Annotated in this window: 111 protein-coding genes, 1 tRNA gene and 1 pseudogene (2 of these 113 cut by a window edge); 42 read left to right on the top strand and 71 right to left on the bottom strand. The window is 64.6% G+C overall.

All coding sequences use genetic code 11. The annotated features are described in order from the left end of the window. From rnc to rpoZ, 6 genes are all read right to left on the bottom strand, one after another. Nucleotides 1–464: the 5' portion of a ribonuclease III gene (gene rnc / locus ACNJX8_RS19235; RefSeq protein ID WP_128933342.1), read on the bottom strand. 358 nt of this gene lie to the left of the window's left edge; 464 of the gene's 822 nt are visible here — the first part of the coding sequence; the start codon lies at nt 462–464; its stop codon lies beyond the left edge, outside the window. After that, complete coding sequence (lepB, locus tag ACNJX8_RS19230; RefSeq protein ID WP_091893218.1) at nt 461–1,225, bottom strand: signal peptidase I; 765 nt, start codon at nt 1,223–1,225, stop codon at nt 461–463. The genes rnc and lepB overlap by 4 nt, the downstream gene beginning before the upstream one ends. Nucleotides 1,226–1,475: 250 nt before the next feature. Continuing rightward, a complete protein-coding gene (gene acpS, locus ACNJX8_RS19225) occupies nt 1,476–1,895 on the bottom strand; it encodes a holo-ACP synthase (RefSeq protein ID WP_128933341.1) in 420 nt (139 codons plus the stop codon). Continuing rightward, nucleotides 1,892–2,644 (bottom strand): pyridoxine 5'-phosphate synthase, encoded by a 753-nt coding sequence (locus ACNJX8_RS19220; protein WP_128933340.1) that lies wholly within the window; start codon nt 2,642–2,644, stop codon nt 1,892–1,894. The genes acpS and ACNJX8_RS19220 overlap by 4 nt, the downstream gene beginning before the upstream one ends. A gap of 46 nt (nt 2,645–2,690) precedes the next feature. After that, on the bottom strand, nt 2,691–4,976 hold the full coding sequence (locus tag ACNJX8_RS19215; protein WP_128933339.1) for a RelA/SpoT family protein: 2,286 nt from the start codon (nt 4,974–4,976) through the stop codon (nt 2,691–2,693). A gap of 207 nt (nt 4,977–5,183) precedes the next feature. After that, nucleotides 5,184–5,576, bottom strand: coding sequence for a DNA-directed RNA polymerase subunit omega (rpoZ, locus tag ACNJX8_RS19210; RefSeq protein ID WP_007603391.1), 393 nt, complete (start codon nt 5,574–5,576; stop codon nt 5,184–5,186). A gap of 327 nt (nt 5,577–5,903) precedes the next feature. Between rpoZ and ACNJX8_RS19205 the strand changes: the two genes are divergently transcribed. Continuing rightward, a complete protein-coding gene (locus ACNJX8_RS19205; RefSeq protein WP_128933338.1) occupies nt 5,904–6,548 on the top strand; it encodes a LabA-like NYN domain-containing protein in 645 nt (214 codons plus the stop codon). Continuing rightward, nucleotides 6,529–7,203, top strand: coding sequence for a uracil-DNA glycosylase (locus ACNJX8_RS19200; RefSeq protein ID WP_439361687.1), 675 nt, complete (start codon nt 6,529–6,531; stop codon nt 7,201–7,203). The genes ACNJX8_RS19205 and ACNJX8_RS19200 overlap by 20 nt, the downstream gene beginning before the upstream one ends. 114 nt (nt 7,204–7,317) lie before the next feature. Here the strand turns inward: ACNJX8_RS19200 and ACNJX8_RS19195 are convergent, their stop codons facing one another. Genes ACNJX8_RS19195 through dapA form a run of 4 tightly spaced genes read right to left on the bottom strand, consistent with a single transcriptional unit; the run spans nt 7,318 to nt 9,793 of the window. Continuing rightward, the gene (locus ACNJX8_RS19195; RefSeq protein WP_128933336.1) at nt 7,318–7,899 is read right to left on the bottom strand and encodes a peroxiredoxin; all 582 of its coding nucleotides are present in this window, start codon (nt 7,897–7,899) and stop codon (nt 7,318–7,320) included. Between the two features lie 4 nt (nt 7,900–7,903). After that, nucleotides 7,904–8,377 carry an SsrA-binding protein SmpB gene (gene smpB, locus ACNJX8_RS19190; RefSeq protein WP_024341117.1) on the bottom strand — a complete coding sequence of 158 codons (474 nt, stop codon included), beginning with the start codon at nt 8,375–8,377 and terminating at the stop codon, nt 7,904–7,906. 59 nt (nt 8,378–8,436) lie between these two features. Next, entirely contained in the window at nt 8,437–8,850 is a 414-nt protein-coding gene (gene mscL, locus ACNJX8_RS19185) for a large conductance mechanosensitive channel protein MscL (RefSeq protein ID WP_091899100.1), read from the bottom strand. Between the two features lie 52 nt (nt 8,851–8,902). After that, on the bottom strand, nt 8,903–9,793 hold the full coding sequence (gene dapA / locus ACNJX8_RS19180) for a 4-hydroxy-tetrahydrodipicolinate synthase (protein WP_439361686.1): 891 nt from the start codon (nt 9,791–9,793) through the stop codon (nt 8,903–8,905). Between the two features lie 279 nt (nt 9,794–10,072). Between dapA and ACNJX8_RS19175 the strand changes: the two genes are divergently transcribed. Next, nucleotides 10,073–12,475: a lytic transglycosylase domain-containing protein gene (locus ACNJX8_RS19175; RefSeq protein WP_439361685.1), complete on the top strand. Its 2,403-nt coding sequence runs from the start codon at nt 10,073–10,075 to the stop codon at nt 12,473–12,475. A gap of 472 nt (nt 12,476–12,947) precedes the next feature. Here ACNJX8_RS19175 and ACNJX8_RS19170 read toward each other — a convergent pair whose 3' ends face one another. The 10 genes from ACNJX8_RS19170 to ACNJX8_RS19125 all read right to left on the bottom strand — a co-directional run bounded on the left by ACNJX8_RS19170 (nt 12,948) and on the right by ACNJX8_RS19125 (nt 23,549). Beyond that, nucleotides 12,948–14,486: a porin gene (locus ACNJX8_RS19170; protein ID WP_128933333.1), complete on the bottom strand. Its 1,539-nt coding sequence runs from the start codon at nt 14,484–14,486 to the stop codon at nt 12,948–12,950. Nucleotides 14,487–15,058: 572 nt separating this feature from the next. After that, nucleotides 15,059–15,152 (bottom strand) — tRNA-Ser (locus tag ACNJX8_RS19165). Nucleotides 15,153–15,634: 482 nt separating this feature from the next. Then, nucleotides 15,635–15,901: a hypothetical protein gene (locus ACNJX8_RS19160; RefSeq protein WP_439361684.1), complete on the bottom strand. Its 267-nt coding sequence runs from the start codon at nt 15,899–15,901 to the stop codon at nt 15,635–15,637. A gap of 1,563 nt (nt 15,902–17,464) precedes the next feature. After that, nucleotides 17,465–18,943: an Asp-tRNA(Asn)/Glu-tRNA(Gln) amidotransferase subunit GatB gene (gene gatB, locus ACNJX8_RS19155; protein WP_439410349.1), complete on the bottom strand. Its 1,479-nt coding sequence runs from the start codon at nt 18,941–18,943 to the stop codon at nt 17,465–17,467. Further along, entirely contained in the window at nt 18,940–19,242 is a 303-nt protein-coding gene (locus ACNJX8_RS19150; RefSeq protein WP_091896038.1) for a hypothetical protein, read from the bottom strand. Before ACNJX8_RS19150 ends, gatB begins: the two co-directional genes overlap by 4 nt. Further along, nucleotides 19,233–20,708 carry an Asp-tRNA(Asn)/Glu-tRNA(Gln) amidotransferase subunit GatA gene (gene gatA, locus ACNJX8_RS19145; RefSeq protein WP_091896034.1) on the bottom strand — a complete coding sequence of 492 codons (1,476 nt, stop codon included), beginning with the start codon at nt 20,706–20,708 and terminating at the stop codon, nt 19,233–19,235. Before gatA ends, ACNJX8_RS19150 begins: the two co-directional genes overlap by 10 nt. Then, nucleotides 20,705–20,917 (bottom strand): hypothetical protein, encoded by a 213-nt coding sequence (locus ACNJX8_RS19140; RefSeq protein ID WP_439361683.1) that lies wholly within the window; start codon nt 20,915–20,917, stop codon nt 20,705–20,707. The genes gatA and ACNJX8_RS19140 overlap by 4 nt, the downstream gene beginning before the upstream one ends. 21 nt (nt 20,918–20,938) lie before the next feature. Then, nucleotides 20,939–21,226, bottom strand: coding sequence for an Asp-tRNA(Asn)/Glu-tRNA(Gln) amidotransferase subunit GatC (gene gatC, locus ACNJX8_RS19135; RefSeq protein WP_007611211.1), 288 nt, complete (start codon nt 21,224–21,226; stop codon nt 20,939–20,941). A gap of 76 nt (nt 21,227–21,302) precedes the next feature. Continuing rightward, entirely contained in the window at nt 21,303–22,379 is a 1,077-nt protein-coding gene (locus ACNJX8_RS19130) for an NAD(P)H-dependent flavin oxidoreductase (RefSeq protein WP_439361682.1), read from the bottom strand. Nucleotides 22,380–22,529: 150 nt separating this feature from the next. Further along, nucleotides 22,530–23,549, bottom strand: a complete 1,020-nt coding sequence (locus tag ACNJX8_RS19125) for an NAD(P)H-dependent flavin oxidoreductase (protein ID WP_439361681.1) — start codon at nt 23,547–23,549, stop codon at nt 22,530–22,532. 96 nt (nt 23,550–23,645) lie between these two features. Between ACNJX8_RS19125 and ACNJX8_RS19120 the strand changes: the two genes are divergently transcribed. Next, a complete protein-coding gene (locus ACNJX8_RS19120) occupies nt 23,646–24,536 on the top strand; it encodes a LysR family transcriptional regulator (protein WP_128947113.1) in 891 nt (296 codons plus the stop codon). Between the two features lie 42 nt (nt 24,537–24,578). On the opposite strand, the gene ACNJX8_RS19115 is transcribed toward ACNJX8_RS19120, so the two are convergent. Next, complete coding sequence (locus ACNJX8_RS19115) at nt 24,579–26,786, bottom strand: DNA/RNA non-specific endonuclease (protein WP_439361680.1); 2,208 nt, start codon at nt 26,784–26,786, stop codon at nt 24,579–24,581. A gap of 312 nt (nt 26,787–27,098) precedes the next feature. Further along, nucleotides 27,099–27,312 (bottom strand): annotated as a pseudogene (locus ACNJX8_RS19110) (hypothetical protein). Between the two features lie 46 nt (nt 27,313–27,358). On the opposite strand from ACNJX8_RS19110, the gene ruvX reads away from it, so the two are divergent. Continuing rightward, nucleotides 27,359–27,850: a Holliday junction resolvase RuvX gene (ruvX, locus tag ACNJX8_RS19105; RefSeq protein WP_439361679.1), complete on the top strand. Its 492-nt coding sequence runs from the start codon at nt 27,359–27,361 to the stop codon at nt 27,848–27,850. Nucleotides 27,851–27,853: 3 nt separating this feature from the next. Then, nucleotides 27,854–28,777, top strand: coding sequence for an AEC family transporter (locus ACNJX8_RS19100; protein ID WP_128941336.1), 924 nt, complete (start codon nt 27,854–27,856; stop codon nt 28,775–28,777). Nucleotides 28,778–28,910: 133 nt separating this feature from the next. Here the strand turns inward: ACNJX8_RS19100 and ACNJX8_RS19095 are convergent, their stop codons facing one another. The 3 genes from ACNJX8_RS19095 to ACNJX8_RS19085 are packed head-to-tail and all read right to left on the bottom strand — an operon-like array spanning nt 28,911 to nt 32,084. Further along, nucleotides 28,911–29,675 (bottom strand): lysostaphin resistance A-like protein, encoded by a 765-nt coding sequence (locus ACNJX8_RS19095; protein ID WP_439361678.1) that lies wholly within the window; start codon nt 29,673–29,675, stop codon nt 28,911–28,913. 23 nt (nt 29,676–29,698) lie between these two features. Then, nucleotides 29,699–31,342 carry an acyl-CoA dehydrogenase family protein gene (locus ACNJX8_RS19090; protein ID WP_128947109.1) on the bottom strand — a complete coding sequence of 548 codons (1,644 nt, stop codon included), beginning with the start codon at nt 31,340–31,342 and terminating at the stop codon, nt 29,699–29,701. A gap of 22 nt (nt 31,343–31,364) precedes the next feature. After that, on the bottom strand, nt 31,365–32,084 hold the full coding sequence (locus ACNJX8_RS19085) for a M15 family metallopeptidase (RefSeq protein WP_439361940.1): 720 nt from the start codon (nt 32,082–32,084) through the stop codon (nt 31,365–31,367). 279 nt (nt 32,085–32,363) lie between these two features. Between ACNJX8_RS19085 and ACNJX8_RS19080 the strand changes: the two genes are divergently transcribed. The 4 genes from ACNJX8_RS19080 (at nt 32,364) to ACNJX8_RS19065 (ending at nt 36,668) form a co-directional block, all read left to right on the top strand. After that, the gene (locus ACNJX8_RS19080; RefSeq protein ID WP_091895998.1) at nt 32,364–33,311 is read left to right on the top strand and encodes an aspartate carbamoyltransferase catalytic subunit; all 948 of its coding nucleotides are present in this window, start codon (nt 32,364–32,366) and stop codon (nt 33,309–33,311) included. A 5-nt stretch (nt 33,312–33,316) separates the two neighbouring features. Next, on the top strand, nt 33,317–34,618 hold the full coding sequence (locus ACNJX8_RS19075; RefSeq protein ID WP_439361939.1) for a dihydroorotase: 1,302 nt from the start codon (nt 33,317–33,319) through the stop codon (nt 34,616–34,618). Between the two features lie 32 nt (nt 34,619–34,650). Then, a complete protein-coding gene (plsY, locus tag ACNJX8_RS19070) occupies nt 34,651–35,247 on the top strand; it encodes a glycerol-3-phosphate 1-O-acyltransferase PlsY (protein WP_128933319.1) in 597 nt (198 codons plus the stop codon). Between the two features lie 212 nt (nt 35,248–35,459). Continuing rightward, entirely contained in the window at nt 35,460–36,668 is a 1,209-nt protein-coding gene (locus ACNJX8_RS19065) for a patatin-like phospholipase family protein (protein WP_439361677.1), read from the top strand. Here ACNJX8_RS19065 and ACNJX8_RS19060 read toward each other — a convergent pair. Continuing rightward, nucleotides 36,660–37,904: an amidase gene (locus ACNJX8_RS19060; protein ID WP_439361676.1), complete on the bottom strand. Its 1,245-nt coding sequence runs from the start codon at nt 37,902–37,904 to the stop codon at nt 36,660–36,662. The genes ACNJX8_RS19065 and ACNJX8_RS19060 overlap by 9 nt on opposite strands. A gap of 91 nt (nt 37,905–37,995) precedes the next feature. Here ACNJX8_RS19060 and dprA point away from each other — a divergent pair, with 91 nt between their 5' ends. Continuing rightward, nucleotides 37,996–39,138, top strand: a complete 1,143-nt coding sequence (gene dprA / locus ACNJX8_RS19055; protein ID WP_439361675.1) for a DNA-processing protein DprA — start codon at nt 37,996–37,998, stop codon at nt 39,136–39,138. Between the two features lie 168 nt (nt 39,139–39,306). On the opposite strand, the gene ACNJX8_RS19050 is transcribed toward dprA, so the two are convergent. After that, nucleotides 39,307–39,753, bottom strand: coding sequence for a winged helix-turn-helix transcriptional regulator (locus ACNJX8_RS19050; protein WP_128933315.1), 447 nt, complete (start codon nt 39,751–39,753; stop codon nt 39,307–39,309). Between the two features lie 83 nt (nt 39,754–39,836). On the opposite strand from ACNJX8_RS19050, the gene ACNJX8_RS19045 reads away from it, so the two are divergent. After that, entirely contained in the window at nt 39,837–40,445 is a 609-nt protein-coding gene (locus ACNJX8_RS19045; protein WP_439361674.1) for an FMN-dependent NADH-azoreductase, read from the top strand. Nucleotides 40,446–40,511: 66 nt separating this feature from the next. Here ACNJX8_RS19045 and ACNJX8_RS19040 read toward each other — a convergent pair whose 3' ends face one another. Further along, nucleotides 40,512–40,682 (bottom strand): hypothetical protein, encoded by a 171-nt coding sequence (locus tag ACNJX8_RS19040; RefSeq protein ID WP_439361673.1) that lies wholly within the window; start codon nt 40,680–40,682, stop codon nt 40,512–40,514. A 167-nt stretch (nt 40,683–40,849) separates the two neighbouring features. Then, the gene (locus ACNJX8_RS19035) at nt 40,850–41,623 is read right to left on the bottom strand and encodes an SDR family oxidoreductase (protein WP_439361672.1); all 774 of its coding nucleotides are present in this window, start codon (nt 41,621–41,623) and stop codon (nt 40,850–40,852) included. Between the two features lie 123 nt (nt 41,624–41,746). Here ACNJX8_RS19035 and ACNJX8_RS19030 point away from each other — a divergent pair, with 123 nt between their 5' ends. Next, nucleotides 41,747–42,217, top strand: a complete 471-nt coding sequence (locus tag ACNJX8_RS19030; protein WP_128955686.1) for a winged helix-turn-helix transcriptional regulator — start codon at nt 41,747–41,749, stop codon at nt 42,215–42,217. Nucleotides 42,218–42,496: 279 nt separating this feature from the next. Here the strand turns inward: ACNJX8_RS19030 and ACNJX8_RS19025 are convergent, their stop codons facing one another. Continuing rightward, a complete protein-coding gene (locus ACNJX8_RS19025; protein WP_128941324.1) occupies nt 42,497–42,736 on the bottom strand; it encodes a hypothetical protein in 240 nt (79 codons plus the stop codon). Between the two features lie 226 nt (nt 42,737–42,962). Here ACNJX8_RS19025 and topA point away from each other — a divergent pair, with 226 nt between their 5' ends. From topA to mdoH, 8 genes are all read left to right on the top strand, one after another. Beyond that, nucleotides 42,963–45,716, top strand: coding sequence for a type I DNA topoisomerase (gene topA, locus ACNJX8_RS19020; RefSeq protein WP_439361671.1), 2,754 nt, complete (start codon nt 42,963–42,965; stop codon nt 45,714–45,716). Nucleotides 45,717–45,723: 7 nt separating this feature from the next. Beyond that, nucleotides 45,724–48,072 (top strand): ribonuclease R, encoded by a 2,349-nt coding sequence (gene rnr / locus ACNJX8_RS19015; protein ID WP_439361670.1) that lies wholly within the window; start codon nt 45,724–45,726, stop codon nt 48,070–48,072. Continuing rightward, entirely contained in the window at nt 48,066–48,506 is a 441-nt protein-coding gene (locus ACNJX8_RS19010) for a DUF983 domain-containing protein (protein WP_439361669.1), read from the top strand. Before rnr ends, ACNJX8_RS19010 begins: the two co-directional genes overlap by 7 nt. Nucleotides 48,507–48,537: 31 nt before the next feature. Further along, on the top strand, nt 48,538–49,284 hold the full coding sequence (locus ACNJX8_RS19005) for an NUDIX hydrolase (RefSeq protein WP_439361668.1): 747 nt from the start codon (nt 48,538–48,540) through the stop codon (nt 49,282–49,284). A gap of 281 nt (nt 49,285–49,565) precedes the next feature. Continuing rightward, a complete protein-coding gene (locus tag ACNJX8_RS19000) occupies nt 49,566–50,891 on the top strand; it encodes an LLM class flavin-dependent oxidoreductase (RefSeq protein ID WP_249756420.1) in 1,326 nt (441 codons plus the stop codon). 124 nt (nt 50,892–51,015) lie between these two features. After that, nucleotides 51,016–51,183 carry a 50S ribosomal protein L33 gene (gene rpmG / locus ACNJX8_RS18995; protein WP_007603295.1) on the top strand — a complete coding sequence of 56 codons (168 nt, stop codon included), beginning with the start codon at nt 51,016–51,018 and terminating at the stop codon, nt 51,181–51,183. Nucleotides 51,184–51,707: 524 nt separating this feature from the next. Next, nucleotides 51,708–53,168, top strand: a complete 1,461-nt coding sequence (locus ACNJX8_RS18990) for a glucan biosynthesis protein G (protein WP_439361938.1) — start codon at nt 51,708–51,710, stop codon at nt 53,166–53,168. After that, nucleotides 53,156–55,309 (top strand): glucans biosynthesis glucosyltransferase MdoH, encoded by a 2,154-nt coding sequence (mdoH, locus tag ACNJX8_RS18985; RefSeq protein ID WP_439361667.1) that lies wholly within the window; start codon nt 53,156–53,158, stop codon nt 55,307–55,309. The genes ACNJX8_RS18990 and mdoH overlap by 13 nt, the downstream gene beginning before the upstream one ends. Before the next feature lie 200 nt (nt 55,310–55,509). Here the strand turns inward: mdoH and ACNJX8_RS18980 are convergent, their stop codons facing one another. The 4 genes from ACNJX8_RS18980 to ACNJX8_RS18965 form a co-directional block, all read right to left on the bottom strand. After that, complete coding sequence (locus ACNJX8_RS18980; RefSeq protein ID WP_276339337.1) at nt 55,510–55,632, bottom strand: hypothetical protein; 123 nt, start codon at nt 55,630–55,632, stop codon at nt 55,510–55,512. Nucleotides 55,633–55,753: 121 nt separating this feature from the next. Continuing rightward, nucleotides 55,754–56,587: a tetratricopeptide repeat protein gene (locus ACNJX8_RS18975; RefSeq protein WP_439361666.1), complete on the bottom strand. Its 834-nt coding sequence runs from the start codon at nt 56,585–56,587 to the stop codon at nt 55,754–55,756. After that, nucleotides 56,538–57,458: an adenylate/guanylate cyclase domain-containing protein gene (locus tag ACNJX8_RS18970; protein ID WP_439361665.1), complete on the bottom strand. Its 921-nt coding sequence runs from the start codon at nt 57,456–57,458 to the stop codon at nt 56,538–56,540. Before ACNJX8_RS18970 ends, ACNJX8_RS18975 begins: the two co-directional genes overlap by 50 nt. Before the next feature lie 216 nt (nt 57,459–57,674). Beyond that, the gene (locus ACNJX8_RS18965; RefSeq protein ID WP_439361664.1) at nt 57,675–58,907 is read right to left on the bottom strand and encodes an MFS transporter; all 1,233 of its coding nucleotides are present in this window, start codon (nt 58,905–58,907) and stop codon (nt 57,675–57,677) included. A 132-nt stretch (nt 58,908–59,039) separates the two neighbouring features. On the opposite strand from ACNJX8_RS18965, the gene ACNJX8_RS18960 reads away from it, so the two are divergent. Continuing rightward, nucleotides 59,040–59,642, top strand: a complete 603-nt coding sequence (locus ACNJX8_RS18960; protein WP_439361663.1) for a TetR/AcrR family transcriptional regulator — start codon at nt 59,040–59,042, stop codon at nt 59,640–59,642. A gap of 295 nt (nt 59,643–59,937) precedes the next feature. On the opposite strand, the gene ACNJX8_RS18955 is transcribed toward ACNJX8_RS18960, so the two are convergent. Both ACNJX8_RS18955 and ACNJX8_RS18950 read right to left on the bottom strand, forming a co-directional pair. Then, on the bottom strand, nt 59,938–61,311 hold the full coding sequence (locus tag ACNJX8_RS18955) for a PleD family two-component system response regulator (RefSeq protein WP_439361662.1): 1,374 nt from the start codon (nt 61,309–61,311) through the stop codon (nt 59,938–59,940). Nucleotides 61,312–61,325: 14 nt separating this feature from the next. Beyond that, entirely contained in the window at nt 61,326–61,691 is a 366-nt protein-coding gene (locus tag ACNJX8_RS18950; protein ID WP_008566616.1) for a response regulator, read from the bottom strand. 240 nt (nt 61,692–61,931) lie between these two features. Here ACNJX8_RS18950 and ACNJX8_RS18945 point away from each other — a divergent pair, with 240 nt between their 5' ends. Together ACNJX8_RS18945 and ACNJX8_RS18940 are read left to right on the top strand one after the other, a co-directional pair. Beyond that, a complete protein-coding gene (locus ACNJX8_RS18945) occupies nt 61,932–62,243 on the top strand; it encodes a DUF3572 domain-containing protein (RefSeq protein WP_091895933.1) in 312 nt (103 codons plus the stop codon). Then, a complete protein-coding gene (locus tag ACNJX8_RS18940; protein ID WP_439361661.1) occupies nt 62,240–63,529 on the top strand; it encodes a DNA polymerase IV in 1,290 nt (429 codons plus the stop codon). The genes ACNJX8_RS18945 and ACNJX8_RS18940 overlap by 4 nt, the downstream gene beginning before the upstream one ends. 16 nt (nt 63,530–63,545) lie before the next feature. On the opposite strand, the gene ACNJX8_RS18935 is transcribed toward ACNJX8_RS18940, so the two are convergent. Continuing rightward, nucleotides 63,546–63,701: a hypothetical protein gene (locus ACNJX8_RS18935; RefSeq protein WP_008548553.1), complete on the bottom strand. Its 156-nt coding sequence runs from the start codon at nt 63,699–63,701 to the stop codon at nt 63,546–63,548. A gap of 199 nt (nt 63,702–63,900) precedes the next feature. Between ACNJX8_RS18935 and ACNJX8_RS18930 the strand changes: the two genes are divergently transcribed. Continuing rightward, complete coding sequence (locus tag ACNJX8_RS18930; RefSeq protein ID WP_439361660.1) at nt 63,901–64,308, top strand: ACT domain-containing protein; 408 nt, start codon at nt 63,901–63,903, stop codon at nt 64,306–64,308. 90 nt (nt 64,309–64,398) lie between these two features. On the opposite strand, the gene ACNJX8_RS18925 is transcribed toward ACNJX8_RS18930, so the two are convergent. Then, nucleotides 64,399–64,800 (bottom strand): RidA family protein, encoded by a 402-nt coding sequence (locus ACNJX8_RS18925; protein WP_439361659.1) that lies wholly within the window; start codon nt 64,798–64,800, stop codon nt 64,399–64,401. Between the two features lie 169 nt (nt 64,801–64,969). Beyond that, on the bottom strand, nt 64,970–65,815 hold the full coding sequence (locus ACNJX8_RS18920) for a cell envelope integrity EipB family protein (protein WP_128933297.1): 846 nt from the start codon (nt 65,813–65,815) through the stop codon (nt 64,970–64,972). Between the two features lie 228 nt (nt 65,816–66,043). Between ACNJX8_RS18920 and ACNJX8_RS18915 the strand changes: the two genes are divergently transcribed. The 4 genes from ACNJX8_RS18915 to ACNJX8_RS18900 all read left to right on the top strand — a co-directional run bounded on the left by ACNJX8_RS18915 (nt 66,044) and on the right by ACNJX8_RS18900 (nt 69,205). Further along, on the top strand, nt 66,044–66,511 hold the full coding sequence (locus ACNJX8_RS18915) for a RidA family protein (RefSeq protein ID WP_018321130.1): 468 nt from the start codon (nt 66,044–66,046) through the stop codon (nt 66,509–66,511). A 5-nt stretch (nt 66,512–66,516) separates the two neighbouring features. Continuing rightward, the gene (locus ACNJX8_RS18910) at nt 66,517–67,263 is read left to right on the top strand and encodes a glycerophosphodiester phosphodiesterase (protein WP_128947088.1); all 747 of its coding nucleotides are present in this window, start codon (nt 66,517–66,519) and stop codon (nt 67,261–67,263) included. Nucleotides 67,264–67,474: 211 nt separating this feature from the next. Beyond that, nucleotides 67,475–68,716, top strand: coding sequence for a GNAT family N-acetyltransferase (locus ACNJX8_RS18905; RefSeq protein ID WP_439361658.1), 1,242 nt, complete (start codon nt 67,475–67,477; stop codon nt 68,714–68,716). A gap of 60 nt (nt 68,717–68,776) precedes the next feature. Then, entirely contained in the window at nt 68,777–69,205 is a 429-nt protein-coding gene (locus ACNJX8_RS18900) for an HIT family protein (RefSeq protein WP_439410348.1), read from the top strand. Between the two features lie 211 nt (nt 69,206–69,416). On the opposite strand, the gene tsaA is transcribed toward ACNJX8_RS18900, so the two are convergent. The 4 genes from tsaA to ACNJX8_RS18880 form a co-directional block, all read right to left on the bottom strand. Beyond that, entirely contained in the window at nt 69,417–69,908 is a 492-nt protein-coding gene (gene tsaA / locus ACNJX8_RS18895) for a tRNA (N6-threonylcarbamoyladenosine(37)-N6)-methyltransferase TrmO (RefSeq protein ID WP_091889533.1), read from the bottom strand. Between the two features lie 31 nt (nt 69,909–69,939). Continuing rightward, a complete protein-coding gene (locus ACNJX8_RS18890) occupies nt 69,940–70,290 on the bottom strand; it encodes an AzlD domain-containing protein (protein WP_439361657.1) in 351 nt (116 codons plus the stop codon). Next, a complete protein-coding gene (locus ACNJX8_RS18885; protein WP_439361937.1) occupies nt 70,287–71,027 on the bottom strand; it encodes an AzlC family ABC transporter permease in 741 nt (246 codons plus the stop codon). Before ACNJX8_RS18885 ends, ACNJX8_RS18890 begins: the two co-directional genes overlap by 4 nt. Nucleotides 71,028–71,252: 225 nt before the next feature. Continuing rightward, nucleotides 71,253–72,206: a transglycosylase SLT domain-containing protein gene (locus tag ACNJX8_RS18880; protein WP_439361936.1), complete on the bottom strand. Its 954-nt coding sequence runs from the start codon at nt 72,204–72,206 to the stop codon at nt 71,253–71,255. Between the two features lie 89 nt (nt 72,207–72,295). Here ACNJX8_RS18880 and ACNJX8_RS18875 point away from each other — a divergent pair, with 89 nt between their 5' ends. Next, complete coding sequence (locus tag ACNJX8_RS18875; protein ID WP_439361656.1) at nt 72,296–72,934, top strand: HAD family hydrolase; 639 nt, start codon at nt 72,296–72,298, stop codon at nt 72,932–72,934. A gap of 4 nt (nt 72,935–72,938) precedes the next feature. On the opposite strand, the gene ACNJX8_RS18870 is transcribed toward ACNJX8_RS18875, so the two are convergent. Both ACNJX8_RS18870 and ACNJX8_RS18865 read right to left on the bottom strand, forming a co-directional pair. Further along, on the bottom strand, nt 72,939–73,976 hold the full coding sequence (locus ACNJX8_RS18870) for a phenylacetaldoxime dehydratase family protein (RefSeq protein WP_439361655.1): 1,038 nt from the start codon (nt 73,974–73,976) through the stop codon (nt 72,939–72,941). 28 nt (nt 73,977–74,004) lie between these two features. Further along, complete coding sequence (locus tag ACNJX8_RS18865) at nt 74,005–75,021, bottom strand: carbon-nitrogen hydrolase family protein (protein WP_439361654.1); 1,017 nt, start codon at nt 75,019–75,021, stop codon at nt 74,005–74,007. Nucleotides 75,022–75,216: 195 nt separating this feature from the next. Here ACNJX8_RS18865 and ACNJX8_RS18860 point away from each other — a divergent pair, with 195 nt between their 5' ends. The 4 genes from ACNJX8_RS18860 (at nt 75,217) to ACNJX8_RS18845 (ending at nt 79,260) form a co-directional block, all read left to right on the top strand. After that, entirely contained in the window at nt 75,217–76,173 is a 957-nt protein-coding gene (locus ACNJX8_RS18860; RefSeq protein ID WP_439361653.1) for a helix-turn-helix domain-containing protein, read from the top strand. A 50-nt stretch (nt 76,174–76,223) separates the two neighbouring features. Further along, complete coding sequence (locus tag ACNJX8_RS18855) at nt 76,224–76,388, top strand: hypothetical protein (RefSeq protein ID WP_439361652.1); 165 nt, start codon at nt 76,224–76,226, stop codon at nt 76,386–76,388. Between the two features lie 240 nt (nt 76,389–76,628). Next, on the top strand, nt 76,629–77,654 hold the full coding sequence (locus ACNJX8_RS18850) for an aldo/keto reductase (RefSeq protein ID WP_439361651.1): 1,026 nt from the start codon (nt 76,629–76,631) through the stop codon (nt 77,652–77,654). A gap of 184 nt (nt 77,655–77,838) precedes the next feature. Next, the gene (locus ACNJX8_RS18845; protein WP_439361650.1) at nt 77,839–79,260 is read left to right on the top strand and encodes an MFS transporter; all 1,422 of its coding nucleotides are present in this window, start codon (nt 77,839–77,841) and stop codon (nt 79,258–79,260) included. A gap of 72 nt (nt 79,261–79,332) precedes the next feature. On the opposite strand, the gene clpA is transcribed toward ACNJX8_RS18845, so the two are convergent. The 3 genes from clpA to ACNJX8_RS18830 all read right to left on the bottom strand — a co-directional run bounded on the left by clpA (nt 79,333) and on the right by ACNJX8_RS18830 (nt 83,322). After that, nucleotides 79,333–81,741 carry an ATP-dependent Clp protease ATP-binding subunit ClpA gene (gene clpA / locus ACNJX8_RS18840; RefSeq protein WP_128933285.1) on the bottom strand — a complete coding sequence of 803 codons (2,409 nt, stop codon included), beginning with the start codon at nt 81,739–81,741 and terminating at the stop codon, nt 79,333–79,335. 301 nt (nt 81,742–82,042) lie between these two features. Continuing rightward, nucleotides 82,043–82,375, bottom strand: coding sequence for an ATP-dependent Clp protease adapter ClpS (gene clpS / locus ACNJX8_RS18835; RefSeq protein WP_164934959.1), 333 nt, complete (start codon nt 82,373–82,375; stop codon nt 82,043–82,045). Nucleotides 82,376–82,983: 608 nt separating this feature from the next. Beyond that, a complete protein-coding gene (locus tag ACNJX8_RS18830; protein ID WP_024341049.1) occupies nt 82,984–83,322 on the bottom strand; it encodes a phasin family protein in 339 nt (112 codons plus the stop codon). 389 nt (nt 83,323–83,711) lie between these two features. Between ACNJX8_RS18830 and ACNJX8_RS18825 the strand changes: the two genes are divergently transcribed. Continuing rightward, nucleotides 83,712–85,547 (top strand): serine hydrolase, encoded by a 1,836-nt coding sequence (locus ACNJX8_RS18825; protein ID WP_439361649.1) that lies wholly within the window; start codon nt 83,712–83,714, stop codon nt 85,545–85,547. Between the two features lie 224 nt (nt 85,548–85,771). On the opposite strand, the gene ACNJX8_RS18820 is transcribed toward ACNJX8_RS18825, so the two are convergent. The 4 genes from ACNJX8_RS18820 to ACNJX8_RS18805 form a co-directional block, all read right to left on the bottom strand. After that, nucleotides 85,772–86,497 (bottom strand): DnaJ domain-containing protein, encoded by a 726-nt coding sequence (locus ACNJX8_RS18820; RefSeq protein ID WP_128941299.1) that lies wholly within the window; start codon nt 86,495–86,497, stop codon nt 85,772–85,774. Between the two features lie 78 nt (nt 86,498–86,575). Then, nucleotides 86,576–87,322, bottom strand: a complete 747-nt coding sequence (locus ACNJX8_RS18815) for a VWA domain-containing protein (RefSeq protein WP_128947078.1) — start codon at nt 87,320–87,322, stop codon at nt 86,576–86,578. 122 nt (nt 87,323–87,444) lie between these two features. Further along, nucleotides 87,445–88,305 (bottom strand): alpha/beta fold hydrolase, encoded by an 861-nt coding sequence (locus ACNJX8_RS18810; protein ID WP_128941297.1) that lies wholly within the window; start codon nt 88,303–88,305, stop codon nt 87,445–87,447. 341 nt (nt 88,306–88,646) lie between these two features. Beyond that, complete coding sequence (locus ACNJX8_RS18805; protein ID WP_439361648.1) at nt 88,647–89,570, bottom strand: division plane positioning ATPase MipZ; 924 nt, start codon at nt 89,568–89,570, stop codon at nt 88,647–88,649. A gap of 280 nt (nt 89,571–89,850) precedes the next feature. Here ACNJX8_RS18805 and panC point away from each other — a divergent pair, with 280 nt between their 5' ends. Then, nucleotides 89,851–90,702 (top strand): pantoate--beta-alanine ligase, encoded by an 852-nt coding sequence (gene panC, locus ACNJX8_RS18800; RefSeq protein ID WP_439361647.1) that lies wholly within the window; start codon nt 89,851–89,853, stop codon nt 90,700–90,702. Here the strand turns inward: panC and ACNJX8_RS18795 are convergent. From ACNJX8_RS18795 to ACNJX8_RS18780, 4 genes are all read right to left on the bottom strand, one after another. Then, a complete protein-coding gene (locus ACNJX8_RS18795; RefSeq protein ID WP_439361646.1) occupies nt 90,699–91,139 on the bottom strand; it encodes a DUF1489 family protein in 441 nt (146 codons plus the stop codon). The genes panC and ACNJX8_RS18795 overlap by 4 nt on opposite strands. Nucleotides 91,140–91,181: 42 nt before the next feature. Beyond that, on the bottom strand, nt 91,182–92,168 hold the full coding sequence (locus tag ACNJX8_RS18790; protein WP_439361645.1) for a hypothetical protein: 987 nt from the start codon (nt 92,166–92,168) through the stop codon (nt 91,182–91,184). Between the two features lie 158 nt (nt 92,169–92,326). Beyond that, complete coding sequence (locus ACNJX8_RS18785; protein WP_128926196.1) at nt 92,327–92,530, bottom strand: hypothetical protein; 204 nt, start codon at nt 92,528–92,530, stop codon at nt 92,327–92,329. A gap of 294 nt (nt 92,531–92,824) precedes the next feature. After that, nucleotides 92,825–93,487 carry a glutathione S-transferase family protein gene (locus ACNJX8_RS18780; RefSeq protein ID WP_439361644.1) on the bottom strand — a complete coding sequence of 221 codons (663 nt, stop codon included), beginning with the start codon at nt 93,485–93,487 and terminating at the stop codon, nt 92,825–92,827. Nucleotides 93,488–93,609: 122 nt separating this feature from the next. On the opposite strand from ACNJX8_RS18780, the gene ACNJX8_RS18775 reads away from it, so the two are divergent. After that, nucleotides 93,610–94,326: a DUF599 domain-containing protein gene (locus tag ACNJX8_RS18775; RefSeq protein WP_128933275.1), complete on the top strand. Its 717-nt coding sequence runs from the start codon at nt 93,610–93,612 to the stop codon at nt 94,324–94,326. Nucleotides 94,327–95,574: 1,248 nt separating this feature from the next. On the opposite strand, the gene ACNJX8_RS18770 is transcribed toward ACNJX8_RS18775, so the two are convergent. The 4 genes from ACNJX8_RS18770 to mgtE form a co-directional block, all read right to left on the bottom strand. Next, nucleotides 95,575–96,513: a hypothetical protein gene (locus ACNJX8_RS18770; RefSeq protein ID WP_439361643.1), complete on the bottom strand. Its 939-nt coding sequence runs from the start codon at nt 96,511–96,513 to the stop codon at nt 95,575–95,577. A gap of 49 nt (nt 96,514–96,562) precedes the next feature. Next, nucleotides 96,563–97,381 carry an aldo/keto reductase gene (locus tag ACNJX8_RS18765; RefSeq protein WP_128941291.1) on the bottom strand — a complete coding sequence of 273 codons (819 nt, stop codon included), beginning with the start codon at nt 97,379–97,381 and terminating at the stop codon, nt 96,563–96,565. A 158-nt stretch (nt 97,382–97,539) separates the two neighbouring features. Beyond that, on the bottom strand, nt 97,540–97,842 hold the full coding sequence (locus ACNJX8_RS18760) for a helix-turn-helix domain-containing protein (RefSeq protein ID WP_091889582.1): 303 nt from the start codon (nt 97,840–97,842) through the stop codon (nt 97,540–97,542). Nucleotides 97,843–98,062: 220 nt separating this feature from the next. Then, nucleotides 98,063–99,484, bottom strand: coding sequence for a magnesium transporter (mgtE, locus tag ACNJX8_RS18755; RefSeq protein ID WP_439361642.1), 1,422 nt, complete (start codon nt 99,482–99,484; stop codon nt 98,063–98,065). A 116-nt stretch (nt 99,485–99,600) separates the two neighbouring features. Here mgtE and ACNJX8_RS18750 point away from each other — a divergent pair, with 116 nt between their 5' ends. Next, nucleotides 99,601–100,374 (top strand): polysaccharide deacetylase family protein, encoded by a 774-nt coding sequence (locus ACNJX8_RS18750; RefSeq protein ID WP_249761818.1) that lies wholly within the window; start codon nt 99,601–99,603, stop codon nt 100,372–100,374. Between the two features lie 182 nt (nt 100,375–100,556). Then, entirely contained in the window at nt 100,557–101,828 is a 1,272-nt protein-coding gene (locus ACNJX8_RS18745) for a polysaccharide deacetylase family protein (RefSeq protein WP_128955654.1), read from the top strand. Between the two features lie 4 nt (nt 101,829–101,832). On the opposite strand, the gene ACNJX8_RS18740 is transcribed toward ACNJX8_RS18745, so the two are convergent. Next, the gene (locus ACNJX8_RS18740; RefSeq protein ID WP_091889588.1) at nt 101,833–102,207 is read right to left on the bottom strand and encodes a hypothetical protein; all 375 of its coding nucleotides are present in this window, start codon (nt 102,205–102,207) and stop codon (nt 101,833–101,835) included. Nucleotides 102,208–102,494: 287 nt separating this feature from the next. Here ACNJX8_RS18740 and ACNJX8_RS18735 point away from each other — a divergent pair, with 287 nt between their 5' ends. Continuing rightward, nucleotides 102,495–102,752 (top strand): hypothetical protein, encoded by a 258-nt coding sequence (locus ACNJX8_RS18735; protein WP_164940018.1) that lies wholly within the window; start codon nt 102,495–102,497, stop codon nt 102,750–102,752. 21 nt (nt 102,753–102,773) lie between these two features. On the opposite strand, the gene ACNJX8_RS18730 is transcribed toward ACNJX8_RS18735, so the two are convergent. The 6 genes from ACNJX8_RS18730 to ACNJX8_RS18705 form a co-directional block, all read right to left on the bottom strand. Then, entirely contained in the window at nt 102,774–102,962 is a 189-nt protein-coding gene (locus ACNJX8_RS18730) for a hypothetical protein (protein WP_091889590.1), read from the bottom strand. 13 nt (nt 102,963–102,975) lie between these two features. Next, a complete protein-coding gene (locus tag ACNJX8_RS18725) occupies nt 102,976–103,305 on the bottom strand; it encodes a four-helix bundle copper-binding protein (protein ID WP_439361641.1) in 330 nt (109 codons plus the stop codon). 83 nt (nt 103,306–103,388) lie between these two features. Next, on the bottom strand, nt 103,389–104,465 hold the full coding sequence (locus ACNJX8_RS18720) for a flavodoxin family protein (RefSeq protein WP_439361640.1): 1,077 nt from the start codon (nt 104,463–104,465) through the stop codon (nt 103,389–103,391). Between the two features lie 65 nt (nt 104,466–104,530). Then, a complete protein-coding gene (locus ACNJX8_RS18715; protein WP_370985803.1) occupies nt 104,531–104,722 on the bottom strand; it encodes a hypothetical protein in 192 nt (63 codons plus the stop codon). An 11-nt stretch (nt 104,723–104,733) separates the two neighbouring features. Beyond that, a complete protein-coding gene (locus ACNJX8_RS18710) occupies nt 104,734–104,940 on the bottom strand; it encodes a hypothetical protein (protein ID WP_439361639.1) in 207 nt (68 codons plus the stop codon). A gap of 247 nt (nt 104,941–105,187) precedes the next feature. Then, nucleotides 105,188–105,388, bottom strand: a complete 201-nt coding sequence (locus ACNJX8_RS18705; protein ID WP_128933267.1) for a hypothetical protein — start codon at nt 105,386–105,388, stop codon at nt 105,188–105,190. A 236-nt stretch (nt 105,389–105,624) separates the two neighbouring features. Here ACNJX8_RS18705 and ACNJX8_RS18700 point away from each other — a divergent pair, with 236 nt between their 5' ends. Beyond that, a complete protein-coding gene (locus ACNJX8_RS18700) occupies nt 105,625–105,909 on the top strand; it encodes a hypothetical protein (RefSeq protein ID WP_439361638.1) in 285 nt (94 codons plus the stop codon). 73 nt (nt 105,910–105,982) lie between these two features. Here ACNJX8_RS18700 and ACNJX8_RS18695 read toward each other — a convergent pair whose 3' ends face one another. Together ACNJX8_RS18695 and ACNJX8_RS18690 are read right to left on the bottom strand one after the other, a co-directional pair. Beyond that, a complete protein-coding gene (locus ACNJX8_RS18695; RefSeq protein ID WP_439361637.1) occupies nt 105,983–106,729 on the bottom strand; it encodes a Crp/Fnr family transcriptional regulator in 747 nt (248 codons plus the stop codon). Then, on the bottom strand, nt 106,729–109,899 hold the full coding sequence (locus ACNJX8_RS18690; protein WP_439361636.1) for a CheR family methyltransferase: 3,171 nt from the start codon (nt 109,897–109,899) through the stop codon (nt 106,729–106,731). The genes ACNJX8_RS18695 and ACNJX8_RS18690 overlap by 1 nt, the downstream gene beginning before the upstream one ends. A gap of 186 nt (nt 109,900–110,085) precedes the next feature. Between ACNJX8_RS18690 and ACNJX8_RS18685 the strand changes: the two genes are divergently transcribed. Further along, complete coding sequence (locus tag ACNJX8_RS18685; RefSeq protein ID WP_128943333.1) at nt 110,086–110,295, top strand: hypothetical protein; 210 nt, start codon at nt 110,086–110,088, stop codon at nt 110,293–110,295. On the opposite strand, the gene ACNJX8_RS18680 is transcribed toward ACNJX8_RS18685, so the two are convergent. Then, nucleotides 110,261–110,527 carry a hypothetical protein gene (locus ACNJX8_RS18680; RefSeq protein WP_128941283.1) on the bottom strand — a complete coding sequence of 89 codons (267 nt, stop codon included), beginning with the start codon at nt 110,525–110,527 and terminating at the stop codon, nt 110,261–110,263. The genes ACNJX8_RS18685 and ACNJX8_RS18680 overlap by 35 nt on opposite strands. Before the next feature lie 10 nt (nt 110,528–110,537). Beyond that, nucleotides 110,538–111,094: the 3' portion of a chemotaxis protein CheB gene (locus tag ACNJX8_RS18675; protein ID WP_128941282.1), read on the bottom strand. 451 nt of this gene lie beyond the right edge of the window; 557 of the gene's 1,008 nt are visible here — the last part of the coding sequence; the start codon falls outside the window, past its right edge; the stop codon is at nt 110,538–110,540.

The raw sequence follows: 111,094 nt of genomic DNA, 5'->3' as shown, positions 1-111,094 counted from the left end.
CTCTTGCGCAGACGGGCGTCGGCGCTGGGGCCGACCGAGCCGAGCTTGATGTCGTCGACGAGGTCGAGCGATTTTGCGACGTCGGCGCAGCTCTCCTTGCGCACGAGCTCGGCAAGCCGCTTCGACAGCTCGCCTTCGTCGGCGTTCGGGAAGGCGTGGTAGAGCATGTCGGAGACGACCAGCCCGAGCACGTGGTCGCCGAGGAATTCCAGTCGCTGATAGCTGTCGCCGCGCTTGCGCCCGGACTTCAGCGCCGAGACATGCGTGATCGCCTGCATCAGGAGGTTCGGATCAGTGAAGCTGTGGCCGATGCGCGCCTCGAGCGCCGCGTTCGCATCAGTGCCTTTGGCCTTGCTGCTTCGCGTCCGCTTCTTCTTCGCCGGCGTTTTGGTCGCAGCTTCGCCATCAGGGGCGCCTTGCGCCTCCGTCGGTGGGGTCGCGATGTCCTTGGCTTCGTCTTTCATCGAACGATTTTGAAGAAACGATTCCAGCGCACCGCCCACGGCCAGCGCCAGAACATCCAGGCATGCTCGCCTTCGGCGATGGAGAAGAAGATCATCTGGGCGCGGCCGATCAAATTCTCCTGCGGCACATAACCGACTTGGCCGAGGAAGCGGCTGTCGGTCGAGTTGTCGCGGTTGTCGCCCATCATGAAGAAGTGGCCCTGCGGCACCGTGTAGACGTTGGTGTTGTCCATGTAGCCGTTGTCGGCGCAGTCCAGCGTCTCGTAGGACACGCCGTTCGGCAGCGTCTCCTTCCAGCGCTTCACCCGGGAGATGCCGCCGCCTTCGGAGCCGCACGGATCCTCCCCAACAAACTCGCTCATGCGCTGCCGCTCGACCGGGGTGTCGTTGATGTAGAGCAGACCGTCCCGCATCTGGATGCGGTCGCCGGGAAGACCGATCACGCGCTTGATGTAGTCGGTGGAATCGTCCTTGGGCAGGCGAAACACGACGATGTCGCCGCGGTTCGGGTCCGAGCTCCAGATCCGCCCGGAGAACAGCGGCGGGGAGAACGGGATCGAATAGTGGCTATAGCCGTAGGAATATTTCGAGACGAACAGATAGTCGCCGACCAGCAGCGTCGCCTTCATCGAGCCAGACGGGATGTTGAACGGCTGGAACAGGAACGTGCGGATCACCAGCGCGATCAGCAGAGCGTGAATCACGACCCGGATCGTTTCGCCGACGCCGCTCTCAGTTTTCGTTCCCGAAGTCACGCTCATTGCTCTCTCAATTCCGGCCGGCGGTCACAGAGCGCCCTCCTCCCGCGAACAGCCCATCGGTTCGCGGCCCAAGGAGATTGTCCTGATTCTGATAGTGAGGGCCAATTCCGGCGTAAAGCCGAATTCACCCAGCCTGATTTGCGTCGGCGGACTTTTAGACCGTTGTCGAAGACCACGCAATCAAGGATCGCATCAAAACTGCATAAGACCTTGGTATTTCAAACGAATTATGAGATTTCCTGGATCCCTGTCAGGGCTTGGCCGGCGGAACGGCGGAAATGATGACGAAGGCCTGTGCGAGCGGCCAGTCGTCGGTGATCGACACATCGATCCGCGCCTCGAAACCCTCCGGCGTCAGGGCCTGAAGCCGGGCCAAGGCGCCGCCGGTCAGTTGCATGGTCGGCCGTCCCCCCGGCAGGTTGACCACCCCCATGTCGCGCCACCAGACGCCGCGCCTGATGCCGGTGCCGAGCGCCTTGGAGCAGGCCTCTTTGGCGGCAAAGCGCTTGGCGTAGGTCGCCACCACCATCTTCTCGTTCTTGGCGCGCCGCTCCGCCTTGGCCCGCTCGGCCACGGTGAAGATGCGGTCGAGGAAGCGCTCGCCGTGGCGCTCGATCACCTTGGCGACGCGGGTGATGTCGATCAGGTCCGAACCGATGCCGATGATCATGCCCGGCTCCGGCCCCGGTCCATCGCCGCGCGCATGCTGCGCACGGTCTCGGCCAGACCCACGAACAGCGCCTCTCCGATCATGTAGTAGCCGATATTGAGCTCCATGACCTCCGGCAAGGCCGCGATCGTCTCCGCCGTCGCATAGTCGAGCCCGTGTCCGGCATGGACCTCCAGCCCGGCAGCCTTGGCCAGCTTCGCCCCCGCCACGATCCGCTGCCATTCGGCTTCGGCCTTGTCGGTGTGGCCATCGGCGACGGCGTCGCACCAGGCGCCGGTGTGGATCTCAATGACAGGCGCGCGCAGCTGTGCCGCCATCTCGATCTGCGCGGGGTCGGCGGCGATGAACAGCGACACCCGGATGCCGGCATCGTTGAGCCGCGCGATATAGGGCGCGAGCGCATTGTGCTGGCCGACGACATCTAACCCGCCCTCGGTCGTCACCTCTTGCCGGCGCTCCGGCACGAGGCACACCGCATGCGGCTTGGTGGCGAGCGAGATGCGCATCATGTCGTCGGTCGCCGCCATCTCGAAATTGAGCGGCTTGGAGATCTCGGCCTTCAGCCGCGCCATGTCCTCGTCGCGGATGTGCCGGCGATCCTCGCGCAAATGCGCCGTGATGCCATCGGCGCCGGCCTCGATCGCGAGCAGCGCGGCGCGCACCGGATCGGGATTACGCCCGCCGCGCGCGTTGCGCAGGGTTGCGACATGGTCGACATTGACGCCGAGGCGGAGCGGAAGTGCGGGCATTTGCAGGACTCACGAAATCAGGGCGATAGACGCAGACGCTAAGCGTCTATCCATTAACACGTTCGACGCGGGCGACGACCGCCTTCGCGCGCAACTGGGCGAGGATCGCGCTCAAATGCTTCAGATCGTAGACTTCGAGGTCGATCGTCGTCTCCGTGAAATCAGGTGAGCGGCGCTGCATGCTGATGTTGTCGATATTGCCGTCGTGCTCGGCGATCACCGTCGCGATCTGTGCCAGCGCGCCGGGCTCATTGACGTTCTCGACCTTGATGCGGGCCGGGAAGCGCTGCGGCGCGGAATCCTCGATGTCCCAGCGCACGTCGAGCCAGCGCTCCGGCTCCTCCTCGAAATCCTTCAGGGCCGGCGCCTGGATCGGGTAGATCGTGATGCCCTCGCCCGGCGTGACGATACCGACGATGCGGTCGCCGGGCACGGCGCCGCCATTCGGCGCGAACTTCACCGGCAGGTCGGAATTGATGCCGCGGATCGGGATCGCGACCGGGCTGCGCGGCGACTCCGACGACTTCTCCTTGAGCTTGGCAGCGAGCCCCTTCTTGGCGCCATAGCGCGCGATGCGCTCCTCCTTGTAGTCGGGATACATCGCGCGCGCGACGTGGGAGGCCTTGATCTCGCCGCGGCCGACCGCCGCCATGACGTCCTCGATCGAGGTCCGCGCCAGCCGCGGCAGCGCGCCCTTGAGCTTGTCGTCGGCGTATTCGATCTTGGCCCGCTCGAACAGGCGCTCGACGATGCGCCGGCCGAGGCCGACATATTGATCACGCACGGCGGTGCGCGTGGCGCGGCGGATCGCGGCGCGCGCCTTGCCGGTGACCGCGAGCGTCTCCCAGGCCGATGGCGGCGCCGACTGCGCCTCCGAGGTCAGCACCTCGACCTCGTCGCCGTTCTGGAGCTCCGAAGACAGCGGCGCAAACTTGCCGTTGATCTTGCAGCCGACCGCGCTGTTGCCGACGTCGGTATGCACCGCATAGGCGAAGTCGATCACGTTGGCATGGCGTGGCAGCGCGATCAGCTTGCCCTTCGGGGTGAAGCAGAACACCTGGTCGTGGAACAGCTCGAGCTTGGTGTGCTCGAGGAATTCCTCGGGATTGGCACTCTCCGAGAGGATGCCGATGGTGTGGCGCAGCCAGGCGAACGCGTTGGACTCGCGCTTGAGGAACTCAGTCGGCGAGCCGACGCCTTCCTTGTAGAAGACGTGCGCGGCGATGCCGCGCTCGGCGATCTGGTCCATCGCCTCGGTACGGATCTGGAGCTCGACGCGCTGGTTCCCGGGGCCGATCACGGTGGTGTGGATCGAGCGGTAGTCGTTCTGCTTCGGCGTCGAGATGTAGTCCTTGAAACGCCCCGGCACGACCGGCCAGGTGGTGTGGACGATGCCGAGCGCGCGATAGCAGGCTTCGATGTCACTCACGACGAGGCGAAAGCCGAAGATGTCGGACAATTGCTCGAAGCCGACCGACTTGCGCTCCATCTTGGTCCAGATCGAGAACGGTTTCTTGCGGCGGCCATAGACCCGCGCGCCCAGCCCGCGGTGGCGCAGATTGTTGGAGAGCTGGTCCTCGATCTCGCCGATCAGATTGCGGTTGCGCTCGGCGAGCGCGTCGAGCCGCTGCATCACCACCGAATGGGCCTCAGGATCGAGGGTGCGGAAGGACAAATCCTCCAGTTCTTCGCGCATTTCCTGCATGCCCATGCGGCCGGCCAGCGGCGCATAGATGTCGAGCGTCTCCTCGGCAATGCGCCTGCGCGATTCCGTCGGCACGAAGTCCAGCGTGCGCATGTTGTGCAGACGGTCGGCGAGCTTGACCAGAAGCACACGGACATCGTCGGCAATGGCCAGCAACAATTTGCGCAGGTTCTCGGCCTGCTTGGCCTCCCGCGACACCAGCTCCAGCCGCTTCAGCTTGGTCAGGCCCTCGACCAGCGCGCCGATCTCGGGCCCGAAGATCTGGTCGATCTCGGCCCGCGTCGCTTCGGTGTCCTCGATCGTGTCGTGCAGCAGCGCAGCCACGATGGTGGCGTCGTCGAGCTTGAGATCGGTGAGAATCGCTGCCACTTCGAGTGGGTGCGAGAAATAGGGGTCGCCCGAGGCGCGGGTCTGCGAGCCGTGCGCCTTCATCGCATAGACATAGGCGCGGTTGAGTAGATCTTCGTTGGTGTTGGGGTTGTAGGACCTGACGCGCTCGACGAGGTCATATTGACGCATCATGCGTGCGCGTGGCTTCGCCGGGCGCGGCACCGGCGCAGTCGGGGCCACGGCAACCGATTCGGTTGCGGCCTGCATCTGCATTGGTTTCCAGCGCCGATACACCATGCCGTCCTGCCTTCAAACGGACCCGGAGGCGGCCCGTTGTATACATCTTAACGCTGATCCCGGGCGCGTCCGATCAATTCGGTGACAGGGCGCGGCGCGGACCGACAACGCTATGGTAACCACGAAAACACCAACAAAAGCAAAGGCCCGAACAACGGTTCGGGCCTTGATAAGATCACAAGAGGTCGATGATTGCGACGGGACGATCTACTCGTCCTCCTCCGGCTGCTCCTCGGGCGGCGCGAGGCCTTCGAGGCCCTTCAGGAGCTCCTCTTCGGTCATGCGTTCGACGGCGACCTCAGTATCATCCGCATCGACGCTCGCACCCGCGGAACCGATCAGCGGCACCGTATCGGGCTCGGGCTCGTCGACCTCGACGAACTTCTGGAGCGAGTGCACCAGCTCCTCGCGGAGGTCCTCCGGCGAAATGGTCGTCTCGGCAATTTCGCGCAAAGACACAACGGGGTTCTTGTCGTTATCGCGGTCAACCGTTAGTTGTGAACCGGACGAAATCATGCGGGCACGGTGGGCGGCCAGCAGGACCAGGTCAAAGCGGTTGTCGACCTTGTCGATACAATCTTCTACGGTGACGCGAGCCATGGCCTGTCGCTCCGTTGTGGGTGGGACGAAATATGTGGATGATCGGGGCTAGTTATAGGGAGCGGGCCGATTTCGCAAGGCCAATTTGTGATTTGGCCTCGCCAAACGGCTCTGGTACCCCCACATTGGGGTCGGAATGGGTGATTTGCCGGGCTGCCATCGAAGTTAGCGCCGGGCGTGTGGACCGCCATAACTATACCTTGATTGCCCCGACTTCTCCGGATTTGCGGTTTCGACGGGTTTCGACGGCGCCTTAAGACCTGCGCGGCTCGCTGCCGCCGCGCCAACAATAAACGATCAATCACGAGCACTACGCGAGCAAACTGAATGTCACTTTCTCCTACCAACAAGATCGCGCTCTTCATCGACGGGGCCAATCTCTACGCGACGGCGAAAACTCTGGGCTTCGACATCGATTACAAGCGCCTGCTGAAGGAGTTTCAGAGCCGCGGGACGCTGCTTCGGGCGTTCTACTACACCGCCATCATCGAGGATCAGGAATACTCCTCGATTCGCCCGCTGATCGACTGGCTGGACTACAACGGCTACACCGTCGTCACCAAGGCGACCAAGGAATTCATCGACGCCTCCGGCCGCCGCAAGGTCAAGGGCAACATGGACATCGAGCTTGCCGTCGACGCCATGGAGCTCGCCGAGCATATCGACCAGATGGTGCTGTTCTCGGGTGACGGCGACTTCCGCTCCCTGGTCGAGGCCGTCCAGCGCCGCGGCGTGCGGGTCACCGTGGTCTCCACCATCGCCAGCCAGCCGCCGATGATCGCCGACGAGCTGCGCCGCCAGGCCGACGTCTTCACTGACCTCGTCGAGCTGCAATCCAAGCTCGGCCGCGACCCGTCCGAACGCCCCGCCCCGCGCGACCGCGGCGAGCGCGAGGGACGCCACCACGCTCCGCAATTCCTCCAGCGCGCAACCACGATGGCGCCGAGGGGCGATGACGACTTCGAGGAGTGAGGCGGCCCGGTCAAGCCGCCAGCCTTCCACCGTCGTTCCCGACCGTGACTGCCCGCTCTGTCCGCGCCTGGTCGCCTTTCGCGAGGCCAACCGCGCGCGCGAGCCATCGTGGCACAATGCGCCGGTTGCGCCCTTCGGTGACATCAAGGCGCGCCTCTTGATCGTCGGCCTTGCGCCGGGGATGCAGGGAGCCAACCGCACCGGCCGTCCCTTTACCGGCGACTATGCCGGTGATCTCCTCTACGCGACGCTGGTCGAATATGGATTTGCCAAGGGCACCTATCAGGCGCGCCCCGATGACGGCCTGAAGCTGATCGATTGCCGGATCGCCAACGCAGTGCATTGCCTGCCGCCGCAGAACAAGCCGCTCCCGATCGAGATCACCACCTGCCGCCAATTCCTTGCGGCGAATCTCGCGACCATGCCGAACCTGCGCGTGATCGTCGCGCTCGGGCGGATTGCGCACGACAGCGTGCTCAAGCCGCTGAATCTGAAGGGCTCGCAAGCCCCCTTCGGCCATGGCGTCGTCCACCAGGCCGGCGCGTTCAAGCTCTACGACAGCTACCATTGCTCGCGCTACAACACGAATACCGGCGTGCTGACGCCCGACATGTTCCGGGCCGTGTTCGCGAAGGTGAAGGCCGATCTCGATTAGAGCTTGGTGCAGTTGGGCCGGTCGGTTGTCCGGGTTCACCTCTCCCCGACGGGGAGAGGTGAACCCTCGGCTCGCATCGATTCAACCAAAACTCATCCCACCTTAGCTAGCGATCTAGCCCTTGGCGGGATTGGCCTTCAGCCAGTCGAGCACATCGCCGGCATTCCGGTCGGGCGGAAACACCGGATAGAACACGTGCGTGATCCTGGCGTCGTCGATGATCAGCGCGAGCCGCTTGATCAGCGTCAGGCCTGCCACCTCCATCGTCGGCAAATTCAGGGCGCGCGTCAGCGCCAGCTTCTCGTCCGAGAGCACTGGGAACGGCAGATGTAGCCGCGAGGCCATCTCGATCTGGTAGTCGTTGCTCTGGGTCGAGAGACCGAACACGTGCGAGGCGCCAGCCGCCTTCAAATCGGCAAACAGATCTCGGAACGCGCAAGTCTGTGGGGTGCAGCCGCGCGCGCCCGGGATCATGTCCCAATCGTCGACCAGCGCGATCTTGCCGGGTTCGCCGGTGCGGGGATAGGCAAACACGACGGTACGGCCGCGCAGCGCCGACAGCGTGATTGACCTATCGTCCGTCGCGAGCAGGCCGATCGGCGGCAACGTCATGCCCCTCAGATGGGCGGCGCCACCGTCGTCGGCAGGCGCGGGAATCCGGCTCCAATCGACCTCGAGCAGGTTCCTCTGGGTCATCCTGCTATCCCCTCGCCCGCATCAGGCGGCCCTTCTCGCGGCTCCAGTCGCGCTTCTTCTCGGATTCGCGCTTATCGTGCAGCTTCTTGCCTTTGGCAACCGCCAGCTGCAATTTGGCGCGACCGCGTTCGTTGAAGTAGAGCTTGAGCGGGATCAGCGTCATGCCCTCGCGGTCGACCGCGCCCATCAGCTTGTTGATCTGCCGGCGGTGAAGCAGCAGTTTTCGCGGCCGTTTGGGCTCGTGATTGAAGCGATTGCCCTGGAGATATTCAGGAATGGTGGCGTTGATCAGCCAGATCTCACCGTTCTTCGAGTCGGCGTAGGATTCCGCGATCGTGCTCTTGCCGTTGCGGATCGACTTGACCTCGGTGCCGGTCAGCGCAATGCCCGCCTCGATCGTATCCTCGATGGCGTAGTTGAAGCGGGCCTTGCGATTCTCCGCCATCACCTTGATCGGACGTTCGTTCTTATCGGCCATCGCAGACAAACCTGATCAAGATGCGCACGGATTCTAACAGTTCGGATGAAGCGCGCGCGTCAAGACTTCTTGAGGAGATCACGGATCTCAGTCAGCAGCTCGACCTCGGCCGACGGCTTAGGCGGCGCCGCAGGCGCGGCCTGCTCCTTCTTCAGTCGGCTCATCACCCGGATCGCCAGGAACAGCACAAAGGCGATGATGATGAAGTTGATCGTCAGCGTGAGGAAGTTGCCCCAAGCAAGTACGGCGCCTTGCTTTTTCGCTTCAACCAAATTGGTGGCGGTGACCGCCTTCGACAAGGGGGTGAAGTAGTTTGAGAAGTCGAGCCCGCCGGTAGCGGCGCCGATGATCGGCATGATCACGTCGCCGACCAGCGAATTGACGATGGCACCGAAGGCCGCACCGATGATGACGGCGACCGCGAGGTCGACGACGTTGCCCTTCATGGCGAATTCGCGGAACTCCTTGAGCATCTGCATGCCCTTCTCCTCGACGCTCATGAAACGCTCCCCAAACGCTAACGCGTCAGTTGATGAGGCCGGCGTGCACCATTGCGCTGCGCACGGCCACGCGTGTCGGCTCGGAGACCGGCACCATCGGCAGCCGCAGCGTCTCGTCCAGCTTGCCGAGCAGCGACATCGCGTACTTGATCGGCGCCGGATTGCTCTCGATGAAGAGGTTGTTGTGCAGCGGCATCAGCTTGTCGTGCAGCTTCAGGGCGGTGGCGTGGTCGCCCTTCTGCCAGGCCACGTGGAACTCCGCGCACAGGCGCGGCGCGACGTTCGAGGTCACCGAGATGCAGCCGTGGCCGCCATGGGCCATGTAGCCGAGGATGGTCGCGTCCTCGCCGGAGAGCTGGTTGAAGTCCTCACCCATCGCCGCGCGCTGCTGCGACACGCGGACCATGCTGGCGGTAGCGTCCTTGACGCCGGCGATGTTCTTCAGCTCCCACAGCCGCTTCATGGTGTCGACCGACATGTCGATCACCGAGCGCGGCGGGATGTTGTAGATAATGATCGGGATGCCGATCGCATCGTTGATCGCCTTGAAGTGCTGATACATGCCTTCCTGGGTCGGCTTGTTGTAGTAAGGCGTCACGATCAGCACGGCGTCCGCGCCCGCCTTCTCGGCGTGCTGAGAGAGCTCGATCGCCTCCTTGGTCGAGTTGGAGCCGGCACCCGCGATGATAGGCACGCGGCCCTTGGCTTCAGCGATGCACCATTCGACGACCTTCTTGTGTTCGTCATGGCTCAGCGTCGGGCTCTCGCCGGTGGTGCCGACCGGCACCAGGCCGTTGGTGCCCTCGGAAATCTGCCAATTGACCAGCGAGCGGAACGCCGCCTCGTCCAGCGAGCCGTTCTTGAACGGCGTGACCAAGGCGGTGAACGACCCCCGGAATTTCGTCTTGGCTGCCATGGACTTCCTCCGTACGCGGCGATCTCTTGAGCAAGCCTCATACATATCGGGTCTATCCCGCCGGTAAAAGGCCCGCCGCCGTGTGACGCACCGTTTAGGCCGCGATTTTGCCGCGGTGATGGTACAAATCGGCCCGAGGTAAGCGGCTGTTGGTATTTTGTCCGCATATTCAATCAATACAGCTAGATTTTGGGCCACTTGACTGATTCGGGGCGACGAAACGCCGTGACCTCCTTTCCTCGTGCCGCATGGCGATCCACCGGTCTGGTCGTATGCCTGATGGCAGGGTTGTCCGTCGGTTGTGCCGCCTTGGCCAAGTCCGATGACAGGTCCGACAAGTCCAACGAGACGACCGCGGGCGAGGCTAAGAACTCCGCGAAGCCAGCCGCCAAGGACCCGTCCAAGGGAACCGGCAAGGAGACTTCAAAGGATACGGCCAAGGGCGCCAACAAGGGTGCTGCCAGCGCCCCGGCCAAGGATGCCGCGAAGAAATCTGCCAAGGATGCTGGGAAGAGCGCCGGCAAGGAACCCGCCAAAGACAAGCCCAAACCCGCGGCAGCATCCAAGCCTGCGGCAGCGGCCGCCGCGCCAACATCAAAACCGACCGCCAACGGCGCGCCGTCCAAGCCCGCACCCGCCCCGGCTTCGACGGCCACCGTCAGACCCACCGCCCCGGCCGCCGCCAGACCGTCCGCAGCTCCCGTGCTGGCTCCTGCGACCCGCCAGCATGCAGCGCCGCGCAAGCCGCTCATACCGGCCGCGGTCGCCGCAACGTCGTCGACGTCGCAGGCCGACAAGGACACGCTGGAAAACGTCATCGAGCTCGTGCGCAAGCGCAAGGCGGGCGACGCCACCAATTATGCTGCTTCGATCTCGGATCCCGTCGCGCGAAAGCTGGCGGAATGGATCATCCTGCGCAGCGAGGACAATGGCGCGACCGTGGAGCGCTACCGCGCCTTCCTGTCCGCCAATCCGAGCTGGCCGTCGCAGACCTTCCTGCGCCGCCGGCTCGAGGCTGCGATGTGGGACGACAGGCGTGACGATTCAGTTGCGTGGTCGTGGTTCGAGAATGAGTCCCCGATCTCCGCCAAGGGTCGCTTCACGCTTGCCAAGGCGATGCTGGCGCGCGGCGACCGCGCCAACGCCGAGCGGCTGGTGCGCGAGGCCTGGCGCAGCGATCCGATGTCGGAGGACACCGAGAACAACGCGCTCGACCAGTTCGGCGCCCTGCTGACGGCAGGCGATCAGAAGGCGCGGATGGACACCCTGCTCTACGGCAGCGAGAGCGAAGCCGCGTTGCGCGCCGCCAAACGCCTCGGCGGCGGCTATGTCGCGCTCGCCAAGGCTCGCATCGCTGCCGTCAAGAAGGCGCCGAATGCGCGCGCGCTGCTCGATGCCGTGCCGCGCGAGCTGCACAGCGATCCCGGCTTCATCTTCAGCAAGATCCAGCTCCTGCGCCGTGAGGAGAAGTTTGCCGAAGCGGCGCAGCTCATGCTCTCGGCGCCGAAGGATCCGAACCGGCTCCACAATCTCGACGAATGGTGGATCGAGCGGCGCCTCCTGGCACGCAAGATGATCGACACCGAGGAATTCCGCAGCGCCTATCTGATCGCGCGCGATGCCGCCCTGCCCTCGCGCGACATCTACAAGACCGAGCAGGAGTTCACCGCGGGCTGGATCGCGCTGCGCTTCCTCAACGATCCCGCGACTGCCGCCCAGCACTTCGCCCGTATCGGCGTGGGCAGCGTCAACCCGACCACGCTGGCGCGCGCCGGCTATTGGCAGGGCCGCGCTGCGGAAGCGATGGGGCGCCAGCAGGAAGCGCGCAACGCCTATGCCCGCGCCGCCGAGCAGTCGACCAGCTATTACGGCCAGCTCGCGCGCGCGAAACTCGGCCTGCCCCAGATCGAGCTCAACAACCCGCCGCGCGGACGCGGCGCCGAACGGCTGGAGATCGTGCGCGCGGCGCAACTGCTCTACGAGCTCGACGAGCGCGAACTCGCGGTGCCCATGCTCGCTGACATGGGCGAGAACGGCGATCCCGAAGCGCTTGCCGGCCTCGGCGAGCTCACCCAGCGCTACACCGACGCGCGCGGCATGCTGCTGCTCGGCAAGGCCGCGCTCAATCGCGGCCTGCCATTCGACTTCTACGCCTACCCCGTCAACGGCATTCCGCAGTTCACGCCGATCGGCCCCCAGGTCGAGCGCAGCATCGTCTATGCGATCGCGCGGCAGGAGAGCGCGTTCAATCCGTCGGTGGTCTCGCCGGCGCAGGCCTATGGGCTGATGCAGGTGACGCCGGACGCCGCGCGTTACGTCTGCAAACGCCACGGCGCGACCTACGACCTGTCCCGGCTGAAGAACGATTCGGTCTACAACGCCACGCTCGGCTCGGCCGAGCTCGGCGGACTGCTAGAGGATTATCGCGGCTCCTACATCATGACGTTTGCCGCCTACAATGCCGGCCGCGGCAGCGTGAGGAAGTGGGTCGAGCGCTACGGCGATCCGCGCGACCCGAAGGTCGACGCAGTCGATTGGGTCGAGCTGATCCCCTTCTCCGAGACGCGCAACTACGTGCAGCGGATCATGGAGAACCTTCAGGTCTACCGCGCCCGCTTCGGCGGAGGCACGCGGTTGCAGATCGAAGCCGATTTGCGCCGCGGCACTGGCAGCGTGGAATAGCAACACCCTCGCCCGATTTGCTGCCGGGAGCATCGGTGGCAAGCGATGCCGTCGGGCCTTAAGTCTCCGACGGACGGACTGCGCAGTCACGCGACCTTCGGGCGCCTCTTCCGAAGGCGGCCTCGATCGAGGTCTGCAAAAGGTCACTGCCACATCGACCAGCTCACCATTGTCGGCCTGTTTGAAGCTGAACGCAGCGGGCGCGCCCGGCTGCAAGGCCGGATCGGCGGGTCGCTCTGCACAAGGCGGATCGGTCAGCCACAGCCTGCCCATGCCTCGCCACGCACGGGGCATGCGGGCCGCGCGGAAATCCCTCTCTCGCAACGGCTTCGATCAGGTCTCGACGAATGATCGATCAACGGAACGCGTGGCGCCAACTCTGGCCGTCATGACCCGAGGCGAGAGCAAGCCGGCAAAAGAAAAGCCCCGGCGGTTTCCCGCCGGGGCTCTCTGTCAGGTCGTTAGACCAAACTTACCAGTTGCGCTGAGCGCGGAGCAGCAGCGTGAAGCTGTCCTGGTCCTTCAGCTCATAGACCGCCGTCGGCTTGGCAACGGTAGCAGCCGGTGTAACACCGATCACGCCGGCATACTTCTGATCCAGACGCGTCCAGTTGAAGTCGGCCGAGAACGTCAGGTTCTTCACCGGGGTCCAGCGAGTGATCACACCCACCTGGCCGATGTTGAAATCAGGGTTACACGAGGTAACGCCTGGCACTGCGAGGAAGCCGGCGAAGCCGCCACCACCGCAAAGGAAGTTCTTGGCAAGCGATCCGAACGATGCATGCGCATAGGCACCATAGATAGCGGTGTTCCAGTACGGATCCCAGTTATGGGTGTACGCACCACGGAAGCCCCAGGTCTTCACAGATTCCTGGTTGGAACCGGGGACGAACACAGTGTCAGGCGCATTGGCGAAGCCGATGCTCTGATACGCAATGCCCGAACCGCCGTACATCGCGTACGAGCTACCCGCGAGGTTCTGGAAGTTGTAGCGGGTCGCGCCATCCGTGTAGACGCCCTGGATGTTGATCGTGTCACCCGCACCGGTCGGGATGTTCTTGATCGACAGAGCGAGCTGAACCGCCCAGCCCCACTTGTCGTCGGGGTGGCCAGTGGTCTCGGTCGCGCCGTAGTAGGCAACGTGGTTGTCATGCGCAGCAACCGATGCCTGGAACAGACCCCAGGCCTGGTCGACACGGACCATACCGACGAGGTTCGGCGAACGCGAACCGCCGATGGCGTTCGAGCCGTAGGAACCCCCAACGACGCCGGCAGCAGTGATGCCAAACAGGTTGAGGTTGCCGGCCTGATAGTAGGCCGTAGCGTCTTCCGCCGAGAACGCCGCCGTCACGCCCTGACCGAAGTCAGCGGTGTAGGTGAACTGGTTGACGCCAGTGACCGTGCCGCTGCCGCCGACGAGGCTGTCGATGTTGTTGCCGGGATAGTTGGTCCAGGGCGCGTCGAACTGCGACACGGCCTTACCCATCGTGAAGCCAGCGAACTGGATGAAGGCGTAGTACACGCCGAGCGAACCGCCCGAGGTGCCGCCGTCCGTCGGATTGATGGTGGTGTTACCAGCCGTCGTGAAGGTAGCGGCGGTCGTGCCCGTGGCCGAGCCGGTGCCGACGTAGCCGGCGGTGGTCCAGGAGAACGTCGCATCGAAGAAGGTGCGGACGACGCCGTATTCGGTGGCGGTACGCGTGTCGATGTTGAGATCTTCACGAGCGCGCGCGGTGTAGTAGTTGCTCAGGCGGTTGTGCGCACCGGCTGGAGCGCCGTTCGCAATGCCGTAGACGCTGTTGGTGCCCAGCGCGACTTCGGCGCGCAGGTAGCCACCCAGCTTGATGCAGGTGTCAGTGCCGGGGATGTAGTAGAATCCTGCACCGTACAGGGAGCAGATCTTCACGTATTCGACCGCCTTGGCCTTCACGGGCAGATCGGCTGCCTGCGCTCCGCCCACGGCGATCAGACCCGCCGCTGAGCCGAGCAAAAGGCTCTTAACCAACTTCATGTTAAACCTCCAAGTTGCTCTTCAGGGAAGGTCACTGACCGGACGGCCAATTCCCCAACCCCCTCTAAATCACCGCTTTCGGCTCCTTCGCGTCTTCGGACACACCCGCATGAACGCGAGGGACTTAAGCGAATGACCTAAACGGGACGACCTTGGGATGCCCCCCTCCGTCGCTCAGTCACAATTACCGAACGTCCTTGCACACACAACAAAAGAACGCTCCGAAGCGGGCCTATGAAACGTGTTTTCCGACGGGTGTTGCACAAATAACACGTAGATGTGATCGCCGCGGGCTCGCAACACTTTGTTTTTATTGATGTTTTTAGAGAGGTTCCGCTTGCCGTCAAAATTCCGCACCTAAGGCGCGGCGAGCGGAGGGCCGTGATGTGGCGACCCAGGCGCGCTCGAATCGTAGAATCGGACAGGACTCAAGCACCTCCGAATCGCGCTCAGCCCAACGGTTATCGACGGCGGCGAAACGGCCTTGGCCCCGACACGCGAGGCCAAATCTCGACCAGGTCAGCTCTCTCTATGTGTGGTGCGGGGGGTATCTATGTCCGGGCCAGCTTGGCTGGCGGAGACGGAGGGATTCGAACCCTCGATAGGCCTTTACAAGCCTATAACGGTTTAGCAAACCGCCGCCTTCAGCCACTCGGCCACGTCTCCAATACGCCGGGTATGCCCGACACGGCGGCAGGCCGCAAGCGGCAGAATTGAGGGCGGCGGGTTCTTTTCACCTGAAAGCTGACGAGCGGCCGGCGGCGCAAGCCTCGCGAATGGATCCTCGCGGCGAGTTCCTGCGATTCGCGACCTTATATATGCGTGCGCGCGTCTAGCGGCTGGATCGCCAGATCCGCCAGTGCGAGGGCGATATCAGCACCGCCTCACCCGCCCAGACGTTGAACCAGACGCCAGACCTGCGCCGACATGGAAAAGTCCAGGGCAAAATGCCCGTCTTGTGGAACCGCCCGAGTTCCAGATCGCAGTCGTCGGGCGCGATCTGAATCGGAAGCCATCGGCCATTGTTTGGCCCATTCTGGTCGGGGTCGCTCATACCGTGCGGATCTAGGGGACCGCACGACGAGGGAATTTGATCCAGCGCAACCGAGCTCACCCGTGGAAACACGGATGCGGATGCGATTCTCAGTTCAGTGGGCGGAGACCCACGCCCTCGCCTCGCGCTGCGCGGCCGAGATCTCGGCGTCCGACATCTGCCCGGCGACCTCCTGGCGCAGCGCCACGGCGTCCTTGCGGCCCTTCAGCGCGGCGAGGTTGAACCATTTATGCGCGGCAACGAGATCGACGAGGCCGGCGCGGCCACTCGCCCAATAGATGCCGCGCTCGAACAGCACATCCGAGAGCGCGCTCGCGTCGATCGGCGTCGCGGTCTCCAGATCGAAGGTACCCTGAAACATGTCGCATCCCCTTTTTCTTATGCCGTCTCGTTCCCTCGAGCGCGGCTCCCGTCCAACTCTGATGTGCATGACCCTTCCCGGGATCGTGCACTGTTCAACTCATCCCCATTGCCGTTTACCGGCTTGTTGGAGGCGATGATGGCGGGCAAATTTGAATGGCAGTTTAAGTATCGCGATGAAGCAGACGTAAACGCGAGCGCGCGGTGCCTGCGCAGGGAATTCGAAAAGTCCCTGACTTGCAGATACTTCTGCAATTCGTCAGATTCGGTTTACCTTGCGATTTTGGGAGAACGATAACCATCGCGCGCGGTGGCGGATGTCCTGCGGTTACGATTAGTCGGAGCGGATCGCCGTCGTGGCCGCGCCCGCCCTGTCATGCCCCGCCACCGGGTCTCGCCTCCGGCGAGCCCGATGACAGGCTCCGGCGGGGAATGCGGTACGCCGCGGCGGATCTACTCAACCACCGCCGTCTCGGAGAATTGGATCGCCCGGTCGAGCGGGGCGATGACACCGCGAACGGAGAAGCGGCGTGCGAACAGCGTGCAATCAGGCCGCAGCCCTTGCCTGCCCCAAGGCAGTGCAAGCCAAGCGCGCGGCCGCGTCGCGGTCAGATCAGCAATGTCGGGAAAGGAATGCCGGCAATGCCCCGGCTTCAAGAGAACGAGGGCGTCGGCGAACACGTCAGGACCAGATTCCACGTTGGCCCGAAGGCCGCTTGTGAAATTGCGGAGCCCCCTGAGGAGAACCGCACCGAACGAAGAAAACTCGTTTCTTCTGCCGGACCGCGAAAGAGAAACGATCCGACCGTTGACCTGATGTCTCGCCGACACCCTCTATCGTCGACCAGAACCTTTAGGAGGCGCTGATGACGTGCCGGCTATCTGGAGCCGGCAACTTCAGAAGCGAAGTTACTTCTTCTTCTTCGCGACCTTGCGGGTCTTCTTCGCAGTCTTCTTCACTGCGCTCTTCGCCTTCTTCGCCTTCTTCGCTTTCTTGGCCATGTTGCCCTCCGATGTGTGAGATGGCTTTAATCGCTGCGTGCACTCGGGGATCGAATGCACTTCATCCCGAATACACCAACACGAAGAAAAAAACAGCGTCTCGCTTAAAGAAGTGTTGACGGCGCAACGCGCGTGCGCTTGGCGAGCGCGACGCAAGCGCACTGCATCTCGTGTGCTTGCGATCGCAGAGAGTGGGCGCATCGTCGGCGTTTGCGACGGATGCGATTGCAGAAAAACACTATGCAGCAAGTATTTTTCCGCGCGCATGCATCGCGCATGAGCAACGCGATGATGAGCGTCGCGAGTCGCGCGATCGCCTCGCGAAGGCGTTTCGCGGACTCTGAGTCGCGACTTTTGGCAACGAAAAAATTTTCATGCTTAACGGCGCGAACGCTCGCCTGAGCGTGTGCAAGCCGCCGTTTTGCGCGAATCGCGCGCTGGCGATTCGGCCGCCGCATCACCGTCGATCGGGATGAAGTTTACCGCCGAGGATGCGCGCGAGCGTCGCACCAAGAGCGGAAAGCGAGGTGACGAAGCGTGTTCGTCACCTCATTCAACGAGGCTAGACGCCGAGCTTGGCCTTGAGCAGCTCGTTGACGCTCTGCGGGTTGGCCTTGCCGCCGGACGCCTTCATCACTTGGCCGACGAACCAGCCGAGCGACTGCGGCTTGTCCTTGACCTGCGCGGCCTTGTCGGGATTGGCCGCGATGATGTCGTCGACAACCTTTTCGATCGCCGAGAGGTCGGTGACCTGCTTCATGCCGCGGCTTTCCACTAGCGCGCGGGGATCGCCGCCCTCCTGCCAGACGATCTCGAACAGATCCTTGGCGATCTTGCCTGAGATCGTGCCCTCGCCGATCAGGTCGATGATCCCTGAGAGCTGCTCGGCGTTGACGGGAGAGTCCGTAATACCCCGGCCTTCCTTGTTGAGACGGCCGAACAACTCGTTGATCACCCAGTTCGCCGCCATCTTGCCGTCACGGGCGCGGTTGGCAAGCTTGTCGAGCACCGTCTCATAGAACACTGCGCTCTCGCGCTCGGCGACGAGCACGCTGGCGTCGTAGGCCGACAGGCCGAAGTCGGCGACGAAGCGCGTCTTCTTCTGGTCCGGCAGCTCCGGGAGTTCAGCCTTCAGCTCGTCGACGAATTCCTGGCTGAACTCCAGCGGCAGCAGGTCGGGATCGGGGAAGTAGCGATAGTCGTGCGCCTCTTCCTTGGACCGCATCGAGCGCGTCTCGCCCTTGTTGGGGTCATAGAGCCGCGTTTCCTGGTCGATCGCCCCGCCATCCTCCAGAATCTCGATCTGACGCCGCGCCTCGTACTCGATCGCCTGGCCGATGAAGTTGATCGAGTTCATGTTCTTGATCTCGCAGCGGGTGCCGAGCGGACCGCCGGGCTTGCGCACCGAGACGTTGACGTCGGCACGCAAGCTTCCTTTCTCCATGTCGCCGTCGCAGGTGCCGAGATAGCGCAGGATCGAGCGTAGCTTGGTCACATAGGCCTTGGCCTGCTCGGCATCGCGGATGTCGGGCTTGGAGACGATCTCCATCAGCGCCACGCCGCAGCGGTTGAGGTCGACATTGGACATGGTCGGCGACCGGTCGTGCAGCAGCTTGCCGGCGTCCTGCTCCAGATGCAGCCGCTCGATGCCGACGGTGACGCTGCGGCCGCCGTCGAGCTCGACCAGCACCTCGCCCTCACCGACGACCGGCGACTTGTACTGGCTGATCTGGTAGCCCTGCGGCGAGTCCGGATAGAAATAGTTCTTGCGGTCGAACACCGAACGCAGATTGATCTTCGCGTTGAGGCCGAGCCCGGTCCGGACAGCCTGTCTGACGCATTCCTCGTTGATGACGGGCAGCATGCCGGGCATCGCAGCGTCGACGAGCGACACGTGGCTGTTCGGCTCGCCGCCGAACGCGGTCGAGGCGGCCGAGAACAGTTTCGAGTTCGAGGTCACCTGCGCATGGATCTCCATGCCGATGACCATCTCCCAATCGCCGGTGGCGCCCTTGAGAAGCTTATGCGTGGCCGTGCTCATGTCTTGCTCCCGAGCAGCGTGGCCGCGATCCGCTGCCACTCTGCTTCCAATGAATCCTTTGCTGTGGGCTGGCCGGCCTGGCGGTACCAATAGCCGGCATTGCCGAGATCGCCTTCGACGCGGTGCAGGTAGGCGTGCACCCAAGCCGCCTCGCGGCTGCTCTCGTCCTGGACGATCTTGTGCGCGCGGTCCCAGTCGCCTTTGGCCGCCCACCAGAGTCCGGCGAGCGGCGCGTTCAATTCCGGCGCTGGCGCCGCGCCGTCGAGGCTCGCAATGAACGCCGCGACATTCACCACCACCTCGCGGGCGTGAAGCGGCCGGCGGCCTGCTCGATCACCTCGCCGAGCGAGAACAGCGTCTCCTCGTCGAAGGGACGGCCGATCAGTTGCAAGCCGAGCGGAAGGCCTTGCGCGTCCTTGCCGGCGGGCACGGCGATGCCGGGCAGGCCCGCCATGTTCACGGTCACCGTGAAGATGTCGTTGAGGTACATCTCGACGGGATCGGCGCCGCCCTTCTCGCCGATGCCGAAGGCTGCCGACGGCGTCGCTGGCGTCAGGATGGCATCCACGCCCTTTGCGAAGCAGTCCTCAAAATCCTTCTTGATCAGCGTGCGCACCTTCTGGGCGCGCAAATAGTACGCGTCGTAATAGCCGGCTGAGAGCACATAGGTGCCGATCATGACGCGGCGCTTCACCTCTGCGCCAAAACCTTCGGCGCGGGTGTTTTCGTAGAGTTCGATGATGTTCTTAGCCGGTTCGCGCAGGCCGTAGCGGACACCGTCATAGCGCGCGAGGTTGGAGGAGGCCTCCGCCGGCGCCACGATGTAATAGGCCGGCAGAGCATATTTGGTGTGCGGCAGCGACACCTCGACGAGCTCGACGCCGGCACTCCTGAGCCAGGCCGCGCCCGCTTCCCAAAGTTTTTCGATCTCCGCCGGCATGCCATCGAGGCGATACTCCCGGGGGATGCCGATCTTCATGCCCTTCACGGACTTGCCGATCGCAGCCTCGTAGTCCGGCACCGGGATGTCGACCGAGGTCGTGTCCTTCGGGTCATGACCCGCCATGGAGCGCAGCAGCATCGCGCTATCGCGCACGCTGCGCGCGATCGGACCGGCCTGATCGAGCGAGGAGGCAAAGGCGACGATGCCCCAGCGCGAGCAGCGGCCATAGGTCGGCTTGATGCCGACGGTCGCGGTGAACGCCGCGGGCTGGCGGATCGAGCCGCCGGTGTCGGTCGCGGTCGCGCCCATGCAGAGCAGCGCCGCCACGGCCGAGGCCGAACCACCGGATGAGCCGCCGGGCACCAGCGTCGTGTTCGAGCCGTCGCGCCGCCAGGGATTGCCGACCGGGCCGAAGCACGAGGTCTCGTTCGACGAGCCCATCGCGAACTCATCATTGTTGAGCTTGCCGAGCATCACCGCGCCGTCGCGCCAGAGCTGCGAGGTCACGGTGGACTCATAGGTCGGCACGAAATTGCCGAGGATCTTCGAGCAAGCCGTAGTGCGCACGCCCCTTGTCGCAAACAGATCCTTGATGCCGAGCGGGATGCCAGCGAGCGGACCGGCGTCGCCCTTGGCAATCCTGGCGTCCGCCTCGCGCGCCATGCTTCGCGCCTGGTCCGGCGTCTCCATGACGAAGGCATTGAGCACGCGCGCGGCTTCGATCGCGGAAAGATGCGCGTCGGTCAGCTCGAGCGACGTGAAGGTCTTGGCCGCGAGGCCCTTGCGGGCCTCGGCGAGCGTCAGCGATGTCAAATCGGTCATTTATTGATCGGGCTGCAGAAGAACGGAGACAGGGTCTTGTCGTTGGCCGGGTCGTCTTTTTTGGCGGCTGCTTTCGCGGCGGCCTCGATCTCGTCGAGCACGGCATTGACGGCGATGTTGGGATCGGCAGCCTTGCCCTGCCGCTCCATCTTGTCGAGATAGTTCATATAGGCCTGATAGGCCTTCTCATCGTCGCAAAGCAGGCACATCGGACTACGTCCTGAATTAAATTACTCGACGACCTTGGGCACCAGGAAGAAGTGTCCTTCGGTCGCAGGCGCGTTCGCAACGATATCGTCGGCGATCTCGCCGTCATTGACCACGTCTTGCCGCTTCTTCATCTGCATCGGAGTGACCGAGGTCATCGGCTCCACGCCCTCGACATTGACCTCCGAGAGCTGCTCGACAAAGGCGAGCATGGCGTTGAGCTCGCCCTGCAGATGCGGAACCTCGCCCTCGGAAACCGCAATGCGCGCCAGATGCGCGATGCGGCGGACGGTAGCGGCGTCGACGGACATTATATAAGGCCTCTCACGGCAAAACCTAACCGCCGTATAGCAGAGGCCGCTTTTGCGCCGCAACCGGCGCTTCCCGCTAGCCAGCAAGCGCTTTCATGCAGGCCAGCGCCGATTTGGCGAGATCCCGGGTCAATTCGGCCGCCGGGACCTCGCGGCCGAGGGCTACGGCCTGGCCGGCCCAGAGATTGGTGAAATCTACCCTGCCCTGCTTTTCGGCAGCCGCCTTGAGCGGCCCCAGCGCGGTCGCGGCATGGGGAAAGGGAGGTGCATCCGGCGAGACCGGGCCCGCCTCGCGCATCAGGCGGTTCTGGACACCGCGCGCCGGACGGCCGGTCATGACATTGGTGATGACGGTCGACTCGTCGCCCGCCTCGGCAAGCACCTTGCGGCCTCCGGCCGTGACCTTGGATTCGGGACAGCGCAGATAGGCACTGCCGATCTGCACACCGGATGCACCGAGCGCAAAGGCCGCGGCAATGCCGCGCCCGTCCGCAATGCCGCCGCATGCGATGACAGGCACCTTCACGGCGTCGACGACCTGCGGCACCAGCGCGAACGTGCCGGGCTGCTCGGCGATCTTGTCGGTCAGGAACATGCCGCGATGACCGCCCGCCTCCGCGCCCTGCGCGATCACGGCATCGACGCCGTGCTGCTCGAGCCAGACTGCTTCCTTCACCGTAGTGGCGGACGAGATCACGAGGCAGCCGGCTGCCTTGACGCGCTTGAGCAGAGTTTGCTCCGGCAAGCCGAAGTGAAAGCTGACGACTTCCGGCTTCAGCTCCTCGACGACCTCGCAGAAGGCAGCATCGAACGGCGCACGGTTCGCCGCAGCGATCGGCGCGGCGGGATCGAGGCCATGCTCGGTGTAATAGCCCGCGAGTCGCTGCTTCCAGCGCGCCTCCGCCTCGGCCGTGAGCTCGACCGGCGTGTGGCAGAAGAAGTTCATGTTGACCGGCGCCTTCACGCGCTGGCGGATGAGGCCAACCTGCTCGCGTGCCTTCTCCGCCGAGATCATCGCGCAGGGCAGCGACCCCAGCGCCCCGCCCTGCGCGGCCGCAATCACCAGCTCCGCATCCATCACGCCCGCCATCGGCGCCAGCACGATCGGGAATTCGGTCTTGAAGAGATCGATCAGTCGACGGTCAGGCCACATGGGTTCTTCTCTCACTACTTGTTTTCCTTACCCTCCCCTGGAGGGGGAGGGTCGATCGCGCGTAGCGCGAGCGGGGTGGGGTGACAGTCTCTCCTCGGAGGCACTGCCCACCTGGAGAGATCACCCCACCCCGCTACGCATTTCGCTTCGCTACATGCGAAGCGACCCTCCCCCTCCAGGGGAGGGTGGAAGAGCGTGCGTACCTCTCACCGAGTTGCGCCGTCCGGCAAGCAGCTGCTCGGCTTCAGCCGCAATGCGTTCGACGATCTCCGCGGCAGACGGAATGTCATGAATCAGGCCGACCGCCTCGCCGGCAAAAACCGCAGCAATCTCGAAATTGCCCGCGGCCTTCGCCGCAGTATACTCCACGGCGACCTCGCTTGCGCGCTGCATCAACTCGATCTCACGACCGGTCCAGCGCTTGATGTGATCATTGACCAGCGAGCGCGCGGTAAATGGCGCCGGCCAGAACAGATTTCGCGACCAATCGAACACGACGCCGCGCACGGTGTCATTGCTATCGGCTTCACGAATGCGGCGCTTTGCTTCCTCCGCGCCATTGGCCTCCAGGCTCGCATAAAAGCGCGTGCCGATCAGCACGCCAGATGCGCCGAGCATCATCATTGCGGCGAGGCCTCGGCCATCGGCGATACCGCCGGCCGCGACGACCGGCACGCGCCCTGCCGCGAGATCGACGATCGCAGGCACGATGTCGATCGTGGTGCGTGATGCGCCATGGCCGCCGGCCTCGGTACCTTGTGCAATCAGGATGTCCGCCCCGGAATCGAGCCCCTGCTTCGCCATGTCCTCGCTCTGCACCTGGCAGATCAATCGCGCGCCGCCCGCCTTGATGCGCGGCGCGAATGGCGCGGGATCACCGAATGACAGCATGATGGCCTGCGGGCGAGCGTCGAGTGCGATGTCGAGCAATTCGGGCTGTTTTGCCAGACTCCAGGTGATGAAGCCGATACCGAACGGCGCAAAGCCCTTCAGCTCTGCGGCCTCTGTCTGAAGCCGGGCACGGTCGCCGTAGCCACCACCAAGGATGCCGAATCCGCCAGCCCCGCTGACGGCACGGGTCAGCCGGCTGCCGGCGATGGTGTCCATCGGCGCCGACAGGATCGGATGCTTGATCCCAAGAAGGTTCGTCAGCGACGTCGCGATCGGCATGCGTCCTCCCACTCTGGACAGGAAGATTAGGCGCGAATAGCATTCTCTAAAATTGAATTCTAGAGAACGGTACCATCTCAAAAACGGAACGGCGCCATGGAACTCAGCGATCTCCAGACCTTTGCCGCCGTCGCCCGCACCGGCGGCATCACCCGCGCGGCCGAAGAGCTCAACACGGTGCAGTCCAACGTCACCCAGCGCGTGAAGGCGCTGGAGGCGGCGATCGGCACGCCGCTTTTCGAACGTCACAGCCGCGGCATGACGCTGACCGGCGCCGGCAAGCGCCTCCTGCCCTACGCGCAAAAAATGGCGGCGCTGTCGCGCGAAGCCTTGCTCGCCGCGCGTGACGATGGCGAGCCGAAGGGACCGCTCGCGATCGGATCGATGGAGACGACGGCGGCCGTGCGGCTGCCACCGCTGCTGGCGGACTTCCATCGCCGTTTCCCCGCCGTGCGACTTTCCTTGCGCACCGCGCCGACCGCCGACCTCGTCGCCGCCGTGCTTGACGGCACGCTGGACGGCGCCTTCGTCGCGGGCCCGATCGCGCATGCCGACCTCATCGCGACGAGCGCCTTCCGGGAGGAGCTGGTGCTGGTCAGCGCGCGGCGCTGGGCTTCGCTGGCCGAGCTGCGCGCCGGCACACCGGAATCCGGCCCGACCGCGCTGGTGTTCCGCACCGGCTGCACCTACCGTCAGCGGCTCGAGCAAGTGTTCGTCGAATTCGGCTGGCCGTCGGCCGCGCGCTTCGAGCTCGGCACGCTCGACGGCATGATCGGCTGCGTCGCCGCCGACATGGGCGTGACGCTGCTGCCGCGCGCGGTGGTCGAATGCAGCGCGATGAACGGCAACGTGTCGATCCACACGTTGAGCGCCTCGCACGCGCGCGTCGAGACCCTCTTCATCCAGCGCTGCGCCGGCCATCAAACCAGCGCGCTCAGTGGCTTTGCTGCGTGCCTAAAGAAGGATGAAGACGTCATCGCGGCCTGACGCGATGACGTCGTGGCAATCCGATGCTCGGGAATAGAAGTCCTATATTCGAATGTCCTCATACGACTCGATCCGGCGCGGGCCGACCGAGGTCGCCTCGTGCGAATCCGCGTCGACGAGATTGCCGAAGTCGAGCTTGGTCAATTTCGTCAGGTCTGCGATCGAGACCTGGAAGACGCTGACATCCTCTTCGGACAACCGCTCCAGCAGATCCGCCTCCTGGATCCGGTCGATCTCCATGACCTGCTTTCGCTGGCTCATCAGGAATGCCGCCGCCTTGAGACCGTCGTCGTCGCGTCGGATCAGGATTTTCCAGAAGTATTTCGGAATTTGAACGCCACCGAAGCTCGGATCCTTGTGCGACTTGCCGGCCGGATTGGGCAAATCCGATCCGTCGGCATCCGGTCCGTCGAAGACCGGACCGTTCATCACGATGCCCTTCTCCTCGCCTTCGAGCAGGACATCGCGCGTATAATCCTCCAGTCCGGCCCAGAGCTGCTTGCCCTGGTTGAACGAGAAGAATTGCGGCGAGCAATTGGTGAAATGGAAAGAATCGTCGCCATGCTGCTTGGCGGCGGCGACGGTGTCGCCCCAGGTCGCATCGAGACGGCGCACGAGATGACCGCGATCGAACGGATTCTTGCTGCGGTCGGCCTCGAACGTCGCCTGCTTGCGGTAGAACTCGTCGCCGATCTGGGCCTCGTCGTCGATGCGTGGATCGCGCAGCCAGGAATCGCCTTCGCGCTTGCCGACGTCCTGCTGCTCGCCGCCGTCGATATTGACGCAGCTGAAGAAGGCGAGCCTGCGCGCCTTGTTCATGACGACGCTATAGTTGAAATATTTCAGCTCGGACTGCTTGGAGCTGCCCTTCAACATCGCAACCCGGGATTTGAGGGCGGCGGGTATCTTCGGCAAGGGGACGGAAAATTTGCCGCTGCCGAGAAAATTCGCTTTGTAGCCGGGCCGCGATTTCAGCGTGCTTTGATCGATGTGCACCGCCTCCATGGGCAGGCCGTTCTTCGCGCTGATGTGAGGCAACAGGCCGACCGGCGGGACGGTCAAGGGCTTGCCGCCGTTCTGCATGCCGCCGTTCGGCGCTCCGCCATTGCCCCCAAGGTTCGGAACGGGCGCCGGCGGAGCAATGTCCTTCCTGAACATTGGCAATGGCACGCGGATCGGGACCACCAGCGAGCTTCCGTCGACAGACTGCTCGACCCAGACACTCGCTCCGAAGGGAGCTGCGGCGGCCGGACGCGGGACTTTCGCGACCTCCTGCCGGGTCGGCGGCTCCTCCTCGTCGAGCACCGGCTTGATCAGAGGATGTGAGCCCACGGAAACCTTGAGATCGGCGACGATCGCGCTGATCCGGATGCCCTCGTTGGCGATCCAGTCGATCGAGGTTTCGTCCATCGAGGCATCCCACACTCTGCCATCCTTGGTCAGCGTGCGGCCTCGCGCGTCCTTCCTCGGGACGCCGCTGTGGTGCAGCGCGACCACCTGCCAGAAGCGGTTAAACGCCGGCGAGCCCGACGAGCCGGCCGTGGTATCGGTGTTGTACCAGAGGAAGTCACCGACATATTTGAGCAGCTTGTTCTCGCGGACGCAGACCTGCTTCATCTGCCCGCTGGGATGCTGGACGATGGTGAGGTACTCGCCAGGGTCAGCCTTGCCGGGCGCGCCACTGAGCGGCAGCCATCCCCAATCCTCGAGGTGCTCATCGCCTGACAGCGAGGTCGGCGCCACCGCGACGAGCGAGAAATCAAGCCTGTCGTTAGTGTAGAAGAATTTGCCCGGCTCGAATCCGAATCTGACCGGCACGCGCTCTTGTCCCGAAATGTCCAGTTCGTAGTTGAAATCGGCGATCGAATTGGCTGCATCGGACGGCTTGCCGAAGACATGATGGTTCGTGAGCAGCAGGCCCGGCCCGATCAGAAAGCCCGAGCCATAGCCGAGCAGATTTGACCTCATATCCCTGAGCTGGATGCGACAGACCGGGCGCGAGGCCGCCGTACCCTTGGCGAGGTAGTTGATGCTGTCGAGATCGTTGCCCTGGATGATCCGCTCGAGGCCGATCTCGGCCGCCTGCACGTCCCGTGTCTCGGCGAAAAGCTGGCGCTGGCGCAGGCGTTTCTTCTCGACCGTCATCTCGATCGGTCCGTCGCCCAATTTCCGGTTCAAGGCTTCCGGTGAAAACTCGGCTTGCTTGAATCGCCTTTCTGAGCCCGCGATCAGGCTTGGCTTGATGAACATGATGACCTCTCGAAAATTCGGATGAATATCGACGTGCGGACGCTGAAAATTGCGCCAAGGCTGCAATGCGGCCTGATCTGCCGTTCACTGCCAATGATTGTTCAAATCGGGGTTGGGCCCCCTACTACTTTAGCCTCATAATCCTATCGCGCCACAACCAACGCGTCAATTGATGCCGACTGCCGCGCGCGCGGCATCATGTCATGGGGAGTGCTTTGCTTGTGTGAACTACGCAACAAATGATCGATCTTCGCGCATGTGTGCGTCACGGTTTCGAAAGGCTCAGACGGGTCCAAAGACGAGCTTCCGTCGCTAGCCCTTCCGGTGCCACCGCCGCAGCGCCACCAGAGCCCAGATCGCCTCGACCAGGCCGAACGGCCAGGCGCCCTGCAGGAAACCGTAGGCCGAGCCGAGTGCGCAGGGACACCGCAAACAGCAGCACGAACCAATGGCTGCGGTCTTCCAGTGCATAGCAGACCAGCATCGCCGTCAAGGCAAACAGGCCGAATAGTGTCAGTGCATCCACGTCCAGGGTTCACTCCGCAGCGCGACGCGTGATATGCGCTAAGGCCATGCCGGCTCTTATCCTGCCACTCGTCGATGCTGCAACCCACTGGCCCGCACGCGGCGCGCTGATCGGGCTCGACCTCGGTACCAAGACCATCGGCGTTGCCGTGTCCGATCCCGACCGGCGGCTAGCGACCGGCGTCGAGACGATCCAACGCAAGGCATTCAAGCAGGATGCCGCCCGACTGCTCGCAATCGCGGCCGAGCGCAAGGCGACCGGTTTAGTGCTGGGCCTGCCCATCAACATGGACGGCAGCGAGGGCCCGCGCGCGCAGTCGACGCGCGCCTTCGCCCGCAATCTCGCCGGCCTGACCGCGCTCCCCATCGGCCTCTGGGACGAGCGGCTCTCGACCGCTGCGGTCGAGCGCGAGCTGATCGGCATGGATGTCAGCCGCGCCAAGCGCGCCGAGGTGATCGACGAGCATGCCGCGATCTTCATCCTGCAAGGCGCGCTCGACCGCCTCGCCAATCTTCGCGCTAGCCCGGGGATCGACTGATCCATGGCCGTCGTCATCGCGGCGCTGCTGCCGGTCTTCGTCCTCATCGTGCTCGGCGTCGTGCTGAAGCGCAGCCTGATGCGGCTCGACACGCAGTGGCACGGACTGGAGCGGCTGACCTATTTCGTGCTGTTTCCGATGCTGCTGATCCAGACGCTGGTGAAGGCCGACCTCTCCAAGGTGCCGGTCGCCGGCGTCGGCGGCGCGCTACTGCTGTCGGCGCTCGCGATGTCGCTGCTGTGCCTCGCGCTGCGCCCCGCCTTGTCGCGGCTCGGCATCGACGGCCCCGCCTTCACCTCGATCTTTCAGGGCGCAACGCGCTGGCAGACCTTCGTCGGGCTGTCGGTCGCCGCGAACCTGTTCGGCGACGTCGGGCTGGCGCTCGCCTCCGTGGCGATGGTCGCGATCATTCCCCTGGTCAACGTGCTCAGCGTCGTGGTGCTCGCCCATTACGCCGCGCCTGAAAAGCAGTCCGCACGCGCCATCGTCATGACGGTGATCCGCAATCCCCTGATCTGGGCCTGCGTGATCGGCCTTGCCGTCAATCTGACGCACCTGCCGCTGCCGAAACTCTGGCACGAGGTGGCGGATGCGCTGAGCCGCTCCTCGCTCGCGATCGGCCTGCTCGTCACCGGCGCCGGCCTGCATCTCGACGGCCTCTTGCGCCCGAGCCTGGGAGCGGCGATCGGCGTCGTCTTCAAGCTCGCGCTGATGCCCGCGCTCGCGCTGGTGCTCGGTGCCTGGTTCGGGCTTTCCGGCAACAGCCTCGCGATCGTGGCGATCTGCGCAGCGGTGCCGACCTCGCCCAGCGCCTATGTCTTGGCCCGCCAGATGGGCGGCGATGCGCCGCTGCTGGCGCAGATCATCACGCTGCAGACGATTTTTGCGGCCATCACGATGCCAACGGCGATCGCGCTGGCGGCCTAAGACTCGTCATTGCGAGCTCCCTCACCTCGTCATTGCGAGGAGCCCTTGCGACGAAGCAATCCAGAATACCTCCGCGGAACGATTCTGGATTGCTTCGCTTGCGCTCGCATGACGGAACGTGGGGCAACTGCCGTCACACACCCAGCCACATCGTCAGCACCACTGCGGTCAGATTGTTGAGCGCATGCAGCACGGTCGTGAGCCAGAGCGAATTGGCGCGATAGCGCATGTAACCGAACCACAATCCGATGGTGAAGACCTCGGCGAGGAAGTACATGTCATACTGCAGGTGCACGACCGTCCACACCAGCGACGACAGGAGGATCGCGCCAGGCACCCGCAGGAAGCTTGCCGACCAGCCGCGATAGAGGAAGCCCCGCGCCAGGACTTCTTCCGACATCGGCGCCGCGACGCTGAAGGCGAACAGCAGCACCATTGCGGCGCCCTTGTCGCGGCCCGATTTCAACAGATCGGCCATGAAGCCCGGCGTCGCCTCGCGCCCGAGCGCGCGTGACATCGTCTCCCAGGCCAGTACCAGCAGGATGAGCCCCACGGCGCCGAACAGCAGTTGCCTCCAGGCCGGCCAATGCAGCGCGAGGTAATCGACGAAGGACGCCTGCTTGATACGAATGGCAAGCCAGACCGCGGCCAGCGTCGCCGGCAGGCCCATGGTGACCGACAGCGCCAGCGCCTGGGGCTCACGGCCGACGAGTTGCAGCGAGGCGAGGTCCATGGGCAAATCACGCTCCGCCACCAGCAGAACGATCGCGCCGATCTGCCCGACGAACATCGCGACGAAGATGAGGAGGCCCCACAGCGCCGTGCCCCAGAACATCCAGACGTGCGGCGTCGCAGGCGTTACCCTCAATGGCGGATGATCGGGATTAACGGAGTCCATCAAAATGCTTTCGTTAGGGAGACTCACGGCAGCGCGCGCTCCAGCAACGCGCGCACGTCGGCGCTGTCGAGCTCCACGGCACCGTACATGCTGGGGTGATTGGCAGCGAGACGCGTGCTCGCGAACAGTTCGGCATCGTGCGGTGACACGCCGTTCAGCGCCGCAGCCGCAGCGAGTAACGCCAGCTTCTCGACCGCAAGCCGCGCGACCCGCTCGCCGTCGGCGCGGCGGAAGGTCTTGCCGATGAACGCCACCGCATCTCCTGCCCCTGGTAGCCCCTTCGTCTCGGCGGCAAGCGCTTGCAGCACCGCCATCGCCGCCTCCGGCTCGCGCGAGAGCGCGCGCAGCACGTCGAGGCACATGACGTTGCCCGAGCCTTCCCAGATCGCGTTGACGGGAGACTCGCGATAGTGACGCGCCAAAATGCCGTCCTCGACATAGCCGTTGCCGCCGAGGCACTCCATCGCCTCGTAGAGGAACGGCGGCGCGCTCTTGCAGGTCCAGTATTTGATCGCCGGCGTCAGCAGGCGCATGTACGCGGCCTCCGCCGCATCGTGCGGCGTGCGGTCGAAGGCGCGGCAGAGCCTCATCACCAGGGCTGTGCTCGCCTCGACATGCAGCGCCATGTCCGACAGCACCGCCTGCATCAAGGGCTGGTCTGCGAGATGCTTTTGGAACACGCTGCGGTGACGGGCGTGATGCAGCGCATGTGCGAGGCCCGAGCGCATCAGGCCGACGGAGGCGATCGCGCAATCCTGCCGCGTCAGCTGCACCATCTGGATGATGGTGCGGATGCCCTTGCCCTCCTCGCCGACCGCTTGCGCATAGGCGCCGACGAATTCGACTTCGGAGGAGGCATTGGAGCGGTTGCCGAGCTTGTCCTTCAGCCGCTGGAATTGGATCGCATTCACCGAGCCATCCGGCGCAAAGCGCGGCATGAAGAAGCAGGTCAGCCCAGCGTCGGCTTGCGCCAGCACCAGGAACGCATCGCACATCGGCGCCGACATGAACCATTTGTGGCCGGTGATTCGGTAAGCATCGCCGTCGCGCACTGCGCGCGTCATGTTGGCGCGCACGTCGGTGCCGCCCTGCTTCTCGGTCATGCCCATGCCGAGCGTCATGCCGCGCTTCTCCCACCACGGCGCGAAGCTGGGATCGTAGCTTTTCGTCGACAGCACCGGCATCACGCGCGCGAGCAGATCCGGCTGCATCGCCAGCGCGGCCACGGAGGCACGCGTCATGGTGATCGGGCAGAGATGGCCAGTCTCGACTTGCGCGGCGATATAGAATTTTGCCGCGCGGATGACCTCGGCGGCATCGCCCGCAGGCTTCCCGTCCGCCGTCCACGTCGAATTGTGCACGCCGGCATGCGCGCTGTGCGCCATCAGCTCGTGATAAGAGGGGTGAAACTCGACCTGGTCGCGACGATTGCCCTTGGCATCGAAGGTGCGCAGTTTTGGCGTGTTCTCGTTCGCGACGCGCCCGCGATCAGCCATCGCGGCCGAACCCCAGTGCTTGCCGAACTCCGACAGCTCGCGTTCCGCCGCCGCGCCGCCATTGGCCTTGACTGCCTCGACCAGCGGCCGATCCACCGCGAACAGGTCGACGTTCTCGAACGGCGGCGACTGGTTGAAGACCTCGTGGGTCGCAAAGCTCGGCTGGGTCATCTGCGCTTCCTCGAACGGGGCCTTAGTTCCGCCGCGGCTGGATCGGGAAATCATAGGCCGCCCCGCCCGCCCCCGGCAGGGAAAAATGCCACCACTCCTTCGAATAGTTCACAAAGCCTTGCCTGGCCATCGCGGCCACCAGCCGCTTGCGCCAGGCGCGCTGCGCCACGTTGATCGACGGTGCCGCAGTATGGCCCTTGGCGTCGGTACAGTCATAGCCGGTGCCCATGTCGACACTGCCCTCCGGCGCCCGCGCCTCGGCCTGTGCCGTGCAATCGGCATAGATCCTCGACGGGTCATATTTGGCGGAATTGTCGCCCTTCAGATCGACCAGAGTGAGATCGAGTGCCGCCCCGGTGGAATGCTGCGAACGGCTCGCGATGTAGCCGAGGCGGAACAGCTCGGTCTTGGGAATTTTGGGATTGTAGCGCCGCTCGGCGGCCGTCTCGCGGCCGTTCTGCGACCACTTCACCATGTCGAGCGAGGCCCGCGCCGGCCGGTAGCAGTCGAACATCTTGAGCGAAAGATTTTGCGCCGCCAGTTCCTCCTGAACTGCCTTCAGCCGCAGCCCCACCTCCCGCTTCACCACGCATTCGCCGGCGCCATAGCCGGCGAGCGGACGGCCAACGAAATTGTTCGATGTGGCGTAGCGGATGTCCTGGACGATGCTGGGATCGATGTCGCGCAGGTACACGAAACCGCCGGGCAGCGATTGGGCGTGGGTAGGCGAAACGATAGCCATCACGGCAATCGCAATCAGAAGTGATCTCACGCTATGGCCTCCGGACCGTCATGCCCGGGCTTGTCCCGACCACGTTGTTTTGCGTCAAATGCGATAGAAGAACGTGGATGCCCGGGCCTTCGCCTCGCCGAAGCGGCTTCGGCCGCGCAGGCGGGACAAGCCCGGGCATGACGGAGAGGATGACGTCGCGCCGCCCGCACCGACAGACCAGGGGATAACTCACTTCCCCATCTTTGCCCCTTGCTCCCCCCGCCGTCGCCCCCTATAGCTCTGCTTTTAATGACATCGAAATCGACCTTCGTCCTCGGCCACCGGCATTTGCTGGGCATCGAGGGCCTTTCCGCGGCCGACATCACCGGCCTCCTCGACCTGTCCGAAGAATATGTCGAGCTCAACCGCCAGGTTGACAAGAAGCGCACCGTCCTGCGGGGACGGACGCAGGTGAACCTCTTCTTCGAGGCCTCCACCCGGACCCAGTCCTCGTTCGAGCTCGCCGGCAAGCGGCTTGGCGCCGACGTCATGAACATGTCGGTGTCCTCGTCCTCGATCCGCAAGGGCGAGACCCTGATCGACACCGCGGTGACGCTGAACGCGATGCACCCTGACATCCTGGTGGTGCGCCATCACGCCTCCGGCGCGGTGGAACTGCTGGCGCGCAAGGTCGACGGTTCCGTGATCAATGCCGGCGACGGCGCGCATGAGCACCCAACGCAGGCTCTGCTCGACGCGCTCACCATCCGCCGCAACAAGGGTCGGATCGAGGGCCTCGTGGTCGCGATCTGCGGCGACGTGCTGCATTCGCGCGTCGCCCGCTCCAACATCATCCTGCTCAACACCATGGGCGCCCGCGTCCGCGTCGTCGGCCCCTCCACGCTCTTGCCGCCCGGCATCGAGCGGATGGGCGTCGAGGTCGCGCGCGACATGCGCGAGGGCCTCGAAGGCGCCGACATCGTCATGATGCTGCGGCTGCAGCGCGAGCGCATGAACGGCTCCTTCGTGCCCTCGTCATCCGAATACTTCTATTATTTCGGGCTCGACCAGAAGAAGCTCGCCTATGCCAAGCCGGACGCGCTCGTGATGCATCCCGGCCCAATGAACCGCGGCGTGGAGATCGACTCGATCGTGGCCGATGGCGCCCAGTCCCTGATCCGCGAACAGGTGGAGATGGGGGTTGCCGTGCGCATGGCCGTGCTGGAAGCGCTCGCCCGCAACCTGCCGAACGCGTGATGCCGATGTTGACCGACCGTCGCCCCATCCTGCTCGCCAACGCCCGCGTCGTCGATCCCTCCAGGGATTTCGATGGTGTCGCCGACGTCCTCATTGCCGACGGCACCATCCGCGAGACTCGTCGCGGCATTGGTGCGGCCGGCGTCCCCGAAGGCACCGACATCGTCAATTGCACCGGCAAGATCGTGGCGCCGGGCCTGATCGACATGCGCGCCTTCGTCGGCGAGCCCGGCCTCAGCCACCGCGAGACCTTTGCCTCGGCGAGCCAGGCCGCCGCGACCGGCGGCATCACCACCATCATCTGCCAGCCCGCCACCTCGCCCGTCATCGACAATTCGGCGACGGTCGACTTCGTAATGCGGCGCGCGCGCGACACCGCGATCGTCAACATCCAGCCGATGGCGGCCCTCACCAAGGGCATGCACGGCGAGGAGATGACCGAGTTCGGCCTGTTGAAAGCCGCCGGCGCGGTCGCCTTCAGCGACGGCGACAGGAGCGTGACCAACGCCCAGGTGATGCGCCGCGCGCTGACCTACGCCCGCGACTTCGACGCGCTGATCGTTCATCACACCGAGGATCCCAACCTCGTCGGCGAAGGCGTGATGAACGAGGGCGAGTTCGCCACCCGGCTCGGCCTGATGGGCATTCCGAACGCCGCCGAAGCCGTGATGCTGGAGCGCGATCTGCGGCTTGTCGCGCTCACCGGCGGCCGCTACCACGCGGCGTCGCTGACCTGCATCGACTCCCTCGATATCCTCGAGCGCGCCCGCGACGCCGGGCTTACCGTCAGCGCCTCCGTCTCGATCAATCATCTGGCGCTGAACGAGAACGACATCGGGCCCTATCGTTCGTTCCTGAAGCTGTCGCCTCCGTTGCGCACCGAGGACGACCGCCGCGCGCTGGTGGCGGCGCTCGGCTCCGGCCTTCTCGACGTCATCATGTCCGACCACAATCCGCAGGACGTCGAGGTCAAGCGCCTGCCGTTCGCGGAAGCCGCTCCCGGCGCCGTCGGACTCGAGACCATGCTGCCCGCGGGCCTGCGCCTCGTGCACAATGGCGAGATGGAACTGAAGACGCTCATCCGCGCGATGTCGACCCGACCGGCGGAGCTGCTCGGGCTACAAGGCGGAACCCTGCGCGCCGGCAGCCCGGCGGATGTCATCGTGATCGACCCCGATACGCCGTGGGTGGTCGATCCCGCCGACCTCAAATCACCCTGCAAGAACACCCCGTTCGACGAGGCGCGCTTTACAGGCCGCGTGGTGCGCACCATTGTCGGCGGACGGACGGTGTACGAGCATGTCTGACGCGCGCGATCGTTCGACATGGAGATTCAGCCATGGGGCTTGAAGCATTTTTGCCGGTGGCCTTCGTCATCGGCTACCTCCTCGGCTCGATTCCGTTCGGGCTGATCCTCACCAAGCTCGCGGGCACGCAGGATATCCGCTCGATTGGCTCCGGCAGTATCGGCGCCACCAATGTGCTGCGCACGGGACGCAAGAGCCTTGCCGCGGGCACCTTGCTGTTCGACGCGCTCAAGGGCACTGTGGCCGTGGTGATCGCCGGCTACATTGCAGGCCCCAATGCCGCCATGGTGGCCGGGCTCGGCGCTTTCCTCGGCCATCTCTTCCCGGTCTGGCTCAAGTTCAAAGGCGGCAAGGGCGTGGCCGTCTATATCGGCATCCTGCTCGGCCTGTTCTGGCCTGGCGCCGTCGTGTTCTGCCTGCTCTGGCTGGCGACCGCCTTCACCACCCGCTACTCCTCGCTCTCCGCGCTGGTGGCGGCGTTCATCACGCCGATGTTCCTGTGGTGGTTCGGGCACCTCGCATTGTCCGCTCTGACAGCGGTGCTGACGCTGTTGCTGTTCTACGCGCATCGCGAGAACATCAAGCGCTTGCAAGCGGGCAAAGAAAGCCGGATCGGCGAGAAGGCCTAGAGTGTTTTCGAGCGAAGCGGATGCCGGTTCGCGTCAAGAAAACGCATCAAAACAAGAATCCAAAGCCGGGCGTCTACGGATACCGAAGCGGTCCTTCCACATTATATCCCAAATCCTGTTCGCAACTTGCGGCCGAATCACTGTTGTATTGGCCAGCGGGGTTCTGGGGCTGTCATCCTGACAGCGTGGATAGCGTTACGCGGTAGCTCAGAATGAGCGAGAAGATTGTCGGCGCGCATGACGGGGTTGGTTCGCAGGGTGCTCCGGCGGGCACCGCAGCGAGCCGACTGCTGTCAATGACCAACATCTGGTCCGATGCGGCCTCGCCGCCTCCCGCACCAGAACCTGCTCCCGCTTTACCGCAAGCACCGCAGCCTGATCTCGTTGTGCAAGCACCTGCGACAGTCGAGCCGGCTGCACCGGTCGCGCCCGCGCGGACGCATTCCGATCAATGGCCGCCGCGAAAACTGTCGCTGGCGCTTCAGGGCGGCGGCACGTTCGCGGCCTTCACCTGGGGCGTGCTCGAGCGGCTGCTGGAAGAGCCCTCCATCGCGATCGACACCATCAGTGGCGCCAGCGCCGGCGCCATCAACGCGCTCCTGCTCGCCTCCGGCTTTGCCGAAGGCGGGCGCGAAGGCGCCCGGTCACGGCTGAACCGGTTCTGGCTCCGCCTGATGCACGAAGCCTCGTTCCGCGCGCTGATGCTGGTCGGCGGCTTCTCGCCGGCGGGAAGCTCGGTCGCGTTCGGGCCGACGCTGCGCTCCGGCCACTTCGATCCGTTCGATCTCGATCCGCTGCGGCAGGCGCTGTCGCGCGACATCGATTTCGCCGCCCTGCGCCATCCGAACTGTCCGAAGCTCTTGATCGCAGCGACGCGGATCCACGACGGCCAGCAACAGATCTTCCGCAATGACGCTGTCACCGCCGACGTCGCGCTGGCCTCGACCTGCCCGCCCCTCGTCCACTGCGCCGTCGAGATCGACGGCGAGGCCTATTGGGACGGCGGCTTTGGCGGCAACCCGCCGCTGCTGCGGCTGGCGCAGGAAACGACCACGTCCGATGTCCTGCTGGTCCAGGTCACGCCGGCGCGCGACAGCTACGTGCCGATCACGCTCGCCGCGATCGACCGCCGGCTCGACCAGATCGCGGCCAACGCCGCGCTCAACGCCGAGATCGCGGCGATCGAATGGGCGCAGGCTCATGCCGCGCCATCGCTGCGGCTCTCCAGGATCGCGGCAGAAGACTTTGTTGATGGGCTGGCGCAGCGCTCGTCCACCGATCTCGGCCGCGGCTTCATTCGGCTCCTGCACCGGAGCGGCCGCGAGGCCGCGGAGCGCTGGCTGAAGCAAGGTGCGGATAGCAGCGGCGCGCTGGCAGCATCCGGCCAGCGCATTGTTGCCGACGAACCCGCACTAGCCTGATTTCGCCAGCGCGTCCTCCAGGAACCAGGCCGCTGCGAGTGCGAGCGGATCGTTGCCGAAGCGTGCGATCACCTGCACACCGATCGGCAGGCCGCCGACCTTCATCACCGGTACGTTGACGCAAGGATTGCCCATCAGCGTCCAGAGCCTGTTGTAACGGGGATCGCCCGTGGTCGCGAGCTCCTTGGCCGGCGCCGTGCCCGGCGCGGAATAGGTCAGGAGCACGTCGACGCCCTCGAACAGCTCGCCGAGCTTGCGGCGGCCGCGCCGGCTGATCCGCCGCGCCTCGTCATATTCCTTCGGCGTCAGGCCGGCCGTCGCGTCGAGGCTGGCGCGCAGCATCGGCGCGATCTCGTCGTGGCGTTCGGAAAACTCCCAGGCCAGCGCGCGATGCGCCTCGAAATCCTGGACGATCGGATGGATGCGCCAGGCCTCCTGCACCGCTTCGGGCAGATCGATGGTCTGCACGCTGGCGCCGGCGCGCGTCGCCGCCTTGATCGCGGCCTGCAGTCCCTCTTCGGCCGCCGGCTCGACAGCGCCGGCAAACTCCTGCCTGACGACGCCGATCCGCGGCGACTTCGCTGCCGCGATGCCGGAGAATTCGCTGCGCCCCGTCATCGCCAGCAGTCCGCGCGCGAGATCCTCCGCGCGCGCCCCGAACAGGCCGACCGTGTCGAGTGCCCACGAATAGCACTTCACACCCACCGTCGGCAGCATGCGGAACGACGGCTTGATCGCGGCGGTCCCGCAATAGGCGGCGGGGCGGATCACCGAGCCGCCGGTCTGGGTGCCCAGCGCCAGCGGGATCATGCCGGCGCCGACGGCTGCCGCGGAGCCCGAGGACGAGCCGCCTGGCGAATGGCCCGTATTGTGCGGATTGCGCGTCGGCGTGGGATCGCGCGAGGCGAACGCCGTGGTCGTGGTCTTACCGATGATGGTGGCGCCCGCCCGCTTCAGCATCATCACGACCGGCGCATCCGAGCGCGGCTGCCAGCCGCGATAGATCTCCGAGCCCATCTCGGTCGGCATATTGGCGGTGTCGATGATGTCCTTGATCCCGACGGCGATGCCGCGCAGCGGACCGGCGCCTTGCGCCTTCGCGGCCTTGTCGTGGCGGACGAAGGCGCGGACGTCCTTCTCCTTGGCCTCGATCGCCGCATGCGATTGCGCGATCGCGGCATCGGGCAACAACTCGCCGGCTTCAATGCGGCGCTGGAGGTCGGCGAGTGAGATCATGGCAAAATCCTTCTTATTGGCATCGCTTTTAGCATCGGGGCGCGGTCGCGCAAGCGCACGTCGCTGTTGCGCAACGCCCTCAGGTTGTTCCATGCTGTACCTGCAAGGAGACGCCGTGGACGCCATCAATCCGAGCGTGGAGCTGACCGAGTCTGAGCGGATCGACCACCTGCGGCTGATCCGCTCCGACAATGTCGGGCCGCGCACCTTCCGTTCGCTGGTCGACCATTTCGGCACCGCGCGCGCCGCGCTGGAGCGGCTGCCGGATCTGGCGCGCCGCGGCGGTGCGCAGCGATCGGGGCGCATCTGTAGCGCCGATGAAGCGAAGGCCGAGCTCGCCGCAAGCCGCAAGTTCGGCATCGCCTGGCGCGCGCCCGGCGAGGACGGCTATCCGGCGCGGCTCGCAACGCTCGACGATGCGCCGCCATTGCTCGCCGTGCGTGGCGACGCGAAAACCTTGATGCGACCGATGATCGCGATCGTCGGCTCGCGCAACGCCTCCGGTGCCGGCTTGAAGTTTGCCGGCCAGCTTGCGCGCGAGCTCGGCGAAGCCGGTTTTGTCATCATTTCCGGCCTCGCCCGCGGCGTCGACCAGGCCGCGCATCGCGCGAGCGTCGAAGGCGGCACGATCGCCGTGCTCGCCGGCGGGCATGATTGCATCTATCCGCCCGAGCATGGCGACCTGCTCGCCGCGATCCTCGATCACGAGGGCGCCGCGATTTCCGAGATGCCGCTCGGCCATGAGCCGCGTGCCCGCGATTTTCCCCGCCGCAACCGCTTGATCTCCGGCGCGTCGCTCGGCGTGGTCGTGGTGGAAGCTGCGCACCGCTCGGGCTCGCTGATCACCGCGCGCATGGCGGCCGAACAGGGCCGCGAGGTGTTCGCAGTGCCCGGCTCGCCGCTCGATCCGCGCGCCGCCGGCACCAACGATCTGATCAAGCAGGGCGCAACGCTCGTCACCGAGGCCGCCGACATCGTCAATGCGGTGCAGCCGATCATGGAGCGCCCGCTGATGCACCGGGCAGGCGAACCCGACAGCGAGCCGTTCGAGAGCGATCCGCAAGGCCACGATCGCGACCAGATCACCGGCCTGCTCGGCCCCGCCCCAATCTCGATCGACGATCTCGTGCGGATGTCCGGCGCCTCGCCCGCGATCGTGCGAACCGTGCTGCTGGAGCTCGAGCTCGCCGGCAAGCTGGAGCGTCACGGCGGCGGGCTGGTGTCGCTGCTCTAGTGCTGGGTCTCTGACGTCTTGTTCACTGGAGAGACGTCATTCCGGGGCGCGACGAAGTCGCGAGACCGGAATCCATTCGTCCACGCACTCTGCGGCTAGATGGAGTTCCGGGCTCCCTCGCTCCGCTCGGGCCCCGGAATGACGGAATCGATCGTCGGAGTCGCAACCCTAGCCGTCGTTGCGCTGATCGAACTGCGTCCGCGCCGCCTCGATCTGGCCCAGATGGTCCTTTGCCCATTTGCCGAGCGCCTCGACAGGCTGCGACAGTCCGTGGCCGAGATCGGTCAGCTCATAGTCCACGCGCGGCGGGATGGTCGGAAAGATCGTGCGCGTGACGAGGCCGTCGCGCTCCAGCCCGCGCAGCGTCAAGGTCAGCATCCGCTGCGAGATGCCGTTGATCATGCGCTTCAGCTCATTGAAGCGCTTCGGCCCGTCGCTGAGCATCATGATGACGAACACGCTCCATTTGTCGCCGACACGGGACAGCACGGAGGCGACCCCACGACAATCCGCATGGTTGGGATCCGGCCTTGGGCCGGGCCTCGTATCTGGTTTTGGATTTGGCCTCGGCGGAGCAGGCAAATCGGTGTTTTCAGGTTTCAATAATGTGCCCATGGCTCAAAAAAGTGCGTTCTTGCGAGGGTTTCGATAGTCACTCATGTAGCGCTGGTTACAATCTTATACCAGGGTGACCCCAAATGAAACTCCTCCACCTCGACTCCAGCGTCCTCGGCCCCCACTCCGTCAGCCGGCAGGTTTCCGCCGCCATCGTCGACCGGCTGCGCCAGGCGACGCCCGGGCTCGACATCACCTATCGCGACCTGACCCAGACCCCGCTCGCCCATCTCTCCGGCTCGCATCTGGCCGCCGCGCAAGGCGCGCCGGCGCCGGCGGAACTCGCACCCGACCTCGCCGCGAGCGCAGCCGCGCTGGACGAGTTCTTGGCCGCCGACATCGTCGTCATCGGCGCGCCCATGTACAATTTCACGATCCCAAGCCAGCTCAAGGCCTGGATCGACCGCATTCTCGTGGCGGGGAAGACGTTCAAATACGGCGCGTCCGGACCTGAGGGGCTCGCCGGCGGCAAGCGCGTGATCGTCGCGATATCACGCGGCGGCTATTACGGCGCCGAGACGCCATACGCGGCCGGCGAGCATCTCGAAACCTATCTGCGCTGGGTGTTCGGCTTCATGGGTATCACTAGCGTCGAATTCATCCCTGCCGACGGCATCCAGGTCGGGCCGGACCACCGCGAGAAGGCTCTCACCGGCGCGCTCCAGGCCGCAACCAGCCTGCGCGCCGCTTGAGATCACGTGACCGGTCGCCGCGAAATCGTCTGCGGCGGCCGGTCGTCGGTCGCACGATCTGCGAAGCTAGATCCAGACGCCCTGCATGCCCAGGATCACGGCGACGAGCGAGACGAACGGGCCAATTGCGGAAAACAATGCGACCGCGACGAGTTCGGATGTACCGGAGCGCTTCACCGGAACGGCGGATCTTCGCGGTGATGGAATCGCGGAAAAAATACGGGCTGCTTTCGGCATCGCAGACTCCCTCAGATGAGTCTTCTGACCCCCGTAAGAATGTATTGGCGGTATGCGCGAAGGTTCAACGCCTTACGCAAGATTTTGGAAACATCCCGCAAGGCACAGGAACCAGCTGGCGCAACCGCGTGCACCGCGCCAGCCGATTCAATTTGCGCTTGATTTGATCAGCCGCGATAGATCGGCGCGCCGCTCGGCGAGGCCACCGCGCCGCCGTCGACGAAAATCTCCTGGCCCTGCACATGGGCGGAATCATCGGAGGCGAGGAACAGCACCGTCTTCGCAACATGATCCGTTTCGCCGATCCGCCCGAGCGGCGTCGATAGCGCGATCCGCTTCTCGAACGCCTTCTCGGCCTCGGGCGTCGCGACCGCAGGTCCCCAGATCGGCGTGCGGATCGCACCGGGCGCCACCAGGTTGACGCGAATGCCGCGCGGCGACAGTTCCGAGGCCATGGTCCGCGCCATCGCGCGCACGCCGGCCTTCGCGGCGCCGTAAGCGGAGTAGCCGGGAATGCCGAGCACGGAGATCACCGAACCGTTGAGGATGATCGAGGCATTGTCGTTGAGATAGGGCAGCGCCGACTGAACGGTGAAGAACACGCCAGTGAGGTTCGTGCTGATGACCTTCTCGAAGACGTCCAGCGTCGCCGAGCCGAGCGGCGTGCCGCCGGCGATACCGGCATTGGCAAAGACGATGTCGAATTTGCCGAACGTCTCGGTGCCTTTCTTGATCGCGGCTTCCGTCGCGGCGATGTCGGTGGCGTCGGCGGCGAGCGCCAGCGCATTCGGCCCGAGCTCCTTCGCGGCCGCCTCCAGCGTCTCCTTGTTGCGCCCGGTGATCACGACCTTGGCGCCCTCGGCTACGAAAAGTTTCGCCGTCGCAAGGCCAATGCCGCTGTTGCCGCCGGTAATCAGGGCCGTCTTGTTCTTCAGTCTCACGCTCGCCTCCAGTAGTTGCATGATGAAACTACGTTGCCATCTAGGGCAAATGGTTTTATGATGCAACCACACAAGCGCGTGATCGGACCCGCCCACTCCGACGGAAGCGATAGAGACGAGACCATGGTGAAACGAACGAGCTTTGAGGGCGATGCCTGCCCGATCGCGCGATCGCTGGAGGCGCTCGGCGACTGGTGGTCGCTGCTGATCATCCGCGAGGCGCTGTTCGGCCTACGCCGTTTCGGCGAATTCCAGAGCAAGCTCGGCATGGCCAAGAACATCTTGGCGGCGCGGCTGCGCGCGCTGGCCGATCACGGCATTCTGGAAACCGCCCCCGCCTCCGACGGCAGCGCCTACCAGGAATACGTGCTGACGCCCAAGGGGCGCGGCACCTTCCCGATCCTGGTGGCCCTACGGCAATGGAGCGAGGAGTTCGACGATCACCCCGAGGGGATCGCGACCATCCTGGTCGATCGCGCCAAGGGCCGCCCGGTGAAGAAGCTCGAAATGCGCGCCGAGGACGGCCGCCTGCTCAGCCCCGCCGATACCGCGCTGAAGCCGCGGCCGGCGCGACGGCGGCGGTCGGCGGGATAGCAACGCGCTGCCGCCCCACCGTCATTGCGAGCGCAGCGAAGCAATCCAGAGTCTTTCCGCGGCGGCAGTCTGGATTGCTTCGCTACGCTCGCAATGACGACGTTGATGCAGCGTACTCATTTTTATCACCGTCACCCTGAGGCGCTCGCCTCTTCGGCGAGCCTCGAATGGCGACGGCCCGGCTGGCAACTCGGCCGTTCATCCTTCGAGGCTCCCGGCGCGATGCTCGGCATCGCGCCACTCGCGCCTCAGGATGACGGGTCTGGTGTTGGCCGCCTCTCACGACAGCTTGCGCCTGCTCCGCAGCCTCAGATGCTCGTCGGCCTCGAGCTGTGTCATGCCCAAGAGATAATGTAACACGTGCAGCTTGTGGCGCTCGGCGAGCTTGCGCAGGGCAGCGGTCTGCTCGGCGATGAAGGCCACCGCCTCATCCGCCCCGCCTTCCCCCGGTTCCTCGTTGCGCGCGCCTCCCGGCGCGCCCGATGAAGCGCGCGCCCGTTTCTTTCCTGGCCTAGTCACCAGCCAACCCCGAATCCATGCCCCGGAGAAACATTATGCCGACATCGACCGCAACTCCAAGGTGGTATTTTGCAACTTTCTCGATATGAAACTTTTCCCATTGCGGCGGCTTTCAACACCCGCCGATTTGACAGGACCGGCCTCACCACCCATGTTCGGGTCGAAACGGCCGACCCGAGTCCTTTCGTTTTCGGCCCAAGATTTTCCCATAAGTTACTGGAACTACATGAATATCGTCATTGTGGAGTCGCCGGCGAAAGCCAAGACGATCAACAAATATCTGGGCTCGTCCTACGAGGTTCTGGCGTCGTTCGGCCATGTCCGCGACCTCCCCGCCAAGAATGGCTCCGTCGATCCCGACGCCAATTTCAAGATGATCTGGGAGGTCGACCCCAAGGCCGCCGGACGGCTGAACGATATCGCGAGGTCGCTGAAAGGCGCTGACCGCCTGATTCTCGCCACCGACCCTGATCGCGAGGGCGAAGCCATCTCCTGGCACGTGCTGGAGGTGCTTAAAGAGAAGCGCGCGCTGAAGGACCAGAAGATCGAGCGCGTGGTGTTCAACGCCATCACCAAGCAGGCAATCTCGGAAGCCATGAAGCATCCGCGCCAGATCGACGGCGCGCTGGTCGACGCCTATATGGCGCGCCGTGCGCTCGACTATCTGGTCGGCTTCACCCTCTCCCCCGTGCTGTGGCGCAAGCTGCCCGGCGCGCGCTCGGCCGGCCGCGTGCAGTCGGTGGCACTGCGCCTCGTCTGCGACCGCGAGCTCGAGATCGAGAAGTTCGTCCCGCGCGAATATTGGTCGCTGGTCGCGACCCTGCTGACCCCGCGCGGCGATGCCTTCGAGGCCCGCCTGGTCGGCGCCGACGGCAAGAAGATCCAGCGCCTCGACATCGGCACCGGCGCGGAAGCCGAAGACTTCAAGAAGGCGCTGGAAGCAGCCGCCTATGCCGTGACAGCGGTCGATGCCAAGCCCGCGCGGCGCAATCCGCAGGCGCCCTTCACCACCTCGACGCTGCAGCAGGAAGCCAGCCGCAAATACGGCTTTGCGCCGGCGCACACGATGCGCATCGCCCAGCGCCTCTATGAAGGCATCGACATCGGCGGCGAGACCACCGGACTCATTACTTATATGCGTACCGACGGCGTGCAGATCGCCCCCGAGGCGATCACCCAGGCACGCAAGGTGATCGGCGAGGATTACGGCAACGCCTATGTGCCGGACGCTCCCCGCCAGTACCAGGCCAAGGCCAAGAACGCCCAGGAAGCGCACGAGGCGATCCGTCCGACCGACCTCTCGCGCCGGCCCGACAGCATGAGCCGCAAGCTCGATGCCGATCAGGCCCGGCTCTATGAGCTGATCTGGAAGCGTACCATCGCGAGCCAGATGGAGGCGGCCGAGCTCGAGCGCACCACGGTCGACATCACCGCAAAAGCCGGCGGCCGGACGCTGGAGCTGCGGGCCACGGGCCAGGTCATCAAGTTCGACGGTTTCCTCGCGCTCTACCAGGAAGGCCGCGACGACGAGGAGGACGAGGATTCCCGCCGCCTGCCCGGCATGAGCGCCGGCGAAGCCCTGAAGCGGCAGTCGCTCGCCGTCACCCAGCATTTCACCGAGCCGCCGCCGCGCTTCTCTGAGGCATCCCTCGTCAAGCGCATGGAAGAGCTCGGCATCGGCCGGCCCTCGACCTATGCCTCGATCCTCCAGGTCCTGAAGGACCGCGGCTACGTCAAGCTGGAGAAGAAGCGCCTGCATGGCGAGGACAAGGGCCGCGTCGTGATCGCGTTCCTCGAGAGCTTCTTCAGCCGCTACGTCGAATACGATTTCACCGCGGGCCTCGAAGAGCAGCTCGACCGCATCTCCAACAACGAGATCTCCTGGCAGGAGGTGCTGAAGGACTTCTGGCGCGACTTCATCGGCGCCGTCGACGACATCAAGGATCTGCGCGTCGCGCAGGTCCTGGACGTGCTCGACGAGATTCTGGGCCCGCACATCTATCCGCCTCGCGCCGATGGCGGCGACGTCAGGCAGTGCCCGAATTGCGGCACCGGCCGGCTGAACCTCAAGGCCGGCAAGTTCGGCGCCTTCGTCGGCTGCTCGAACTATCCGGAGTGCCGCTACACCCGCCAGCTCGCCGCCGATGGCGAAGCCAACGCCGACCGCTCGCTCGGCCAGGATCCCGACACCGGCTTCGATGTCTGGGTCAAGGCCGGCCGCTTCGGCCCCTACATCCAGCTCGGCGAGCAGAAGGATTATGCGGAAGGCGAGAAGCCGAAGCGCGCGGGCATTCCGAAGGGCACCTCGCCCAGCGATGTCGACCTCGAGCTTGCGCTGAAACTGCTGTCGCTGCCGCGCGAGATCGGCAAGCACCCGGAAACCGGTCAGCCGATCACCGCCGGCCTCGGCCGCTTCGGGCCGTTCGTGAAGCACGAGAAGACTTACGCCAGCCTCGAGGCCGGCGACGAGGTGTTCGACATCGGCCTCAACCGCGCGGTGACGCTGATCGCGGAAAAGGTCGCGAAGGGCCCGAGCCGCCGCTTCGGCGCCGATCCCGGCAAGGCAATCGGCGATCATCCGACGCTCGGCACCGTCACCGTGAAGAGTGGCCGCTATGGCCCCTACGTCACCGCAGGCGGTGTCAACGCCACGATCCCGGCCGAGTTCGAAAAGGACGCCATCACGCTGCCGCAGGCGATCGCGCTGATCGATGAGCGCGCGGCCAAGGGTGGCGGCAAGACCAAGGCGAAGAAGGCGGCCAAGCCCGCCAAGGCCAAGAAGGCTACGGACGGCGAGGACGCCGCGCCAAAGCCGAAGAAACCGGCCGCGAAGAAAGCCGCGGCCAAATCGAAAACCGAATCCACCAGCAAGGCGCGCGCCGCCGTGCCGTCGACGGCCAAGACTTCTGCCACAAAGCCGTCGCCGACCAAGGCAGCCGCCACCAAGGCTCCGGCCAAGAAGAGTGCCGGCAAGAATTAGAGGTTAAGTGAAACGCAAGAATGACCGTGGCTTTCCCGACCGGACAGCCATCGTCGCCTTCATCAAGGCAAACCACGGAAAGGTCGGGACCCGCGAAATTGCGCGCGAGTTCGGCCTGAAGAATGCCGATCGCGCCGAGCTCAGGCGCATGCTGCGCGAGCTCGCCGACGACGGCATCATCAAGAAGAAGCGCCACAAGGTCTCCGAGCCGGACACGCTTCCGCCGACGCTGCTCGCCGACATCACCGGGCGCGACAGCGACGGCGAATTGATCGCCTCCCCCGCCGAATGGGACGAGGTCGAAAGCGGCGAGCCGCCCAAAATCCTGATCGAGATGCCGCGCCGGCCCAAGCCTGGCACCGCCGCCGGTGTCGGCGACCGCGCGCTGCTGCGCATCGAACGCACCGACGAGGACGAAGGCCCCGCCTATCGCGGCCGCATCATCAAGCTCATCGACAAGGCCAAGAGCCGCATCCTCGGTGTATTCCGAGCACTGCCCGAAGGCGGCGGACGGCTCGTCCCCGTCGACAAGAAGTTCGCCGACCGCGAATTGAACATCGCGAAGGCCGACACACAAGGCGCACAGGACGGCGACCTCATCAGCGTCGACATCGTCCGCTCGCGCGGCTTTGGCCTCGCCTCCGGCCGCGTCAAGGAGAGGCTCGGCTCGGTCAAGTCGGAGAAGGCGATCAGCCTGATCGCGATCTACGCCCACGAAATCCCCTTGCAATTCTCGCCTGCGGCCGAGCGCGAGGCGGAGGCGGCCGAGCCGGCGAACCTGAAAGGGCGCGAGGATTGGCGCGACGTGCCGCTCGTCACCATCGATCCGCCGGATGCGAAGGATCACGACGACGCGGTGCATGCGCAGGCCGACGATGATCCCAACAACAAGGGCGGCTTCATCGTCAACGTCGCCATCGCCGACGTAAGCTTCTATGTGCGGCCGGGCACCGCGCTCGACCGCGACGCGCTCGATCGCGGCAACTCGGTCTATTTCCCCGACCGCGTCGTGCCGATGCTGCCCGAGCGCATCTCCAACAATCTCTGCTCGCTGGTGCCGGGCGAGCCGCGCGGCGCGCTCGCGGTACGCATGGTGATCGGACCCGACGGACGCAAGCGCTCGCACACCTTCCACCGCATCCTGATGCGCTCGGCGGCGAAGCTGCATTATGCGCAGGCACAGGCTGCGATCGACGGTCGACCCGATGACACCACCGGCCCGCTGCTCGATCCGATCCTGAGGCCGCTCTACGCCGCCTATGCTTGCGTCAAGCGCGCCCGCGACGAGCGCGATCCGCTCAATCTCGATCTGCCCGAGCGCAAGATCCTTTTGAAGAGCGACGGCACGGTCGACAGCGTCGTCGTGCCGGAACGTCTCGATGCGCACAAGCTGATCGAGGAGTTCATGATCCTCGCCAACGTCGCCGCGGCCGAGATGCTGGAGAAGAAATCGCTGCCGCTGATCTACCGCGTGCATGACGAGCCGACGCTGGAGAAGGTCCACGCGCTCAGCGAGTTTCTGGAGACGCTGGACGTTCCCTTCGCGAAATCAGGCGCGTTGCGCCCCACCCTGTTCAACCGCGTGCTGGCCCAGCTCGAAGGTCACGACTATTACCCGCTGGTGAGCGAGGTCGTGCTGCGCGCCCAGGCGCAGGCGGAATACTCTTCCGAGAATTACGGCCATTTCGGCCTGAACCTGCGTCGCTATGCGCATTTCACCTCGCCGATCCGCCGCTATGCCGACCTCATCGTGCACCGCGCACTGGTCCGCGCGCTCGGCCTCGGCGAAGGCGCCCTGCCCGACAGCGAGACGCCGGAAAGTCTCGGCGAAGTCGCCGCGCATATCTCGCTGACCGAACGGCGCGCGATGAAGGCAGAGCGCGAGACCGTCGATCGCCTGATCGCGCATCATCTCGCCGACCGCATCGGCGCCAGCTTCCAGGGCCGCGTCTCCGGCGTCACGCGCGCCGGCCTGTTCGTCAAGCTGAGCGAGACCGGCGCCGACGGATTGATCCCGATCCGATCCCTCGGCACGGAATATTTCAACTATGACGAGAGCCGCCACGCCCTGGTCGGCACGCGCAGCGGCACCATGCATCAGCTGGGTGACGTCGTCGACGTCCGGCTGATAGAAGCAGCTCCTATCGCAGGCGCGCTACGCTTCGAACTGCTGTCGTCAGAACGCGAGACCGGCCCCCGCGAGCGCCGGCCGTTCCGCTCGCAGCGCAAATCGTCCAAGCCGCATCCCGGCCGCAGTCCGGAGAGAAAACGCAAGCCGGAAAAGCAAAAATCTGCCAAGGGCAGGAAGGTCAGGGGAAAGGGCAAAGGCAAGGGACAGAAGGGCAAGGCATGGTGACGATGAGCACGGCCCCAAAGATCTGGACGCGCGAGAGCGGCCTCGTCGAGAAGCGCGACGTGTGGGCTGCGATGAAGCGCGGCTTTCGCGGCCGCTGCCCGCGCTGCGGCGAGGGCAAGCTGTTCCGCGCCTTCCTGAAGACGGCGGACAATTGCGCCAAATGCGGCCTCGACTTCACCCCGCATCGCGCCGACGATCTGCCCGCCTATCTCGTCATCGTCATCGTCGGTCACATCGTGGTGCCGGCTATCCTCTGGATCGAGACCAACTACACCACGCCGATCTGGCTCAGTTTCGTGGCCTATCTGCCCTTCACCTTCGTCGCCTCGCTCGCGCTATTGCAGCCCGTGAAGGGAGCTGTGGTCGGCTTGCAATGGGCTCTGCGCATGCACGGGTTTGACGAGAACCCTCCCGATGGTATTCCGCCTGTGTAAGTAAGAAGCAAAAAACGGTTTGGGTGAGGATATGACGGATATTGCGCAAGCAGTGGAGAAGGTTCACGATGAGAAGGAAGCCGACCACCATCCCTATTTTCGCCCGAGGGATGCGGCGACGCTGATCCTGGTCGATCGCAGCGGGCCCATTCCGAAAGTGCTGGTCGGCAAGCGCCACGACAAGGTGGTGTTCATGCCCGGAAAGTTCGTCTTCCCCGGCGGCCGCGTCGACAAGGCCGATTATCGCGTGCCCTGCGCCGCCCCTATCACCACGGAGCTCGAAGCCAATCTCGCCAAGGGCAGCCCGAAGACCCCGGCCTCGCGCGCGAAGTCGCTCGCCATTGCTGCGATCCGCGAAGCCTGCGAGGAGACTGGTCTGTGCCTCGGCCGCCAAGCGGAGGGCAAGGTGCCCAAGCTCGAAGGCCCCTGGAAGCCATTCGCGGATGCCGGCCTCCTGCCCGACCCATCCGGCCTGTTCCTGATCGCCCGCGCCATCACCCCGCCCGGCCGCGTCAAGCGCTTCGATACGCGCTTCTTCACGGCGGATGCCTCCGCGATCACCCACCGCGTCGACGGCGTGATCCATGCCGATGCCGAGCTGGTCGAGCTGGTCTGGGTCGAGCTCGGCTCAAAACCGCTCGCGGATCTGCATCCGATGACGCGCAACGTGCTCAACGAGCTCGACACCCGCCTTGCCACCGGCCCGCTCCGCCACGATGCGCCGGTGCCGTTCTTCCATTTCTACGGCGGCAAGATGCAAAAGGATGTTTTGAGCTGATCGGCGCTCCCCTCTCCGTCATTCCGGGGCGCGACTCTCTCCACTGGTCATTCCGGGGCGCGCGCAGCGCGATTCCGGAATCCATTCATCCACCGTGTCTGCGGCTCGATGGATTCTCAGATGCGCGATTGCACATCATAGCTCGCGCCAAAAGGCGCGCCCCGGAATGACGTGCTGAGAGATCTGCAAAAAACAAAATAATCTTCCCGCCGCCGCCAATGGCGGAGTTCCGCCGCGTGCCTATGTCTTTCCCCAACGACACCCAAAACGGACACCGGGCGATGGCACAACGGCAACTCAAGCTGGGCGCGTTCATGCGCCCGATCAGCATCCACACCGGCGCCTGGCGCTATCCCGGCGCCTGGCCTGACGCCAACTTCAATTTCGGTCACATCAAGCAGCTGATCCAAAAGCTCGAGGCCGGCAAGTTCGATGCCTTCTTCATGGCCGATCACCTCGCCGTCTTGAACATGCCGATCAATGCACTCAAGCGCAGCCACACGGTGACGTCATTCGAGCCGTTCACGCTGCTGTCGGCGCTCTCGGCCGTCACCGAGCGCATCGGCCTGATCGCGACGGGCTCGACCACGTTCGACGAGCCCTATCACGTCGCGCGCCGCTTCGCCTCGCTCGACCACATCAGCGGCGGCCGCGCCGGCTGGAATATCGTCACCACCTCGAATCCGGACGCGGCGCTGAATTTCGGCCTCGACGATCACATGGAGCACGCCGAGCGCTACAGGCGCGCCCGCGAATTCTACGACGTCGTCACCGGCCTCTGGGACTCCTTCGCGGACGATGCGTTCGTGCGCGACGTCGAGAGCGGCCTGTTCTTCGACCCCGCGAAGATGCACACGCTCGACCACAACGGCAAATATCTCAAAGTGCGCGGCCCCCTCAACATCGCCCGCCCGGTGCAGGGCTGGCCGGTGATCGTGCAGGCCGGCGCGTCCGAAGACGGCAAGCAGCTCGCCGCCGAGACCGCGGAAGCCGTGTTCACCGGCGGCGGCAGCCTCGCCGACGGACAGAAGCTCTACGCCGACATCAAGGGTCGCATGGAGAAGGTCGGCCGCGATCCTGAGCACCTCAAGATCCTGCCCGGCGCCTTCGTCGTGGTCGGCGACAGCGTCGATGAAGCCAAGGAGAAGCGCGCGCTGCTCGACAGCCGCGTGCATTACGACAGCGCCATCGCCTCGCTGTCCGTCATTCTCGGTACCGATGCCTCGGGCTTCGATCCGGACGGCCCTCTCCCGGACATCCCCGAGACCAACGCCAGCAAGAGCGGCCGCCAGCGCATGGTCGATCTCGCCGCGCGCGAGAAGCTCACCGTCCGCCAGCTCGCCCAGCGCGTCGGCGGCTATGGCGGGCTGTCCTTCGTCGGCACCGCCAAGACCATCGCCGACCAGATGGAGGAATGGCTGGTCGGGCGCGGCTCGGACGGCTTCAACATCATGTTCCCGTTCCTGCCCGCCGGCCTCGACGATTTCGTCGACAAGGTCGTGCCGGAGCTGCAGCGCCGCGGGATTTTCCGCAAAGAGTATGAAGGGCCCACTTTGAGGGAGAATCTGGGCCTGCCGCGGCCGAAAAACCGGTTCTTTGAGGCATAATGGGGCCGTTTCGGGTAGATTTCCGGCCCTAAAACCTTGACATCAGACGGTTTCTGGCTAGGTTGCCGGCCAACGCGGGCCGTTTGGCCGGCTCCAGATTCCCTTTATTCCTGAGGTTCTGAACATGGCCAAAGCGGTCACCATCAAGGTCAAGCTCGTGTCCTCGGCTGACACCGGCTTCTACTACGTCGCCAAGAAGAATTCGCGCACCATGACCGACAAGCTGGTCAAGAAGAAGTACGATCCGGTCGCGCGCAAGCACGTCGAATTCCGCGAAGCCAAGATCAAGTAAGATCGGCTGAGCGTTGAAGAGTTTTGCGGGGCCCTTTCGGGCCCCGTTTTTATTTTACGACCCCTGTCGTATCCCGAACGCGATACAGCCTAGGCGATGCGTAGCATCCGTCCGGTCGCGCTGCTGCGCAGAGCCGAGCCCCAGAAAGCAACACAGCGCGATGCTGATCCATGGGCCCCGGCTCAGCAGCGCACCGCTGAGGCGCTGCGCTGCGTCCGGGGCACGAGACAGAAATTGACGCGCTACCATTTCTCCACGCCGTCATTGCGAGGAGCCCGCGACAATATTGCAAAGCAATTTTGTCGCTGGTGCGACGAAGCAATCCAGGACCGTTCTGCCATTGCTGCAGACCCTCTCCTGAGTCCGTCCGCACATTTTTTTCTGGAGTCAGCGGTGTCACATCCGCTTACCCGCATGGAACTCCGGAGAACATAGGCCGTTTCCCCACCTGTTTTGAACGGGGAGACGCAAGCGTGAACCGCCGGCAAGTCCTTCGCGCATCGGCTGCCTTCTCGGCTGCCACCATGCTGCTGCGTGCAGCGAAGGCTCAGACGGGCTCCGCCCCGCCATTCAGCCCGTCCTACGTGCGCGAGCTTGCCCGCGCCCTTGCCGCGAAATCGTTCGAGCCTCCGGACGAGAAGCTGCCGGATGCACTGAAGAATCTCAACTACGATCAATACCGATCAATTCGCTTCAGGCCTGAGAAGGCGTTGTGGCGTGATGAGAAGCTACCGTTCGAAGTGCAATTTTTTCACCGCGGCTTTTTCTACAAGAACCGGGTCGAGATTTTTCAGGTGGTGAACGGGAGCTTCATGCCGATCCCGTATCGGCGCGACGACTTCTCGTTCGGAGAGGGTCTCGGACAATGGCCGGATGTCGACATCGGGTTTAGCGGATTCCGCATTCACGCTCCGATCAACAGGCCGGATTACTACGATGAAGTTTGTGTGTTCCTGGGCGCCAGTTACTTCCGAGCAGTCGCGAAAGGACTGACGTATGGCCTGTCCGCGCGCGGACTAGCGATCGATACCGGCGAGAGCAAGGGCGAAGAATTCCCGGCGTTCAAGGCCTTCTGGCTGGAGAAGCCGGTGCCGAATGCCTCTTCCATCGTAGTACACGCGCTGCTGGACAGTAAGAGTGCGGCCGCAAGCTACCGATTCACGATCCGGCCTGGCCAAAGCACGGTTTTCGACGTCGAGATGGCTCTCTATCCGCGGGTAGACATCGAGCATGCCGGGCTCGCGCCTATGACCAGCATGTTCTTCTTCGGGCCGAACGATCGCAAAGATTTTGACGATTTCCGCCCCGCGGTTCACGACTCGGATGGACTTGCGATCTTCAACGGTAGAGGTGAGCAACTCTGGCGTCCACTGAACAATCCGCACGATCTGCAGGTCAGCAGCTTTGCCGACGTCAATCCCGGCGGCTTCGGCCTCATGCAGCGGGAGAGGAATTTCTTCGCCTATCAGGACCTCGAATCCAACTTCGAAAAGCGCCCAAGCCTATGGTTCGAGCCGATCGGCGATTGGGGCGAAGGAGCGGTGAAATTATTCGAGATACCTACCAAGGAGGAGATCCACGACAACATCGCAGCGCTGTGGCAACCGAAGCAGCCGCTGACAGCCAAAAGCGAACACATCTTCACCTATCGGCTGCACTGGGGGCCGGACGCCCCCAAACCGGAGGCGCTCGCACGGTTCACGCGAACGGGGATCGGAAGCCGGGGTGACGATAGCAAATTGTTCGTGCTGGAACTGATGGGGGACCGACTCAAAGGCATCGATGCCAAGACCATCAAAGGCGTGGTGACCGCTGCAAAAGCCGAAGTCAGCAACATCGTCACGCAACCTAATCCCATGACAGGCGGATGGCGTCTGAGCTTCCAATGCTCGGTCAAGAAGCAAGCCGCAATCGAATTACGAGCTTTCCTGGCGCAAAACGAAGCGCCAGTCTCCGAAGTGTGGACCTATCGATGGACGCCCTGAGACCGTCGCCGAACGCCCCTGGCAGCCCATTTCTGCCGCCGGAAAGTCCGCTGCCGATGCTGCCTTGCCGGCTGGATCGCGCGACTGAAGCTAACCGGTCGCCGGTGCATTCGGGTACCACTTTGATGGTTCGCCGCCTCTTTATTTTTGTCGGGACTGGGGTGCTGACGCTTGCCGGCGGCTACGGCATGTATGACGTGGTGAAAGTTGGCGGTGTAACCTTTCTCGAGGCGGTGCTGCTCGGCTTTTTCCTCGTGCTGCTCGCATGGGTCGCGCTCTCCTTCATGTCCGCGCTCGCCGGATTTTTCGTGCTGCTCACGCGCAGCCGGTCTTTTCTGCCGATCGATGCGACCGGCTCACTGCCTCCTATCACCTCGCGCACAGCCATGCTGCTACCCACCTATAATGAGGACCCGCATCATCTCATGGCGCGGCTACGCGCAATGTATGAATCAGTTCAAGCGACCGGATATGGGGACCAGTTCGACTGGTTTTTACTGAGCGATACGACCGATCCCGACATCTGGATTCGTGAAGAGCTGACCTTCATTCGGCTGCGCCGCGCCTGCGGCGCCGCTCGGCTGTACTACCGGCATCGCTCCAACAACATCGCGCGCAAGTCCGGCAATATCGCCGACTGGGTCATGAGGTTTGGGTCGGCCTATGATCACATGATCGTTCTCGACGCGGACAGCCTCATGGAAGGCGACACAATAGTTCGCCTTGTCAACGCGATGGAGTTCCATCCCGCTGCTGCGCTGATCCAGACGCAGCCGGTCATCGTCAACGCGCGCACAATGTTCAGTAGGCTGCAGCAATTCTCGGGGCGCGTTTACGGCCCCATCATTGCAGCCGGCAATGCTTGGTGGCACGGTGGCGACAGCAATTACTGGGGCCACAACGCCATCATCCGGGTACGGGCGTTCGCTGCGGAGGCCGGCCTGCCGGAGCTGAGCGGTCGTAAGCCTTTCGGGGGTCACATCTTGAGCCATGATTTTGTCGAGGCCGCGTTGATGCGCCGCGCGGGCTGGGCAATCTATCTGGCACCGACCCTCGGCGGCAGCTTCGAAGAAGCCCCGCCGTCACTGCTGGACTTTGCGGCAAGAGATCGTCGCTGGTGCCAGGGGAACCTTCAGCATCTCGCTGTGTTGCCCGCGCGCGGGCTACACTGGGTGTCGCGGCTGCATTTGCTTACAGGCATCGGCTCCTATGTCACCGCGCCGCTGTGGTTTCTATTCCTGGTGCTCGGCCTGCTGATTGCACTGCAGGCGCACTTCATCCGACCGGAATATTTTCCCAAAGGCTTCAGTTTGTTTCCGACCTGGCCGCAACAGGACCCGGTGCTTGCCGCCCAGATCTTTGCAGCGACCATGGGACTTCTGATCCTGCCGAAGCTGCTGGCCTATCTGGTGCTGATCGGCAATCGAAGAGAGCGGATCGGATTCGCAGGGAATCCTCGCGTATTGGCCGGAGTCGTTTGCGAGACATTTCTTGCGGCTTTGATCGCTCCGTGCATGATGATCCTCCAGACCAAGGCCGTGTTTGAAATTCTAGCTGGCCGGGACGCGGGCTGGCAGGTGCAGCGCCGAAGCGATGGCTACCTCGCTCGAGGCGAAATCTATCGCAAGCTCGTCGGCCCCACGCTCTGCGGATTGGCCCTGTTGCTCAGTGCCTACGCGGTCTCTCTGCCGCTGCTGCTTTGGATGTCGCCTGTCGTGCTGGGTCTTCTGCTTTCAATCCCGTTGGGCCTCATGACGTCTGCACGACTGAAGACGCCCGGACTTTTTGCCACGCCGGAAACCAACGACCCGCCCGCTGTGGTGCTCCGTGCAAACGAACTCGCCGCATCTGAGCCAACAGCGATAACCGGGGCCCTGCACCAGCTCAGCCAGGATCCAGAACTGCTAGGCCAGCATTTGGGATCGCTATCGCTTGCCAAGCCGCGCAAATTTGGCGCCGTCGACGTGCCTTTGGCGACGGCAACCACCAAGCTCGAGGAATGCGAAAGCTTGGAGGATGCAGTCGCATGGCTCGAAAGGCCGGAATTGCGCGCCGTTCTTGGCCATCCCACGCTGCTCCAGAGAGTCCTTGAGATGCCTCGCGCAGGTAAGAATTGGCCCAGTATTCGGGATCGTCGGTAGAGTGCCCGCGCGAGCACGGCGCGCTGTTCTGACCGCCCGACAGCGGGTCCCCCATATCTCCGATCAAGCTGTTGTAGGCCATGGGCATGCAGTGGGCCCCCGCACGCGCTTCGCGCGGACCGGTGGCCCGGAACGGGCGGTCAGCGTTCTCCCAGCCGCCATGCCGATGGCGCGAGCCTGGTTCGTTTCACTCCAACACCTTATTCCAGGAAGTAGACGCTCGTAACCAACACGGCGATCAGTACGGCACAACCAAGCAATGCAACGGTAAAGCAGATACGTGCTGGGATTGAATACGCATCAAAGTGCGGCTGTTCGATCATGCCACGCCTCCTCTCACCATCTGGCGGGAGCGCGATCATTAATCTTGGCAGCCTAGCCCTGTGGAACTTTGGTTAAAAGTCAATTGTGCTGACGCATCGGCCGCCTGGTGGCGGATCCCGGTTATTCAGGCAGACCTGAAGCGCGCATTGCTTCGATCAGGGGTGTTGCGAGCAACGGCACGCAGCCGATGGCGGAGCACTGACCATTGCTGCTGAAATTGGGCTGAAGTTGCATCACGCGCTCGGCGGCTGCGTTCGCGTCTTCCATTCGTCCGAGTTTGGCAAGCGACGCCGCCAGAAACATGTGCGAGACGCTGAAGCCTGGTTTGCTGCGAATGGCCCGTTGCGCTGCCGCCGCGGCATCTTCATAGCGTCCACGAAGAAAATGGCCCATGCAAATGCCATGCAGCGCAGCGGTAATCCACGGATCGAATGGACTAAGGCGGATACCCCGCTCGCCCCATTCGATGGCGCGCTCGGCTTCCCCTCCCCAGCCCAAAATCAACGCGCCCCAGGAATAGGCCCACGCCGCCGACGGGGAAATTGCCAGGGCGGCCTCGAAGGTTTCCAGGGCCAAGATACGGTCATGTTCGACGAGACCGATAGCGATTGCGGCGTAGACGAGTGCCGGGGCATCGTCGGGACCAAGCGCCACTGCAGTATGCGCGTACCTTATCGCGGCCGTGCGATTGTCTTCACGCCTTCCCGCTCGGAGATATAGTATTTCATTGCAAAACGCCGTTTGGCCGCGCGCGAGCGCGTAGTTCGGCTCAAGTAGAAGTGCGCGCTCGAGGAGTGGCACCGCCTGCGACGCGCCCTCCGGCATCCCAGTATCCACCAGCGGCGTCGCACGTAACACGAGATCGTAGGCGTCGAGATTTTCAGGCCGTTTGCGCTTCGCCCGTTCAATTTCGGCCTGACGCACGCTGGGCTCGATCGCGGCGACAGTGCTCACGGTAATCGTCCTGCAAGGCAAAGATGTCGTCGAGCGCGCGGTCGTAGCGATCTGCCCAGATATGGGCCCTGGTCTCCGCGTCAATCAGCTGCGCTGTGATCCGTACGCGGTCGCCTGCCCGTCGCACACTGCCTTCCAACACGTAACGAACCCCCAGTTCGCGTCCAACCTGCCTGATGTCAACGGACCGCCCCTTGTACGTGAAGGTCGAATTGCGGGCGATCACGAACAGCCATTTGAAGCGCGACAGCGCAGTGATGATGTCCTCCACCATGCCATCGGCGAAGTACTCCTGTTCCGGGTCGCCGGACATATTCTGAAACGGCAGAACCGCAATTGAAGGTTTGTCGGGTAATGACAGCAGTCGATTGCTCTCCGCCGTCGCTGGCTTCGCATTGGCAGGTTTGACCCCATATAGTCGAACCGCCCGATCGATGTTCTTCAGCGATCGTTCGCCTAGATCATCGAACTCGAATGTCGTTTTTCCCCTGACTTGTTCGAACGCACTTCCCGACAGACACACGCCGCCTGGCGCGCACTCGTTCTCAACGCGTGCGGCCACATTCACGCCATCACCGAAGATGTCGTTTTCGTCGCTGATAATGTCGCCGATGTTGATGCCGATGCGAAAGGCAATCTGTCCTTCCCGGCCGGCCATCTTCTCTTGAACGGCCACGGCGCATGTCACCGCGTCGACGGCGCTGGCGAATTCGACCAGGAGGCCATCGCCAGTTGTCTTGACGATCCTGCCCTTGTGCTCCGCAATGGCTGGATCGACGATTTCGCGGCGGATAACCTTAAGGGCTTCGAGCGTGCCGACCTCATCGGCGCCCATTAACCGCGAATAACCGGCAACGTCCGCTGCCAGCACCGCCGCTAACCGTCTCTCAACTCGCGCCATAGCCACCGCCACCCTGCCAGTTTGGAATTAATATAGCAGGATGAACATCTTCCGTCCCAGCCGGACGAAAGGCCGGGGTCTGGACAGCGCGCCAGGTCGGCTTCAGGGGCACGAGCGGCTATTCGCGGCCAAGCGGCGCGAGGTTTGCTTGAACTCGTGGGCTAGCGCTTACGACAACGCCCCTCGCTACGCCGCCTTCAACACCGGCGGCTGCGACGGCCTGATCAGCGCGAACGCGACCTGCACGATGCCGCCCGCGAGGCCCAGTGCCACTCCGATGCGCCAGGCCATGGTGTAGGAGCCGAGCGCGTCGTAGAGCAGCCCTCCCCCGTAGGCGCCGAGGAAGCTGCCGATCTGGTGGCTCATGAAGGCGAGGCCCTGGATCATCGCCTGCCAGCGCAGGCCGAACATCTCGGCGACCGCGCCCGCGACCAGCGGACCAACGCCCATCCAGAGGAAGCCCATGATGGCGCCGAACAGCAGCGTCGAGAACGACGTCGCCGGCAGCATGAAATACCAGGCAAGCGCCAGCGAGCGCAGGATGTAGATCGCGCCCAGCAACGCCAGCTTATTCCAGCGCTGCCCGGCCCAGCCGAAGAACAGCGAGCCCAGCACGTTGAAGCCACCGATCATGCCGAGCGTCTGCGCGCTCAGCATCGGGTCGAGGCCGCAGATCGCCAGATACGACGGCAGATGCGTGGTGAGGAACACCAGCTGCATGCCGCAGACGAGATAGGCGCAGGTCATCACCACGAAGGACGCATTGCCGAACGCAGTCCGCGCCGCGATCGCAGCCGTAGCATCGTCGATCTCGTCGGCGGCCGGCTTGGGCAGCGGGATCTGGTCGACGCGCCCGGCATACCAGGCGGCGGGGATCATCAGCACCGACATGATGACGAAGCCGGCAAGGCCAATGCGCCAGCCAAAGCCCTCGTTGAGCATCTGCCCGATCGGCGCCGACAGCAGCGCGCCGAGCGAGCCCGCACCGGAGACGATGCCGAGCACGGTCGAGCGCACCGTCTCAGACACCGCGCGCGCCGCCACCGACATCGCGATCGCAGCCGCCGTGCAGGCCAGCGAGGTGCCGATCAAAACGCCGGCGCCGATCATGATGCTGACAAGCCCGTTGGCGGTCGCCATCAGCGCAAGGCCGACGATGTACATCAGCGCGCCCACGATCATGATCGGGCGAAAGCCGTAGCGCTCGGTCATGGCGCCGGCGAGCGGCTGGAGAAAGCCCCAGGCGAGGTTTTGCACGGCCAGCGCCAGTGTGAAATCCGACACCGAGATGTGGATGTCATGTGTCAGCGGTTGCAGGAAGATGCCGAGCGACTGCCGCAGCCCCATGCTCAGCGTCAGCATGATCGAGGCGCCGATCAGGATGGGCAAGGTCGGACGCAGAACCTGCAACAGGGGCATTTTTCTTCTCCCTTTTTGGGCACGGCGCGAAAGCCGACGTCTGCTTTTGCCGTTGATTTTGGTTACACAGACCTGTGTACTTAGGCTATAAAAGGGCCGGTGTTGTCAAGCGAACAGGACGCGCGCTACCGCATGGCTCCCCCGCCCGCCCCACAGACGATGAAAGAGCGGATCCTTCAGACCGCCGACAAGCTGTTCTATCTGCAAGGCATTCGCGCCATCGGCGTCGACACCATCGCGGCCGAGATCGGCATCTCCAAGCGCACGCTCTACAACCACTTTCCCTCCAAGGACGCGCTGATCGCTGCCTACCTCGAGCGCCGCTTCGTCAGCGCGCGCCCTTCCGACAAGCCGCCGGCCGAGCAGATCCTTGCGACGTTCGATTCGCTGGAGCGTCGCTTTGCATCCAAGGATTTTCGCGGCTGCCCGTTCGTGAACGCGGTCGCCGAGCTCGGTCCTACGGACCGCGCCGTGAAGAAGATCGCAATCGCCTTCAAGGAAAGCCGCCGTGTCTGGTTTCGTGATCGGCTGACCGAGCTCGGCGTCGCAAATGCGGACGCGCTGGCGACGCAGCTGGTGCTGCTGATGGATGGCTCCATCGCGCAGGACCTCGTCCGCGACGATCCGGCGATGGCCAGGGCGGCAAAGGAAGCGGCGAAGGTGCTGCTGCGCAATGCGGGGGTGGATGTGGGGGATGATGCGAAGCCGATGAAGGACAAGCGTCCGCCGCAGTGATCGCTGCCACCGCATCACTCGGTGTCATCACCCGCGAAGGCGGGTGATCCACTATTCCAGAGACGGTGAAACTAGAACCGAGAAGACGCGGCGTACTGGATTCCCCGCATGCGCGGAGAATGACAGCGGAGTTTGTAGGATCTGTTCGGGATGATGGCAGAATGCGCCTGTTTTGCCCGACGTGTCAAATGGCGCTGCCGCCAGCGCAAACCGCCCTGCTCCTCGCGTAAGCCGTTGATCTTGCTACCGCCGGCTACTGTGCATGGGGTTGTTTTCGCACTTATGTGCCGGCAGCTCACGCCGCCTGCGCCACCACGCGGTTGCGGCCGTCGTGCTTGGCGCGGTAGAGCGCGGTGTCGGCGCGCTTGAGGACGTCGGCGACCGCCTCACCCTTCTGCTCCAGCGTGGTCAGGCCGATCGAGATCGTGACCTCGATACGCTTCGTCCCTTTGTGGATCGCAAACGGCTCGCCCGCGATCGAGCGGCGCAGGCGCTCGGCGACCATGCCGGCCACGTGCAGATCGGTCTCGGGCATCACGATGACGAACTCCTCGCCGCCATAGCGGCAGGCAAGGTCAATGCCGCGGATCGACTTGCGCACCCGCACCGCGAATTCGCGCAGCACATCGTCGCCGGCGTCGTGACCGTAATTGTCGTTGATCGACTTGAAGTAGTCGATGTCCAGAATCATCAGCGCGAGCGGCTTGCCGCGGGTCGCGGCCTGCTCGGCAAGCGTCGCGAGATGACTCTCCATGTAGCGGCGATTGTGCAGCCCGGTGAGCGCGTCGGTGATCGCCATCTCGATCGAGTTCTGCACGTTGTCGCGCAAGTGATCGGTGTAGCGGCGGCGGCGGATCTGGGTGCGGGCCCGCGCCAGCAGCTCGGTCTTGTCGATGGGGCGCAGCAGATAGTCGTTGACGCCGATCTCGAGGCCGCGGAGCAGCCGCGTCGAGTTCTCGGGGTCGGCGATCGCCAGGATCGGCACGTGGCGCGTGCGCTCCAGCGAGCGCGCCTGGCTGCAGAGCCGCAGGCCATCGAAATTGTTCAGGTCGAGCCAAACGATCAAGAGGTCGTAATTGCCCTCGGCGGCGTGGAACAGCGCCTCTGTCGGGTTCGGCTCGACGTCGATGGTGTGCTCGGCGGCGAGGATCGTCGCCAGCCGCTCATAGGAGGACTCGCGGTCGTCGACCAGCAGGATGCGGCCGCCCTTGCCGGTATCGGCCACCGCGCTGCGCTCCGGCGCCTGCATGCCGATCTCGAGCGAGGTGATGGCGCGCATGCGCAGCTCATCGGTCATCATCTTCAGCCGCGTCAGCGAGCGCACACGCGCGATCAGCACCACGTCGGAGACGGGTTTTGTCAGAAAATCGTCGGCGCCGGCTTCGAGTCCGCGGTTGCGGTCGGACGGGCTGTCGAGCGCGGTGACCATCACGACGGGAATGTGGTGGGTGGCAGGATCGGTCTTCAGGCGGCGGCAAACTTCGAAGCCGTCCATGTCGGGCATCATCACGTCGAGCAGGATGATGTCGCATTCGGCGCGCCGGCTGATCGCCAGCGCCTCGGCGCCGTTCGCCGCAGTCATCACGTCGAAATATTCGGCAGACAGGCGGGCTTCGAGGAGCTTGACGTTGGCAGGAACGTCATCGACAACCAGGATACGCGCGGACACTTTGAACTCACTTCCTATCCGATAAAACGCCGGACCGTCTCAATGAATTTGCCGACCGAGATCGGCTTGGACAAATAGGCTTCGCAGCCGCCCTCGCGGATGCGCTCTTCGTCGCCCTTCATCGCGAAGGCGGTGACCGCGACGACGGGAATGGCGCGCAGCTCCGGATCGTCCTTGATCCAGCGTGTCACTTCGAGGCCCGAGACCTGCGGCAATTGGATGTCCATGAGCACGAGGTCGGGCCGCATCTTGCGAACGAGATCGAGCGCCTCGTAGCCGTTGCTGGTGCCGGAGGTCTGGTAGCCGTGCGCCTCCAACAGGTCGCGGAAGAGCTTCATGTTGAGCTCGTTGTCTTCCACGATCAGGACGGTCTTAGCCATCCCGCCCTCCCGATTGGTCCGCAGACCCATACATGTACCGCCTCAGGCGCCGCTCGCCGGCGCTTCGAAAACTGGATTCAAACTAGCCCCAGATTCGCTCTAGTTTCGTTAAACCCGAGGGCCGACTTTCTGCGATGTGGTTTCCAGTTGCTTGTCGGGGTCGCAAGACTCGAGGCGAAGACTCGGGCATGATGATTCCAAATTAGAGACCGAAAGTTAACGGAAAGGCAAACCGGCCCCGTGAAAAAGCCTGTTCACAACCCCCGCGAAGTCGCTGAAATCGTTGCGATTCAGGCCCTGTCCTTCGTCGCCGGCGAGCCCGAGCGGCTGGGCCTGTTCCTGGCTGAGACAGGGGTCGGTCCGGAGACCCTGCGCAATGCCGCTTCCGACCCCAATTTCCTGCTCAGCGTGCTCGATTTCGTGCTGCGCGATGACGAGACCGTGAAGGCCTTTGCGAAGACCGCGGAACTGCATCCGACCAACGTTGCCGCAGCGCGGCAGGTGCTGGGCGACGCGCTCGGCGACCCCTCCTGGGAGCGCGACGTGCCGTGACCTCCCCCGATCCGGCCGGGCCCCGCTGCTTCTGCCGGGATTGTCCGGCCGATCTGGACATGGGCGTGCGGCGCTGTTCCTCCTGCGGATCCCCTCGCCTGGTCCGCCACCGCGCGCTCGCGGGCCTGACCATCGCCCATATCGACTGCGACGCCTTCTATGCGACCGTCGAGAAGCGCGACGATCCTGCTATCGCCGATAAGCCCGTCATCATCGGCGGGGGCAAGCGCGGCGTGGTGTCGGCTGCCTGCTACATCGCCCGGACCTATGGCGTGCGCTCGGCCATGCCGATGTTCAAGGCTCTGGAGGCCTGTCCGCATGCGACGGTAATCCGCCCCGACATGGCGAAATATGTCCGGGTCGGCCGAGAGGTGCGCCAGGCCATGCAGGCGCTGACGCCGCTGGTCGAGCCGCTCTCGATCGACGAGGCCTTCCTCGATCTGTCCGGCACCGAGCGCGTCCACGGCATGATCCCGGCAAAGGTGCTGGCGCGCTTTGCGCGCGAGGTCGAGCGCGACATCGGCATCACCGTTTCGGTCGGCCTGTCCTGCAACAAGTTTTTGGCCAAGATCGCTTCCGACCTCGACAAGCCGCGCGGCTTTGCCGCGCTCGACCAGGACGAAGCGCGCTTGATGCTGGCTTCGAGGCCGGTCGGCTTCATCTTTGGCGTCGGACCGGCCACGCAGGAACGCCTTGTGCAGCGCGGCTTCCGCATCATCGCCGATCTGCAGAAGGCCGACGAGATCGAGATGATGCGGCAGTTTCCGAGTGACGGCCGCCGGCTGTGGCGGCTTGCGCGCGGCATCGACGACCGCCGCGTCGAGCCTGATCGCGGCGCCAAGACGATTTCCAGCGAGACCACGTTCGAGAGCGACATCCGCGATTTCGCGACGCTGGAGAAGATCTTGTGGCGGCTGTGCGAGAAGACGTCGTCGCGTCTCAAGAGCAGCGAGCTCGCCGGCTCGACCGTCACGCTGAAGCTGAAGACCGCCGATTTCCGCCAGCGCACGCGCTCACAGTCGATCGCCGCCCCGACGCAGCTCGCCGCAAAGATCTTCTCGATCTGCCGCGAGATGCTGGCGAAAGAGATCGACGGCACCGCCTTCCGCCTGATGGGCGCCGGCGTCAGCGCGCTGCGTGACGGCTCGGCCTCCGACGACACCGACATGCTCGACCGCCGCGCCGCGCACGCCGAGCGCGCGGTGGACAGTCTGCGCAAGAAGTTCGGCAGTGCCGCGGTGATCCGCGGCATTGCGTATGAGGGGCCGGAGAAGGCGCAGGAGTGATCGAGTCCTGCTCAACTCAGTCGCGTTCGAAGATCCGTGCACCCGGATAGGCGCGCCGGGCATACTGAACTACCAACTGCCGATCCTGAGTTTCCAGGAACGGCGTTCGGATCTGACAAGACCCGACGATGAGGTGCCACAAGCCGTTGAGCTTTCGAATGACGACGTTCATTTGAGCCTCCTCGCAGTGACCCGAGTGGGCTCAAATTGTAAGAATCTCCCGCCGTCGCTCAATTCTACCAGCGTAAGGTCAGCGCATGAGAAGGATTAGAGGAGATATACAAAGGTATGTTGACAATGGCTCCAACAGCCTCTGTCGCCGATAGCTTCGCAAGGGCTCAAACGATCCGACCGGTTCAGGGGCTGGCATCGTGACCGGCGAACGCGATCTCGACGCGCTGCTGAGCAACATGAAGCCGGAGATCCTGGACGGCATCTTCGTGTTTTGCACGGTTGCGCCGAGCGCGAGCATTCCAGCCACCATCAGCCCGATGCTGACGTTCCGCGAACGCGAAGGAACGACACTGGTGATCGCTCGCGAAGAGGCCGAAGCGGCAGGCCTGCGCTACGAGTTCGCCTCGCGCCTGATCACCCTGACAGTTTATTCGTCGCTGGACGCGGTCGGATTCCTGGCTGCGATCACAGCCCATCTCGCCGCAGCTGGCATCAGCGTGAATGCCGTTTCGGCCTTCCATCACGATCACCTCTTCGTGCCTGTCGACAAGGCCGATGAAGCGATGGCTGTTCTACAGAATATCTCTGGCGCGAGACACTCGTAGCCCGGATGGAGCGGAGCGCAATCCGGGACAGCGCATCCTAGCAGCAGACCCCGGATTACGCTTCGCTCCATCCGGGCTACAAGAGAGACCTCAATCCGCGACGGCCACCGCCTCGATCTCGATCAGCCACTCCGGCGCGGCCAGCGCGGAGACACCGACGAGCGTCGAGGCCGGCGGCTCCATGCCTTCGAAGAAGCCGGAGCGGGCTTTGCCGATGATGGGGCGCAGCTCCGGCTTGTAGTTCACGACGAAGGTCGTGATCTTGACGATGTTGGCGTAGCTCGCCCCCGCCGCCTTCAGCGCGTGGCCGAGATTCTGCATCACCTGCGTCGTCTGTGCAGCAATATCGCCCTCGCCGACGATCCGCCCCTCCTCGTCCACCGAGACCTGGCCAGAGATGTAGATGGTGCGGGCGCCGGATGCGGTGACAACGTGGGAATAGGCGGGATTGTGATGCAGGCCGCTGGGGCGGAGATGGTCGAGCTTGGGCATGGTTGGCTCCCGGATGTTTGTGATTGGGACGGAGCGTAGCGGGAGAGCGCGCGGAGAGCTAGCTGTCATTGCGAGGAGCAAAGCGACGAAGCAATCCAGACTGCCACCATGGAAATAGTCTGGATTGCTTCGCTGCGCTCGCAATGACGGAGGAAAGAGCGACATGCCCTCAATTACAGGGCTTGCTGTCCTTCACGTCGAACTTGCCCATCGCGCCGGAGATCACGAAATCGTTGTAATCGAGCACGAGCTGGCGGGAAACGCCGTTCTCGTAGAGCTCAAACGCCATCGCGTAGACCGGCGTCTGCTCGCCTTCCTTCTGCTGGGCCTCGCGGTCGAAGTAACTGACGGTGACGGGCCAGCGCTTGAGCGATTTCATATGCTCGTCGGAGATCGACGGGTCGGACGCCGTGGCACGGTCGGCCGGGATCGGCTGGCCGATCACGGTCAGCGTGTTGTAGACCTTCTGGCCGTCGTCGGAGCCGTCATAGACGGAGAGCTCGAGCAGCGACTTGCCTTCGTTGGCCGCAGCGATGATGCGCTGGATCTGCTCGGTCGGGAATACGATCTTGCCGTCGAGGGTAAATGTCTTCGGCGCCGGCAGCTTCAGCTTGACGTTGATGTGGTCGCCGTCGCGCTCGGCCGAGCCGTCGACGCGGCCTGCATCGGCCTCGTTCATCCGCGTCTCGATGTTGAAGCGGTAGCTCTTGCCGGCAGCGTCCTCCCAGGAATTGGAGCGGAGGTCACTCAGCGTGACCTTACCCTCGCCGCTGTCGAGCTCGGAGACCTGGCGGAATTCCGAGGTATAGCCCTCGCAGGCATTCCCCGTGAAATTGTAGAGGATGCGGCCGCGGGCACTGTTGACCGAGTTGGAGCGCGATTTCACGAGGCTGAGGTCATAAAGCGCCTGATGCGCGAGGAACGGACCGTTGGCGGCCTGCGCCCAGCCCCCAAGGCCGACAGTGGCCGCCGCGAGCGCCATCACACCGAGCGAAGTCCGGAAAAGGTGCACCATGTCTATTCCCTGGGGAAGCGCAGATTCGACATTTTAATGACCGATCCATTGCGTCGCAACTGAGGCCGTTTCACGTAAAGTTGCGGCTCGCGTGTTGAACCTCCTCCCCTGCCTCAACAAAATGCAGTCCCCTTCGGTTGCTTGCATGTGGCGGCACGATGAGCGAAACAGGACCGCCGGCCTCCAGAGGCGTCGGGGCAGATGAATTCTTGGACAACGAGGTCGAACATGGCTGGCACAGTCGAGCAGAAACTGGCGGAACAAGGCATCAAGCTGCATGAAGCCCCCACACCCGTCGCCAACTATGTCCCGTTCGTGCGCACCGGCAATTTGCTGTTCGTCTCCGGCCAGGTCTGCTTCGATCCTGCCGGCAAGCTGATCGCCAAGGGCAAGCTGGGTGCCGGCGTCTCGATCGAAGACGGCGCTGCGGCCGCCCGCGGCTGCGCGGTGAACCTGCTGGCCCAGGTCAAGGCCGCGCTCGGCGACCTCGACAAGGTCGTGCGCGTGGTCCGCCTCGGCGGCTTCATCAACTCGGCGCCCGACTTCCTGGACGGGCCCAAGGTGCTGAACGGTGCCTCCGACCTGATGGTCGCGGCCTTTGGTGACAAGGGCCGCCATGCCCGGACCACCGTCGGGGTCGCCTCGCTGCCTGCCGATGCGGCGGTCGAGGTCGACGGCGTGTTCGAGGTCGCCTGACACGAATGCGCGCTCCGGATTGGCTGACAGCCCGGCCGGTCGCCCATCGCGGCCTGCATGACATTTCGCGCGGTATCGTGGAAAACATGCCGGGCGCGGTCCAGGCCGCGATCGCAGGCAATTTTTCGATCGAGGTCGATATCCAGCTCTCCGCCGACGGTGAGGCCATGGTGCATCACGACCATGCGCTCGGCCGCCTCACCGAGGCCACCGGAGAGGTGATCGAGAAGACCGCGGCCGAGCTGAAAGCCATCAAGTTCAAGGACACGCCGGAGCGGATGATGTCGCTCGGCGACCTCTGCGCCCTGGTCGCCGGCCGGGTACCGCTGGTGATCGAGGTGAAGAGCCATTTTGGCGGCGACCGCAAGCTGGTGAAGCGGATGGCCGAGGTGCTGGCGTCCTACGACGGTCCCGCTGTCGGCATGTCCTTCGATCCCGACCAGGTGCTGGCGCTGCGCGAGCTGCTGCCCTCCCGCCCGCGCGGCATCGTCGCGCAGCGGACCTATGAGGACGAGTACTGGGCCAAGCTGACGCAGGCGCAGCGCGACAGCATGCTGTACCTGCGTCACGGCTTCCAGACCCAGCCCCACTTCGTGGCATTCAAAGTCGACCACCTGCCGGCCCCCGCCCCCTGGATTGCCCGCAACGTCTTCGGCTGCGCCCTGCTCGGCTGGACCGTGCGCACGCCGGAGCAGCGGACGCGGGTCGGTCAATATGCGGATCAGATGATCTTCGAGGGGTTCGTGCCGTAGGGTACGGCATGCGAACGCGCTCGTGTCCCGGACAAGCTGCAACGCTCCAAGCATTGCGGCGCAGAGCCGGGACCCATCCCCCGCGAACGTGCTGCCACATGGGCCCCGGCTCTGCAGCGCCCCGCTGAAGGAGCGCTGCGCTGCGTCCGGGGCACGAGAGAGGCGTTCCCCACCCTTGAAGTCGCTGCTGCAATGCACGATCTTGGGGACGATGGCATCATCCGAAATCACGCTCGAGGCCGTACCTTCGATTGGCGAAGTGGCACCGGAGGATTGGGACGCCTGCGCCAATCCCGGCAAGGCTTGCAATGGGAATGGCACGGGAACCTCATCCGCCCTTCCAGGCGATTCCGCCGGTCTCTTAAAGTCGGCCTATAACCCGTTCGTCTCACACGCATTTCTCTCCGCCGCTGAGAAATCGGGCTCAGCGACGATCCGCACCGGCTGGGGACCGCGGCATCTCGTGGCCAAGCTCAACGGCCGCGTCGCCGGCGTTGTGCCCTGCTATCTCAAGTCGCACTCGCAGGGCGAATATGTCTTCGACCGCGGCTGGGCGGACGCCTATGAGCGCGCCGGCGGGCGCTACTATCCCAAGCTCCAGGTCTCGGTTCCGTTCACCCCGGCCACAGGACCGCGCCTGCTGGTCCGCGACGGTGTCGACCGCGAGCGGATCAGCGAGGCCCTGGCGAGCGGGCTGGTGGCGCTTTGCGGGGTCAGCAAGGCCTCCTCGGTGCACGTCACCTTCGCCCGCGAGGCCGAATGGAAGCTGCTCGCCGGGCACGGCTTCCTCCAGCGCACCGACCAGCAGTTCCACTGGCATAATGACGGCTTTGCCAGCTTCGATGACTTCCTGGCGACGCTGAACTCGCGCCACCGCAAGTCGATCAAGCGGGAGCGACGCGATGCGCTCGCCGCCGGCATCACTATCCACTGGCTCACGGCCAAAGACATCACCGAGGATGCCTGGGACGCGTTCTTCGAATTCTACATGGAGACCGGCTCGCGCAAATGGGGCCGGCCGTATCTGACGCGCGAGTTCTTCTCGCTGATCGGCGAGACCATGAGCGAGGACGTGCTGCTGGTGATGGCCCGCCGCAACAATCGCTGGATCGCGGGCGCGATCAACTTCATCGGCTCAGACACGCTGTTCGGCCGCAACTGGGGCGCGGTCGAGCATCATCCGTTCCTGCATTTCGAGGTCTGCTACTATCAGGCGATCGATTTCGCCATCAAGCGCGGCCTCCGGCACGTCGAGGCCGGCGCACAGGGCGAGCACAAGATCGCACGCGGCTACCTGCCGAAGACGACCTATTCCGCCCACTTCATCGCCGATCCGGGCCTGCGGCGCGCCATCGACGACTACCTCAAGCGCGAGCGCGCCTATGTTGCGGAAGCCGGACGCGAGCTCGCCGAGCTCGGCCCGTTCCGCAAAGGCGCCGACGAGGCGCCTTGACGCCTCGCCGTGGCTGGTGACAGTAAGCGCAAAATCTCGAGGAGCCGCCGAGGAGCTAGCATGACCGCCTACGACACCAACAACATCTTCGCAAAGATCCTGCGCGGCGAGCTGCCCTGCTACAAGGTGTACGAGGACGAGCACGTCTTCGCCTTTCTCGACATCATGCCGCGCGTGCCAGGCCATACGCTGGTGATCCCAAAGACCCCTGCCCGCAACATCCTCGACATCAGACCGGACGACTTCGCCCATGTCGCCCGCGGCGCGCACAAGATCGCGGCGGCAGCGATGAAGGCGTTCGAAGCCGACGGAATCACCGTGCAGCAGTTCAACGAGCCCGCCGGCGGACAGGTGGTGTTTCATCTCCACATGCACGTGATGCCGCGCCGCGACGGCGTCGCCATGCTGCCGCCCGCGAGCCGCAAGGAAGACGCCAAGGTGCTGGAACAGCACGCGGCCAAGCTGATGGCGGCGTTGAAGGCGGGGTAGATCTCTCCGCTCGTCATTCCGGGGCGCGCCCCGTAGCCCGGATGGAGCGAAGCGCAATCCGGGACTGTCCCCGCATTCCGCTTCGCTCCATGCGGGCTACGATGGCTCCTGCTCGTCATTGCGAGCGAAGCGAAGCAATCCAGACTGCTTCCGCGGAGACGGTCTGGACTGCTTCGTCGCAAGGGCTCCTCGCAATGACGGAGGAGAGACTTCACTCCGTCTCGAAATCGCCCTTCTGCGGCGCCGCCAAGGGCGTGAACTCGCAACGGTCCGGCTTGATGTCGATCAGCGGCGTGTTGTCGAGGCAGTCGAGTCCGCGCACCAGGATCGCATTGCCCTCGATGCCGACCAGCTTCACGATCGAGGTGCCGATCGGATTGGGCCGTACCGGTGAGCGTAGCGAGAAGGTGCCGCGGGTCTTCTCGTTGTTCTTTGGGCTCTGCAGGATGATGTCGCGGCGCGACTTGTCGAGCCAGTAGAGCACTTCGAGGTTGCTGTAGAAATCGACGCCCTTGATGGCCGGCACGAACGGCTCGAATATTTCGAGCCGGCACACCGGGCCGTCGTGACGCCCCTGCCGCGGCGTCTCCAGCCGCGACGTCCAGGGGGTGCGGATGCGGCCGATGAAGACGAGGCCGGCATCCTCTGCGGGCGGCAGCTCGATGGCGACCTCGCCCTCGCGGAGCTCCTGTTCGCGAACCATATTTCCTGTTCCTTGCTGTTCGCCGGCGGTTTTAGCCCAACCACCACTTGCCGGCCAGCATGAAGACTTCGCCCGTGACCACGCCGGCAAAGATCGAGCGGCGGGTCAGCAGGAAGACGACGAGCCCCGCTCCCACCGCGCCATAGCGCAAGATATCCGGCACGCTGGCAAGCGCCCCTGGCGGCGCGACCACGATCTGGGCGATGACGCCGGCCAGGATCGCGGTCGCGACCGCCCGCACCCAGACCAGCAGCTCGGAGCCCTCGTCGATGCCGCCGCCGAACCACAGGCCCAGCATGCGCCAGATCTGGTTGGGAACGACGCCGGCGACGAAGAGCACGGCGAGCGCATGCCAGTCGCCGATGAGCTGCGAAAAGCTCATGCGCGCACCTCCCGCCACCAATGCACGCCATAGGCGATCGTGCCAGCCACGACGCCGCTAACGAGGATGTCGAGGCCGGAGTTCATTTTCGCCGCCAGCGGATAGAGCAAGATTCCGAGCGTCAATGCGACGACATCAGCGACCTCGCGGCTATTGCGTGCGGTCGAGAACAGGAAAGACAGCGGGGTCAGCAGCAGAATCGCCGCGCCAAGCGTCTGCGTCAGGTTGGCGGCGAGGAAATAGCCAACCGTGTTGGCGGTGAGGCACACCGAGACCAAGCCACAGCCGAGCCCGTGGACGAAGGCGATCCGCCGCTCGCGCGGCACAAGCGGCAGGAAGCGGTGGCATTCGACCCACAGCGTCACCGCGGTGAGATGCGCGGCGAAGATCAGCTCGCGCCGTTTCGTCGTCGGCGTGCGCATCAAGGGCAGCACCGAGACCACCATCGGAAACAGGCGGATGGCACTAACGGTGACCGCGATCGCCGACTGGATGATGGTGGCACCCGAGCCAAGCGTGGTGATCAGGATAATCTGCGCAGGACCCGCCCAGACGAACAACGTCGAGGCGAGCGCCCAGAGCAGGCTGAAATGGGTGTCGTGGGCGAGCGCACCGATGCCCAGATAGGTCACGAACAGCACGATGGTGAGGATCGTCTGCGTGATCGAGCGCAGCCCCCACGCAAAGGCGCGCCAGGGGCTTTGCCATTGAGGTGAATCGAGCGGAGGAAGCGCCACGGGAGGTTTGATCGAGGAGAGGAATCGTACCTCATAACGGGCGATACGGCGACGCACGTCAAGAAAGCCCGCGGCGGGGCTGGCATGCGCACGTGGCGCGGGGCACCCGCCGACGTCATTCCGGGGCGCGACAAAGTCGCGAGCCCGGAATCCATTTCACCACGATCTCTGCGGCCCGATGGATTCCGGGCTCGCGCCAAGAGGCGCGCCCCGGAATGACAAGCCCTACCCACTCACACCGCGGTTCTTCAGCACGAAGCACGCACCGCCCGCTTTGCGGATACGATTGCACAGATCATCCGCCTCGGCGCGCGTGTCGGCACCGATGCGCACCTGATAGAAGGCGTGTGTGCCGCGGCTGCGCATCACTGAGCTCAGCAAGCTCGGATCGCGGTCGCCGATCACCGCGCTCAGCCGCGTGACCGCGCGGGAATACATCGCCAGCGCCCTGTTGCGGTCGAAGCCGGCGGCGAGCTGCACGCCCCAGACCTTTGCGGCGGCAAGCTCGACATGCTGCTCGAGTTCGGCCACGAACGGGTTGGGCGCACGCTTGAGCAACGCCATGAGATCGCGGCAGCTCGTCGGCGGTGAACTCGGCGGGCCCTTGCCGGTGCTGCCTGCCTTGGCCCAGGCATCGACGCTGGTGCCAGTGATGGCGAAGACGTAGTTGCGGGTCTGCTCCGGCATCGGTCCCGTGCCGGCGAGCCATTCCTGCACCCTGCGCGGACCTGCGTTGTAGGCGGCCGCCGCAAGGCCGAGATTACCGAACTGGTTGCGCAGCTCGTTCAAGAACTCCGCCGACTTCGGCAATGCCTGCACCGGATTGAACGGATTGAGCAGCCCGCGCTCGCTTGCAGTGCCCGGCATGAACTGCGCAATCCCTTGTGCGTGCTCGCCGTTGCGGGTCACCGGTCCGACCGCATCGGACTGGAAGCGGCTTTCCTGCCAGATCACGCGGGCGAAAAACTCCAGCGGCAGATTGGCCTCGCGCGCCGCCGCCTCGATGATCAGGCAGAGCGATTCCCGCGTGTCGCTCTCGCGGGCGTCCTTCGGTTTCTCCGCCGGCTTCGCGGGTTCCTCGGCATTCGGAGGCACGACGGGCGGAGGCGCCTCCTCCGCCAGCGCCGGCGACAGCACGAGGGCCTGGCACAAGACAGCGATAACCCGAGCTATTCGCATGGCATTGACGCTATCGGACAATTCGGACCTTGACTTGGAACCCCAGCCAACTAGCAACGAGCGGCAGTATCAACGCAGGTCCCGCTCCGATGGTGACAATCTTTTTTGATCTCGACGGCACGCTGACCAACCCGAAGCCCGGGATCACCCGCTCGATCCAGTACGCGCTGGAACGGCTCGGCGTTTTGGTGCCGAGCGAGGACGAATTGACCTGGTGCATCGGCCCTCCGCTGCATGCCAGCCTCAAGAAGCTCACCGGGACCGATGAACTCGCTGACCGCGCGCTCCTGCTCTATCGCGAGCGCTTCAGCGACATCGGCCTGTTCGAGAACGAGGCTTACAGCGGAATTACGGACACATTGTCGACGCTCGCAGCGACACGTCAGCGCATGTTCGTGGCGACCAGCAAGCCTGCGGTCTACGCCACGCGCATCGTCGATCATTTCGGCCTGAAACCGTATTTCGAACGCGTGTTCGGCTCCGAGCTCGACGGCACCCGCGTCGACAAGCGCGACCTGCTCCGCTATGCGCTCGACGAGGCCAGCATCGATCCGCAGCGCGCCATCATGATCGGCGATCGCAGCCATGACGTGGTCGGTGCCCGCACCAACGGCATGACCGCCATCGGCGTGCTCTACGGCTATGGCAGCGAGGCCGAGCTAAAGGAGGCCGGCGCGCACCACATCTGCGCCGCACATCCCGAGCTGCTCGGCCATTGCGTGACCTAGCCTGTCAGGCGCCGACAGTCTCCACCGCCGCCAGCATGCCCGTCTTCGGATGGCAGTTCAGATATTCGAAGAACTGCTCGTCGGCAGCGGCCACCGTCACCTCGTGATAGAGCCGCAGCTTGGCTGACGGCCCGAGCGTCGACAGATATTTCATCGCCGCACCGAAGATCTTGACATGGGTCGGATGCGACTCCGCCCAGCGTTCGAGCGCAGCGAGGCTCTTCCACCAGCTCTGGCCATAGGACTTTTCGCTGACGCTGCCGTCAGCCGCGAGCACGCGCATGTGGCGGTTGGCGTAGCAGCCGATGCCGAGGCCGTCGTCGCGCAGGAAATCCATGCCCTCGCGCAGCACCGGCTCGACGTCGTCGAGATAGAGCTTGCGCTCGGACGCTTCGGTATCGCTCCAGTCCTGCCCGGAGCGGATCAGGCAGAGATTGTCGTGCGCCACGACGCGCAGCCGCGCGCCGTCGCGGATCAGCTCCGGTGCGCCGCCGGGCGCCATCGCGTCGGTCTGAGACAGCGGGATACGGTCGCGCATGCCGCCCCAATAGGCGTGCTCCTGCACCTCGCCGCTCATGCCGCCGGCGATTGCGGCTACACCCTCGGGCCGGTCAGGCGAGGAGAACAGCGTCTCGTGCCGCGCCACAATGGGCCGCAGCACCTCGATGAAGGTGCCGATGCCGTCTCGCTGTCGTCCGGTCCAGGCCTCGCGCGCCGGTGCGAACCAGGCATCGAAACGCGCGACATCGTCCCAATAGGCCACCGAGACAACGTTCTCATGACCAGACCGGTCGACATAATGCGCGCGGTCCCAATGTGATGGACCGTTCTCCGCAGCGAAGAGCCCTGCGATTTCTTTCAACGCGTCCGTCGCCGCCGGCGCCCCACCGTGATATTGCACGCCGAAATAGGCCATCACGACGCGGCAGACGGCAGGCTTGTAGCGCGCCACGAACGACGGATATGGCGGCTGATAGTCGTCCGGCACGCGCTTGTGGCGCGTGCGCGGGGCCTCGAGATGCAGAGGAATTGCGGATTCCATTATCGTGTCCTCCTCTCGACGCCGACGATCAGCTCGCCGCCGCGGCGATATCCTTGGGCTCGACGGTGTCGACCGGCAGCGCAAACTGCTCGACCCGCTTGTACGGCTTGTTGTTGAGCAGGAGCCGCGTCACGTCGGGCCGCGAATAGTGCCCGGCGGGATCGGCGGCGTTCTTGGCGATGCCGATGGCGCCGAGGTCGATCTCGGCAATAAGGAGGCCCTCCTGGTCCGGCGCCAGCTTCTCGCCGATCTGGCTGCCGTCGGGGCCGTAGATCGCGGCAAAGCCGCCGCCGGCATGCAGCAGCGCATGCTTGTCGGGCCGGTCGCACAGTTCGTCGATCATTCCTTGCGACACCGTCGCGCAAGGCGCGAGCACGAAGCAGGAGCCTTCCACCGCATAGACCCGCGAAGCCGCATTGTTCACCTCGGCCCCGAGCGCCGGCGCAAAGGGATCGTAGAGCGAGAAGCTCGGCCAGGCCGCGACGTGCACCTGTTCGTTCTGGGCGTACATCGCGTATTTCGACAGCGGCTGGAGATGCTCCCAGCAGCACAGCGCACCGAGACGGCCGATGTCGGGTCTGCCATGCACGGCGAGGTCGCTGCCATCTCCTTCGCCATAGACCGTGCGCTCGGCATGGGTCGGCCGCAGCTTGCGGCGCTTTGCGATGGTCTCGCCGTCGGGTCCGATCAGCCATTGCGCCAGATAGAGGCTGCCACCGTCGCGTTCGGACAGGCCGATCACGGCGGTGAGCTTTGCCTTGCGCACGGCCTCGCGCAGCTTTTCGGCCTGCGGGCTATCATAGGACAGTGAATTGTCGAAATAGCGCTGCACGAAGCCGCGGCCGATCGCCCAGGCCGGCGAGTCCATCCAGATATGCCAGGGGTAACCGGGGATGAACGCCTCGGGAAACGCGATCAGCTTGGCGCCCTTCTCCGCGGCCTCCCTGATCAGCGCGATCGACTTGTCGATCGAGGCGTCGAGGTCGAGCCAGGCCGGCGCCGCCTGCACCACTGCTACCTTATATCTCGGATGTTCGATGCCCATTCCCGCCTCCATTGCCGGTTGATCGGAAGCCACGTCCGATGCAGTCTATTGAGCCAAGCCGGGCGGCCGGGCGCTCGACCACGGCGGAACAAAAACTCGACTGGACGCGGCCACCGACCGGTATGGGATTTGCCTCCGGGCAGGCTGGATCCGCCAACGGACGATTTTGCAGGATGTGAGAGGGAGGCTCCTCAGATGCCAGTCCAGTTCACGACGGACGGCAGCCCCGGCTACCGGCGGCTTGCTCTCTGGCAGGACATCGTCTGCGACGTCTTCGTCGGGCTCGACTGCAAGTCGGACCTCGGCAGCGCCTTTCACGGCTCGGTCACGCAGGCTTCGCTCGGCAGGGCCGTGTGCTCCGAGGTCTGCTCCGAGCGCCAGCACGTGTTCCGCACGCCCTCGCGCATCGCGCGCTCTGATCAGGATTTCGTCCTGGTCGCGCTCGGCAATCGCGGCGACGGCGGCGTGGTGCAGGATGGCCGCGAGACCGTGATCCATCCCGGCGAGTTCGCTCTGTATGACACCACGCGGCCCTATGAGCTGAAGTTCAACCACAGCTTCACGCAGACCATCTTCAAGGTGCCGCGTGAGATGCTGCAGCGCCGGCTCGGCGGCACCGAGGCGCTGACCGCGATCGCGTTCGGCGCTGACGCACCGCTCGAACGGCTCACCTATGATTTTATTATCAGGCTCTGCCAGAGCGCGGACCGGTTGGATCCGAACAATGCGGTCGCGCTGTCGGAGCAGGCAGTCGATCTCCTTGCGATGGCGCTGGGCGAACGGCTCGGCAAGACATCGCTGCCATCCTCGACCCATCGCTCCGCCCTGCTCTACCGGCTGAAAGCGCACATCCGCGCGCATCTCGCCGATGCCGAGCTCTCGCTCGCGGAGACCGCGGCCGCGCTCGGCATCTCACCGCGCTACGTCAACGATCTCCTCGCGGACGAGGACATCTCGTTCCAGCGCCACGTGCTGGCCGAACGTCTCGCCCAATGCCGGCGCGACCTCGCCTCGCCCGTGCTCGCCCATCGCCACATCAGCGAGATCGCCTTCGCCTGGGGTTTCAACGACCTCTCGCATTTCGGCCGTGTCTTCCGCGAGCATTTCGGGATGTCGCCGCGCGACTTCCGGCAGAGCCAGTTGCGGCACTGACGTCCCTTGCAATCAGCTATCAGCTCGAGCCTTCGCTTCCAGCGAAGGCCATGCTCGCCAATTCCAAATTGTCTTGCCTCGTGACCTGCATCAAGCTGGCACGCATGAGGACTCACGCCACCATAAGCGGAATGGAGCTGTTGCTGAGTGTGATCGCGATCCGGCTCGCAGTGCTGGTCCTGGTGGGCTGGAGCCTGACGCTGCTGCCGCGGTAAACGCGTGACAGCGAACCCGCGTGCTTGCCCTCACCCGCAACAAGGCTCGAAGCTCAATCTTTGGTGAAGACACCCGGCTCGCGCGTTGCCGATGCAGCGTTCGACGACATGCGCCTGCACGATTAGGCCATTCCCAAGCAAGGCCGGTATGTGAGCGCGTGATAGGACGCGGCGCCTGCTTGCATTATCCTCGCCACCAAGCCGCAGTGATCAATCAGCGACCGGCCGAGGAGCATATCGATGGAATACCGACGCTTGGGCCGGTCAGGCCTCATGGTGCCTGCCTTGAGTCTTGGGACCGGCACCTTCGGCGGCGTCGGCCGCCTCGCCGCGTGGGGCACGACGGACGCGACCGAAGCGCGGCGGCTTCTCGATATCTGCCTCGATGCCGGCGTGTCGATGTTCGATACCGCGAATGTCTATTCGCTCGGCGAATCCGAGCGCGTTCTCGGCGAAGCCATCAAGGGACGCCGCGACAAGGTCCTGGTCTCGACCAAGGCAAGCTTCCGCTTCGGCGATGGGGCCAACGACATCGGATCATCGCGCCAGCATCTGCTCGCGGCCATCGACGGTTCGCTGAGCCGGCTCGGCACCGACTACATCGACCTATTCCAACTTCATGGATTCGACGCCTTCACCCCACCTGAAGAGGTGCTCGCGACCCTGGACGTGCTCGTGCGCGCCGGCAAGATCCGCTACATCGGCGTCTCGAATTTTTCGGGCTGGCACCTGATGAAGTCGCTCGCCGTCGCCGACAAGCATGGCTTCCCGCGCTACGTCGCCAACCAGACCTATTATTCACTAATCGGTCGCGACTACGAGTGGGAGCTGATGCCGCTCGGTCTCGACCAGGGCTTAGGTGCCGTGGTCTGGTCGCCACTCGGATGGGGCCGCCTCACCGGCAAGATCCGCCGGGGTCAGCCCAAGCCGGACGTCAGCCGCCTGCCCCAGACCGCCGAGTTCGGCCCGCCCGTGCCGGACGAGCACGTCTATCGGGTCGTCGATGCCATCGACGAGGTTGCGAAGGAGACGGGCAAGAGCGTCTCGCAGATCGCGCTCAACTGGCTGCTGCAGCGTCCGACCGTCTCGACCCTGATCATCGGCGCGCGCAACGAGACGCAGCTGCGCGAAAATCTCGGCGCGGTCGGCTGGTCGCTGACCAAGGACCAGGTCGCAAAGCTCGATGCCGCGAGCAAGGTGACGCTGCCCTATCCCTATTGGCACCAGCGCACGACATTCACCGACCGCAATCCGCCGGCGGTGTAGAAGCCGGCCAATTGCCATGACTGCGCGCTGTTGAGCTTTCGTGAAAGCGCGTTCCGACCCCTGTCTTTTCATGGCGGAAGCCCTGCTCCGGCGGGGGAACTGTCGGTGTCCTGACGGGTTGCTGTCGATCGGGCAATTTCCTATTCGGAGATGAATTACGGCTCGAATCAACCGCGCCTCCATCATGTCGTCCGCCCCGATCGAGCATGCCGACGGCCTGCCGCAGCCACAACGCAACCAGGCGGTGCTGACCATTGCGCTCGGCATCATCATGGCGGTGGTCGACAGCGCCATCGCCAACGTGGCGCTGCCGACGATTGCAGCCGACCTTGATGCGAGCCCGGCCTTCTCGATCTGGATCGTCAACGGCTACCAGCTCGCGATCACGATCTCGCTGCTGCCGCTGGCTTCGCTCGGCGAGATCGTCGGCTATCGCCGCGTCTATCTGGTCGGGCTCGCGCTGTTCACGCTCGCATCCGCGTTGTGCGCGCTGGCACATACGCTGCCGCTATTGACGATCGCGCGCATCATCCAGGGCTTTGGCGCGGCCGGCATCATGAGCGTCAACGCGGCGCTGGTGCGTTTCACCTATCCGCGCAGCCAGCTCGGCCGCGGCATCGGGCTCAACGCGCTCGTGGTCGCCTTCTCGGCCGCGGTCGGACCGACGCTCGCCGCCGGCATCCTCGCGGTCGGAAGCTGGCCCTGGCTGTTCGCCATCAACGTGCCGCTCGGTGCGGCGACATTGCTGATCGGCTTGCGCAGCCTGCCGCACACCAAGCGAGCGAGCCGTTCCTTCGATTGGCAGAGCGCGGGGCTATCGGCGATCACGTTCGGCGTCGGCATCGCCGCCGTCGATAGCGTCGGTCATGGGGAGGCCGCGATCACCTGCCTCGTGCAGTTCGCCATCGCCATCATCGCCGGCGCGCTGCTGATCTATCGCGAAACCCACATGACCTCGCCGCTCTTGCCGGTCGACCTGTTACGCATCCCCGTGTTCGCGCTGTCGATTGCGACCTCGATCGCATCGTTCTGCGGGCAGATGCTGGCCTTCGTCGCCATCCCCTTCTATCTCCAGAGCCGCTTCGGCTATTCGGCCGTGCATATGGGCCTCTTGATCACACCCTGGCCGATCGCGGTGGCTTTCGCGGCGCCCCTCGCCGGCCGCCTGGTCGAGCATTATCCGGCCGGCCTGCTCGGCGGCATCGGGCTCACGCTGTTCGCCTGCGGCCTCGGTGCGCTCGCCTTGCTGCCCGCTAGCCCGACGCCGTTCGACGTGATCTGGCGCATGGCACTGGCCGGCGCCGGCTTCGGCCTGTTCCAGACCCCCAACAACCGCACCATGATTGCGGCGGCCCCGCGCGAGCGCGCCGGCGGCGCCAGCGGCATGCTGGGCACGGCACGCCTGCTCGGCCAGACCACCGGCGCGGCGCTGGTGGCGCTGTTGCTCGGCCGCTATCCGATCGACGGAACCCGATTGGCGCTGCTCGCCGGTGTCGGCTTTGCACTCTGCGGCGCGGTGCTGAGCATGCTACGGCTGTCGCCCGCGGGCGCGCGCGGCGCCGAGCAAGTCCGCGTGCAGGACGATCAGCGCCTGCGGGGGGAATGAAGCCGCTACGATGATGCGAGCAACAAAAAGGCCGGCTTTTCAGCCGGCCTTTTCTTTTTTCATGACACCCGATCAGACCTTGACCAGCGGTCCTTTCGAGGTCGGCCCCTTGGAGCCGCCGGGACCGCCCGGCTTGGACTTGCCTGGCGGACGCTTGCGGGCGCCGGGCAGCTTCTCCTGCTTCGGCGTGACCGGGCCCTCGACGAACTCGAAGCCAATCTTCTCCTTGGTCTCGTCGGCCTCGTCCTTGACCAGAACGACGCGAACGTGGCCGCCGCCCTTCAGCTTGCCGAACAGCACCTCGTCGGCCAACGGCTTCTTGATGTGCTCCTGGATCACGCGGGCCATGGGACGTGCGCCCATCTGCTCGTCATAGCCGTGCTGGATCAGCCAGGCCTTGGCCTCCTCGGACAACTCGATTGTGACGTCGCGATCGCCGAGCTGCGCCTCGAGCTGAAGCACGAACTTCTCCACGACCGTGCCAATCACCTCGACGCTGAGATGGCCGAACGAGACGATGGCATCGAGGCGATTGCGGAATTCCGGCGCGAACTGCCGGTTGATCGCCTCGTGGTCGTCGCCTTCGCGCTTGGAGCGGGTGAACCCGAACGCCTGCTTGGCGAGATCCGCTGCGCCCGCATTGGTGGTCATGATCAGGATCACGTTGCGGAAGTTAACCTGCTTGCCGTTGTGGTCGGTGAGCCGGCCGTGATCCATGATCTGGAGCAACACGTTGTAGAGGTCTGGATGCGCCTTCTCGATTTCGTCGAGCAGTACCACGCAATGCGGATGCTGGTCGACGCCATCGGTGAGCAGGCCGCCCTGGTCGAAGCCGACATAGCCGGGAGGCGCGCCGATCAGGCGCGACACGGTGTGCCGCTCCATATATTCGGACATGTCGAAGCGCAGGAGCTCGACGCCCAGCGCGGCCGCGAGTTGCTTGGCGACCTCGGTCTTGCCGACGCCGGTGGGTCCGGAGAACAGGTAGCAGCCGATCGGCTTCTCCGGCTCGCGCAGGCCCGCGCGTGCCAGCTTGATCGAGGCGGCGAGCGACTCGATCGCCTTGTCCTGGCCGAAAACGGTGCGCTTCAAGGTCTGCTCGAGATGCTTGAGCACCTCGGCATCGTCCTTCGACACGCTCTTCGGCGGAATCCGCGCCATCGAGGCGATCGTGGTCTCGATCTCCTTGATGCCGATGGTCTTCTTGCGCTTGTTCTCGGAGACCAGCATCTGCGCCGCACCTGACTCGTCGATCACGTCGATCGCCTTGTCCGGCAGTTTGCGGTCGTGGATGTAGCGCGAGGAGAGCTGGACGGCGGCCTCGATCGCCTCGTTGGTGTATTTCAGCCGGTGGTAGTCCTCGAAATACGGCTTGAGACCCTTGAGGATCGCGATGGCGTCCTCGACCGTCGGCTCATTGATGTCGATCTTCTGGAAGCGCCGCACCAGCGCGCGGTCCTTCTCGAAGTGCTGACGATATTCCTTGTAGGTCGTCGAGCCCATGCAGCGGATCGTGCCTGAGGCCAGTGCTGGCTTGAGCAGGTTCGAGGCGTCCATCGCCCCACCCGACGTCGCGCCCGCACCGATCACAGTGTGGATCTCGTCGATGAACAGGATGGCGTTGGGATGTGCCTCGAGCTCCTTCAGCACCTGCTTCAGACGCTCTTCGAAGTCGCCACGATAGCGCGTGCCGGCAAGCAGCGTGCCCATGTCGAGCGAGAACACCGTCGCGGCCGCCAGCACCTCCGGCACCTCGCTGTCGACGATGCGCTTGGCGAGACCCTCCGCGATCGCGGTCTTGCCGACGCCGGCTTCGCCGACGAACAACGGGTTGTTCTTCTGCCGGCGGCACAGCACCTGGATCGCGCGGTTGATCTCGGAATTGCGTCCGATCACCGGATCGATCTTGCCGTCGCGCGCCTTCTTGTTGAGGTTGACGCAATAGGTCTCGAGCGCCTCGCCCTTCTTCTTGGCGTCCTCGTTGCCCTTGGTCTCCGTCTCCTCGTCGACGCCGCGCACGGGCCGCGCCTCGGAGACGCCCGGCCGTTTGGCGATGCCGTGGCTGATGTAGTTGACCGCGTCATAGCGCGTCATGTCCTGCTCCTGCAGGAAATACGCGGCATGGCTCTCGCGCTCGGCGAAGATCGCGATCAGCACGTTGGCGCCGGTCACCTCTTCGCGACCGGACGATTGCACGTGGATCACCGCGCGCTGGATCACGCGCTGGAAACCGGCGGTCGGCTTGGCGTCGTCGGCGCCATCCGTCACCAGATTCTCGAATTCGGTTTCAAGATAGTTGACGAGGCTCGTGCGGAGCTTGTCGAGATCGACACTACAGGCGCGCATGACGGCGGCTGCATCGGAGTCGTCGATCAAAGAGAGCAAAAGATGCTCGAGCGTCGCGTATTGGTGATGACGCTCGTTTGCGATCGCCAGCGCACGATGCAGGGATTGTTCAAGGCTTTGGGAAAAAGTCGGCATTCGCGTCCTCTATGGCCCCCACCATCATGATCGTCATCGCCCGGTCAGGCAACAACAACCTTTGTCACATATAGTTATACAAGATCGCGGCAAAAGACCGGTTCCGCGACTCTGGCGGCTGCACACCTCCGGTATTCTCGATTACGGTATTCTCGATGCAAAACCCGTTCCGATTTGGGCGGGATCGGCGCCGGCACAAAATTCCGTTGCTGCCGGCTGCAAGGGATGTCGCGCGCAGACCTCAGGCGACGATCACACCGCCACTACCAAGGGAGCCGGCTTCAACGCGCCGTAAGGCGTCTTACTTCTTTTCCATCACGCATTGCAGCGGATGCTGGTGCTTGCGGGCGAAATCCATCACCTGTGTCACCTTGGTCTCCGCGATCTCGTAGGTGAACACGCCGCACTCCCCGATGCCGTGATGATGGACGTGCAGCATGATCTTGGTCGCCGCCTCGACGTCCTTCTGGAAGAACTTCTCCAGCACGTGAACGACGAATTCCATCGGCGTGTAGTCGTCGTTCAGGATCAGCACACGATACAGGTTCGGCCGTTTGGTCTTTGGCTTGACCTTGGTGATGACCGAGGTGTTCGGCCCGGAAGGGCCGCCCGAACGGTTCTCATCGTTGCTCATCCGGGGAGCGTAGGCGGCGGTGACCGCGGACAGGTCGAGTCTGGAAGTCAGTTGCGGCATGGCACAGGCGTTCAAATTCCCCACGGAAGCGAATGACGGTCTGCGGCGCAGCTCCGCACTTCGGAGCCTCGCACAGGCGCGCCGCCTTTCTGAATCGCCGCCTCCGACCGATCCGGTCCAAACCGGATCGGTCGATAGCAATATGGCCCTGCCCCCGGCTCGCCGCAAGCATGCAACGGTCCGGCCGATGCTGCCGCGGCGGTCCCGATTCCCGGCCCGGTGATCCTCACCAAGGTTAGTCAATCCGGACCGATTTGACAAAATTTTCCGTCGCGCCCATTTGGAACGTGTTGACCAGGAACCCGACCGTCCCATGCGGCCGCGACGTTTCGCGCACGGCACATCTCCGGTTTTCTACGGTCCAATTTACCAAGGGCTCGAGTGCGTGGCGCGAGATCGGGCCGTGTCGCGTTCGACGTCTCCAGCTTTGCGACAACGGCAGGTCGGCAAGCGTCACGATCGATGCGGCACTCTGACGAATTCATCTCGCGCAAACAAAAAGCCCGGCTGATGCCGGGCTTTTTTCATTCCAGGACTTCCAGAAAGCGTTAGTTCGCAGCCGGGGTGAACTTCGACACGATGGTCTCGACCGGCTTGAACGCCTGCTTGGCGAGGTCGCTGTAGAGGCCGGCGATCTTCTGCGATTCAGCAACGAAGGTCTCGTAGGCGGAACGGGCGAAATCGGTCTGCGCTTCCATGGCCTTGTCCAGCGACTTCACGCCGGAGAGCTTCTCGACGAAGGACTTGGTGTCTTCGAACGACTTCTTGGTGTAGTCGCCATAAGCGCTCGCGATCGCCTGGAGGCCGTGCTGCACCGACGTCGCGGAGGCGACGCACTGCTCGAACTGCTCTTTCCCGTAGTTCTGAAAGTCTTCAACCTTGAACATGTCGGAATCCTTTTTCCCTGGCTCTCGTCGGGAAGCCCCGGCTCCCTGACTCTGCCCACAATTAGTGCAACGCACAAAAAAGTCAAGAATCTTGTGCGACGCACAAAACTAGATCCAAATCGCTGAGATTCCCGGGGTTTCCCGCAAGGGTTCCTTAAGCTTTTGGAAACCGCGGCCCCCTACCCTGATTCCCTGGACGTGTTCACTTCCGCAGGCGGTCAAAAGCCGTTTGAGAACATCACCTTAGCCAGAACAGCGGCTCAGGCCCAACGTTTCCCGCGGCGGACACCAGCGGAGGGGCAGCCTGAGCAGGTAATGATCCCCCGGTCCATTGGGCACAATTTCGCCTCACGAGCCGGTGATCAAGTCAGAAACGGGGACGGGGTTCCATGCTTCGTAACAATTTGTCTTCCTCGCGCTTGGCGCGGGTTGGCGTTTTCGGGCTGCTTACGGTCACCACCGCAGTCATCTTCACCACCGATGCTGCCGAAGCGCGGCGCCACCGGCGCCATTACGCGCACCACCGGGTGCAGCGCGATGTGTCCGAGAGCTCCAGCCCGAAATTCGCGTCCATCATCGTCGACGGCAATTCCGGCGCGGTGCTGCAGTCGACCAGCCCCGACGGACTGCGCCACCCCGCCTCGCTCACCAAGATCATGACGCTCTATTTGCTGTTCGAGCGCCTCGAGTCCGGCAAGCTGAAGCTCGACACCGAGATGCCGGTGTCTCAGCATGCCGCCGACCAGGATCCGACCAAGCTCAACCTCCGCCCTGGCCAGACCATCCGCGTCGAGGACGCGATCAAGGGCCTCGTGACGCGCTCCGCCAATGACGCCGCCGTGGTGATCGCGGAAGCGATCGGCGGCGACGAGGACGATTTCGCGCAGATGATGACGCGCAAGGCACGCTCGCTCGGCATGTCCAAGACGGTCTACCGCAACGCCTCGGGCCTGCCGAACGACGAGCAGGTAACGACGGCACGCGACCAGGCCACGCTCGGCCGCGCCATCCAGGAGCGCTTCCCGCGCTACTACCGCTACTTCGCGACCGCCTCGTTCAACTGGCGTGGACAGTCGATCCGGAACCACAATCACCTGCTCGGCAATGTCGAGGGCGTGGACGGCATCAAGACCGGCTACACCCGCGCCTCCGGCTTCAACCTCGTCAGCTCGATGCGCCGCGGCAATCGCCACCTGATCGGCGTTGTGCTCGGCGGCCGCAGCGGCGGCTCGCGCGATGCCATCATGCGCAACCTGCTCGCGGAGAATCTCGAGAAGGGCGCGACCACCCATACCGTCGTTGCCGTCACCGAGCGTAACGGCGCCGACGCCAATGCCGACGTCGCCGACGCATCCGATACCCCGGCACGCCCCGTGGCGCAGGTTCAGGCCGCGGCCGCCCCTGCTCCCGAGGCCGCCCCGTCCCGCCTTGCCGCGCGTCTGTCGACGCTGGCCGCTGCAACTGCCGCGATGCCGCCGTCTCAGCCGAAGCCTGAAGTCCGCCCGACTGAATCCAAGATCGAGCCGGCACCGCTCACCAACGGCGTGATCTCGAGCCAGCCGCTGTCCATCATCCCCGGCTCGTCCGAGCCGATGAAGCCGGTGCGGGTCAAGACGGTGCAGGTCAAGGCCGGCGCCGTGAAGGTCGCCTCCGCCGCCCCGGCCCAGGTATCGCCGCCGGTCACGAACACCATTCCGTCCCGGTCCGACGTCGCGGAGACCTCCGGCGCCGTCGTCGCCCGGGCCGATCTCATCAACAAGCCTGAGGTCGCGAGCCAACCGGAGGCGCCGAAGGCCGAGATCGCCCGCACCGAGCTGCCGCGGCAGCCGGCGGGCTTCGGCACCGGCAACGGCATCCTCGGGGTGCTGCCGGCCGCAACCGCCGCCGCGCCTACCCCGGCCACTCCGAAGCTTGCTTCCGCCGATCCGGCGCCGCAGCCGATCCAGATGAGCGCCACGACCAAGCCGGCCGTCACCCACAGCGGCTGGATCGTCCAGGTCGGCGCGCTCGAGAGCGAGACCGAAGCCCAGCACCGCATCGACGCCGCCCGCAGCTCGGCCCGCGGCCTGCTCAGCAAGGCCGATCCGTTCACCGAGCCGGTCGTTGCGAAGGACAATCGCAAGCTCTACCGTGCCCGCTTCGCCGGACTCGAGCGCGACCAGGCCGAAGCCGTCTGCCGTACCCTGAAGCGCGCCGAGATCTCCTGCATCACCGTGCGCAACTGATCTCCTCCACCGCTTCCGAACAAATGCCCGCGCTTTTGCGCGGGCATTTTTGTTTTCGAACGTGCGGTGAGCAGAAGCCAGTTCCGCGACAACCTCTCGTCAAGGATTTACGGTTAAGATTTTCCTCAAGGGATCGACCACGCCGACAATGGCGGGCATCGGGCGACGGCAAACGGAGCAAGCGGAGCTCACGCGGTACGGGCGTTTGTGGCGTGGTGCCGGAGTTAGCCGTTATGCGTACGAAGCAGAGTATCCTTGGCCTCGTTTACACGGGCAGCGAGATACGTCGAGCCCCCCTGGTCGGGATGGAGTTTCTTCATCAGGGACTTGTGAGCCCTGCTGATGTCGTCGCGCCCCGCGCCCGGCTGCAAGCCAAGGATCTGATAGGCTTCCTCCGTCGTCATTTTGCCGCTCGTCGCCGTGCGGCGCTGCCGCCCTGCCGCATCGCGCTGCGCGTCCTGACGCCAAGCGGGAAACCGGCGGTCCAGATAGCTTTCAAGTAAGGCCACACTCTCGGCGTCGAACGCCGGCACCATCGCCAGCAGGCCGGCGAGATCAAACTCGCCGAGGTCGCGCCCGGCATGAGGTCCGGCAACGATCTGGCCTGTCAACTGGCCGGTGTCGTGGTCAAGCCGCATGTCCAGGAATTGCGAGCGCACCCGCGAGGCCTGTCCGGACGGGCGCGTCGCGCCGCCGCCGAACAGCCCTCCGACATTGCCGAAGCCGGCGTTGGCCAGGGGTGTCCAGCCGAGCAGCCCGGCGCCGAAGATTCCGAGCGGAATCGCGACGACCAATTCGCCCCGCAGACCCGTGAACGCTGCGGCCGCCAGCGCCACCACGCCGCCACCGAACTTGATGGCGCGCGCCAACGCCGCCGGATTGGCAGAGCGGAACGTCTGGAGCAGCAGATAGAGCGTGATAACAGCGACAGCGCCGGCAATCAGGGTCATGGCCGGAATAATATAGTCGCCCTCCCGGCAAAATGCATCGCGTCCACGGCCGCAGCGGGTCGCAGCCTGCTTGAAGCGTTACTTCATCTGTCCGATCAGCTTTGCTGCGCCGCTCGCGCTTTTCGCCAGTTGTAGCAGCGCTTCGCGGCCGCCGGCAGCGTAAGCCGCCGCTGCCCGCAACAGCTCGCGCAACTGCGCCGCCGCGCCCGGATCGAACCGGCACCAGGCACCGCCGGTCAGGCGCGCGATCTCGCGAAAGGTCCGCTCGGCCACCGCGTCATGGCCTTCCTGAAACACGAACACAGGCACCTTGAGCATGCCGAGCTCGCCGGCCTTGGCGCAGAGTTCGTCGGCCTTCTCCTCCATGGCATCGCCGACGAAGACGACGGCCCGCACGCCGGAGGCGACCGCCTGGCGCCGGGCCTCGCTCAGCACCTTGCCAATCTGGGTGTCGCCGCCGCGGCAATCGATCTTGCTCATCAGCGTCGCAAGCCTGGCACTGTCGGAGATCCACGCCGTCGCGCGGCATTCGTTGAAGCCGCGATAGTACACGAGCCGGATGTCGAGACTGCCGAGCGCCGCAGTCTCGCGAAACATGTCGGCCTGGAGCGCGCAGGCCATGTCCCAGGTCGGCTGCCGGCTCATCGTCGCATCCAGCGCGAAGATCAGCCGTCCCTTCGCGCCGGGCGCATGCGGCGACAGCGCACGCGCCTTGGTGACGAAGGCGGCAATGTCCGCCGAGGTCGACGTCCCGGCCTGCGGCACCGCGCCGCCGGCCTTCGTCGAGACGGCATCACCGCGCGGCTTGATGGGTTCGCCCGACATCGCTGCTCAACCATGCGTGGGCGATTAATGTGGTGCGCACACAGAGCCCGGTCAATGTGCAAAGCCTCCGCGAGCTTACGCCGGCGGAGGCTTTGAAATCGGAGCGAATGATGAGGGAGGCGTCAGCTCTTGGCAGGCGCCATCAATGCGACCGGACCGGGCTCGAGAATCTTGGGCGGGGACGACTGCGTGTCGACTGGCGCAATCTCGCTGTCAGTCGCGCTCAGGAACTTGTCGAGCATGCCCTGGATCGAGTTCTTGGCGACGTCCGGACCGGTGTCCCGCATGTCATTATGCTGGAATTCGGTCTTCACGACCTGAATGCCCGCCTTCTCGCACTCCTCGTCCGTGGGGATCACGCCCGCATCGGTCTTGAACTGCGGGTCGGTGGAGCGGAACGACAGGATCTTGAACTTGCCGGCAGTGACGAAGGGAACCCGCAGATTGTCGAGGGTGACAACCTTCTTGACCTCGTCCGGATACTGCTTGGCGAAATACATCGAGATGTCGCCGCCCATGGAATGACCGACCATGGTCACCTTGTCGTAGTCGGCGTTCGGCTGGACCTTCTTCATTTCCTGCATAGCGAGATGAATGTTGGCGACGCCGCGCAGGATCTGCGGCAGCCGGCCCACATAGAGTTCGCCCGGCTTGGTCACCATCGGAGGATCGGTCGGCAAATCATGCTGCGGGCTGACGACCATGTAGCCGCGCGCAGCGAAGATGTTGGCGAGGAAACCGTACTCGGTATTCTTGACCGTATTGCCGTGATTGATCACGGCGACCGGCAGCGTGATCATGCCGGCATTAGCCTGCATTTCCTTGTCGCGGCGCACCGCGATGTCGACCGGCACCGGGCGATTGTCGCGCGAAGTGTCGTAGAAGGTGATGGTCTCGTGCTTGATGGCCCACTTGCTCGCCGTGAAATAGGCGATGCCGCAGAGGGCACTGACTGAAACCAGAACGGCAATTCCACGCTTCATTTTTGTCCTCAGCCGCAGGCTCTTGCGGCCTGATCCCTGTTGAAAATCGTGTTCTTCCGGGGCTCTTCGTCCCCTTGTCGCCTATTCGCTAATATATGTCACAGCAGCGTGACAGGAAGGCTAAATATTGTGAACCGGCAGCCCTTTCATTGTGCGTCGCACACGTTTGTTGGGCACCCTGTCCTCATACGGCCACTAGGTGCAGGCCACTATCCGACGCAACCAGTGGCGATTGGGTTCGATTTCACAGGTAAGCGCAGGATAAAAACGGCGGAACGCGGGTTGAGTTCCCGCGACAAGCGGCCGCTGGGATTGACTGCAAGTAGCGATATACCGCTGCCTTAGGCGCCGAGGATGTCGTGGACCTCGAGCGGCTTGTCGACCTGGCTGAACCACTCGGCGCGGTTGGCGGCGCGGCGGCGGCCGCGCTCGTCGAGCGGCAGCTTGAGCTGGCGGAGCAGGCTCGTCACTTCCTCCCGGGCGGTGAGATGGCCGAGATTGGGGCGCATGCCGAGCGTGGCCTCGTCGATCTCGTCGAGGGCGGTCAGGCCGCGCGGGAAGAATTCGCGATAGACAACGCGTTCGGCGAAGCCGTCGACATAGCGGAAGCCGAGCCGGAGCGACAAATCCTTCAACCCCTCGGCGACAAGCTGCTTGTTGCGGGAGCCGAGCATGGACAGGCGGTTGCGCACGACGATCCAGTCGGTGGTCGCGCCGTCGACCTGGCGGCGCTTGCGCCTGACATCGCGCACCATCTCGGCGTAATGGCTCTCCCCCGTGACCGCGTAGTTGGCGGGATCGACGGTGCCCAGCACGTCGAAGTCGAGGAAGCTGTCGTTGATCGGCGTCACCAGCGTGTCTGCCATCGAATGCGCCAGCCGCATCAGGTAGCTGTCGGTGCCGGGCGTATCGATGACGATGAAGTCGAAATTGCTTTCGACCGCCGAGACCGCCTCCATGAATTGCTGGAACTCGGAATTCTCGTTCTCGGCGATCTGCATGGTCTCGCCGAGCTTGATGCAGCGATGCACCGGCAGCTCGAGGTCGAGCTTGGTGCGGCGCGCCCAGGCGGAGCGGTTGCTGATGTAGCGGGTAAAGCTCTGCTGTCGGCAGTCGAGGTCGATGGTGGCGACGCGTTGGCCGGCCTTCAGAAGCGCAACCGCGATGTGCACGGCGGTGGTCGATTTGCCGGAGCCGCCCTTCTCGTTGCCGAGCACGACGACATGCGCCGAGCCGGATTGGCCTTGGCTAGCCTGCACAAGCATAGCGATCCTCAACACCCCTAACGAATATCTTCGAGTTGACCGCGTTTGCGGTCAAGTGAAATGCGTGACAGGTCATGCAAATTGCAGCGCGCCGTTCTTCATCATGAATCGCGACGCGAGCTTTCGTCTGTGATCCGCAAGTGTCGCGACGTCATGCGCAGACTTGCGCGGGATGCTGTGCCGCATCCGGATGCATGGCGTCCACGATCGCGGCTTGTTAAGGTTAGCCAGCCGGACGCCAGCCCTCACCCGCACTGATTCCCAACCCCGTCGAGTCCTGATGTCACCAAGCCCCTTGATCGCCCGCACGGTCCCCACCCTGCGGCGCGCCATCGACAATCTTCGCAAGCGAAAGGCCACGATCGCGCTGGTCCCAACCATGGGGGCGCTCCATGACGGGCATGTGTCGCTGGTTCGCCTCGCCAGGCGGCGCGCAAGCCGCGTCGTGGTGTCGATCTTCGTCAATCCGACTCAGTTCGCTCCGACGGAGGACTTTGGCGCTTATCCGCGAACCTGGAAGGCCGACATCGCCAAGCTCGCGGCCGAGGATGTCGATGTGGTCTGGCACCCCGGCGTCGAGGCCATGTATCCGGAAGGCTTCGCCACCCGCATCGTGCCGGAGGGGCCGGCGCTGGCCGGGCTCGAGGACCGCTTCCGGCCGCATTTCTTCGGCGGTGTCGCCACCGTCGTCGGCAAGCTGTTCACGCAATGCCGGCCCGACTTTGCAATCTTCGGCGAGAAGGACTTTCAGCAGTTGCGGGTGGTGACGCAGATGGCGCGGGATCTCGACCTCGGCGTCAAGGTCATCGGTTCCCGCACGGTGCGCGAGCGCGACGGGCTCGCGATGTCCTCGCGCAACGTCTATCTCTCAGCCGAGGAGCGGCAGATCGCAATCACGCTTTACCGCGCCATGAAGGAGAGCGCCGGGCGCATCCGTGCCGGCGAAGCGATCGCGCCCGCGATGGCGGGCGGCGCCGAGATGATCAAGGCGGCCGGTTTCGCGCTCGACTATTTCGAAGCCCGCCATGCCGCGACGCTGGCACCGCTCACCTCGCGCAAGGACGGCCCCTTGCGGATCCTGGTCGCGGCCAGGCTCGGCACGACCCGGCTGATCGACAATATCGCGGTTTAGAGCAGGCCGAGATCGCGCAGCTCGCGCCGCATCGGCTCCGGCATCGCCGCGATTGAGCCGGCGGCGGACTTGCCGAGATCGGCGGGCACAGAATCATCGGTGAGATAGCGCCAGCCCTGGAACGGCCGCATCGGCCGCGGCGACACCGAGATCACCTTCGGCTGCATCACGATCCGGCAGCGTCCGATGCCGTCCCTGTCGCGGAACGGCTCGATGCCGATGATCTTCTCCCGCGCAGCGATCTCGCCCTTGATCACCCAATAGAGCGAGCCGCCCGCCAGGATCTCGGCGTCGCGCTTGGGCACCATGCGGGTGATGTGGATGTGACGTTGCGGCAGCCCCTTCTTCTTGGCGGCCTGCATCCGTTCGGCGACCCACTCCTTCAATTCCTTGACGGAGTCGCAGCCGACGGCGAGCTTGATCAGATGTAGCGGCATGCCCCAGCATTAGCCGGGCAGCCGCGCATTTGGAATGCCGATCTACTCGTTATCCGCAGCCGCGGGCGCAGCCGCCGAGGCCGGCGGCGGCGGGAGCGGAACCGGCGCGGCAGCTGGGGCACGCGCAGCCTTCGGCGCCGGCGGCTTCTTGGCGGGGGGGGCTGCGGGAACTGCGGCCTGCGCCGAGGTCGCGGCCGGCGCGCGCGGCGCGGGCGCTGCTGCCGCGTTTGCAGCCGGTGCCGCCGGGCGCGTCGTCGCCGTGGGCTCCGGATTCATGATGCTGACCGGCGGCGTCGACGAGGCGCTCGGGAACTCGGCATTGGTCGGCTTGCCTGTCGGCATCGACGGCGGCAAGCCGGCAAGCGCGGCGCTGGCCGGCATTGCCGGCGCGTTCCAGGTCGGCGCATAGCGCGCGACCAGCGTGTCGTAGAGATGGGAATTCATGTTGGCGGCGACCTGCTGCTGGTCGGTCAGCGAGCGGAACGCAGCGCAATCGAACTCCGTGCAGCCGTCGCGCGCGACCAGCACGTGCGCAACGAGGCCGTAGCGATCACGCTCCAGCGATTTGCGCAGCACCTTCATGTCCAGCGTCAGGCTCCTCTCGGCCGTGGCGACCTCGCCGAGCGCGGTCAGCCGGTCGATCCTGGCGGCGGTGTAGGAGACGGCCGCAGCGGCTGTATCAGGCGCGCCGAACAGCGCCTTCTCGCAGCCAACGGCCACGGCATCGCCGGCGAGATCGTCGAGACAGGACAGCGCGGGCAGGCTCGCTGTCACTGTTCCTTGCGCGCGCACCTCGGCCGGGGTGGCCTGCCCCTCAGGACCATAGATGCGCACGGTGGCCGCTCCGGCGATCGCGATGGATAGCAGCGTAATCACGGTCAGCGCGCCGTTGGCCACGGACCGGTCGGCGCGCGGCAGCGCGATCAGCAGGATCAGCCCGAAGAATCCGGCGGCCGCCAGCGTCATCCACATCGGGAAGGCCGGCGAGTGCCAGATTTGGTCGAGCGAAGTGGCCCATGCCCAGTTCATGCGCGACGTCCCCTCACGCGAGCAAAGAGCGGATGGTCAAAGCGAGCACCGCGAGTCGGCAACTGCCCCCACTCACCTTGGGAAGGTGAAGCGGGCCTTTTGACGGCGAGAGGACACAACTTCCCGGGAGGCGCCTATGCGCAGGTAGCGTCGGGCCTTCAGGAGAGCGCGAGCTGGCTTTCCTTGGCAACGCGCTCGAAGGCTTCGGTCGAGCTCTTGATCCGGTACTGGCAGTCGTCGCCTTCGGTCGGCAGCAGACGGATGATCTCATACGCGCCGCTGGCAGCCGGACGCGCGACGTTGCTGGCCGTGAACAAGACGCGCGTTCCCACGGGGAATTTGTGCTTCAACACCCTCTCCATTACTCAAACAGCGCCTGCCTCGCCCAGTGTCCCACTGCGATGGCCGGCCGGAAACCCGGGCCGTCCTATAGCACGAGCCCCGCCGGTTTGGCCAGCGCAAACCGGCATGGCAATCGCGCAAATTCTGCCGCTATTTCATAACGATAGCGGGACAACCTGCAAGCTCGATGGACCGCGGGAGCCGCTCGTTCGCGTGGCGTGTCGCAACTGGTGTCGCAGCCTCCTGCGCCACGGCCCTGGTCGCCGGCCTGACCGCCGCCGGCCCGCCGGCCGGCGTCCCGATCAGACCAGCGATCAGGCGTCCTCGAACTTCTCGATGCGAAGCGTTTCGGCGAGCCCGTCCCGGGTCCATTCCTGAAACGCCGGAAGCGCCAGCATCGTGTCCATGTAGGTCTTGGTCTCGGGCGTGACCTCGATCGCGTAGGTACGGAAGCGGTGCACGACCGGTGCGTACATCGCATCCGCCGCACCGAAGCGGCCGAACAGGAATGGTCCCTTGGCGCCATAGCGGGTCCGGCACTCGCGCCAAATCTCCTGCACGCGCGCGATATTGGCCTTGGCGTCCGCCGACAGCGTCACGGGGCGTACGGGACGGTGCAGGTTCATACCGCATTCGTTGCGCAAGGCCATGAAGCCGGAATGCATCTCGGCGCATACCGAACGGGCATAAGCGCGCGAGGCGACATCATCGGGCCACAGTTTTTTCTCCGGGTAGCGCTCGGCGATGTATTCGATGATGCTGAGCGAGTCCCACACCGTGATGTCGCCGTCGACCAGCACCGGCACCTTGCCGGCGCGGCTGAAGGACAGGATCTGCTCCTTGTCGGCGGGATTGTCGGTGTAGAGCGGGATGAGCGTCTCCACGAACGGGATGTCGTTGGCGCGGAGCGCGAGCCAGGGTCGCATCGACCATGACGAGTAGTTCTTGTTGCCGATCGCGAGTTTCAGCGCAGCCATGTTATCAGTCCTTCCTGAGACGCCCAGAAGCGAGCTGCTTTTAACGCCATCGCCTGCCGCCAATCAATCGTTGCCGCGCCTCGCCATGCGTGGCAATCGTTGCCGCCCGCAAGGAGACGGACATGAGCAGGCACTGGGTCGACATCACCGCCGTCGGCTTCTTCATCATCGAATGGCTGGCCTACGCGCTGACGCTGGAGCATTCGGCCTATGGCCGCGACAGCCTGTCGGCGCGCATGAACCGCTATCGCGAGGTCTGGGTCCGCCAGCTGCTCGACCGCGACACGCGCATGGTCGACATGCAGATCATGGCCTCGCTCCAGAACGGCACCGCCTTCTTCGCCTCCACCAGCCTGTTCGCACTCGGCGGCGCGCTGGCGCTGCTGCACGCCACCAACGATGCCATCACCATCCTGAGCAAGCTGCCGATCGACCTCAGCCCCTCGCCCGCACTGTGGGAGCTGAAATGCGTCGGCCTCGTGCTGATCTGCGTCTACGCCTTCTTCAAGTTCGCCTGGGCCTATCGCCTGTTCAACTACGTCGCGATCCTGTTCGGCGGCATGCCGCCGGCCTCCCAGCGCGACACGGCGGAGGCCGAAGCCCATGTCATCCGCACCTCGCGCCTGTTCGAATCCGCCGGCCGCCATTTCAACCGCGGCCAGCGCGCCTTCTTCTTCGCCCTCGGCTATCTCGGCTGGTTCGTCAGCCCCTGGCTGCTGTTCGTGACCACGGCGGCTGTGGTGGTCGTGACCTGGCGACGGCAGTTCGCGTCCAGCGCCTGGGCGGCGATGGCGCCGGAGGTGGTGGCTGATGGCGAGGAGCAGAAGCGCAGTCATTGAGCTGTCCGCGCCGGTGCGGTGAAGTGCAGCCCACGCTTTCTCCACATCGTCATTGCGAGCGCAGCGAAGCAATCCAGAATCAGTCCGCGGAAAGACTCTGGATTGCTTCGTCGCAAGGGCTCCTCGCAATGACGGAGCAAGGGGCAATGGCGTCGTCCTCCAAATGCCACTGTCATTCCCCGCGAAGGCGGGGAATCCAGTACGCCGCGGCCTCTCGGTTCAATCACAAGTGTCTCGGAGTACTGGATCGCCCGGTCGAGCCGGGCGATGACAGCGAGTGTGTGGTTAGCGCTCGCCCCAATCTCGTCATTGCGAGCGCAGCGAAGCAATCCAGAGTGTTTCCGCGGCAAGACTCTCGATTGCTTCGTCGCAAGGGCTCCTCGCAATGACGGAGCAAGGGGCACTGCCGTCGTCCTCCAAATGCCACTGTCATTCCCCGCGAAAGCGGGGAATCCAGTACGCCGCGGCCTCTCGGTTCAATCACGACCGTCTCTGGAATACTGGATCGCCCGCCTTCGCGGGCGATGACAGCGCGTGGTTGGTCGCAGACACGCCTTCGCATTCTCGCGGCGGATTTCGCCCGAGCTTTGCTCGTCGCTCCACCCTCTTATCCAAGAGGGCGCAGGGAAGGCCGGGTGCCGGCTGGCACCCACGGTCCGCTGTGCGAAGGCACACGCAGAAAAACTGCACAGCGGCATACAGGTGAAGCCCAACACACGGCCTTCCCTGCGCAGTGGTTGGACGGCTTATGCCGCGCTCTCCCGGGAGCCGAGTTCCTTCTGGCCTCCCTCACCCCGGCGAAAGTCACGGACACCGCGCCGGTTGACGCCAATGCCGCATCCGCCAGGGCTTGACCGTAGCAACGACGGCCAGGACCACACGGTTTTGCCGTACGCGCGGTTTCGCCTGCACCGCAGGGTTCGACGGCGTTGTGCACCTTGCCATCGAAATGCTGGCGCGACGAACCTGACAGCGTCGTCCGTCCGCGCGAAGCCTCGGGCTCACGGAGAGCAATCCGCCCTGCCCTTGGCTCTCGCGCCCGACGCTGCCGCGTCCACCGCAAGCCCGGCTCAGCGATCATCACGACACATGATCGCCCCTCAAGGGTGAGCCGGGATGGGCGACACATACGACAAATCCGAATTTCGGTAAAGTGGAATATTTTCGCGAACGAGGATTGACAGAGAGCGACACAGCAAAATCCCGCAGCCCGGAGCGTGCGCTCCATCCGGGCTACAAAACTACATGCTACCCACCAAAATCCCGCGGGCTGAACGGCAAATCCAACACCTTCCATTCCCCGTACAAGGCGGCCGGCAGCATCTTGTAGGGCTGGCAGTTCTGGAGCGCGCTCATTGCGGACTTCACCAAGGCCACGCCCTTCGCGGATGGCGGGGCCGCCATCAGGATCGGCTCGCGCGCCAGCGTGCCGTCGGTGGCGAGCACCGTACGCAGCTTGATGTGGACGTTGTCGGTCGGCGCGACCCCGGCCGGGAGCTTGGCGCAGCTTTTCAGGTGACGGCGCAGCTCGGCGATGACTTCCGGTGGAAGCTTGGCGGCGATCGAATCCTTGGCGTCGCCGCCGTCGTCTTTGGGAGTGTCCTTCGGCAGCTCCGTCGGCAATTCAGGCGGCAGGCCCAGCATGACGCCGTATTTGACGGTGACGTCAGGCTCCGGCGTCTGGTAGGCCGGTGGCGGCGCAGCCTGGGGCTGCTGCCTCGCCTGTGACGACGGCGGCTGTATCGGCGGCTGCGGCATCGCCTGTGGCGGCGATTGCGGCATCGGCTGAGGCGGGGCCTGCGGCGGAGGCTGTTGCGGCTGTGCGTTGGCCTCGCGCGGCTTCGGTGAAGGCGAAGGTTGCTGTTGCGGCTCGGGCGACGCCTGCGGTGATGGCGATGGCGCGGCCTGCTGCTTGGCCGCCGCATCCGACTTGTCGGTGAAATCCAGCTTCGGCAGTTTCAGGTCGGGCGTCGGCTCCGGCGGTTTCTCCTTTGCCGTCTCTTTCGTCTCCTGCTCGTTGATCTCGTCCTTGACCTGCTCCGGCGTGACGATGTCGACCGAAACAGTCTCGGGCGCTGCGGCGTGGAACGGATGGACCTCGCTGATCAGGATGATCAGCGCCACCAGCGTCAGATGCGCGATCGCCGACGCCGCGACGTCCGTCCGTATGATCTTCCGCAGTTCCATCGACTGACTTCGGGTTGCCGCGCTGGTCCTAGCATACCCCAGGCCCCCCTCAATCCCATTTCGGCGCGAAGCCGAAATCGGTCAGGCGGCCCTTGGGGTGGGCCAGCGCGGCGATCCGGCTCATCTCGTCCTCCGACAGCTCGAAATCGAAGATCTCGATGTTTTCCGACAGGCGCTCGACGCGCGAGGTGCGCGGGATCGCAGCGACATTCTGCTGCACCAGCCAGCGCAGGCACACCTGCGCCGGCGTCTTGCGATGGGCGCGGCCGATCTCCGCGACCGTCTGGTCGGTCTTGATGCGACCCTTGGCGATGGGACTGTAGGCGACGAGGGCAAGGCCATGCTGGTCGCAGGCCGCCCTCACCTTCGCCTGGTCGAGATAGGGATGATATTCGACCTGGTTGCAGGCGAGCGGCTCGGGCGATAACGCCACCGCCTGCTCGATCAGCGCCACCGTGAAATTGGAAACGCCGATATGGCGGGTGAGGCCCATCGTCTTCGCATGCGACAGCGCTCCAAGCGTCTCCGCCAGCGGCACGTGCGAATTCGGCCAGTGCAGCAGCAACAGGTCGACGGAGGGAAGCCGCAGGCGGGCGAGGCTCTCCTTGACCGAGCGTTCGAGATCGTGGGGCGCGAAATGGTTGGTCCAGACTTTCGTGGTGAGGAAGATGTCGTCGCGGCGCACGCCCGAGGACCGCAAGCCGTCGCCGACCTCGCGCTCGTTGTCATAGACCTGCGCGGTGTCGATGTGGCGATAGCCGAGCCGTAGCGCCTGCTCGACCACGCGCGCGGCCGGCCGGCCGTCCAATTCCCAGGTGCCGAGCCCGATCGCCGGGATCCTTGCACCATTGGCCTCGACGAACAGCATGAGGAATCCTCTCTGTTGCGGCAGCCCCAAATCATCCAGGCGTCATTATGGACCCGGCCCATGTCACTGCCAACGCAAGCCCGCGGCAGTTCGGCCGGATATTCAGGGCAATACTAACGTGAGGTTCGCGTCGAGCTCTTGGCGTCAGGCCTTGGTCATCAGACCTTGGCGAGCGCTTGGAACACCGTATCCGGTGCATGCGCGATCACGGCGAGCAGCGCGCGGGCCGGTCCCCGCGGGGCGCGCTTGCCCTGCTCCCAATTGCGGATGGTCTCGACGGGGACGCCGAGTTTTGCGGCGAACTCCATCTGGGTGAGACGGGCGCGGCGGCGCAAATCGCGCACCGCGAGCGGGCCGGTGTCGCCCGACGCGGCATTGGCCGCCGGCCGGACCGGAAATTCCTGCCCGTCCCGCAATTCGACGATCCGCCCGTCCGCCTTCAGCCGCAACCGCATGCTCATTCCCCCAAGCGCGGACGATGATGCGGCAGGTCGCTTAAGTTCGGATTAAAGATACCGAGGTCTCGTGCCCCGGACGCGGCGCAGCGCTGAGTGAGGGGGCCCCTGTGCCCACCCCGTCATTGCGAGGAGCTCTTGCGACGAAGCAATCCAGACTGCCACCGCGGAGGGTTTCTGGATTGCTTCGCTACGCTCGCAATGACGAAGAGAGAGAGGCTGCCTCCTACTTCAACCCGAACCAGAGCGTCGCAATGCCGAGGAAGGAGAAGAAGCCGACGACGTCGGTCACGGTGGTGACGAAGGTGCCGGACGCCACCGCCGGGTCTGCCCTGACACGGTCGAGCGCCATCGGGATCAGGATGCCGCCGAGCGCGCCGGCGACGAGATTGCAGATGATGGCAAGTCCGATGACGATGCCGAGGCCCGGGATCTTGAACCAGGCCACGGCCGCGATCCCCGTGATCACGGCAAAGGCAAGACCGTTGACGAGGCCGACCAGGCTCTCGCGGATCACGACGCGCCAGGCGTTGAAGGAGCCAAGCTCGCGGGTCGCGAGCGCCCGCACCGCGACCGTCATGGTCTGGGTCGCGGCATTGCCGCCCTGGCTCGCCACAATCGGTGCCAGCACGGCGAGCGCGACCATCTTCTCGAGTTGTCCTTCGAACAGGCCGAGCACGGAGGACGCCAGGAACGCGGTGGCGAGGTTGACCAGCAGCCAGTTGAAGCGGCCGCGCGCAATGGTGAGAAATGTGTCGGACAGCTCTTCGTCGCTGGTGACGCCGCCCAGCGCCTTGAGGTCCTCGTCCGCCTCCTCCTCGATGACGTCGACGACGTCGTCGACGGTGATGACGCCAACCAGGCGGTCCTGGGTGTCCAGCACGGGCGCTGCGACGAGATTGTACTTGCCGAACATGCGCGCCACCTCCTCCTGGTCCTCCAGGACGGAGACGCGGCGGCGATCCTCGTCGGTCAGCTCGGTGAGCGGCACCGGACGGCGTGCGCGCAGCAGCACGTCGAGCGGCACCGCGCCCTGCCAGTGCTGGTCCTTGTCGACGACGTAGATCTCGTAGAAGCGATCGGGCAGGTCCGGCGTCTCGCGCATGTAGTCGATCGCCTGGCCCACGGTGAAGTCCTGGGGCACCGCAATGAACTCGGTCTGCATCCGGCGGCCGGCGGAATTTTCCGGATAGAGCAGGCTGCGCTCGAGCGCGACGCGCTCGCGCAGCGGCAGCTTCTCGAGAATTTCCTCCTGATCCTCGGCGTCGAGGGTTTCCAAGAGCTCGACCGCATCGTCGGATTCGAGCTCGCGGACACCTTCTGCGACCGTCTCCGGCGGCAGTTCCTCGAGGATCTCCTCGCGCACGGCCTCGTCGACCTCGTTCAGCGCGGAGAAGTCGAAGTCGCGCCCGGTCAACTCGACCAGGCGGACCCGGTCGTCGGGCTGCAATGCGCCGATCAGGTCGCCGAGGTCGGCCTCGTGCAGCTCGGCGACGATCGGGCGCAGCTGTGCGGAGTCTGCGGCCTCGATCGCATGCGCGATCTCCTCGACGAATTCGTGCCGAATTTCGCCGTCTTCATTGCGCATCGGCACGTGCTCGAGTACCGAATCCGCAGCGGGAGGGGCAACGTCCATTTGTTCATCCATGGCGCGCCTCGCCGTTTGACAGGTTGGATCAGATGGTCTGGGCTGACGGCTCAGGCAATACCCACAAGCGAACTGCGAGCGCAATGACAAAGATGCATCGGCCGGAATGGACCTCGATGGCGCTGGGCGCGGTGCTGGCCGGCCTCGTCGGCGCAACCTCGCCAGAAGCCGCCGAGTGCCCGCGCAAGGACGCGCTCGGCACCGCGCGCGTTCTGAGCGTCGACGCCAAGACCACCCCGCGCGTCGGCTTGAAGAGCTTTCCGCAGACGCTGCCGCTCGCCGATCGCGAGGTCGTACTGACCTTCGATGACGGCCCGCATCCGCCGACCACCTCAAAGGTGCTGGCGGCGCTGGCGCAGGAATGCGTGCGTGCGACCTTCTTCCTGATCGGCCTGCACGCCTCCCAGCATCCAGACATGGTCAAGCGCATCGCCAGCGAGGGCCACACCATCGGCCACCACACCTTCTCGCACCCGTTCATGGCGCGGCTTCCGCTCGACAAGGCGAAGAGCGAGATCGACCGCGGCATCGCGGCCGACGAGATGGCGCTGCACGGGGTGTCGACCACGACGCCATCGACGCCGTTCTTCCGCTTCCCCTATTTCGAGGCAACACCAGGACAGCTCGACCTGCTCCAGGCGCGCGGCATCGTCGTGTTCGGGGCTGACCTCTGGGCCAGCGACTGGAACGAGATGACGCCGGAGCAGGAATTGAAGCTCGTCACCGAGCGCCTTGCCGCCAGCGGCAAGGGCATCATCCTCTTCCACGACCCCAAGGCGCGCACGGCCGCGATCATGCCGGCCTTCCTGCGGTATCTGAGGGAGAACGGCTATCGGGTGGTTCACATCGCGCCGGCCGGCCCCGCGCAGAAGCATGCCGACGCGCATTGATGCCGGAATGTCACGCCGGCGCAAAATGGGGTGATTTAGGCCCTGTTAACACTCTGTTCATGCTAGCCCATGCAAATGATCGGGGGATCTGTCATGGGAAAGGGTTCTTTGCGCCTGAACCGGTTTCCAGACGTCTCCGACCTATTAAGGCGGCCATCGCATATGGGGGCAGACGAAGGTTCATGATCGGAAGTAGCGTTGTTTCGCGGACGCGATCGTGGAGCGCCCTTGGCCTGTTGTTGGGATTGCTGACCACAGCTTCGCCGGCGGCGCTCGCGGCCGACTGTCCCGGCCATCCGGACGCGCTCGGGACCTCCCGCACCCTCGTGGTCGATCCGCGCGAGCATCCGCTGATCGGCACCATGCAATATCGCGAGACGCTGCCGCTGAAGGACCATGAGGTGGTCCTGACCTTCGACGACGGTCCGCTGCCGAAATATTCCAACCAGGTGCTCCAGATCCTCGCCGACGAGTGCATCAAGGCGACCTTCTTCATCATCGGCAACCAGGCCAAGGCCAATCCGGAAGGGGTGCGCAAGCTGGTGGCGGCGGGCCACACCGTCGGCACCCATAGCATGGACCATCCACTGACGTTCGACAGGATGCCGATCGAGAAGGCCGAGGCCGAGATCAACGGCGGCATCGAATGGACCTCGGCAGCGATGACCGATCCGTCCAAGCTCGCGCCATTCTTCCGCATTCCCGGCCTGATGCGCGCCGAAGGCGTCGAGAACCACCTTATCTCGCGCGGCATCCAGGTCTGGAGCGCCGATTTCCCGGCCGACGACTGGCGCCATGTCTCGTCCGACCGGGTCTATCAGCTCGCGATCCAGCGGCTGGAGGCCAAGGGCAAGGGCATCCTGCTGCTGCACGACATCCAGGCCCGCACGGTAGCGGCGCTGCCGAAGATCATCCGCGACCTCAAGGCACGCGGCTATCGCATCGTCCATGTGGTGCCTGCGACCGCCGACCGGCCGGCCACACCGACGACGCCGGTGGAATGGCTGCTGCATCCGCCGACCGAGACGACCCCGATCGCGCGCTGGCCGCGCGTGCCGAATTTCGTGTTCGCGCAGACCGGGACGCTGCCGGCGCCCGCTGTTGCCGATCTCAATGCGCAGACCGAGCATCAGCCGCTGCTGCCGCGCCGGACCATGGCGCAGGCGAATGTCGCGGCCACCCTGCCCGTGCCGGACCGCGACCTGTTTGCGATTCCCGAGGGCTCGGTCGAGGTGCTGCTGTCGACGACCGCCTCACGGCGCGCCGCGACGCGGCTGGCCATGGCAGCCGAGAGGCCTCATCCGGCCAAGGGCAAGGCAGCCAAATCGCCGGGACGGCGGACGGCGCATGCCGCGCATGGCACACCGAAGCGCGCTGCGCAGGCCAACACCACGGCGCCCAAGGCCGCCGCGCCGCGTCCGACCGGGGTCGCCAGCCTGAAGAAGCGCGCTTAAAGTCCTACTGCCGCATGATTGCGGCGACGCAGAGCAGCACGATCAGCGCCAGGAAGAACAGGTCCATATAGGACTTGAGCTCGCCGTCGCGCCGCAGCCGCGCAACGTCGGCGACCACTTGCTTGCGTGCCGAAGTTCCGCCCGAACCATCATTGATCGGGGCCTGAAGCCGCCGCGTCTCGGCCTCCAGCTTTTCGATCTTCTGGAAGAAATAGAACGCGCGCAGCGTCGAGGCTGCGCGCATGGCGGCATAGACCAGCACCAGGATCGCTAGGATCGCCCGGTTCGGGTACTTCTCCATGAAGTTCAGGCTGAAATAGACCACCGCCATGAACGCGAAATTGGTGATGAAGCGGTAGACGAAGCTAAGAAAAACCATGCTGGCTCGAGCCTTGAAGGGGTAGCGCAACCGGATCGTCGCGCCTACGGGATCAGGGGCCAGACCGGAGCAGCCGGCCTGGATGCCGTGCAGGCCCGTCTACGCCAAGTTTGTTTCAACAAAGATATTTCGCCCCGCAACTCGCCGCCTTTTAGCCACACGCGGCCATATTGCAAGCCGGAGCACGCCGTCGCCCCATTCCCGCGCCGCTTGCCCGCAACGGCTCAATGGCGATTTGGCGAAAGTCGCGATAGACTATCGACCGCCGCCACATGTGGGGTCTGCCGATGTCGAAGAAGGGAATCACGGGCCACGACGATTGGGTTCTGACCGAGGCGCTTGCGACCGCGCTGGTCGCGCTGGAACAGCTCGAGCCAAAGCACCGGCCGAACGCGCATATGGACGACATCCGCAAGATGCTCTCGAACGGCAAGGAGCCGGCGGCGGTGAGCCTGCACCTGGCCCAGGCCAAATGCCGCCTGTTTCCCGACCTCGATCCGCTGGAGATCTACCGGGAATACGGTATCGGGGAGGAATACGGCTAAACGGGCCGGTCGACGATCGCGCTAAGGGCCGCCGGCCACCGATCCCGCGATCACCATGACCAGGGCGCCAAGGTCGACCTTGCCGTTGACGGTCAGCTCCTCCGAGCGTTTCACATCGTCCGAGCCTTGAACCTTGAGCGCTTGCGGCCGGTCGGCAGCTTGTCTTTGCAGCTCGCCGATGATGGCTTCCTTGAGTTTCTCTTCCAGCATGGGCTTTGTCCTTTCAGGCCGCCATCGCGCGGCAGGATTGAGCGCACGTGCGGCACATCGCGACGCATTCGTCCATGCCGCCGATCCGCTCGCAGTCCTCGGCGCATTCGGCGCAGATTTCCGCGCATTCGCCGCAGGTGTGCTTGTGATGTGGCGTGTTGATCAGCATGAAATGCGCGGCCGTCCGGCACATCTCCGCGCAGGCCATCATCAGGCGGAAGTGCTTCGGCTCCACGTGCTTGCCGCCGGTCTCGAGGCAGTGGTTCATCGCCGTGCCGAGGCAGATCTGGTAGCAGCTCATGCAGAGCCCGATGCAGCGCGTCATGTCTTCGGACTGAGCCATCCGTTCTCTCCAATCGCGCGCCCCACTCCGCTCGACCAAAGCGGGGCAACGCGCTTCGTTCCAGGTTCCGGTCGCTGCGCTGGTCATTTGGGGTTTGGGTCCGCAAGACGGGCGCCAGGCTCCTCGAGCCGCCCGCTCCGCGCCAGCCGGACCGCGTTGCCGAGCGCGCGCGCTGCATTCTGCACCTGCTGCTGGAATTCGTCGTCTTCGTCGAGCTCGCGATGCGAGGTGGCGTACGGCTCCATGTAGCCGACATAGCCGTCGAGCTCGGCGAAGCGGCCGGCCGAGATCAGCTGCATGTCGGTCAGCCAGTCGGACAAGGCGCGGCGCACGTCCTCGGCGCCAACCGCATCGCCGTGAACGACGATGCCGAAATGACGGCCGGCGAGATGACGCGGATAAGGCCAGCCCTTCAGCTCCATGGCCTTGGCTTCGGCGGCCTTCTTGCCGTGGGTCGAGGTCGGATCGGGATTGCCGCCGTCGGCGCAGACCAAGCGGTCCATCATCGCCTTGAGCCCGGCCGGCACGTGATACCAGTTCACCGGCGCCACGATCAGGATGCCGTGAGCGGCGACCCACAGCGGGTAGATCTCGTTCATCCAATCGCCGGTCTGCCCCAGCGAATAGTTCGGATAGCAGCTGCACGGCCAGTGACAGAGCGGCATCGCGGTCGCAACGCAGGATTTGCAGGGATGGATATTCTTGCCGAACTCCGAGGCGAGCCGTGACAGATCGAGAATGTCGACGGCAAATCCCATTTCGATGAAGACCGGCTCGGCCAGCTTGACCAGGCGCCAGGTCTTGGACATCTCGCCGGGACAGGTGTGCTCGCTGCGGGCCGAGCCGTTGATGATCAGGATCCGCGGCGTCTCGGCGGCATCGTCATGCCGTTGCTGCGCCGCAAGCACGGCGGCGCGCGCCTCCAGCCAATCGACGGCGATGTCGTAATCGGGATCGGCGAAGCCCGCGCCCGCCTTGCGCGTCAGCGGCGCCTTGCGCGAATGGCTGTAAGCGTCCCAGGCAGCGCCGACAACGGCATCGAGTTCGCGTTGCAGCGGAGCAAAGGCGGGATCGACGAACTGGCTCCTGTAACGCCGCTCGAACTCCTCGCGCGACAACCTGACGGGCGGCATCCCCTTGCGAATGTCGGCGTCCGTCATGCTGGCTCCTGGCGAAGTCGGTACCGTCCGACCAACCCGGGGCGCTGCGCGCGGTTCCCATAACTCTACTGGCGCACCACCTCCTGGGGCAGATCGAAGCGCGCGATGCGCTGGTCGAGCCGCCACAGCTCGATGCGATGCAGCAGCACGAGCGCGGCGGCTTCGCGCTTGGCCTGCTCGTCATTGTCGCAGACGAGATTGACGCATCCGAACACACGCCCGTCCGGCTCGATCTGGAACGCGCGATAGTGCTTCATGCTCCCCATCTTCATTGTCCTCGTCGTGGGTAGACGGGTGCGCTCAGCCAGTCGGTCAGGTTCGAGGTCACTTCGTTCTGCTTGGCGAGGCGCAGCAACATGTCGCGCTCGTTGCCGGGCGGCAGGCTACGCGCGCGCTCGCGGGCGCTTTCGGCAAAGGTCGTCAACCGCTGCTGGAGCGATTGGGTCTGTTTCCTGCGGTTACGTTTGGCGGTCATCGTACTTTCACGAGCAATTCGGATGGACGGAAATTGCCGGCTGAGGGCAGCCCAGCCGGGGCAGATTGTAGATTCCGCCGCATCAGCCGGTTCCGGCATTTCAATAAGTTAACAGGACGGAATGATCATTTTTCGGGTTTCTGCCCAAGACATCAGCCCAAGACATCAGCGCATCGGTGCGCGCCGACATCTGACCCGTTCCCGGCGCGTGCAGCCTGATGTGCTGCACGCTCCAATCGCGGCTGCATTAGTCCGGCGGCTGCAAGCCTGGCGACCTCAGCCACTCACTCAGCTGCGATCCCGTTTCGGCCTGACGCGCCTTGCGCAACATCTCGTCGCGCGCAGCGCCGGGCGGAAGCGATTTGGCTTCTTCGCGTAGCCGCTCTGCTTCGGCGGCCAAACGGGCTTCCAGCGATTCCGTTTGCTTGAATCGATGCCGCATCGACATCAGGCGTTCTCCCTGTTTCCGGGCGGAGCGCGTCGTTGCGTTCTCGTCACTCCTCAGTTTCGCAGTCCCTCACTGCGGCGGGAGATTAACGTTCCCGATCGGGAGCGGTTGCGTCGCTGACGTGGAATGTTGACGCGTCTCCAGCCGCTCTCAGCGCAAGCGCGCTGCCAGAGAGACGTGCTGGTTTGGTCAGCACGACTTACATATGCTGCCGGTTCGCTCTGGTGGGAAGAGCTATGAGCCTTTCGCCGAAGAGAGAACGAAGAACATTAACCTGGGTGGTGGTCGAAAGCGGAGGGATCGATCATAATCGAGAAATGACAGACGCCCTGTTCGCACGCGCTCAACTGGCGCTCGAAGAAAACGGCGAAATTCGAAAGCAGCGTCACCTTCTTCGGACGCAGTTCGACGACGCGCGCGAGAAGCTTCGACTGTCGATCTACGAAAGCGCAAGCGTCCGCTCCGAGATCAAGGCACGTCAGGACAATGAGGGGCGATGCTCGCCCCGGCGGACAACGTAGCGAGCCCTCACCTCCCACCTCACCAGCGCCGCTGCCGCCAGCACCCGAAGCAGCACCTGACGCCAATCTTTGGTCATCCACTCCGATAGAGTTGCAGATAGCTCGGCGAGAACAGCGCCGCGTCCTTAAGTGCGTCGAGATCGTTGATGGTGAGCGTCCGCTCGCGCAGCACGATCAGGCCGGACGCACGCAGCTCCTGCACGGTGCGATTGAGATGAACCACGGACAGGCCTGTGGCATCGGCGAGATCCATCTGCGTCACCGGCATGATGCAGGAATTGCCCTCGATCATGCCGACAGGACGAAGCCGCTCGAAGATCTCGCAGAACAGATGCGCGACGCGCTCCAGCGCGACGCGGCGGCCGAGATTGATGGCCCATTCGCGCTGGATCGCGTTGTTGACGAGGCTCTCGCACCAGAATGCTTCCGCAAGCGACCGGTCGCCCGCGATCAGGCTCTCGAAACGCGCGCGCTTGATTTCAGCGTAGACCACTGGCGTCAGCGTCGCGATGGAATGGTCCATGACCGCGAGCAGATACGCATGCGCGTCGCAGCTCTCGCCCGGGAAGATGAAGTTGACGATCTGGCGCCTTCCGTCCTCAAGCGTCTTGTAGCGGCAGAGCCAGCCCGACAGCACGACGCGGACGCTGTCGACGGGATCTCCTTCCGAGATCAGGTCCTCGCCGGAGCCGGCGCGCTGCAACCCTTCGAGCATCGCATAGTCAAGCGCGGCGCGCGCCTCTACCGACAACGGCCTCAACGCGTTCAGCCGGCGAGCGGCCGGCTCCAACAGGCTGCGATCGGCGATCGACAAGGACATCAGTCAGCCAATGACGGCGTGTGGAAAGTGCGCTTGCTGAAGGGAATGATGATCGTGCATTGCAGCCCCCCGGGATTGAACGCCATCGTGGTCTGGCTCTTGAACTCGAAGGCCAGCGTACGCTCGAGAAGCTCGGTGCCAAAACCTTTTCGCGGCGGCGGCGCCGCTTGCGGCCCACCCCGCTCCCGCCATTCGAACACCAGCCGCGTTGGTTCGGTGCTTTCATCGACGCGCCATGAGACCTCGATACGGCCTGTTGGCTGGCTCAGCGCGCCATATTTCAGCGCATTCGTCGCAAGCTCGTGGAGCGCGAGCGCGAAGGTCTCCGCGGCTTTGGGCTGAAAGCGCACCTTCGGGCCAGAAACCCTCATCTGCTCGCCTTCGCGAGCATTGTAGGCGAGCAACTCCTCGACCACGAGATATTCGAGGTCGACGCCGCCCTCGGGATCGCGGGTCACCAGCGCCTGGGTGCGGGCGTAGGCGTTCAGCCGGCCGTCGAGATGGAAGGCATATTCCTCGACGGTCGTGCTGGCTTCCGCCGAGCGGCGGGCGATCGAGCGCACCACGCCAAGCGTGTTGCGCACGCGATGCTGGAGCTCGGCCAACAACAGGCGCTGCCGCTCTTCGGCCCGGGTGATCGCGGTGACGTCGATGAAGGTGATGACCACGCCGGCGATGAAATTGTCGATGCTGCGATAGGGCAGGATGCGGACGATGTAGCGTGTGCCGCTGTCGGGCGCGCTCAGCTCGCGCTCGACGCTCGCCAGCGTTCGCAGCACGCGGCGAATGTCGTCATAGAGCTCCTCGATCGGGATGCGCGCCTTGATGTGGGCGATGGGGCGCCCCGTATCGGTCTCGACCAGATGCAGAACCTGCGTGATCGCCGGCGTGAAGTTCATCACGCGCAAATCGTTGTCGAGGAATACGGTCGCGATCTGCGTGCTCTCGAGGAAATTCTTGAGGTCGCTGGTGGCGCGCGTCAACTCCTGAACGCGATGCGCCAGCTCGCCATTGACGGTGGTCAGTTCCTCGTTGACCGACTGCAATTCCTCGCGCGAGGTTTCGAGCTCCTCGTTCGCGGACTGAAGCTCCTCGTTGAGCGACTGGTATTCCTCGTTCGAGGACTTCAGCTCCTCGTTGGTGCTTTCGAGCTCCTCGATGGTCGCCTGCAGGCGCTCCCGCGTCGCGCGCAGCTCGCTTTCGAGCCTCTCGACATGCTCTGTGCGCACGAGGGCGTTGGGATTGCTCTGGTTGGTCTCGATCGCGCGGATGGGGCCGTCCTTGAACAGAACGACGAAATTACGGTGGCCGCCGGCGCCCTCCTGGATCGGCTCGACGGTGACGTCGACGACGACACGGTGGCCGTTCACGCCGAGCTGCACTTGCTCGGCATGGGCAGGCTCGTTGGTCTCCGCCGCACGGCTCAGCACGGTGCGGAGTTCCAGGCGGAGATCGCGGTGCACGAGCTGGAGCAGGTCGAGCGTGGCGGTGCCCGCCGTCGGCTCGATGTAGCGGCCGGTGCGACCGGAGAAGTGCAGGATCTGGAAATTGTCATCGGTGATGACATAGGCCGGCGCATAGCGCTCCGCGATGCGCTGGGCGCGGCGCTCCAGGCCGACGTCGGGGCCGAAGGAGCGCACCGGCGGGACTTCGACCGGCGCCCTGCCCGCCGCGGTCGTGATCGGAAATTCCGGTGGCAGCCGCGTTCCGGTCTCCAGCTTCTTGAAGATGCGGGCGCGGCGATCGATCGGCGCAAACAGTTTCGGATGCCGCGTCACGTTCTCGGAATTGCCGAGGAAGAGAAAGCGGTCCGGCAGCAGCGCGAAATGAAAGAGCGGGATCACGCGGTTCTGCAATTCGGCATTGAGATAGATGAGAAGGTTCCGGCAGGAGACGAGGTCGAGCTTGGAGAACGGCGCGTCCTTGATGACGTTGTGCTGCGAGAAGATGCACATCTCGCGCAGCTCCTTGACCACGCAATAGGTGTCGCCCTCGCGCACGAACCAGCGCGCCAGGCGCTCGCTGGTCATGTCGGCCTCGATGCTGGTGCGATAACGGCCGACGCGCGCGGCCGCCAGCGCGCGGCCGTCGATGTCGGTGGCGAAGATCTGCACCTGCGGCGCCGAATCCATCCGCGCCATGTATTCGCGCAGGAGAATGCCGATCGAGTAAGCCTCCTCGCCGGTGGCGCAGCCGAGCACCCAGACCCGAACCTGCTGACCCGCGCCCTTGCCCTCGAATATCTTCGGAATGATCTGGGTCTCCAGCACCTCGAATTCGCGCTTGTCGCGGAAGAACTCGGTGACGCCGATCAGGAGGTCGTTGAAGAGGTGCTGCGCCTCATCCTTGTCGTTGCGCAGCAAATCGACATAGGCCGGAATATCGTCGATCTGGACCACCTGCATGCGGCGCTGCACGCGGCGCAGGAAGGTGTTCTGCTTGTAACCGTGGAAATCATTGCCGGTCTTGTTGCGCAGGATGTCGGCGATGCGCGACAGCGAGGTCGCGGCCGCGGCCAGCACCTCGTCGAAGCCCTGCTTCTCATCCAGGCGCCTGAGATGACGGGCGTAGACCTGGATGTGCTCGGGGATCTCCTCCGGCGGCAGTACATAGTCGGCGATCGCGGCAGGCGTGTTGCCGTCGAGCAGGTGCTCAGCCGCGTCCGGGCCCGCGGCTTTCTCGGCGATGGCGAGACCGCCGTGGTCCTTCAGCGTCGCGGCGCCGAGCGTGCCGTCTCCGCCGGTGCCGGCGAGGATGACGCCGATGGATTGCTCGGCGCGTTCTTCGGCCAGCGACACCAGGAAGCTGTCGATTGTGGCGCGCTCGCCGGGCGCCTGCTCGGCTTTGCGGATCGCGAACCGGTCGCCCTGAATCGTGGTGATCATCGCCAGCGGGCACAGATAGATCGTGCCGCCCTCGATCGCATGACCGTCACTGATGTCGGCGACCTTGGCGCCGTTGGATCCCTGCACGATCCGGCGCAGCCGTGGCTCGTCGAACGACTCGTGATGCTGAAGTGCCAGCACGATCGCCTGATCTGCGCCGATGACCAGCTTGCCAAAGAAGCGCTCGATGCTGTCCAGGGCACGGGGTGAGGCGCCGACGCCGATGATCAGCGGGGCCTTGATCTGGCGCTCTCCATCGACTGGCCGGTCGCCGACTTCCTTCATGGCTCTGGTAGCTCTCTTTCGCTGACCGGGACCAATGGGCGCCCGGCCCCTGCAAATAGCAGAAATCGATATTACCCCAACAGATCAAAGGCAAAAATGTCCCGAAGCCCCTTTTCGATTCCTGGCCCGATCGTTGTCAGCCCCGGCCGGAAGGTCCATACTCGGCAGGTAGCGCAGGAACGCGCGATGCAAATCTCCAAGGAACTCGCGACCCTGATCGGGCGCGCCGAGCGCGCCACCGCGACCACACGCCGCCTGCTCGCCGAGAACGACCGCTGGCGCCGCCGCGTGGAGCGACAGCTCGACTACATGTTCGAGCTCAGTGCGGAATTCAGGAGACCGGCAATCAGCCACCCGCCGGCTAACCCGCCTCGACCTGCCGCCGGAGGTAAGTGACGCGCTGCTCGATCAAGACGCGGTGGCGCTCCCATTCGACCAGGGTCTCCTTGAGCAGATCAACCAGCCGTTCTGCCTGCCGCGTGTCGTGGCCTTCCGCCGTCAACTCACGCACGCGATCTTCCTGATCGCGGATGCGCTGCGAGCCCTCCTCGATATCCCGATCGGCCTTCACCAGCAGGCGCTGCTCGGTACGGAGCTGCTCGGTCCATTCGGCAAGGGAGGTGGCCATGGCAGAGCCCTCAAGCCTCCCGCTTATGAACCGGAGGATCGAGCGACTTTAGCACGACGCGCCGGATCATGTCGGCATATTCGCGGTATTCGGCCGCCCTGGCTTCGTACATCTCGGCGACCGCAGGCCGGCCGCTGCGCCGGCCGTCGGCGGCCATGCGGTGCACCAGTTCCGCCCGTTCCTCGATGATACGGAGCGCAACCCGCAAGGCTTCATCGACCCGCCCTTCCTGCTCCTTGGCGAGAACATCCGCGGTGAAGGCGTGACCAACCTGGCAGCGGAAACGCATTGGGCGACCTTCCTTGACCTCGGAAAGCACCCCCCCGCAGGCCGGGCATGTGAGGGCGACGGGATCGGCAACCGACACGAGATTGTCGCTGCCGATCCGCTCACCGGCCGCAATCTCGACCTCGAGCCTGATCTCGGGCGGGATCGGCAGCGGGACTCCGGCCTGCTCCTTGACCAATTCGGAGAGAACGTCGCCCATGGTTGCGCCGGGAACGCAGAGATCGATGGTGGTCGCCTCCATGGCGCGCCGCGGCATTTCATCGGAAATGGCGTCCATGG

Origin of the sequence: Bradyrhizobium sp. SPXBL-04 (genome assembly GCF_051853035.1) — a bacterium.
GTDB classification, from domain to species: Bacteria; Pseudomonadota; Alphaproteobacteria; order Rhizobiales; family Xanthobacteraceae; genus Bradyrhizobium; species Bradyrhizobium zhanjiangense.
Note: the sequence above shows the minus strand (reverse complement) of the source record. Positions and strands in the feature narration are given on the sequence as shown.

Coding starts and splice junctions, on each gene's coding strand:
- ACNJX8_RS19120 (WP_128947113.1), top strand. CDS start 23,646: ATGGAACTCAGCGATCTCCAGACCTTTGCCGCCGTCGCCCGCACCGGC.
- clpS (WP_164934959.1), bottom strand. CDS start 82,375: ATGAGCAACGATGAGAACCGTTCGGGCGGCCCTTCCGGGCCGAACACC.
- ACNJX8_RS18950 (WP_008566616.1), bottom strand. CDS start 61,691: ATGGCTAAGACCGTCCTGATCGTGGAAGACAACGAGCTCAACATGAAG.
- ACNJX8_RS18870 (WP_439361655.1), bottom strand. CDS start 73,976: ATGGAATCCGCAATTCCTCTGCATCTCGAGGCCCCGCGCACGCGCCAC.
- ACNJX8_RS19160 (WP_439361684.1), bottom strand. CDS start 15,901: ATGTTTCAGGGTACCTTCGATCTGGAGACCGCGACGCCGATCGACGCG.
- ACNJX8_RS18910 (WP_128947088.1), top strand. CDS start 66,517: ATGCGCGCTCCGGATTGGCTGACAGCCCGGCCGGTCGCCCATCGCGGC.
- ACNJX8_RS19220 (WP_128933340.1), bottom strand. CDS start 2,644: ATGCCCGCACTTCCGCTCCGCCTCGGCGTCAATGTCGACCATGTCGCA.
- ACNJX8_RS18865 (WP_439361654.1), bottom strand. CDS start 75,021: ATGGGCATCGAACATCCGAGATATAAGGTAGCAGTGGTGCAGGCGGCG.
- ACNJX8_RS18935 (WP_008548553.1), bottom strand. CDS start 63,701: ATGAACGTCGTCATTCGAAAGCTCAACGGCTTGTGGCACCTCATCGTC.
- ACNJX8_RS18960 (WP_439361663.1), top strand. CDS start 59,040: ATGGCTCCCCCGCCCGCCCCACAGACGATGAAAGAGCGGATCCTTCAG.
- rpmG (WP_007603295.1), top strand. CDS start 51,016: ATGGCCAAAGCGGTCACCATCAAGGTCAAGCTCGTGTCCTCGGCTGAC.
- ACNJX8_RS18845 (WP_439361650.1), top strand. CDS start 77,839: ATGTCGTCCGCCCCGATCGAGCATGCCGACGGCCTGCCGCAGCCACAA.
- ACNJX8_RS18905 (WP_439361658.1), top strand. CDS start 67,475: ATGGCATCATCCGAAATCACGCTCGAGGCCGTACCTTCGATTGGCGAA.
- ACNJX8_RS19000 (WP_249756420.1), top strand. CDS start 49,566: ATGGCACAACGGCAACTCAAGCTGGGCGCGTTCATGCGCCCGATCAGC.
- ACNJX8_RS18875 (WP_439361656.1), top strand. CDS start 72,296: ATGGTGACAATCTTTTTTGATCTCGACGGCACGCTGACCAACCCGAAG.
- tsaA (WP_091889533.1), bottom strand. CDS start 69,908: ATGGTTCGCGAACAGGAGCTCCGCGAGGGCGAGGTCGCCATCGAGCTG.
- ACNJX8_RS18735 (WP_164940018.1), top strand. CDS start 102,495: ATGTCGAAGAAGGGAATCACGGGCCACGACGATTGGGTTCTGACCGAG.
- ACNJX8_RS18815 (WP_128947078.1), bottom strand. CDS start 87,322: ATGTCGGGCGAACCCATCAAGCCGCGCGGTGATGCCGTCTCGACGAAG.
- ACNJX8_RS18810 (WP_128941297.1), bottom strand. CDS start 88,305: ATGAAGCGTGGAATTGCCGTTCTGGTTTCAGTCAGTGCCCTCTGCGGC.
- mgtE (WP_439361642.1), bottom strand. CDS start 99,484: ATGGATGAACAAATGGACGTTGCCCCTCCCGCTGCGGATTCGGTACTC.
- smpB (WP_024341117.1), bottom strand. CDS start 8,377: ATGGCCGATAAGAACGAACGTCCGATCAAGGTGATGGCGGAGAATCGC.
- ACNJX8_RS19205 (WP_128933338.1), top strand. CDS start 5,904: ATGTCACTTTCTCCTACCAACAAGATCGCGCTCTTCATCGACGGGGCC.
- ACNJX8_RS19040 (WP_439361673.1), bottom strand. CDS start 40,682: ATGCCGAAAGCAGCCCGTATTTTTTCCGCGATTCCATCACCGCGAAGA.
- ACNJX8_RS18980 (WP_276339337.1), bottom strand. CDS start 55,632: ATGATCGAACAGCCGCACTTTGATGCGTATTCAATCCCAGCACGTATC.
- panC (WP_439361647.1), top strand. CDS start 89,851: ATGTCACCAAGCCCCTTGATCGCCCGCACGGTCCCCACCCTGCGGCGC.
- ACNJX8_RS18795 (WP_439361646.1), bottom strand. CDS start 91,139: ATGCCGCTACATCTGATCAAGCTCGCCGTCGGCTGCGACTCCGTCAAG.
- lepB (WP_091893218.1), bottom strand. CDS start 1,225: ATGAGCGTGACTTCGGGAACGAAAACTGAGAGCGGCGTCGGCGAAACG.
- ACNJX8_RS19215 (WP_128933339.1), bottom strand. CDS start 4,976: ATGGTGTATCGGCGCTGGAAACCAATGCAGATGCAGGCCGCAACCGAA.
- ACNJX8_RS18700 (WP_439361638.1), top strand. CDS start 105,625: ATGAGCCTTTCGCCGAAGAGAGAACGAAGAACATTAACCTGGGTGGTG.
- topA (WP_439361671.1), top strand. CDS start 42,963: ATGAATATCGTCATTGTGGAGTCGCCGGCGAAAGCCAAGACGATCAAC.
- acpS (WP_128933341.1), bottom strand. CDS start 1,895: ATGATCATCGGCATCGGTTCGGACCTGATCGACATCACCCGCGTCGCC.
- ACNJX8_RS18725 (WP_439361641.1), bottom strand. CDS start 103,305: ATGGCTCAGTCCGAAGACATGACGCGCTGCATCGGGCTCTGCATGAGC.
- ACNJX8_RS19065 (WP_439361677.1), top strand. CDS start 35,460: ATGAGCGAGAAGATTGTCGGCGCGCATGACGGGGTTGGTTCGCAGGGT.
- ACNJX8_RS19030 (WP_128955686.1), top strand. CDS start 41,747: ATGGTGAAACGAACGAGCTTTGAGGGCGATGCCTGCCCGATCGCGCGA.
- ACNJX8_RS18715 (WP_370985803.1), bottom strand. CDS start 104,722: ATGAAGCACTATCGCGCGTTCCAGATCGAGCCGGACGGGCGTGTGTTC.
- ACNJX8_RS18855 (WP_439361652.1), top strand. CDS start 76,224: ATGCTCGCCAATTCCAAATTGTCTTGCCTCGTGACCTGCATCAAGCTG.
- clpA (WP_128933285.1), bottom strand. CDS start 81,741: ATGCCGACTTTTTCCCAAAGCCTTGAACAATCCCTGCATCGTGCGCTG.
- gatB (WP_439410349.1), bottom strand. CDS start 18,943: ATGAGCACGGCCACGCATAAGCTTCTCAAGGGCGCCACCGGCGATTGG.
- ACNJX8_RS18860 (WP_439361653.1), top strand. CDS start 75,217: ATGCCAGTCCAGTTCACGACGGACGGCAGCCCCGGCTACCGGCGGCTT.
- ACNJX8_RS18915 (WP_018321130.1), top strand. CDS start 66,044: ATGGCTGGCACAGTCGAGCAGAAACTGGCGGAACAAGGCATCAAGCTG.
- ACNJX8_RS18770 (WP_439361643.1), bottom strand. CDS start 96,513: ATGGAACTGCGGAAGATCATACGGACGGACGTCGCGGCGTCGGCGATC.
- ACNJX8_RS19075 (WP_439361939.1), top strand. CDS start 33,317: ATGTTGACCGACCGTCGCCCCATCCTGCTCGCCAACGCCCGCGTCGTC.
- ACNJX8_RS18825 (WP_439361649.1), top strand. CDS start 83,712: ATGCTTCGTAACAATTTGTCTTCCTCGCGCTTGGCGCGGGTTGGCGTT.
- ACNJX8_RS18830 (WP_024341049.1), bottom strand. CDS start 83,322: ATGTTCAAGGTTGAAGACTTTCAGAACTACGGGAAAGAGCAGTTCGAG.
- ACNJX8_RS18685 (WP_128943333.1), top strand. CDS start 110,086: ATGCAAATCTCCAAGGAACTCGCGACCCTGATCGGGCGCGCCGAGCGC.
- ACNJX8_RS18680 (WP_128941283.1), bottom strand. CDS start 110,527: ATGGCCACCTCCCTTGCCGAATGGACCGAGCAGCTCCGTACCGAGCAG.
- ACNJX8_RS18785 (WP_128926196.1), bottom strand. CDS start 92,530: ATGGAGAGGGTGTTGAAGCACAAATTCCCCGTGGGAACGCGCGTCTTG.
- ACNJX8_RS19085 (WP_439361940.1), bottom strand. CDS start 32,084: ATGGCTATCGTTTCGCCTACCCACGCCCAATCGCTGCCCGGCGGTTTC.
- dapA (WP_439361686.1), bottom strand. CDS start 9,793: ATGGCAGCCAAGACGAAATTCCGGGGGTCGTTCACCGCCTTGGTCACG.
- ACNJX8_RS19195 (WP_128933336.1), bottom strand. CDS start 7,899: ATGACCCAGAGGAACCTGCTCGAGGTCGATTGGAGCCGGATTCCCGCG.
- ACNJX8_RS19125 (WP_439361681.1), bottom strand. CDS start 23,549: ATGCCGATCGCGACGTCGCTGACGAACCTTCTTGGGATCAAGCATCCG.
- ACNJX8_RS18880 (WP_439361936.1), bottom strand. CDS start 72,206: ATGCGAATAGCTCGGGTTATCGCTGTCTTGTGCCAGGCCCTCGTGCTG.
- ACNJX8_RS18705 (WP_128933267.1), bottom strand. CDS start 105,388: ATGTCGATGCGGCATCGATTCAAGCAAACGGAATCGCTGGAAGCCCGT.
- ACNJX8_RS18890 (WP_439361657.1), bottom strand. CDS start 70,290: ATGAGCTTTTCGCAGCTCATCGGCGACTGGCATGCGCTCGCCGTGCTC.
- ACNJX8_RS18695 (WP_439361637.1), bottom strand. CDS start 106,729: ATGTCCTTGTCGATCGCCGATCGCAGCCTGTTGGAGCCGGCCGCTCGC.
- ACNJX8_RS19115 (WP_439361680.1), bottom strand. CDS start 26,786: ATGTTCATCAAGCCAAGCCTGATCGCGGGCTCAGAAAGGCGATTCAAG.
- mdoH (WP_439361667.1), top strand. CDS start 53,156: ATGGACGCCCTGAGACCGTCGCCGAACGCCCCTGGCAGCCCATTTCTG.
- ACNJX8_RS18990 (WP_439361938.1), top strand. CDS start 51,708: ATGCTGCTGCGTGCAGCGAAGGCTCAGACGGGCTCCGCCCCGCCATTC.
- ACNJX8_RS18765 (WP_128941291.1), bottom strand. CDS start 97,381: ATGCTGTTCGTCGAGGCCAATGGTGCAAGGATCCCGGCGATCGGGCTC.
- ACNJX8_RS18720 (WP_439361640.1), bottom strand. CDS start 104,465: ATGACGGACGCCGACATTCGCAAGGGGATGCCGCCCGTCAGGTTGTCG.
- gatC (WP_007611211.1), bottom strand. CDS start 21,226: ATGTCCGTCGACGCCGCTACCGTCCGCCGCATCGCGCATCTGGCGCGC.
- ACNJX8_RS19140 (WP_439361683.1), bottom strand. CDS start 20,917: ATGTGCCTGCTTTGCGACGATGAGAAGGCCTATCAGGCCTATATGAAC.
- plsY (WP_128933319.1), top strand. CDS start 34,651: ATGGGGCTTGAAGCATTTTTGCCGGTGGCCTTCGTCATCGGCTACCTC.
- ACNJX8_RS18760 (WP_091889582.1), bottom strand. CDS start 97,842: ATGAGCATGCGGTTGCGGCTGAAGGCGGACGGGCGGATCGTCGAATTG.
- ACNJX8_RS18920 (WP_128933297.1), bottom strand. CDS start 65,815: ATGGTGCACCTTTTCCGGACTTCGCTCGGTGTGATGGCGCTCGCGGCG.
- ACNJX8_RS19200 (WP_439361687.1), top strand. CDS start 6,529: ATGACGACTTCGAGGAGTGAGGCGGCCCGGTCAAGCCGCCAGCCTTCC.
- ACNJX8_RS19005 (WP_439361668.1), top strand. CDS start 48,538: ATGACGGATATTGCGCAAGCAGTGGAGAAGGTTCACGATGAGAAGGAA.
- ACNJX8_RS18790 (WP_439361645.1), bottom strand. CDS start 92,168: ATGAACTGGGCATGGGCCACTTCGCTCGACCAAATCTGGCACTCGCCG.
- ACNJX8_RS18780 (WP_439361644.1), bottom strand. CDS start 93,487: ATGGCTGCGCTGAAACTCGCGATCGGCAACAAGAACTACTCGTCATGG.
- ACNJX8_RS18745 (WP_128955654.1), top strand. CDS start 100,557: ATGATCGGAAGTAGCGTTGTTTCGCGGACGCGATCGTGGAGCGCCCTT.
- ACNJX8_RS19010 (WP_439361669.1), top strand. CDS start 48,066: ATGGTGACGATGAGCACGGCCCCAAAGATCTGGACGCGCGAGAGCGGC.
- ACNJX8_RS19095 (WP_439361678.1), bottom strand. CDS start 29,675: ATGGACTCCGTTAATCCCGATCATCCGCCATTGAGGGTAACGCCTGCG.
- mscL (WP_091899100.1), bottom strand. CDS start 8,850: ATGCTCAAGGAGTTCCGCGAATTCGCCATGAAGGGCAACGTCGTCGAC.
- ACNJX8_RS18965 (WP_439361664.1), bottom strand. CDS start 58,907: ATGCCCCTGTTGCAGGTTCTGCGTCCGACCTTGCCCATCCTGATCGGC.
- ACNJX8_RS19175 (WP_439361685.1), top strand. CDS start 10,073: ATGGCAGGGTTGTCCGTCGGTTGTGCCGCCTTGGCCAAGTCCGATGAC.
- rpoZ (WP_007603391.1), bottom strand. CDS start 5,576: ATGGCTCGCGTCACCGTAGAAGATTGTATCGACAAGGTCGACAACCGC.
- gatA (WP_091896034.1), bottom strand. CDS start 20,708: ATGACCGATTTGACATCGCTGACGCTCGCCGAGGCCCGCAAGGGCCTC.
- ACNJX8_RS19090 (WP_128947109.1), bottom strand. CDS start 31,342: ATGACCCAGCCGAGCTTTGCGACCCACGAGGTCTTCAACCAGTCGCCG.
- ACNJX8_RS18850 (WP_439361651.1), top strand. CDS start 76,629: ATGGAATACCGACGCTTGGGCCGGTCAGGCCTCATGGTGCCTGCCTTG.
- ACNJX8_RS18820 (WP_128941299.1), bottom strand. CDS start 86,497: ATGACCCTGATTGCCGGCGCTGTCGCTGTTATCACGCTCTATCTGCTG.
- ACNJX8_RS19100 (WP_128941336.1), top strand. CDS start 27,854: ATGGCCGTCGTCATCGCGGCGCTGCTGCCGGTCTTCGTCCTCATCGTG.
- ACNJX8_RS19170 (WP_128933333.1), bottom strand. CDS start 14,486: ATGAAGTTGGTTAAGAGCCTTTTGCTCGGCTCAGCGGCGGGTCTGATC.
- ACNJX8_RS19050 (WP_128933315.1), bottom strand. CDS start 39,753: ATGGGCACATTATTGAAACCTGAAAACACCGATTTGCCTGCTCCGCCG.
- ACNJX8_RS18900 (WP_439410348.1), top strand. CDS start 68,777: ATGACCGCCTACGACACCAACAACATCTTCGCAAAGATCCTGCGCGGC.
- ACNJX8_RS18690 (WP_439361636.1), bottom strand. CDS start 109,899: ATGAAGGAAGTCGGCGACCGGCCAGTCGATGGAGAGCGCCAGATCAAG.
- ruvX (WP_439361679.1), top strand. CDS start 27,359: ATGCCGGCTCTTATCCTGCCACTCGTCGATGCTGCAACCCACTGGCCC.
- ACNJX8_RS19045 (WP_439361674.1), top strand. CDS start 39,837: ATGAAACTCCTCCACCTCGACTCCAGCGTCCTCGGCCCCCACTCCGTC.
- ACNJX8_RS18775 (WP_128933275.1), top strand. CDS start 93,610: ATGAGCAGGCACTGGGTCGACATCACCGCCGTCGGCTTCTTCATCATC.
- dprA (WP_439361675.1), top strand. CDS start 37,996: ATGCTGTACCTGCAAGGAGACGCCGTGGACGCCATCAATCCGAGCGTG.
- ACNJX8_RS18750 (WP_249761818.1), top strand. CDS start 99,601: ATGGCGCTGGGCGCGGTGCTGGCCGGCCTCGTCGGCGCAACCTCGCCA.
- ACNJX8_RS18805 (WP_439361648.1), bottom strand. CDS start 89,570: ATGCTTGTGCAGGCTAGCCAAGGCCAATCCGGCTCGGCGCATGTCGTC.
- ACNJX8_RS19080 (WP_091895998.1), top strand. CDS start 32,364: ATGACATCGAAATCGACCTTCGTCCTCGGCCACCGGCATTTGCTGGGC.
- ACNJX8_RS19060 (WP_439361676.1), bottom strand. CDS start 37,904: ATGATCTCACTCGCCGACCTCCAGCGCCGCATTGAAGCCGGCGAGTTG.
- ACNJX8_RS18730 (WP_091889590.1), bottom strand. CDS start 102,962: ATGCTGGAAGAGAAACTCAAGGAAGCCATCATCGGCGAGCTGCAAAGA.
- ACNJX8_RS18740 (WP_091889588.1), bottom strand. CDS start 102,207: ATGGTTTTTCTTAGCTTCGTCTACCGCTTCATCACCAATTTCGCGTTC.
- ACNJX8_RS18925 (WP_439361659.1), bottom strand. CDS start 64,800: ATGCCCAAGCTCGACCATCTCCGCCCCAGCGGCCTGCATCACAATCCC.
- ACNJX8_RS18710 (WP_439361639.1), bottom strand. CDS start 104,940: ATGACCGCCAAACGTAACCGCAGGAAACAGACCCAATCGCTCCAGCAG.
- ACNJX8_RS19130 (WP_439361682.1), bottom strand. CDS start 22,379: ATGTGGCCTGACCGTCGACTGATCGATCTCTTCAAGACCGAATTCCCG.